General features: G+C 52.5%; 83 protein-coding genes and 15 pseudogenes. 57 read left to right on the forward strand and 41 right to left on the reverse strand.

Features of this window, described 5'->3' with window-relative positions; all coding sequences use genetic code 11:
- Positions 1 to 136: 136 nt before the first annotated feature.
- The 4 genes and pseudogenes from JK176_RS13040 to JK176_RS13050 all read right to left on the reverse strand — a co-directional run.
- A pseudogene (locus JK176_RS13040) lies at positions 137 to 745 on the reverse strand (IS5 family transposase); the annotation flags it as partial.
- Between the two features lie 61 nt (positions 746 to 806).
- A pseudogene (locus JK176_RS15010) lies at positions 807 to 938 on the reverse strand (IS701 family transposase); the annotation flags it as partial.
- Between the two features lie 87 nt (positions 939 to 1,025).
- Positions 1,026 to 1,145: pseudogene (locus JK176_RS13045) on the reverse strand (transposase); the annotation flags it as partial.
- Positions 1,146 to 1,266: 121 nt separating this feature from the next.
- Positions 1,267 to 2,169, reverse strand: coding sequence for a LysR family transcriptional regulator (locus JK176_RS13050; RefSeq protein ID WP_077804029.1), 903 nt, complete (start codon positions 2,167 to 2,169; stop codon positions 1,267 to 1,269).
- A 104-nt stretch (positions 2,170 to 2,273) separates the two neighbouring features.
- Here JK176_RS13050 and JK176_RS13055 point away from each other — a divergent pair, with 104 nt between their 5' ends.
- The 13 genes and pseudogenes from JK176_RS13055 to JK176_RS13115 form a co-directional block, all read left to right on the forward strand.
- Positions 2,274 to 3,959 carry an alpha-keto acid decarboxylase family protein gene (locus tag JK176_RS13055; RefSeq protein WP_077804030.1) on the forward strand — a complete coding sequence of 562 codons (1,686 nt, stop codon included), beginning with the start codon at positions 2,274 to 2,276 and terminating at the stop codon, positions 3,957 to 3,959.
- 105 nt (positions 3,960 to 4,064) lie between these two features.
- Positions 4,065 to 4,583, forward strand: a pseudogene (locus JK176_RS13060) (transposase); the annotation flags it as partial.
- Positions 4,584 to 4,834: 251 nt separating this feature from the next.
- On the forward strand, positions 4,835 to 5,296 hold the full coding sequence (locus JK176_RS13065; protein ID WP_077804031.1) for a lipocalin-like domain-containing protein: 462 nt from the start codon (positions 4,835 to 4,837) through the stop codon (positions 5,294 to 5,296).
- A 14-nt stretch (positions 5,297 to 5,310) separates the two neighbouring features.
- Entirely contained in the window at positions 5,311 to 6,381 is a 1,071-nt protein-coding gene (gene citC / locus JK176_RS13070; protein ID WP_086649678.1) for a [citrate (pro-3S)-lyase] ligase, read from the forward strand.
- Positions 6,371 to 6,667 carry a citrate lyase acyl carrier protein gene (citD, locus tag JK176_RS13075; protein ID WP_077804033.1) on the forward strand — a complete coding sequence of 99 codons (297 nt, stop codon included), beginning with the start codon at positions 6,371 to 6,373 and terminating at the stop codon, positions 6,665 to 6,667. The genes citC and citD overlap by 11 nt, the downstream gene beginning before the upstream one ends.
- Positions 6,664 to 7,530: an aldolase/citrate lyase family protein gene (locus JK176_RS13080; RefSeq protein WP_077804034.1), complete on the forward strand. Its 867-nt coding sequence runs from the start codon at positions 6,664 to 6,666 to the stop codon at positions 7,528 to 7,530. The genes citD and JK176_RS13080 overlap by 4 nt, the downstream gene beginning before the upstream one ends.
- Before the next feature lie 11 nt (positions 7,531 to 7,541).
- Positions 7,542 to 9,059, forward strand: coding sequence for a citrate lyase subunit alpha (gene citF, locus JK176_RS13085; RefSeq protein ID WP_077804035.1), 1,518 nt, complete (start codon positions 7,542 to 7,544; stop codon positions 9,057 to 9,059).
- Between the two features lie 25 nt (positions 9,060 to 9,084).
- Positions 9,085 to 9,618, forward strand: a complete 534-nt coding sequence (gene citX, locus JK176_RS13090; RefSeq protein WP_099287728.1) for a citrate lyase holo-[acyl-carrier protein] synthase — start codon at positions 9,085 to 9,087, stop codon at positions 9,616 to 9,618.
- On the forward strand, positions 9,615 to 10,490 hold the full coding sequence (citG, locus tag JK176_RS13095) for a triphosphoribosyl-dephospho-CoA synthase CitG (protein ID WP_099287729.1): 876 nt from the start codon (positions 9,615 to 9,617) through the stop codon (positions 10,488 to 10,490). Before citX ends, citG begins: the two co-directional genes overlap by 4 nt.
- Complete coding sequence (locus JK176_RS13100) at positions 10,484 to 11,416, forward strand: AEC family transporter (protein WP_211564409.1); 933 nt, start codon at positions 10,484 to 10,486, stop codon at positions 11,414 to 11,416. The genes citG and JK176_RS13100 overlap by 7 nt, the downstream gene beginning before the upstream one ends.
- 27 nt (positions 11,417 to 11,443) lie before the next feature.
- A complete protein-coding gene (locus tag JK176_RS13105; protein ID WP_211588218.1) occupies positions 11,444 to 13,039 on the forward strand; it encodes an OprO/OprP family phosphate-selective porin in 1,596 nt (531 codons plus the stop codon).
- Between the two features lie 33 nt (positions 13,040 to 13,072).
- Complete coding sequence (locus tag JK176_RS13110) at positions 13,073 to 13,999, forward strand: LysR family transcriptional regulator (protein WP_077804040.1); 927 nt, start codon at positions 13,073 to 13,075, stop codon at positions 13,997 to 13,999.
- Between the two features lie 252 nt (positions 14,000 to 14,251).
- A pseudogene (locus tag JK176_RS13115) lies at positions 14,252 to 14,443 on the forward strand (IS5/IS1182 family transposase); the annotation flags it as partial.
- 131 nt (positions 14,444 to 14,574) lie between these two features.
- On the opposite strand, the gene JK176_RS13120 reads toward JK176_RS13115, so the two are convergent.
- The 4 genes from JK176_RS13120 to JK176_RS13135 are packed head-to-tail and all read right to left on the reverse strand — an operon-like array spanning position 14,575 to position 17,084.
- Positions 14,575 to 15,654 (reverse strand): IS5 family transposase, encoded by a 1,080-nt coding sequence (locus tag JK176_RS13120; RefSeq protein WP_194268042.1) that lies wholly within the window; start codon positions 15,652 to 15,654, stop codon positions 14,575 to 14,577.
- 16 nt (positions 15,655 to 15,670) lie between these two features.
- Positions 15,671 to 15,907 (reverse strand): tautomerase family protein, encoded by a 237-nt coding sequence (locus JK176_RS13125; protein WP_235993403.1) that lies wholly within the window; start codon positions 15,905 to 15,907, stop codon positions 15,671 to 15,673.
- Positions 15,908 to 15,917: 10 nt separating this feature from the next.
- Entirely contained in the window at positions 15,918 to 16,661 is a 744-nt protein-coding gene (locus tag JK176_RS13130) for an SDR family oxidoreductase (protein ID WP_086649792.1), read from the reverse strand.
- A 27-nt stretch (positions 16,662 to 16,688) separates the two neighbouring features.
- Positions 16,689 to 17,084 (reverse strand): cupin domain-containing protein, encoded by a 396-nt coding sequence (locus JK176_RS13135; protein ID WP_086649793.1) that lies wholly within the window; start codon positions 17,082 to 17,084, stop codon positions 16,689 to 16,691.
- A gap of 119 nt (positions 17,085 to 17,203) precedes the next feature.
- On the opposite strand from JK176_RS13135, the gene JK176_RS15195 reads away from it, so the two are divergent.
- Together JK176_RS15195 and JK176_RS13140 are read left to right on the forward strand one after the other, a co-directional pair.
- The gene (locus tag JK176_RS15195) at positions 17,204 to 17,407 is read left to right on the forward strand and encodes a LysR family transcriptional regulator (protein ID WP_346343830.1); all 204 of its coding nucleotides are present in this window, start codon (positions 17,204 to 17,206) and stop codon (positions 17,405 to 17,407) included.
- Positions 17,408 to 17,485: 78 nt separating this feature from the next.
- Positions 17,486 to 18,109: pseudogene (locus JK176_RS13140) on the forward strand (LysR substrate-binding domain-containing protein); the annotation flags it as partial.
- 33 nt (positions 18,110 to 18,142) lie between these two features.
- Here JK176_RS13140 and JK176_RS13145 read toward each other — a convergent pair.
- Complete coding sequence (locus JK176_RS13145) at positions 18,143 to 19,072, reverse strand: LysR family transcriptional regulator (protein ID WP_206035025.1); 930 nt, start codon at positions 19,070 to 19,072, stop codon at positions 18,143 to 18,145.
- A 102-nt stretch (positions 19,073 to 19,174) separates the two neighbouring features.
- On the opposite strand from JK176_RS13145, the gene hxlB reads away from it, so the two are divergent.
- The 5 genes and pseudogenes from hxlB (at position 19,175) to JK176_RS13170 (ending at position 22,944) form a co-directional block, all read left to right on the forward strand.
- Positions 19,175 to 19,753, forward strand: coding sequence for a 6-phospho-3-hexuloisomerase (gene hxlB, locus JK176_RS13150; RefSeq protein WP_211514752.1), 579 nt, complete (start codon positions 19,175 to 19,177; stop codon positions 19,751 to 19,753).
- A gap of 4 nt (positions 19,754 to 19,757) precedes the next feature.
- Positions 19,758 to 20,387 carry a 3-hexulose-6-phosphate synthase gene (hxlA, locus tag JK176_RS13155; RefSeq protein WP_099287725.1) on the forward strand — a complete coding sequence of 210 codons (630 nt, stop codon included), beginning with the start codon at positions 19,758 to 19,760 and terminating at the stop codon, positions 20,385 to 20,387.
- 27 nt (positions 20,388 to 20,414) lie between these two features.
- Positions 20,415 to 21,527, forward strand: a complete 1,113-nt coding sequence (locus JK176_RS13160; protein ID WP_077804050.1) for an S-(hydroxymethyl)glutathione dehydrogenase/class III alcohol dehydrogenase — start codon at positions 20,415 to 20,417, stop codon at positions 21,525 to 21,527.
- A 124-nt stretch (positions 21,528 to 21,651) separates the two neighbouring features.
- Positions 21,652 to 22,391: pseudogene (locus JK176_RS13165) on the forward strand (transposase).
- A gap of 46 nt (positions 22,392 to 22,437) precedes the next feature.
- Positions 22,438 to 22,944: a transposase gene (locus JK176_RS13170; RefSeq protein ID WP_235993402.1), complete on the forward strand. Its 507-nt coding sequence runs from the start codon at positions 22,438 to 22,440 to the stop codon at positions 22,942 to 22,944.
- 39 nt (positions 22,945 to 22,983) lie between these two features.
- On the opposite strand, the gene moaB is transcribed toward JK176_RS13170, so the two are convergent.
- The 5 genes from moaB to JK176_RS13195 form a co-directional block, all read right to left on the reverse strand.
- Positions 22,984 to 23,487: a molybdenum cofactor biosynthesis protein B gene (moaB, locus tag JK176_RS13175; RefSeq protein ID WP_077804051.1), complete on the reverse strand. Its 504-nt coding sequence runs from the start codon at positions 23,485 to 23,487 to the stop codon at positions 22,984 to 22,986.
- An 18-nt stretch (positions 23,488 to 23,505) separates the two neighbouring features.
- Positions 23,506 to 25,593 (reverse strand): S46 family peptidase, encoded by a 2,088-nt coding sequence (locus tag JK176_RS13180; RefSeq protein ID WP_077804052.1) that lies wholly within the window; start codon positions 25,591 to 25,593, stop codon positions 23,506 to 23,508.
- A gap of 374 nt (positions 25,594 to 25,967) precedes the next feature.
- Positions 25,968 to 27,770 carry a threonine--tRNA ligase gene (gene thrS / locus JK176_RS13185; RefSeq protein WP_408874195.1) on the reverse strand — a complete coding sequence of 601 codons (1,803 nt, stop codon included), beginning with the start codon at positions 27,768 to 27,770 and terminating at the stop codon, positions 25,968 to 25,970.
- Positions 27,771 to 27,876: 106 nt separating this feature from the next.
- Positions 27,877 to 28,452, reverse strand: a complete 576-nt coding sequence (locus JK176_RS13190; protein ID WP_338030064.1) for a Fur family transcriptional regulator — start codon at positions 28,450 to 28,452, stop codon at positions 27,877 to 27,879.
- Positions 28,371 to 29,078: a DUF1826 domain-containing protein gene (locus JK176_RS13195; RefSeq protein WP_077804055.1), complete on the reverse strand. Its 708-nt coding sequence runs from the start codon at positions 29,076 to 29,078 to the stop codon at positions 28,371 to 28,373. The genes JK176_RS13190 and JK176_RS13195 overlap by 82 nt, the downstream gene beginning before the upstream one ends.
- A 93-nt stretch (positions 29,079 to 29,171) precedes the next feature.
- Here JK176_RS13195 and folE point away from each other — a divergent pair, with 93 nt between their 5' ends.
- From folE to JK176_RS13220, 5 genes are read left to right on the forward strand one after another with little or no spacing between them, the layout of a single operon-like run.
- The gene (gene folE / locus JK176_RS13200) at positions 29,172 to 29,771 is read left to right on the forward strand and encodes a GTP cyclohydrolase I FolE (RefSeq protein WP_233142725.1); all 600 of its coding nucleotides are present in this window, start codon (positions 29,172 to 29,174) and stop codon (positions 29,769 to 29,771) included.
- On the forward strand, positions 29,771 to 30,277 hold the full coding sequence (gene hisI / locus JK176_RS13205; protein ID WP_149026849.1) for a phosphoribosyl-AMP cyclohydrolase: 507 nt from the start codon (positions 29,771 to 29,773) through the stop codon (positions 30,275 to 30,277). Before folE ends, hisI begins: the two co-directional genes overlap by 1 nt.
- Positions 30,278 to 30,290: 13 nt before the next feature.
- Positions 30,291 to 31,520, forward strand: coding sequence for a zinc metallochaperone GTPase ZigA (gene zigA / locus JK176_RS13210; RefSeq protein WP_099287159.1), 1,230 nt, complete (start codon positions 30,291 to 30,293; stop codon positions 31,518 to 31,520).
- Between the two features lie 36 nt (positions 31,521 to 31,556).
- Positions 31,557 to 32,720: an S-(hydroxymethyl)glutathione dehydrogenase/class III alcohol dehydrogenase gene (locus JK176_RS13215; RefSeq protein WP_211588220.1), complete on the forward strand. Its 1,164-nt coding sequence runs from the start codon at positions 31,557 to 31,559 to the stop codon at positions 32,718 to 32,720.
- A gap of 17 nt (positions 32,721 to 32,737) precedes the next feature.
- Positions 32,738 to 33,298 (forward strand): DapH/DapD/GlmU-related protein, encoded by a 561-nt coding sequence (locus JK176_RS13220; RefSeq protein ID WP_211565290.1) that lies wholly within the window; start codon positions 32,738 to 32,740, stop codon positions 33,296 to 33,298.
- Between the two features lie 294 nt (positions 33,299 to 33,592).
- On the opposite strand, the gene JK176_RS13225 is transcribed toward JK176_RS13220, so the two are convergent.
- The 3 genes from JK176_RS13225 to JK176_RS15200 form a co-directional block, all read right to left on the reverse strand.
- Positions 33,593 to 33,895, reverse strand: coding sequence for a hypothetical protein (locus tag JK176_RS13225; protein WP_063904072.1), 303 nt, complete (start codon positions 33,893 to 33,895; stop codon positions 33,593 to 33,595).
- 9 nt (positions 33,896 to 33,904) lie between these two features.
- Positions 33,905 to 34,753, reverse strand: coding sequence for an MOSC domain-containing protein (locus JK176_RS13230; protein ID WP_063904071.1), 849 nt, complete (start codon positions 34,751 to 34,753; stop codon positions 33,905 to 33,907).
- Positions 34,754 to 34,934: 181 nt separating this feature from the next.
- On the reverse strand, positions 34,935 to 35,111 hold the full coding sequence (locus tag JK176_RS15200) for a transposase (protein WP_077804061.1): 177 nt from the start codon (positions 35,109 to 35,111) through the stop codon (positions 34,935 to 34,937).
- Between the two features lie 215 nt (positions 35,112 to 35,326).
- On the opposite strand from JK176_RS15200, the gene JK176_RS13240 reads away from it, so the two are divergent.
- The 3 genes from JK176_RS13240 to JK176_RS13250 are packed head-to-tail and all read left to right on the forward strand — an operon-like array spanning position 35,327 to position 37,253.
- A complete protein-coding gene (locus JK176_RS13240; RefSeq protein WP_077804062.1) occupies positions 35,327 to 36,037 on the forward strand; it encodes a TetR/AcrR family transcriptional regulator in 711 nt (236 codons plus the stop codon).
- Positions 36,034 to 36,942 (forward strand): SDR family oxidoreductase, encoded by a 909-nt coding sequence (locus tag JK176_RS13245; protein WP_077804063.1) that lies wholly within the window; start codon positions 36,034 to 36,036, stop codon positions 36,940 to 36,942. Before JK176_RS13240 ends, JK176_RS13245 begins: the two co-directional genes overlap by 4 nt.
- Positions 36,943 to 36,962: 20 nt before the next feature.
- Positions 36,963 to 37,253, forward strand: a complete 291-nt coding sequence (locus JK176_RS13250; protein ID WP_064275570.1) for a ferredoxin family protein — start codon at positions 36,963 to 36,965, stop codon at positions 37,251 to 37,253.
- Positions 37,254 to 37,409: 156 nt separating this feature from the next.
- Here the strand turns inward: JK176_RS13250 and JK176_RS13255 are convergent, their stop codons facing one another.
- The gene (locus JK176_RS13255) at positions 37,410 to 38,339 is read right to left on the reverse strand and encodes a LysR family transcriptional regulator (protein ID WP_211588221.1); all 930 of its coding nucleotides are present in this window, start codon (positions 38,337 to 38,339) and stop codon (positions 37,410 to 37,412) included.
- A gap of 230 nt (positions 38,340 to 38,569) precedes the next feature.
- Here JK176_RS13255 and JK176_RS13260 point away from each other — a divergent pair, with 230 nt between their 5' ends.
- Both JK176_RS13260 and JK176_RS13265 read left to right on the forward strand, forming a co-directional pair.
- Complete coding sequence (locus JK176_RS13260; RefSeq protein WP_346343832.1) at positions 38,570 to 39,361, forward strand: MBL fold metallo-hydrolase; 792 nt, start codon at positions 38,570 to 38,572, stop codon at positions 39,359 to 39,361.
- Entirely contained in the window at positions 39,358 to 40,323 is a 966-nt protein-coding gene (locus JK176_RS13265; protein ID WP_077804065.1) for an alpha/beta hydrolase, read from the forward strand. Before JK176_RS13260 ends, JK176_RS13265 begins: the two co-directional genes overlap by 4 nt.
- A 134-nt stretch (positions 40,324 to 40,457) precedes the next feature.
- Here the strand turns inward: JK176_RS13265 and JK176_RS13270 are convergent, their stop codons facing one another.
- Entirely contained in the window at positions 40,458 to 41,411 is a 954-nt protein-coding gene (locus tag JK176_RS13270; RefSeq protein ID WP_063904064.1) for a GlxA family transcriptional regulator, read from the reverse strand.
- Positions 41,412 to 41,519: 108 nt separating this feature from the next.
- Between JK176_RS13270 and JK176_RS13275 the strand changes: the two genes are divergently transcribed.
- Complete coding sequence (locus JK176_RS13275) at positions 41,520 to 41,984, forward strand: nuclear transport factor 2 family protein (RefSeq protein ID WP_063904063.1); 465 nt, start codon at positions 41,520 to 41,522, stop codon at positions 41,982 to 41,984.
- Between the two features lie 18 nt (positions 41,985 to 42,002).
- Here JK176_RS13275 and JK176_RS13280 read toward each other — a convergent pair whose 3' ends face one another.
- The 4 genes from JK176_RS13280 to JK176_RS13295 form a co-directional block, all read right to left on the reverse strand.
- Positions 42,003 to 42,893 (reverse strand): aldo/keto reductase, encoded by an 891-nt coding sequence (locus JK176_RS13280; RefSeq protein ID WP_063904062.1) that lies wholly within the window; start codon positions 42,891 to 42,893, stop codon positions 42,003 to 42,005.
- 14 nt (positions 42,894 to 42,907) lie between these two features.
- Positions 42,908 to 43,360: an SRPBCC family protein gene (locus tag JK176_RS13285; RefSeq protein ID WP_211565292.1), complete on the reverse strand. Its 453-nt coding sequence runs from the start codon at positions 43,358 to 43,360 to the stop codon at positions 42,908 to 42,910.
- Between the two features lie 31 nt (positions 43,361 to 43,391).
- Positions 43,392 to 44,153 (reverse strand): SDR family NAD(P)-dependent oxidoreductase, encoded by a 762-nt coding sequence (locus JK176_RS13290; RefSeq protein WP_063904060.1) that lies wholly within the window; start codon positions 44,151 to 44,153, stop codon positions 43,392 to 43,394.
- A gap of 170 nt (positions 44,154 to 44,323) precedes the next feature.
- Positions 44,324 to 44,941: a TetR/AcrR family transcriptional regulator gene (locus JK176_RS13295; RefSeq protein WP_063904059.1), complete on the reverse strand. Its 618-nt coding sequence runs from the start codon at positions 44,939 to 44,941 to the stop codon at positions 44,324 to 44,326.
- A 104-nt stretch (positions 44,942 to 45,045) separates the two neighbouring features.
- Between JK176_RS13295 and JK176_RS13300 the strand changes: the two genes are divergently transcribed.
- Complete coding sequence (locus JK176_RS13300; protein WP_063904058.1) at positions 45,046 to 46,260, forward strand: MFS transporter; 1,215 nt, start codon at positions 45,046 to 45,048, stop codon at positions 46,258 to 46,260.
- A 38-nt stretch (positions 46,261 to 46,298) separates the two neighbouring features.
- Here the strand turns inward: JK176_RS13300 and JK176_RS13305 are convergent, their stop codons facing one another.
- Entirely contained in the window at positions 46,299 to 47,192 is an 894-nt protein-coding gene (locus tag JK176_RS13305; RefSeq protein WP_077804067.1) for an NAD(P)/FAD-dependent oxidoreductase, read from the reverse strand.
- 80 nt (positions 47,193 to 47,272) lie between these two features.
- Here JK176_RS13305 and JK176_RS13310 point away from each other — a divergent pair, with 80 nt between their 5' ends.
- A complete protein-coding gene (locus tag JK176_RS13310; RefSeq protein WP_233142702.1) occupies positions 47,273 to 47,743 on the forward strand; it encodes an Rrf2 family transcriptional regulator in 471 nt (156 codons plus the stop codon).
- Between the two features lie 122 nt (positions 47,744 to 47,865).
- On the opposite strand, the gene JK176_RS13315 is transcribed toward JK176_RS13310, so the two are convergent.
- Positions 47,866 to 48,759, reverse strand: coding sequence for a LysR family transcriptional regulator (locus JK176_RS13315; RefSeq protein ID WP_256445024.1), 894 nt, complete (start codon positions 48,757 to 48,759; stop codon positions 47,866 to 47,868).
- 150 nt (positions 48,760 to 48,909) lie between these two features.
- Here JK176_RS13315 and JK176_RS13320 point away from each other — a divergent pair, with 150 nt between their 5' ends.
- Positions 48,910 to 49,536 carry a glutathione S-transferase family protein gene (locus JK176_RS13320; RefSeq protein ID WP_211555900.1) on the forward strand — a complete coding sequence of 209 codons (627 nt, stop codon included), beginning with the start codon at positions 48,910 to 48,912 and terminating at the stop codon, positions 49,534 to 49,536.
- The gene (locus tag JK176_RS13325; RefSeq protein WP_086649761.1) at positions 49,533 to 49,940 is read left to right on the forward strand and encodes a VOC family protein; all 408 of its coding nucleotides are present in this window, start codon (positions 49,533 to 49,535) and stop codon (positions 49,938 to 49,940) included. Before JK176_RS13320 ends, JK176_RS13325 begins: the two co-directional genes overlap by 4 nt.
- A gap of 219 nt (positions 49,941 to 50,159) precedes the next feature.
- On the opposite strand, the gene JK176_RS13330 is transcribed toward JK176_RS13325, so the two are convergent.
- The 6 genes from JK176_RS13330 to JK176_RS13355 all read right to left on the reverse strand — a co-directional run bounded on the left by JK176_RS13330 (position 50,160) and on the right by JK176_RS13355 (position 56,291).
- Positions 50,160 to 51,356, reverse strand: coding sequence for an MFS transporter (locus tag JK176_RS13330; RefSeq protein ID WP_233142704.1), 1,197 nt, complete (start codon positions 51,354 to 51,356; stop codon positions 50,160 to 50,162).
- Positions 51,357 to 51,393: 37 nt separating this feature from the next.
- Positions 51,394 to 52,002 (reverse strand): nitroreductase family protein, encoded by a 609-nt coding sequence (locus JK176_RS13335; protein WP_077804069.1) that lies wholly within the window; start codon positions 52,000 to 52,002, stop codon positions 51,394 to 51,396.
- 489 nt (positions 52,003 to 52,491) lie between these two features.
- Complete coding sequence (locus tag JK176_RS13340; protein WP_077804070.1) at positions 52,492 to 53,322, reverse strand: phosphoenolpyruvate hydrolase family protein; 831 nt, start codon at positions 53,320 to 53,322, stop codon at positions 52,492 to 52,494.
- Positions 53,315 to 54,541 carry a Tm-1-like ATP-binding domain-containing protein gene (locus tag JK176_RS13345; RefSeq protein WP_077804071.1) on the reverse strand — a complete coding sequence of 409 codons (1,227 nt, stop codon included), beginning with the start codon at positions 54,539 to 54,541 and terminating at the stop codon, positions 53,315 to 53,317. The genes JK176_RS13340 and JK176_RS13345 overlap by 8 nt, the downstream gene beginning before the upstream one ends.
- Positions 54,542 to 54,543: 2 nt before the next feature.
- Positions 54,544 to 54,861 carry a putative quinol monooxygenase gene (locus JK176_RS13350; RefSeq protein WP_077804072.1) on the reverse strand — a complete coding sequence of 106 codons (318 nt, stop codon included), beginning with the start codon at positions 54,859 to 54,861 and terminating at the stop codon, positions 54,544 to 54,546.
- A gap of 53 nt (positions 54,862 to 54,914) precedes the next feature.
- On the reverse strand, positions 54,915 to 56,291 hold the full coding sequence (locus tag JK176_RS13355; RefSeq protein WP_077804073.1) for a PLP-dependent aminotransferase family protein: 1,377 nt from the start codon (positions 56,289 to 56,291) through the stop codon (positions 54,915 to 54,917).
- A gap of 212 nt (positions 56,292 to 56,503) precedes the next feature.
- Between JK176_RS13355 and JK176_RS13360 the strand changes: the two are divergent.
- From JK176_RS13360 to JK176_RS13390, 7 genes and pseudogenes are all read left to right on the forward strand, one after another.
- A pseudogene (locus JK176_RS13360) lies at positions 56,504 to 57,139 on the forward strand (transposase); the annotation flags it as partial.
- A 316-nt stretch (positions 57,140 to 57,455) separates the two neighbouring features.
- The gene (locus JK176_RS13365) at positions 57,456 to 58,793 is read left to right on the forward strand and encodes an IS110 family transposase (RefSeq protein ID WP_211588223.1); all 1,338 of its coding nucleotides are present in this window, start codon (positions 57,456 to 57,458) and stop codon (positions 58,791 to 58,793) included.
- Between the two features lie 29 nt (positions 58,794 to 58,822).
- Positions 58,823 to 59,257 (forward strand): annotated as a pseudogene (locus tag JK176_RS13370) (transposase); the annotation flags it as partial.
- Positions 59,258 to 59,613: 356 nt separating this feature from the next.
- On the forward strand, positions 59,614 to 59,883 hold the full coding sequence (locus tag JK176_RS13375; protein ID WP_077804075.1) for a hypothetical protein: 270 nt from the start codon (positions 59,614 to 59,616) through the stop codon (positions 59,881 to 59,883).
- A 357-nt stretch (positions 59,884 to 60,240) separates the two neighbouring features.
- Positions 60,241 to 60,591, forward strand: a complete 351-nt coding sequence (locus tag JK176_RS15025; protein ID WP_235993401.1) for a hypothetical protein — start codon at positions 60,241 to 60,243, stop codon at positions 60,589 to 60,591.
- The gene (locus JK176_RS13385; RefSeq protein ID WP_233142707.1) at positions 60,588 to 60,893 is read left to right on the forward strand and encodes a hypothetical protein; all 306 of its coding nucleotides are present in this window, start codon (positions 60,588 to 60,590) and stop codon (positions 60,891 to 60,893) included. Before JK176_RS15025 ends, JK176_RS13385 begins: the two co-directional genes overlap by 4 nt.
- 259 nt (positions 60,894 to 61,152) lie before the next feature.
- Positions 61,153 to 61,710, forward strand: a complete 558-nt coding sequence (locus JK176_RS13390) for a phosphate-starvation-inducible PsiE family protein (RefSeq protein ID WP_077804077.1) — start codon at positions 61,153 to 61,155, stop codon at positions 61,708 to 61,710.
- 48 nt (positions 61,711 to 61,758) lie between these two features.
- Here the strand turns inward: JK176_RS13390 and JK176_RS13395 are convergent, their stop codons facing one another.
- On the reverse strand, positions 61,759 to 62,100 hold the full coding sequence (locus tag JK176_RS13395) for a hypothetical protein (RefSeq protein WP_099287170.1): 342 nt from the start codon (positions 62,098 to 62,100) through the stop codon (positions 61,759 to 61,761).
- Positions 62,101 to 62,175: 75 nt separating this feature from the next.
- Positions 62,176 to 62,658: an Hsp20 family protein gene (locus JK176_RS13400; RefSeq protein WP_077804079.1), complete on the reverse strand. Its 483-nt coding sequence runs from the start codon at positions 62,656 to 62,658 to the stop codon at positions 62,176 to 62,178.
- 184 nt (positions 62,659 to 62,842) lie between these two features.
- On the opposite strand from JK176_RS13400, the gene JK176_RS13405 reads away from it, so the two are divergent.
- The 3 genes from JK176_RS13405 to JK176_RS13415 all read left to right on the forward strand — a co-directional run bounded on the left by JK176_RS13405 (position 62,843) and on the right by JK176_RS13415 (position 64,095).
- Complete coding sequence (locus JK176_RS13405; protein WP_167383471.1) at positions 62,843 to 63,076, forward strand: hypothetical protein; 234 nt, start codon at positions 62,843 to 62,845, stop codon at positions 63,074 to 63,076.
- Positions 63,077 to 63,430: 354 nt separating this feature from the next.
- The gene (locus JK176_RS13410) at positions 63,431 to 63,673 is read left to right on the forward strand and encodes a type II toxin-antitoxin system Phd/YefM family antitoxin (RefSeq protein ID WP_077804080.1); all 243 of its coding nucleotides are present in this window, start codon (positions 63,431 to 63,433) and stop codon (positions 63,671 to 63,673) included.
- Complete coding sequence (locus JK176_RS13415) at positions 63,670 to 64,095, forward strand: type II toxin-antitoxin system VapC family toxin (RefSeq protein WP_077804081.1); 426 nt, start codon at positions 63,670 to 63,672, stop codon at positions 64,093 to 64,095. The genes JK176_RS13410 and JK176_RS13415 overlap by 4 nt, the downstream gene beginning before the upstream one ends.
- A 4-nt stretch (positions 64,096 to 64,099) precedes the next feature.
- Here the strand turns inward: JK176_RS13415 and nhaA are convergent, their stop codons facing one another.
- Both nhaA and JK176_RS13425 read right to left on the reverse strand, forming a co-directional pair.
- Positions 64,100 to 65,308: a Na+/H+ antiporter NhaA gene (gene nhaA / locus JK176_RS13420; protein WP_077804082.1), complete on the reverse strand. Its 1,209-nt coding sequence runs from the start codon at positions 65,306 to 65,308 to the stop codon at positions 64,100 to 64,102.
- Positions 65,309 to 65,635: 327 nt separating this feature from the next.
- Positions 65,636 to 65,830: pseudogene (locus JK176_RS13425) on the reverse strand (transposase zinc-binding domain-containing protein); the annotation flags it as partial.
- Here JK176_RS13425 and JK176_RS13430 point away from each other — a divergent pair.
- The 6 genes and pseudogenes from JK176_RS13430 to JK176_RS13455 all read left to right on the forward strand — a co-directional run.
- Positions 65,820 to 66,551, forward strand: a pseudogene (locus tag JK176_RS13430) (IS701 family transposase); the annotation flags it as partial. The pseudogenes JK176_RS13425 and JK176_RS13430 overlap by 11 nt on opposite strands.
- Before the next feature lie 173 nt (positions 66,552 to 66,724).
- Positions 66,725 to 67,198, forward strand: coding sequence for a heme-binding protein (locus tag JK176_RS13435; RefSeq protein ID WP_158093574.1), 474 nt, complete (start codon positions 66,725 to 66,727; stop codon positions 67,196 to 67,198).
- A gap of 315 nt (positions 67,199 to 67,513) precedes the next feature.
- On the forward strand, positions 67,514 to 68,701 hold the full coding sequence (locus JK176_RS13440; protein ID WP_249194510.1) for a carbohydrate porin: 1,188 nt from the start codon (positions 67,514 to 67,516) through the stop codon (positions 68,699 to 68,701).
- A gap of 76 nt (positions 68,702 to 68,777) precedes the next feature.
- The gene (locus JK176_RS13445) at positions 68,778 to 69,320 is read left to right on the forward strand and encodes a sugar dehydrogenase complex small subunit (RefSeq protein WP_077804089.1); all 543 of its coding nucleotides are present in this window, start codon (positions 68,778 to 68,780) and stop codon (positions 69,318 to 69,320) included.
- 25 nt (positions 69,321 to 69,345) lie between these two features.
- On the forward strand, positions 69,346 to 70,938 hold the full coding sequence (locus JK176_RS13450; RefSeq protein ID WP_211588224.1) for a GMC family oxidoreductase: 1,593 nt from the start codon (positions 69,346 to 69,348) through the stop codon (positions 70,936 to 70,938).
- 3 nt (positions 70,939 to 70,941) lie between these two features.
- The gene (locus JK176_RS13455) at positions 70,942 to 72,351 is read left to right on the forward strand and encodes a cytochrome c (protein ID WP_206035220.1); all 1,410 of its coding nucleotides are present in this window, start codon (positions 70,942 to 70,944) and stop codon (positions 72,349 to 72,351) included.
- Between the two features lie 156 nt (positions 72,352 to 72,507).
- Here JK176_RS13455 and JK176_RS13460 read toward each other — a convergent pair.
- Positions 72,508 to 72,861, reverse strand: a pseudogene (locus JK176_RS13460) (integrase core domain-containing protein); the annotation flags it as partial.
- Positions 72,862 to 72,905: 44 nt separating this feature from the next.
- Here JK176_RS13460 and JK176_RS13465 point away from each other — a divergent pair.
- Positions 72,906 to 73,298 (forward strand): annotated as a pseudogene (locus JK176_RS13465) (transposase); the annotation flags it as partial.
- 266 nt (positions 73,299 to 73,564) lie between these two features.
- Here the strand turns inward: JK176_RS13465 and JK176_RS13470 are convergent.
- On the reverse strand, positions 73,565 to 74,176 hold the full coding sequence (locus JK176_RS13470; RefSeq protein WP_077804094.1) for a TetR/AcrR family transcriptional regulator: 612 nt from the start codon (positions 74,174 to 74,176) through the stop codon (positions 73,565 to 73,567).
- A 72-nt stretch (positions 74,177 to 74,248) separates the two neighbouring features.
- Here JK176_RS13470 and JK176_RS13475 point away from each other — a divergent pair, with 72 nt between their 5' ends.
- On the forward strand, positions 74,249 to 75,367 hold the full coding sequence (locus JK176_RS13475) for an MFS transporter (RefSeq protein ID WP_211556245.1): 1,119 nt from the start codon (positions 74,249 to 74,251) through the stop codon (positions 75,365 to 75,367).
- A 38-nt stretch (positions 75,368 to 75,405) separates the two neighbouring features.
- Here the strand turns inward: JK176_RS13475 and JK176_RS13480 are convergent, their stop codons facing one another.
- Genes JK176_RS13480 through JK176_RS13485 form a run of 3 tightly spaced genes read right to left on the reverse strand, consistent with a single transcriptional unit; the run spans position 75,406 to position 76,711 of the window.
- Entirely contained in the window at positions 75,406 to 75,744 is a 339-nt protein-coding gene (locus JK176_RS13480) for a nuclear transport factor 2 family protein (RefSeq protein WP_077804096.1), read from the reverse strand.
- 6 nt (positions 75,745 to 75,750) lie between these two features.
- Positions 75,751 to 76,101, reverse strand: coding sequence for a transposase (locus JK176_RS15030; protein ID WP_338030066.1), 351 nt, complete (start codon positions 76,099 to 76,101; stop codon positions 75,751 to 75,753).
- Complete coding sequence (locus tag JK176_RS13485; RefSeq protein ID WP_235993398.1) at positions 75,995 to 76,711, reverse strand: transposase; 717 nt, start codon at positions 76,709 to 76,711, stop codon at positions 75,995 to 75,997. Before JK176_RS13485 ends, JK176_RS15030 begins: the two co-directional genes overlap by 107 nt.
- Positions 76,712 to 76,965: 254 nt before the next feature.
- Here JK176_RS13485 and JK176_RS13490 point away from each other — a divergent pair.
- Positions 76,966 to 77,754 (forward strand): annotated as a pseudogene (locus tag JK176_RS13490) (IS481 family transposase); the annotation flags it as partial.
- 398 nt (positions 77,755 to 78,152) lie between these two features.
- Here the strand turns inward: JK176_RS13490 and JK176_RS13495 are convergent.
- A complete protein-coding gene (locus tag JK176_RS13495; RefSeq protein WP_211512510.1) occupies positions 78,153 to 78,707 on the reverse strand; it encodes a GNAT family N-acetyltransferase in 555 nt (184 codons plus the stop codon).
- 316 nt (positions 78,708 to 79,023) lie between these two features.
- Between JK176_RS13495 and JK176_RS13500 the strand changes: the two genes are divergently transcribed.
- The 3 genes and pseudogenes from JK176_RS13500 to JK176_RS13510 all read left to right on the forward strand — a co-directional run bounded on the left by JK176_RS13500 (position 79,024) and on the right by JK176_RS13510 (position 83,336).
- On the forward strand, positions 79,024 to 80,001 hold the full coding sequence (locus JK176_RS13500; protein ID WP_211588225.1) for an LLM class flavin-dependent oxidoreductase: 978 nt from the start codon (positions 79,024 to 79,026) through the stop codon (positions 79,999 to 80,001).
- A 442-nt stretch (positions 80,002 to 80,443) separates the two neighbouring features.
- Positions 80,444 to 81,160, forward strand: a pseudogene (locus JK176_RS13505) (transposase); the annotation flags it as partial.
- Between the two features lie 196 nt (positions 81,161 to 81,356).
- On the forward strand, positions 81,357 to 83,336 hold the full coding sequence (locus tag JK176_RS13510) for an oleate hydratase (RefSeq protein ID WP_235993397.1): 1,980 nt from the start codon (positions 81,357 to 81,359) through the stop codon (positions 83,334 to 83,336).
- Positions 83,337 to 84,372: the final 1,036 nt, after the last annotated feature.

Here is an 84,372-nt window from a genome sequence, read left to right on the forward strand (position 1 = left end):
GTGAGTGAGCTGCTTGCTGCCGTTCGTTGAGAAAACACAGGTCCCGACACGCTCATTCAGACGACCGATATGGGGGGGGAAGCGGCATGTCCGGTTTAGAGTAGAAAAATCAATAAAATGGACATGCCTCTCTTCTACATGACGAATTTTCTATCACGCCATCAGCCGTGACACTGACAATGTCTTCATCTTCAGGGATCTGCTCAAGAAGCATGGGCAGAACCGGAGCATCACCGACAGTGTTTCTTGTCATGTCTACGGCTCTGATTTCCATTGATCCTTCGTCGATCCCGATATGAAGTTTACGCCAGATCCGACGCTTCGAACCGCCATGTTTGCGGGTGTGCCATTCACCTTCTCCCTCGACCTTGATCCCGGTGCTGTCGATCAAAAGATGAAGTGGGCCGTTCGAACCACGATAGGGGATATCGACCGTCAGGCTTTCCTGTCTGCGGCTCAGCGTACTGAAATCTGGAACAGACCACGGCAGTCCCGCCAGGTGTAGGAGACTTTCAACAAAACCCGTCGTCTGCCGTAGTGCAAAACCGAACAGGACTTTCAGCGTCAGGCAGGTCTGTATCGCAGCATCGCTATAACTCTGCCGCCGTCCCCGACGCCCCGTCGCCATGCCCTCCCAAAGCATGGATGGGTCAAACCACACCGTCAGGGAGCCACGCTTTTTCAGCGCCGCATTATAGGAAGACCAGTTCGTCGTGCGGTAGCGCGTGGGGGTCACTGCACTCATCCCCTCAGATAATAAACCCAAGGCAAAACCGAAATCCCCGCACGCCATTTATGCAACAAAGCCGATCTCCTGGCCCGATCAGACCTGCGATATAGGCCGGGCATATTTTACGCCGCGTCTTGTTACCAAGACCTTCCAGATACGGGACGAGCCATTGCTCAAGATCCGCTTGCCAGTCTTCTTCCAATGCCAGCCTCCGTCAAAGCTGGCTCACCATGAATCACGCAATCAGCCCCATGGGAATCCTAAAAAATATACTTCTGCCAAAGTAGTGCTAGTATCCCGTCGAGACGATGTACAGTACCGCCTCAACAACCCGCCAGAGTTCCGTTCTTCTGAACGGCATCAGAGAAACCAGAAGCGCCCATTTCCGATCGCGTAGATCGCTTTCATAGGTCAGATCATCGCGACGATACTGACGACGGGTGAGTTCAGTCTAGGCCACAATTCACTCCTTTTCTTTGCAAAGACCGAGGAATCACAAACCACTGGAATTGCGCAATTCATTTTCGGCCAGGCTCTTAAGTTAGAATTTGATTATTATCTCCTGCAGTAAGAAGAATTTGATGAAAGTTGGCGCTTGGACCAGTCAACTCTGTTTCCAGAGTGGCAAGAGAGATGCTGGCTCGAGGTGAGGGTCCTGAAATTGGATGGAATGTTGCGCCATCGGCATGGATTTGACTTAAGTAGGCAGGGACAATCGCAACACCTAGCCCAGCTGCAACCATCGGGATTGTTGCAGCGATCTGAGGGGCAGCTTGTCCGAAACGCGGAGTGAAGCCGGCTTGTTGACAGGCCGAGATAATAGCATCGTAGAAACCGGGACCGAGTGATCGATCAAAAATAAGAAATGGTTCCTTTGCTACATCAATCAATCTGAGGGTGTGGCGTTTGGACAGTGGATGGCCTTTTGGGATGGCGATCAGGGTTGGTTCATCAAAGAGGGGATGGAGTGCAATGTCCGGATCTGGCGCTGGTGGACGCACAATGGCGAGATCCACCCGGCGCTCCCGTAAGGCCTCACAGAGAGCAGGAGTGTTACTTTCTTCGAGTGTAATCACAATATCCGGCCACTGCTCACGAAATGCCCGTATGGCTTTGGGTATCAGAGGAAGAAGTGCGACGGCACCTGCCATGCCGATCCTGAGGCGTCCTTGTTCACCGAGGGACAATCCCCTGGCTAGAAGGTGAAATTGCTGCTCAAGACGCAAAATTGTCTGGGCTTTTTCAAAAAGCTGCTCTCCAAAATCCGTCAATGCGGCTCCACGTTTGGACCGTATAAAGAGTTGCACTCCCAGTTCTGTTTCCAGGGATTTGATCTGCTGACTGAGAGGAGGCTGCTCAATGCGAAGCGTCTCCGCAGCTTTTGTGAAGCTGCCATGCTCTGCGATGGCCACGAAATAGCGTAGGTGACGAAGGTCCATATATCCATATGATACACGTATGACAATCAGTCAAAATATATATTGGACGTTTGAAAAGGGGGCCTCCATTCTGTCCGAAGAATTTTTGTTGGAGATACTGAGTTATGGCTTTCACTGTTGGGCATTATCTGGCTGAGCGGCTAACGCAAATCGGCTTGAAGCACCATTTTGCTGTTGCTGGTGACTACAACTTGATCCTGCTTGATCAACTGATTGAGCATGGCGGTATGAAGCAGATCTATGACTGCAATGAGTTGAATTGCAGCTTTGCGGCAGAAGGTTATGCACGCGAAAATGGTGCTGCTGCTGCTGTCGTGACGTTTAGTGTCGGTGCAATTTCAGCAATGAATGGCCTGGGTGGGGCTTATGCTGAAAATCTTCCCGTTATTCTGATTTCTGGTGCGCCGAACTCTAATGATCATGGGTCGGGCCATGTCCTGCACCACACGATCGGCACGACAGATTATAATTATCAAATGGAGATGGTGAAGCACGTTACGTGTGCGGCTGAGAGCATCACCTCGGCAGACACTGCACCTGCAAAAATCGATCACGTCATTCGGACCGCACTGCGCGAGAAGAAGCCAGCTTATCTAGAAATCGCCTGTAACGTTGCGAGTCAGCCTTGCGTTCGACCAGGTCCGGTCTCGTCGCTTCTGTCGCACCTGGAAGCAGACGAAGTTAGCCTCAAAGCGGCGATCGAAGAAAGTCTCGCGTTTCTTGAAAAAGCGCAGAATGTTGCCATTCTTGTCGGGAGCAAGCTACGCTCTTGTGAGGCACTCACTGAAACAGTGGCTCTCGCAGACAAGCTTGGTTGTGCTGTGACTGTTATGGCTGCGGCCAAGAGCTTTTTTTCTGAAGCGCATCCGGGTTTCCGCGGAGTTTATTGGGGGGAGGTCAGCAGCCCTGGCGTTGAAGATGTCATCAAGAGCGCTGACGCTGTTATCACTCTGGCCCCGGTCTGGAATGATTATTCGACTGTCGGTTGGCGGGATTCCGTGCGTGGAGAGCGTGTGCTTGAAGTGGACCCGGGTCGTGTCACGGTGAGCGGAAAGACTTTTGAAGGTTTCCGTTTGAAGGAATTTGTGGCTGCTCTGACGGAGCGGGTGTCCAGTAAGCCTGCCTCTCTGGTGAAGCCGTATACTCCCGTTGCGTTGCCAGTTGTTGACGCTGCCAAGCCGCTCACTAATGATGAGATGACCCGTCAGATCAATGCGTTGGTTGATGGCAACACAACGCTATACGCCGAGACCGGTGATTCCTGGTTCAATGCAACACGCATGCATCTGCCTGAGGGTGCTAAAGTTGAGTCGGAAATGCAGTGGGGACATATCGGCTGGTCTGTACCGTCTATTTTCGGTAATGCCTTGGCTGCTCCTGAGCGTCAGCATGTTCTGATGGTTGGCGATGGCTCGTTCCAGCTGACGGCACAGGAAGTGGCGCAGATGGTTCGTTACGAACTGCCGGTTATCATCTTCCTTATCAATAATTTTGGTTACGTCATTGAGATCAAAATTCATGACGGCCCCTATAATTATATCCAGAACTGGGACTATGCCGCTCTGATGCAGGTCTTCAACCAGGGTGTTCCCGGCGTAGAAAGTGGTAAATACGGACTGGGCTTGCACGCTACGACAGGTGCAGAACTGGCTGATGCCATTGAAAAGGCCAAGAAGAATACGCGCGGGCCAACATTGATCGAATGTAAGCTTGATCAGACCGATTGCACCGAAACGCTCGTGCAGTGGGGTAAATTTGTTGCAGCTGCGAATTCCCGTAAGCCTGTCTGAGTATAGGAAATTCATCTTGTAGATTAACTGAAGGGTTCGAAAACTCTTTGGTTTTGAGGCTGCCTTTGTGATTCCATTTCCCCCGAGTTGATTTGGGCATGGATCATGAAGCAGCCGTGTTTTTTTGATGTTGCAGAGCGACTTGCCCGCCTGAATGGGCTTGGTGATCAACTCGAAGCTTTTCCCCGGACTGTGGATTTTGAGGTCTTCTGCCCTGATCTGGAAAAGGCTCTGGCCTATTTAGGTGGAAGCAAGGGCGGTCGTCTCCCGTTTGATCCCGTGTTAATGTTCAAGATCCTGGTGATCCAGACGCTGAACAATTTGTCTGATGAACGGACGGAATATCTGATCAACGCCCGCCTGTCGCTCATGCGCTTCCTTGGTCTGGAGCTTTCAGATCGAGTGCCGGATGCCAAAACAGTCTGGCTGTTCCGTGAACGCCTGACACAGGCGAGAGCCATTGAAAGGCTGTTTGAGCGCTTCAACGCAATCCTGCGCAACGCCGACTATTTGCCGATATCAGGCCAGATCCTGGATGCAACGCTGGTCGCAGCTACAAAGTCGCACCATACCAACGCTAAGAAAGCCATGCTGCGCGCGAAACGCTCATCCGTGAATTTCCAAAAGGGCTATCAGGCTGGGTTAGCGTAGCCTTCAGTCTAAAAAACCAGGCTAACTCTATTCAGGGATGAATCAGTCGCAGCATTCCTTGGTATTGATGGGACGCCTCACAAATTTGTAGAAAGACATTCAATTATTAAAATAGAAATTAATTACGTCAAACGTAATAGTTATTTACGTCAATTAGATCTAGAATACATAGGGGGATGTATTAAGTTGAATGAAAGAAGGGCAGTAAATATCACGGGGTAGGAATGAAAAACTCACTTCATGTGAAGGAAACACCGTCAATGGAGCTTGCGGAGCAAATCATTGGAACGTGGCAACTTGTTTCTTACCAAGTGGAATTGCAGGCCACGGGTGAATTTATAGACGCAATGGGTGACCACCCCCGTGGTCGAGTGATTTTTACAAACGATGGTTGGATTGCCTTTAACCTTGAGGGCACCGGCCGGGAGCCGGCGCATAGCGATGCGGAACGCTCTCGTTTAATGCAAACTTTGGTTGCTTATATTGGTCGCTATCGTATTGAAGGCAATCAGTGGGTCACGACGGTACAAACTGCATGGGCTCCTGAATGGGTGGGTACGGAACAGCGTCGTACTGTCAAAATTGAGGGTGATACAGCTCAGGTTGTGACTCCGTGGCGAAAAATGCCTAATTGGGCAAAAGATCAAATGTCGCGCAGTATCATTAAATTCGTCCGTGCACACTAGAAACAGTTATCGATATGTATCGGAACTCAGATGATATTTCGATTTCTCTTCTTTCGGGATCTGACCTTGAAAGAAAGAAACACGATATCATCGATTTTTTAGCGACCGGGGATCTGCGTATCGATGATCAAGTTACGACGTTCGTAGTTGCCTTGAGCCAGGATAATGAACGGATTGTCGCTTGTGCTGGATTGGACAAGAATGTTGTTAAATGTGTTTGCGTTGACAAGCAGCTTCGTGGTTCTGGTCTGAGTGTGCGCCTTGGTACAGAAGTTATAATGCAAGGATTGTCTAAAGGTTACGATGACCTTTTTTTATTCACAAAATATATAAATTCTAGGATTTTTGATGGATGGGGATTTAAGTCCCTAGTTGAAATTCCAAATGTAGTCTCGTTTATGGATTATGATTCTACGCAGTTAGAATATTATCTTGATACTTTGAAATCAACCTTAAGGGCAGGAGAGCGTATAGGAAGCATAGTAATGAATGCTAATCCTTTCACAAATGGCCATCGATATTTGGTAGAGCAGGCGTCTAAAGAGTGTGATTGGGTACATGTTTTTCTAGTACGAGAAGATGTCTCCTTTTTTTCGTATGACACTCGCCTCACTCTCGTCAGAGACGGAGTTTCCGATTTAAGAAATGTCGTTGTTCATGAGGGTTCTGATTATATTATTTCTCACGCAACATTTCCTCAATATTTTCTTAAAAAGGACGAAGAAATCACGGAACAAGCATCTGCAATCGATGCCTTAATGTTTCGGAAATATATCGCGCCATCATTAAATATAAATATCAGGTATGTTGGGACAGAGCCAACGGACAAAACAACAGCTATGTACAACGTTGTTTTGAAGAAGTTCTTAGAAGATTGCTCTTATTCAGATAAGAAAATCGAATTAAAAGAGATAGAAAGAGTAAAATTTCAAGATATAGCTGTATCGGCTTCTCGTGTAAGAAGCCTAATTCAGGAAAATAGATATAGAGAAACTGCGGATTTGGTTCCAAAGTCAACATATCTATATCTCAACAAATTCTTTGTGAATGAAAAAGAAGAAAGGAAATCGTGTCATGAAAATTAACAAACGTGGTATCGCAGGCACGCTAGAGTCTAGTGATGTCATGGTGGTAATTAATCCCCATGATTCTCAAGAGATAAAATTGATTGTGCAGAGTAAAGTTGAAAAACAATTCGGTTCTTCGATCAGAAAAACAGTCAAAGATACACTCACAAAATGCGGTGTTTTGTCAGCAGTAGTTGACGTGAGAGATCAGGGTGCGTTGGACTGTGTAATCAGAGCGCGTGTTGAAGCCGCTGTTTACCGGGCTTCTGACGAAAAAACCGTAAAATTTGGAGATCTGTCATGAGACTTCGCCGTAGTATGATGTTTATTCCAGGAGCTAACGCTGGAATGTTGTCTAATTCATATATCTACAAACCTGATTCAGTGATGTTTGATCTGGAAGACTCAGTGAGTTTGACAGAAAAAGATAGTGCACGTTTTCTGGTATTCAATACATTAAAAGAAAACTTGTATGGCGATATTGAAACTGTTGTTCGCATTAACGGGGTAGAAACGCCGTTTTGGGAAGACGATCTTGATATGGCCGTAAGAGCAGGTGTGCAGATTGTTCGCTTGCCTAAAACAGAAACTGTAGAAGAAGTCAAAGAGCTCGAGCAACGTATCGCAAAAATTGAAAAAGATTGTGGACGCACAATCGGCGATACAAAAATTATGGCCGCTATTGAATCTGCTTGTGGCGTCGTAAACTCAGTCGCCATTGCAAAATCGACACCGCGTATGGTGGCAATTGCTTTGGCGGGTTTTGATTACTTGGTTGACATGCAGACCTCCCGGAGCTCAGGCAGTGAGCCCGAGCTATTTTACGCACGAGCTGCAGTACTGCATGCTGCCCGAGCAGCAAAAATTGACGCATTCGATGTCGCTTATGGAAACGTCAATGATGAAGAGGGATTTTTACGCGAAGTCGAGATTGCAAAAAATCTTGGGTATAACGGGAAATCGCTGATTCATCCTCGCCAAATCGAGCTCTTACACAAAGCATATGCTCCGGCCCAGAAAGATGTCGATCACGCTAGAAAAGTTGTCGCGGCAGCTGAAGATGCCGAAAAAAAAGGTCTTGGGGTCATTTCACTTGATGGAAAAATGATTGATCCGCCGGTTGTGCATGAAGCGCAGCGTGTACTTCTCCTAGCTGAACATTCTTGAGGAGGAAAGAAATGGCTTACAATAAAAAAGCAGCCGAAGATTATGCGGCAAAGAATAATATCCCAGCTTTTAAAGGAGTTTTCGCTAATTCTCCGCAGCTGGAAGACATTACGACGAAACAGAAGCGTAAGTTAAAGCCTTCTCTTGAGGACGTTATAAAGTCTTCAGGTCTAAAGAATGGCGGTACGATTTCTTTTCATCATGCCTTTCGCGAAGGCGATAAAGTAGTTTTGCAGGTTGTAAAAAAACTTGCCGAAATGGGCTTTAAAGATCTCACCATTGCTCCCAGTTCGCTGTTGAATTGTCACGATGGACTTCTTGAATTTATTAAATCGGGCGTGATTGCGAAAATCTTTACGTCAGGCCTGCGTGGTGAGTTGGGAGAAGCTATTTCTAAGGGGATCATGAACACACCCGTTCAGATTCATTCTCATGGTGGGCGTGTTCATCTTATTCAAACGGGCGAAATTTCAATTGATGTGGCTTTTCTGGGCGTTGCATCATCAGATGAGTTTGGAAATGCGAATGGAAGTCATGGTGAGCTAAGCTGTGGATCGTTGGGGTATGCAAAGGTTGACGCTGCATACGCACGCTATGTTGCGGTCTTAACACAAGATATAGTGGAATTTCCGAATTATCCAGCAAGCCTCTCTCAAGACCAGGTAGACGCGGTTGTGCAGGTTGACGAAGTAGGAGACCCATCTCTCATCAGTGTTGGCGCAGCTCGGCTTACAAAAAACCCTCGAGATCTGTTGCTGGCACGAATTGCGGCATCTGTCATTGAGAATTCAGGTTATTTCAAAGCAGGATTTTCTCTTCAAACAGGATCCGGTGGTGCTGCAACTGCAACTACCATCTTCTTGGGAGAGAAGATGATTGAAAAGAATATTAAAGCCAGTTTTGCGCTTGGCGGTGTAACGGGTTCTATCGTTGATTTGTTAAAAAAAGGCATGATTGAAGCGATTGCTGATGTACAGTCCTTTGACGTCGACGCAGCTCAGTCATTAAGAGATAACCCAGCTCACACCGAAATTTCCGCGAATGAATATGCAAATCCTTCGTCAAAGGGTGCATACGTCGATCGTATAGATACTGTTTTGCTAAGTGCGCTTGAAGTAGACACCGATTTTAATGTTAACGTGCTAACTGGCTCAGATGGCGTACTACGTGGGGCTTCTGGCGGGCATTGTGACGTTGCTGCAGCTGCAAATTTGACGGTTATTGTTACGCCTCTTCTTCGAGCAAGAATGCCCTGTATTGTTGATTGTGTGAATACGGTGGTCACACCAGGAAAAACTGTCGACGTAGTGGTGACGGATCATGGGATCGCCGTTAATCCGAATAATGTAGATCTCAAAAAACGCCTCGTAGATGCGAGACTTCCTGTTACAACTATTGAGGAGCTTCAGAAAAAAGCTATTCTCCTCGCCGGAAAACCTGATCCTATTCAGTACACAGATAAAGTAGTTGCTGTAGTCCGCTATCGCGATGGAAGTGTGATGGATATCGTTCGTCAGGTTGCGTCGTAAGACGATAGCGCGGAGACCTGATGAAATGACAGAAGGTCCTGAGATTTTTGATTCTATCCTGCGAGCGCGCGAAGAGCGCGCTCGCAGGCAGTTATTTATTTTGAGACGCTTCGAACGCCCGATTATTTCGGTAACGGTTGTTTCTCCAGGGAGTGATAAATGTTCTCCTATCATAATGAAAATATTTTCCGAAGCGCGTAAGAGTATTTGCTCTACTGTTAAAAGTTCGGGCTCACGTGTTTTGCTGGAAGAAGCAAGTGTAAGCTCGTCGGGGCCGGAGGCGATTTTTGTGGTATCGGCTTTGTCTCAAATCGATATCAAGAAAATGACTATGCTATTAGAGGAAACGCATCCTCTCGGCAGGTTGTGGGATCTGGATGTTATCGCACCAGATCAATTTTCCCTTTCTAGAGAAAATTTTGATTTCCCTGCGCGTAGATGTCTTTTGTGTTCCGATATTGCAATGAATTGTGCGAGAAGTAGAAAACACTCCATAGAGGACCTTCGTAGAGAGATGAAGCGGATTTTTTTTCTCTTCGAAAAGGAGAAAAAAAATTGATTACGTCAGAGAAGATATCCCAAATAGCACGATGTGCTTTGCTTAAAGAAATTAATCTTTCGCCTAAGCCAGGGCTGGTCGATCGTTTTGATAACGGTGCCCATTCAGATATGGATCATGCTCTATTTTTAGAGAGCATAGATGCAATAAGTCCTTTTTTTTCGTTATTTTATGAATCCGGCTGTGCGTCGACGTCTTCGAAAGAGGCGCTTAATGATTTGCGTAAAGTCGGCGTGAAATGTGAAAATGCAATGTTTTCCGCGACTAATGGAGTCAATACCCATAAAGGTGGGATTTTCGCTCTTGGTCTTTTATGTGGTGCATCAGGAAGATTAATTTCTAACAATCAGGAATGTACTATAGAAAACGTCTGCATCGAAGTAAGCCGGATCTGCGACGGGTTATTGCACAATGATTTAAGATCGGGAAATGAAAGATGCGCACCCCCTACAGCGGGGCAGCTTATTTATCGACAATACGGCTTCGGTGGTGCACGAGCTGAAGCAGAATCTGGCTTCTTAACCGTTCAACGTTATGCGCTTCCCGCTTATCGCGATGCCTTGTGCGATGGATACTCCGCAGTTGAATCCGAGTTAATTTCGCTTATTTCTTTAATATCAAACAATAATGACACAAATGTTATTTCAAGATCCGGAATATATGGATTGAACTACGCTAAGGTTTTCTCCAAAAAAGCTTTAAATACTTTGCGGGAAAAAGGTTTTGGAAATTTTGAAACAGAGGTTTCTGAGATGAATACTGCATTTATTTCACGGAATATCAGCCCAGGTGGAAGTGCCGACCTTTTGTCCGTGATGTTATTTCTTGTTGATTTCGAGCGTTATTTCTTGAATGGAGAGAGCGTATGTTAGAGATTATTTGCGGAGCTATTTTCCCGATTGTAGTATCGATGATGCTCGGATATCTCGGTGCTTCTATGGGTATGTTTGATCGCGATCAAGCAACTGCGATAAATCGAATGGTACTTAAATTTGCACTTCCAATGGATTTATTTGTTGGAATTTCTAAAATTGATCGTACGCAAATTTTACATTCTGGTAGTTTTGCAGCAATTATTATTTTCTGGATGATTGGCAGCTTTTTTATAACCTATTGGATTTCGCGTTTTGTTTTTAAGCGATCAGTGTCGCTTGCGACACTTCAGGCTTTGGCTATCGGAAATCCGTCGGTCCCATTTGTGGGATCTGCTGTTTTGGGATTTCTTTTCGGTGGGAAAAGTGCGCTTGCCGTTTCTTTGGCGAGCTTAACAATAAATGTTATTCTTATTCCTGTAGTATTTTTTTTACTGTCTAGTGACAATAAGGAGACTATGGGGAATGGCGAGAATTGGGTTTCTCATTTGAAAAATGCGCTAAAACAACCTGTCGTTTTAGCACCACTCTGCGCATTTATCTGGGTTTTATCAGGTATTCCGATTCCAAGATTACTTGATATTTCTTTCATAATGCTTGGAAAGACAACTGGTGGAGCTGCGATGTTCGCAGCTGGCATTTTACTTTGCCTTATGAAACCAATGATCAACAAGATGGTCATTACATCGGTATTTTTCAGAAATATCGCAGCACCTATGGTCGCATGGGGGTTAGCTATTACTGCACACCTTTCTCCTTTTTACTTAAGGGAAGCAGTATTAACATTTGCTATGCCTTCAGCATCAGTGATAGTGATTTTATCAAATCAAATTAAAAAAGGTGAGAGAGAGGCCGCATCAACCGTATTCTTTTCTACAGTGGTGTCCATATTCACGATGGGAGCACTCATAGCTCTCACATCGTGAATAAATAAAGATTTGGCAATTATTACGATGAAAAAATCTTTTTTCATTTTTTCATTTTTGTCTTTTTTTATTTCAACATCCGTATCGTTCGCCCAGAACAATTCAGGAATATCTGAATTGGTCAATGAATTAAAAAAACAAGATAAAAGAATTAGATATTTAGAAAAAGAAATTATTGAACTGCAAGGGCATTCCTATCAAAAGCAGAAAGTAAAAAATAATTATAATGATCATTCAATATTAGACATTCCTTATTATAAGCAGAAGAAGTTTAGGTCTGTTAAAATTTCACATAGAGAAATTAATAATAATTATATAAATTTCCCATTGGTTGCATCTCCTCCAGGAACATTTGGAGCCGTCTCAAATATGCCTTCAAATTCCGGTTCTATTTTGGGTATATCATCACAAATACCAAATAGAACTACTGAGTTTGATGGTTTAGTATTAAAATGGGGAAAAGGTTTACCATCGTTCTCGACGCCTGATGGCAATTATAGCTTCAGAGTTCGTGGTCGAATATTGGCAGATTATGGTGCGTCGTTTTCGAGCCGCTTTCCGCAGCAAAATATTTCAAGAACAATACTTCGCGCGGCTAGACTAGGGGTTCAAGGTAGGGCCCGTAATTTATCGTGGGTATTGGAAGGGGATTTTTCTAGCAATACATTGCAACTCATGAGTGCATTTGCAACCTGGACTGACAAAACAGCTGGGTTACTATCAGAATACACAATCGGAAATAAATTTTCTGAACGAGGTTTTGATGGCTCTACGGGGTCGAGTGATACCGTATTTCTTAATAGAGATATTGTTGCCAATCTGTTAGTGCCCATGATGGGTTGGTACGGCTTAGGCGGTGCATATAAGATATATGGTAAAAACTGGCATATTGCGACGCAAATATCTGGCGATCAAGTCAATTCAACAAATAATACTAACAACGTTAGAGATGATTTAACGTATCTTCTGCGTGCTCACTATATACCTTTCAAGGATAAGGTATCGTTAATTCATTTAGGGTTTTGGGGGTTCTACGAAGATTCAAAACCGACACAAAATTTTACCCAGAACGTGAATTTATTAAATTATACGGATAACGCATTTAATTTTCAGGTCGGACCAACAGCTCCTCTTTCTCATTCTTTATCTGGTGGCGTTGAGCTTTTTGGTATTTGGAAATCTTTTTGGGCATTATTCGAGTTTGGCTTACGAAAGTTATCGCTAAGGCGCACGTATTCATCGTATCCAAATTATGCTCTTTGGGCCGGAAAATCTGGCTCCGAAGAGGCCCTTAGTGTTCAAGGAGGCGTTTTTTTGACGGGTGAGACGCCTAATTACTTCGCGCATTCAGGTGTTTGGGCTGCACCAAGAGTTCTCCATCCAGTAACACAAGGCGGATTGGGTGCGTGGGAAGTTTCTCTTCGATATGATCGTGCGAGTGTATCCCGGAGCTTGGGTAGTTCGAATGCATCTACCGTTACATTAGGAGTTAATTGGTATTTTTTGAATTACGCTCGTTTTATGTTTAATTTTACGCATGCTAATGTTTTAAATACACATGGTTTGTATATCGGTTACAATTCCGGTAATACTCTCGGTGGAAGAATGTCTATAACCTTCTAATATCGAAATTTCGGTTGCTGTGGAATACTGAAGATGAGTCTCGAAGAAATCAGCGATTTAAGATTTTTTGTCGACCTGGTAGACGCAGGCGGTATTACAAGCGCGGCACTGAGATTTGGTGTAACACCACCTTCTGTTTCGAGGCGTCTAAGTAAAATAGAAAAAAGACTCGGAATAAAACTTATAGAAAGAAATACACGACATTTTCATTTAAACGATCATGGGCATTATTACTACGAAAAAGGATCATTGATATTATCAGATATTGATGAACTTGATTATAGAATTTCTTCTTCAGACAAAAAAATTGAGGGATTTTTAAGCATAGGTGCTCCATTAGAGCTTGGATCAAATAAAATAGCGCCATTCGTTGAAAAATTTGTGAAGAAATATCCGAACATCAATGTTAATCTTGCAGTGGCGACTGAAGGCTCATATAATTTCGATGACTATTTAGATATAATTATTCGTATAGGACTTCCAGAGTCTTCAAGCGCAATCGTCACAAAAATTGCATCGACTATTCGTGTGCCATGTGCTTCTCCTGAATATATTAGGATACATGGTGAGCCCAAGTCTCCACAAGAGCTTCAGCAGCATACATGTCTATGTTTGAGACGTTATAAAACCATGGAAGCTATTAATCAGTGGTTGATGGAAAACAATGAAGAATCATTTATCATTAAGGTTGAGCCGAAATTTAGCAGTACGAGTGCAGAGATTATACATAGATGGGCACTTTCCGGTAACGGAATTGCATATAAATTATATTGGGATTTATCGGAGAGCTTACAAACAGGAAAGCTTGTAAGAATACTTCCTAATTATAACGGAGAAATTATATCTTTATATGCTGTATTACCTTCGAAGTCATATGTAAAAAGGAGTGTTCGTATTTTTCTTGATGAGCTAAAATTGTTTGCGAAAGATAATATAGATACTACAATACAAACTATATGATATAGTCTGTACGGTTATAATATAGATAGTTCGAATAGAGGTGGATGGATCGAAAAACTGTTGGTTGATGCTCTCCAAGAAGAGAAAGCGGCGCATGTTGTAGACGATATTGGCGAGCCCGATCCTCATGATGGCCCGGGTGATACCGACAGTTCGGACGAACAGACCCATTTGGAGGGTTCGAAAAACCCTCTGGTTTTGAAACCAGCTCTGTGATTCCATTTGTCCAGTTCTGACTGTGGGAATGGCGCTATGAAGCAGACTGGCTTTTTTGATGTTGAAGAGCGGCTTGCCCGGTTGAGCGGGCTTGGCGATCAGCTCGAAGCATTTTCCCGGACTGTGGATTTTGAGGTGTTCCGCCCTGATCTGGAGCAGGCTTTGGCCTATTCGGACGGCCGTAAAGGCGGGCGTCCGCCATTTGATCCGGTGCTGATGTTCAAGATGGAGGGATCGAAGAACTGTTTGTTGATGCGATTGTCTGATGATTTTAGTTTTTTGGCGCTTTGATTGAGGGTTTCGGGGGTGACTTTCGCTCTGCGTTTTGAGCAGATCGCGGTCCATCGCCAGTGGGAGGACTACGCGCTCGCGTTCAATCTTTCGAGGAAGAGGAAGCGGCGCATGTTGTAGACAATATTGGCAAGGCCGATCCTCATGGTGGCCCGGGTGATACCGACAGTTCGGACGAACAGACCCATTTGCGATTTCTGATCGGCAAAGACATGCTCGACACGAGATCGGACCACCGACTTTCCAGCATTCGATTTCTGGATATGCCGGGGCATAGGTTTGAGATGCGGCTTTTTCCTGTGAACCTTCGAGACAAAGCCCTGCTTGTCCATGAAGTCCTCATTGGCTTTCGAGCGATACGCTGTATCAGCCCAGACGCTTGAGGCCGTATTGGTTTTATCCAGAAGGCCCTCGCGCAGTCTGGCACCATCACTGGCAGCAGCATCCGTTGTCTTCCATTTCCGGATGAACCGGAACTTCCGGTCGATGGAAACATGGGACTTGTAGCCAAAGAACGGAATGGCGAGGTCCGTGGCTGGGATCGTCCCGTCATCCTGCCGCTTCGCTTTGGTAAACTTTAGTGTCCAGCGCGCATGACGGTCCTTATGCGACAGCTTTGCGGGTTTGTCCTGCCAATCTTCAGGAATACGCCCTGCCCGGAGGTCAGCTTTCTCAGCGTTCGTATTGCGCTGCTTTGGGGCGGCTACCAATGTCGCATCCAGGATCTGGCCGGACATTGGCAGATAACCGGCGGTCCGCAGAGTGGCATCAAACCGGTCAAACAGTCTTTCAATAGCTCCCGCCTGGGCCAGACGCTCACGGAACAGCCAGACCGTTTTGGCATCAGGTACCCGGTCCGACAGTCCCAAACCGAGGAAACGCATGAAGGACAGGCGGTCGTTGATCAAATATTCCGTTCGCTCGTCGGACAGATTGTTCAGCGTCTGGATCACCAGAATCTTGAACATCAACACGGGATCAAACGGCGGTCGTCCACCTTTGCTCCCATCTGAATAGGCCAGAGCCTTCTCCAGATCGGGGCGGAACACCTCAAAATCCACAGTCCGGGAAAATGCCTCAAGCTGATCGCCAAGCCCGCTTAACCGGGCCAGCCGCTCTTCAACATCAAAGAAACTCGGCTGCTTCATCTGCCATCATCCCCAATCAACGCAGGAGAGATGGAATCACAGAGGAACCCTCAAATCCAGAAGGTTTTTCGAACCCTCCAGGTCTATAAACCTGATCACGCCAGTCCGAAGAAGCAACCTCGTCGAAACCAACCGAGACCGCATCGTCCGTATAACCCAGAATAGCGGTAACTTGCTGGGTGATCGCATCCGCCAGACGCTGTTTTTGCTGCTCGGATTTACCTGGCCAAAGCTTCACGATGATATGCGGCATTGAGGATTCCTCACCAGGCCTGATTGGCTGGCCCTACTGTAAACTCGTTGATCGTTGTGTCTGCTGGGGCAGAAATCGCAAACGAGACTACGTCGGCAATGCGTTCGGGTGGGATAGCATGCTGATCGTACAGCTTTTGCATGGCTGCAGCCGCCCCGGGATCAGAAATGCCGCCGAGCAATTCAGTTTTCACCGCTGCAGGATAAATCGTGGAGGTACGAATATTGCTACCCTCCATGGCTGACTCCATACGAAGCACCTCCATGAAATCGCGAACGAACCACTTGGTGCCGCCGTAGATCGCGCTGCCAGGGTATGCTTTGAGACCGGCCACTGAGGAAACGGCAATGATCTGACCGTATTTCTGTGCCAGAAAATGAGGCATGGCGGCAGCAACGCCATTCAGAACGCCTTTGATGTTAATGTCGACGGCTGCATTCCATTCGTCTGTCTTCAAGGCGGATACGGGGGCTGTCGGCATCAGACCTGCGTTGAGGAAAATAACATCAAGACGACCGTATTTTTCTTTGGCCATGTTGACCAAAGCCTCATTATCACTCGGCTTCGTTACATCCGTCACGAGGTAGGTCGCTGTGCCGCCCTCGTCTTTGATAGCACTGACAATCTCCTTTAGACGCTCTTCTCTGCGCGCACCCAGGACAACTTTCGCACCCTGCCGTGCCAGAAGCCGCGCCGTCGCTTCGCCAATACCAGAAGATGCACCAGTGATGAGAACAACTTTATCTTTAATCATGATGTGTCACCCGTATAAATATTTGACTTATTGCCCGTATTGGTCGTCAGAGACGTGCTCGAGCCAGTCTACGACTTTCCCATTCTCGACTTCCTGAATCGCGATATGGGTCATGGCCGTCTCTGGAGCGGCGCCATGCCAATGTTTTTCACCTGGTTCGAAGAAAACCACGTCGCCAGGACGGATTTCTTCGACGGGGCCGTCCCATCTCTGTACGCGACCAACGCCTGATGTCACAATAATGGTCTGGCCCAGTGGGTGGGTATGCCAGGCTGTCCGTGCACCCGGTTCAAATGTCACGTTTGCACCCTGAACACGATCGGGAGCGGCGGGGTTGAAAAGCATATCAACCCGGACCGTGCCTGTGAACCAGTCTCCGGGCCCTTTGAAAGACGGCTTGTGACCTACGCGGAAGATTTCCATAAAAATTTCCTGTGTTTCGCTGTCAGGCCGGACGAGGCCTTGTTCCGAACACGATAAGGGATCTTGCTGAACTCGATTAGAGCATATAACGTGCATGAACCTTTGAAATAAGCTCAGCAATGCCACGCGATCATATCAATGAACTGACGGCTTTTCTCGCGGTTGCCAGGGAACGAAGCTTTACGCGAGCCGCTGCCGAGCTCGGTGTCACGCCTTCAGCCTTGAGCCACACGGTGAGAGGACTTGAGGAAAGGCTCGGAGTTCGCCTGCTGTCTAGAACGACCAGAAATGTTGCAACTACCGATGCCGGAGAGCAGCTTTAAAAGCGTGTCGGGCCCCTTCTTGAACAGGTCTCTACCGAACTCGACTCAGTTGCGTCTCTTGGTAGCAAGCCTGCCGGATCAATTCGTATCACATGCACCGATGCGGCCATAGAACTGGTGTTTCGACCTAAACTTCTCGAATTTCTCCAACAATACCCCGACATCAACATCGAATTCAGCATGGATTACGCTTTTGTTGATATCGTTGCAGAACGCTTTGATGCAGGAGTCCGTATCGGGGAAGCCATCGAGAAAGACATGGTCGCGACGCGTGTGGGCCCCGACTGGCGCTTTTGCGTCGTAGGATCACCGGATTATTTTCACCGTCATCTGCCCCCTGCAACGCCTCATGATTTGCGCCGTCATAACTGTATTAATATGCGGATGACGACTGCTGGAGGAAACCTGAAGTGGGAGTTTCGTGAACCGACAGGACGCGAAATCGCATTTCGTGTGGCAGGACAAACAACGTTTAGCAACTCTATGTTGGTCCTCGGTGCTGCTATTGATGGGATTGGGTTGGGCTACGTTCCTTATGATCTGGCAAAGCCCGATATTGAAATGGGACAACTGGTTGAGGTGCTTTCTGAATGGAGCTTAGAGTGTGAAGGCCCCTATCTGTATTATCCCAGCAGGCGATTACACTCACCAGCTTTTGCAGCGTTGGTAGAAGCCATGAGATATCATCTTCCTGTTTCTTAGAAATAATACCGTCATAACTGAGGAACAAATTTTTTAAGGGATTTGCGCCATCTTCCATAGCGTGTCGCGTATCCAGCAGTGCGCCTGATCGTCTCCGTAGGATCCATGCCAGATCATGTCGATCCTGACATCTGTGAGTGCTACAGGAGGCGGACTGGTCGTAAGATTGAAGATCTTTGCCAGCATTTGCGCAGGGCGGCTGTGCATGGTCGCTATCACGGGAGCCTGCACGAGCAAAGGAGCAACGCTCATAAATCTTGGCGTTGTCAGGGCAATTGAGCGGCTCAATCCCAGGAGCGCCAAGGCCTTATCAACCACACCATGCTCCCCAGGTCGCAAGCTTGTCAGCAGATGTGGGAATTTAAGAAAATCGTCGAGAGAAAGTGGTGTTTTTAATTTTGTGATATGAGAATTGAAGAGAACCAGATATTCATCCCGCATTAAAAGACGGCTTTTATGGTGGGTTTGTGCACCACTGAAGGGTCCTATACCAATCGCGAGATCGATTTTGTTTTCATCTAGCGTATTGAGGACGGATTCAGGATCAACGTTATGTAGGCGCAGGCGAATTCCTGGAGCCTTTTCCTGAAGGTACGCTAGAAATCGAGGCATCAGAAGCATTTCGATACTGTCTGGGACTGCAATCCTGAAAAGACGTTCAGCTGTGGCTGGATCAAATGGTGTTTCACGCCCTAACAAAGCCTGAAGACTACTGAGGGCCTCTCGCACGGGTAGGCGGAGAGCTTCTGCGCGCGGGGTGCGTCGCATGCCGCCCGCATGTCGTGTCAACAGTTCGTCTCCAAAAAGAGTTCGAAGACGCCCTAAATTATGGCTCATGGCAGATTGGCCGATCCCCATCAGCTTTCCAGCTTTTGTCACACTTCCCGTTTCCAGAAGAGCATCCAGAGCGATCAGAAGATTCAAATCGAGCCCAGCCAAATTGATATGATCGATACCCACCATTGACCTCATTTGTTTGTTTGATCCTGGCTGTTCTCTTATCTTCTGGCAACGGCTCTGGGGCAGATAAGCCAGTCAATCAAAAAGAATCAGGGGAGGGGAAGCATGGCGTTTATATCGCCCGATACGAAGGCTGTTTCCGACGCTCTGTCGACAATCGTGACTGAGATTTCTCATGCCTTACACTCTGTACGTATTGAGAACTGTAAAAGGGCAGCACGCATGATCGCATCTGCGCCGCGCCTGTATTTTGCAGGTGCCGGTCGCAGTGGCATTGGGATGGGAATGAACGCAATGAGGTTCATGCATCTCGGACTGAAGGTCCACATGCTGTCTGAATCAACGGCACCGGCCGTAAGTTACGGAGATGTCGTAATTATTCCGTCAGGATCCGGGAGCACGGACAGTATGCTCGCGATCGCTCGTAAAGTGGTCCGTGCGGGAGCAGATGTGATTGCCCTGACCACAGCAGCGGACAGTCCCTTGAGCCAGATCGCGACTGTCTCGATCATCATAGATGCTGCTGGGAAGCAAAGTTCACATAGAGGATCCACGGTTCAGTACGCCGGGTCGCTGTTCGAACAGGCGGCCATTCTGGTTCTGGACAGCCTCTTTCATGCCATCTGGCAGGCCAACCACCTCGAAAAGGACGTGCTTTGGGCCCGTCACGCAAATTGGGAATAATGTCATGAAACTTCAGATTGCTTTGGATCTTCTGCGCACGCGAGATGCTCTCCTTCTGCTGGGAAAGGTTGCGCCATATGTTGATATTATCGAAATTGGTACACCGCTCGTCAAAGCAGAGGGTTTAGCGGTTCTCAGGGCTATCAAGACTGCTTATCCAGAGAAAGAACTCTTCGCAGATTATAAAACAATGGATGCCGGGGAGCTTGAAGCCACCATGGCGTTTGAAGCGGGGGCTGACTCCGTTGGCGTGCTGGCCCTTGCGAACGATGCTACGATCGCAGGTGCCGTTAAAGCCGGACATACGTACCAAAAACGGGTCGTTGCTGATTTGATTGGTGTGCCTCCACAGAACCGTCTCTCCCGGATTTCCGAACTAAAAGATCTGGGGGTTTCTCACGTCGAACTCCATGCGGGATTGGATGAGCAATCTTTACCTGGGTACAGCATTGTTGATCTGCTCAAGACAATTTCCGGAAGCGTGCTTCCATTCGCCGTAGCGGGTGGGATCAATGCTTCTACAATCGTGACAGTTCGGGATGCAGGTGCCGAAGTTGCTATCGTGGGAGGGGGAATCTATGGCGCGGAGGATCCTCAGGACGCAGCCCGAAGACTGCGCAGTGCCATCAAATGAAGCAATAAAATAATTAAGGAGCTGAACATGAAGTCACGGGCTGCTGTTGCTTTTGAAGCAGGGAAACCGCTTGAAATTGTCGAAATTGATGTTGCGCCTCCCCGTAAAGGAGAGGTGCTCATTCGGATAACGAATACTGGCGTCTGTCATACAGATGCGTTCACCCTGTCAGGCAATGATCCGGAGGGGCTTTTCCCAGTTGTGCTGGGGCACGAGGGCGCTGGCATTGTCGTCGAGGTTGGCGAAGGTGTCACAAGTGTTGCCCCAGGAGATCATGTGATCCCGCTTTACACGGCGGAGTGTGGGAAATGCGAGTTTTGTCTGTCTGGGAAAACCAATCTTTGCATTGCTGTTCGTGCCACTCAGGGCAAAGGTGTGATGCCTGACGGAACAACGCGTTTTTCGTATAATGGTCAGCCTCTGTATCATTATATGGGCTGCTCGACGTTTAGCGAATATACGGTTGTTGCAGAAGTTTCGTTGGCTAAGATCAATCCTGAGGCCAATCCCGAACACGTCTGCCTTTTAGGGTGCGGTGTCACGACGGGTATTGGCGCAGTGCATAATACAGCCAATGTTCAGCCGGGGGATTCCGTTGCGATCTTCGGCCTGGGCGGTATTGGTCTTGCTGCGGTTCAAGGGGCACGGCAGGCGAAAGCAGGGCGCATTATTGCCATTGACACCAATCCGGAAAAATTTGCGTTAGCACGCCAGTTTGGTGCTACAGACTGCTTGAACCCCAAAGATTTTGATCGGCCAATTCATGAGGTGCTGATCGAGATGAGTGGCTGGGGCATCGATCACACATTCGAGTGTATTGGCAATGTCCATGTCATGCGCTCAGCCTTGGAGGCCGCGCATCGTGGATGGGGACAGTCTATTATTATTGGTGTCGCCGGAGCGGGGCAGGAAATCTCGACACGTCCGTTTCAACTGGTTACAGGACGTGTCTGGAAAGGCTCTGCTTTCGGCGGTGTCAAGGGACGTTCCCAGCTTCCGACTATGGTCGAAGACGCTATGAAGGGGGATATTGAACTTGCGCCCTTCGTCACGCACACGATGCATCTGGATCAGATTAACAAGGCTTTTGATCTCATGCATGAAGGAAAATCTATTCGGTCAGTTATTCACTTCCATTGAGGGAATAGGTGGACCCGTCTGTCCGGACAATTTCGGGCTTGAATAAGCTAGAGGGTTCGAAAATCCCTCTGGTTTTGAGTTTATCTGTGTGATTCCATTTCTCCTGAATTGATTGAGGGCGTGGATGATGAAGCAGTCTGGTTTGTTTGATGTTGAAGAGCGGCTTGCCCGGTTGAGCGGGCTTGGTGATCAGCTCGAAGCCTTTTCCCAGATTGTGGATTTTGCAGTGTTCCGTCCTGATCTGGAGGAGGCTCTGGCCTATTCCGATGGAAGCACGGGCGGACGATAGCCTGTCGTCCATGCGCTTCCTTGGGCTGGGGCTTTCAGATCGTGTTCTTGATGCCAAAACGGTCTGGCTGTTCCGTGAGTGCCTGACGCAGATGGGAGCGATCGAGGGTCTGTTCAATCGCTTTGATACAACCCTGCGGAACGCAGGCTCTCTGCCGATGTCAGGCCAGATCCTGGATGCAGCATTGATAGCCGCTCCAAAGCAGCGCAATACGAACACTGAGAACGCCGACCTCCGGGCAGGACGTATCCTCGATGACTGGCAGGACAAGCCGGCAAAGCTGTCGCACAAGGATCGTCATGCGCGCTGGACACTGAAGTTCATGAAGGCGAAGCGGCAGGATGACGGGACGATCCCCACAACGGATCTGGCCACTCCATATCCAGCGGTCCAATGCAGGAAAGTCCGTGATCCGATCCCGCGTCGAGCACGTCTTTGCCGATCAGAAATCACAGACAGGGCTGTTCGTCCGAACTTTCGATATTACCCGGGCCACCATGAGGATCGGGCTCGCCAATATCGTCTACAACATGCGCCGCTTCCTCTTCCTGGAGCCGATCAACGCGAGCGCGTAGTCATCCAGCGGGTAACAGCCCCCAATCTGCTCAAAATGCAGACCGGATGCCATCGCAGAATCAGAACCAAGGCACATCAACAAACGGTTCTTCGATCCCTCCATATGGACAACAGCCCAAAGTATTTCGCGAAAGCCAGATCCGCGAGCTTGAACAACGGATTGAAATCGTTATCGCAGAGGCAGAAGAACTCTCCGCCAAAGCACAGCTTCTCCGTTCCATTCCTGGTATCGGCCCGGTATCAGTCGTCATGCTTCTCGCAGAAATGCCAGAGCTCGGCCGCATGACAGCGACAGAAGCCGCTGCCATGACCGGACTTGCGCCAATGGCTCACGATAGTGGTGCAATGTGCGGAAAACGTGTCATTTCAGGGGAAGGAAGATCTCTCCACCACGTGCTGTTCCAGGCAGGATTAACAGCTGCCTGCCATAATCCTGTTCTGAAAGCTGCCGCCGAACGCATGAAACAGCGGGGTAAACCACATAAACTGATGATCGTCGCTATCGCACGGCGTCTCGTCACAATCGCTATCCTCAAAACCGGAGTGCCATAGCGCATTAGCTCCGCCGCTTAGACACAGTTGCGGGTTTATTTATATCCTTGAAATAATTTCGACAAAATTACACGGTTTGTGATTGCTATCTAGCTGATATTTTAAAATATCATCCCACCCATCTTTGACTGCGCCTGGTGATCCGGGAAGCGCAAATAGTAATTTCCCACGGGACACTCCCGCCATGGATCTAGATTGTATTGTAGAGGTCCCTATCTTTTTATAAGACAACATTCGAAACAGCTCTCCAAAACCGGGAATGTATTTATCTAAAACCAGATCGAATGCTTCCGGAGTGACATCTCGTTTGGTTAATCCAGTTCCTCCTGTGGTAATTATAACATCAACATCCTTATTATCGATCATGATATTGAGCGCGTCAGTAATTCGATTGATATCATCTATTTCAATCGACCTAGCCGCAAGAACGTGCCCTGCCTCCATGACTCTGTCGGCCAAGATCTTACCAGAAATGTCGGTTTCTAAATTCCGGCTATCTGAAATAGTCAGAATGGCAATCCGAACGGGTATAGAGTTGTTCAAGTTATTATCTTTCCACTTTTATTCCGGACGCGACTTTAGCTTCCCCGTCTCAAGTTCATCAGCAAGAGCATCAGCGTGATACACCGTCCTCAATGCAGCCATGATGGCACTTGTATCCGTGGAAACAGCACGATTGCGCTCGATGTCGTAATAAAGATCGCCCGCCAGGCTATCGAGGTTACCGTCAAAAATCAGGCCAACGACATCGCCTTGACGGTTAATAACAGGGGAGCCTGAATTGCCGCCGACAATGTCATTGGTCGACACATAATCAAGCTTCGTAGAGAGGTTTAGATGTGGCTTCGCATCCAACCAGACTTGCGGCAGACGGAACGGATCACTGCCCGTTGCATGTTTGTACATCCCTGCAAAATCCGTGAAGGGTGCAATGACCTTTGCGCCATCCTGGAAGCCTTTAACTGTGCCGTAAGATAGTCGCGGCGAGAACGTGGCATCCGGATAAAGTGTATCTGCCTTTCCTTCTGCCTGAGCACGCGCGAACTGGGCCCGTGCAATCGTACCCTGGGCTTCGTGCATCGGTGCTTCAATCTGGTCACGGCTGCGATTGCGGATCGTGTCCAGAACCGGCTCTAAGTGACGTGCCAGAACGATCATTGGATCTTTGGATGATTCAATGGCCTTGACGCCACCTTTGTAAAGCGCGAGACGCTCTGCGGGATCCGCCAGTTTCGTGCCCTGTATCAGTTCTACGGCGCGCTCATCCGGGCTTTTTTTTCCCAGAATCAGATGGACCGCTGCATCATCCTCACCGAGTATCTGGCGCATGGTCGTCATACCTAACGCCAAAGTCGTAGTTTCCAATTCAGTATGCACCGGCACTTTCGCAGCGATCTCGGTTTCAAGTGCGGCTAATTCCGCATCATGGTAACCGGACCGACGCTCTGTATCTGGCTTCTTTCGTTCATGCGCCGCTGACACCAGCATAACAGCGTCCCCCAGCAGACCATGAACTGTGCGTGTTATGGCAAAATCATGCACATAATACTGACGCTGCACAGCAAGAGCGGCTTCCACTTTTTTGTACGGATCACCATAAGTCTTGCGACGTTCTGCATCTGCGTCAATCCACGCCTGAAGGGCTTGATCTTCCGCCTCGCGCTTTTCTATCACTTCAGGTTCACGCAAAGCCTTTGCTGTACCAGACAGAGATTTCAGTGCGTTCTGAACACCGAAAAGCGTATTTTGTGCGTCAATTAGGTGGGTCTTGCTTTCTCTGGAATACTGCCACAGCGCTCCTTCAAGGGTCGAATAAGCAGCAATAATGGTTGGCAGACTGACATCTCGTTGAAATGCCAATGCGCTGGCCGGAAGGGACCGTTGTGTGCGTCCTGGGTTTCCGGATGTGAAAACCAGATCACCAGCCTTGGGGCCCTTTGGATCGAATTTAAAAAACGGCGTATGAACCGGCTTGCCGTCTTCAAACACCCGCAGCATCGATAGATCAATATCATAACGCGGGAATGTAAAGTTATCGGGATCACCACCAAAGAATGCTATATCCTGATCGGGCGCCATCACGAGACGGATATCCTGATAACGGCGGTAACGATAAAGCGCCGTCTGTCCACCATGATAGAGTGTCACGACATCGCAACGCCAGTGTGAGGCATCACCCAGCGCGCATTCCTTGGTCAGGACACTATTGGCAACCTGCAAAGCTTTGCCATATTCCGCACCATGTTTTCCTGCGGTCATTTCTGCGACACGACCCGTTACATCTTTCACCTGATCCAGACGATCCAGTTCCATCCCCGGACACTGAGGCTCTTTTGAGACCTCTCGAGCCGAGAAACCATCATGGAAATAATCGTGATTTTTGTCAGACAGATCCGTGAGACACGTATTGGCACAATGATGATTTGTCATCACCAAACCATCACCTGATACGAACGAGGCAGAGCAGCCTTCCGCCAAGCGTGCCGAAGACTGAATGACATGGTTAATCCATTCGACAGAGGGTTCAAACCCATATTGCTGCTTCATCTGCCGAATAGGCAAATGATCAAACGTCCACATGCCTTCTTCAGCCTGAGCAGATCCAATAAACGCAGGAATAATTGCAAACAAAATTGATTTTTTTCTCATAAATAAACCCGAATTAAGAACCTTAAAGATACGGAAACATAACTTTACTTGACGTTTTACATTGTAATAATTCCCGTTCCTTGTTTAACGAATTTTAGTATGTTAACTCGCGTCGAAACACTTTATTTTCGGTGGCTATCATTACGTTATAACATCACAAATAACCCGACATCGCAATATTCGTCAAGCATAAGACTAACGTATTCGATCCCGGACTTAAGTTGCGTAGAAATAATCAATAGCCTCCTTGTATATATTGGGATTTCGAAATAGATGTCGGGGCGAAGTCAGAAATGTAGAAATTATTATAAATATTATTCGTATAATCACTTATCCCAATGATATCTAACAACCAAAGAAATCGTGTCGATAAGCTAAAAGACTTGTGCCAAACGAGACTCCGATGCTTTGGCGATTAAATTGATAGCGGATTCCATGTCCAACATTGGTGTTTCTGATCTTCCATATTCCCGGATAGACACGGTGCCTGCCTGTGCTTCCTTCTTCCCGACGATCAGCAACATGGGTACTTTCGCGAGGCTGTGTTCGCGGATTTTGTAAGCGATTTTTTCATTGCGCAAATCGGGCTCTGCTCGGACTCCACGTTGGCGGAGCGCTTTAATCAGATCGACTGCGTAATCGTCTGCAGCGCCGGTGATTGTTGCCACCACGACCTGAATGGGTGCAAGCCAGAAAGGCAGGTGGCCGGCATGGTGTTCAAGGAGAATGCCGATGAAACGTTCAAGCGAACCGAACAGGGCGCGATGCAGCATGACGGGCGGATGTTTTTCTCCATCCGCGCCAATATAATGCGCGTCCAGACGCTGAGGCAGATTGAGATCGACCTGAACGGTACCGCACTGCCAGTCCCGGCCGATTGCATCACGCAGTACGAACTCCAGCTTGGGACCGTAAAAAGCGCCTTCTCCTGGATTGCGTGTGTAGGAGAGGCCTGAAGCTTCGACCCCGCGCTGTAACGCTTCCTCCGAGCGATCCCAGATCTCGTCCGATCCGACACGTTTGTCAGGCCGGTCGGAAAATTTGATACGGACATCTTCAAAACCGAAGTCCTTATAGATCGAAAGCACGAGATGGCAGATCCGCTGCGTCTCGGCCTCCATCTGTTCCGGTGTGCAGAAAATATGTGCGTCATCCTGCGTGAATGCACGTACGCGCATCAGGCCATGCAACGCTCCTGACGGTTCAAAGCGATGGACTTTGCCGAATTCGGCCATCCGCAGGGGCAGGTCGCGATAGCTCTTCAGGCCTTGGCGGAAAACCTGCACACCACCGGGGCAATTCATAGGCTTGAGGGCGTAGGTACGGCCTTCGGTTTCGGTGGTGAACATGCTCTCCCCGAATTTTTCCCAATGGCCAGAGGCCTGCCAGAGCGACAGATCCATGATGTCGGGCGTATTGATCTCCACATAGTTCTCGGCCTTCTGACGTTCGCGCAGATAAGCGAGCAGGGTCTGGAACAGTGTCCAGCCGTTCGGATGCCAGAACACCGCGCCTGGAGCTTCGGCCTGGAAATGGAACAGATCCATCTCGCGGCCGAGACGACGATGATCACGCCGTGCTGCTGCTTCCTGACGCTGCTCCCACGCGGCGAGTTCGTCGGCATCACGACAGGCCGTTCCGTGAATCCTCTGCAGCATTGGATTGCTTCGATCACCTTTCCAATAGGCACCAGCCGTACCGAGAAGTCGAAAGGCGTGTCCGATCTGTCCTGTGCTGACGAGATGTGGCCCTCGGCAGAGATCGACGAAGTCGCCTTGTCGATAAAAGCTCAGGGTGGCATCAGCAGGCAGGGACATGATGATCTCGGCCTTGTAGGGCTGTCCATTCTCCCGGCACCAGGCAAGTGCTCTCGCGCGATCCCACTCCTCCCGGATGATCGGCTCGTCCCGGTCGACGATCTCGTGCATCCGTGCGTCGATCCGAGCGATGTCATCATCGGTGAAAGCGTGCTCAGCTGCGAAATCGTAGAAAAATCCCTGTTCCGTGGCGGGCCCTGTCGCAAGCGCGGTGCCGGGAAACAACTCACTGACGGCTTGTGCCAGAACATGGGCCGTGTCGTGACGGATCAGGGAAAGCGCATCGGCGTCCGACCGGAAGACAGGGTCAGCCCGTTGGTCACCAGTTGTGGAGGAAAGATCGCTGATAATGCCGTTCACACGGCAGGCGAGCATATCCTTTGGTGGGTGGGATGAAGGACGGGAAGAGATGGTGGTCGGTAACATGAGAGAGCCTTAACGGAGAAGAGCGGCGAGGGGGCGCGGTTCATTTGGGCGCGCGTGTCGGAAGCTTGTGCTTTTGTTGTGTCGGCAAGAAAGACGGGCAGACGCTGCATCGTGCGCAGACGCCCTGAACTTCGATGACCCGATGCCGGACCTGAAATCCAAGGGTCTCGGCCGCAGCGTCGATCAATTGACAGGATAGCGTATTTTCCACCGCTTGCGCGGCACCACATCGATCGCAGATACAGTAGACGAGGTGAGAGGGATCGTTTGCCCAGATCCGCACGAAGGCATTTCGACTTTCGAGCCGTCCCACTAACCCGCTGGCAATCAGCTTTCCGAGAGCCCGGTAAATTGTAGTCGGAGCAATCCGCGGGCAATTCGAATGACTGACACACCGTAGGATGTCGTAAGCCGAAAGTGGGACGTTTGCCTTCGTCAGCACGTCGAGTACATCATTCCGTAAAGACGTGGTCCGCCTTTTGAAGGCATCGCAACCTTGACGTGCGTCGCGAGACGGCGGCATGACACGCTCTATCATCGGGAAATTGTATCCATCACGAGGACCGGCCCAGGCCTTGCACCGTTTGCGATATTTGCCGGGAGACGATGAAGGCATCCGAGTTTGCCTTCAGCCGCCCCTTTAATGAACACTACTGCGAACGGTGTCAGGGTACTGACAATACCACTCTTTGGATTTTGGCTGCCGCACCACTCTGGTCCAGCGCTTCCATAGGCGCAGATCAGCCGAAGTGCATCGGGGGGCAACTCGAACGCAGTCTCCCCACGGGATGGCGTTATTAGCTGGATGTGCTGCCGGACGCCTCCTGTCAGCGCACCGAACAGTGCGGACAAGTCCCTGACATCAGTCAGGATGAGGGGAGACCAGTCCTGATGTAAAGCCGGGTTTACAAGGGAATCTGCGATTTCCGAAGGTGTGCCGGCGAGAGTGAGAGCAGATGGGGCTTGTGAGCAGTTTGTGAGAGTTCCTTCCCATGTTGCCGGAATCCGGCGCCCCCACACGACCATATCGACATCCGGTCGCTGCAGATCCATCACGACTGTCGCGTGGGCACAGGCGACCACATGCGGTGCAAGACGGCCCAGAGTACTGTTTTCCGGTGGGTCGATTGTTGGCGCGGGCCAGCTCTCAATGAATAGCATGGCGCCGAGACTTTCCTTCGGCGCGCGCGCGGGTGGAGTCATATCCGTCGAGACAGAATGTTGCTGTGAGGGAGGGGGCATGGTTCCCGAGCTTGACGATAGGTGGCGAACGTCTTTATGGTTACGTTATAACATAACATAGTCAATAGCAGATAAACTTCAATGGACACACTGATGGACGTTCCACGGCAAGTGAGAACCCGGCCGACCCGGGCTCAGGCGGAAGAGGCGGTGCGAACCCTGCTCGCCTGGACCGGTGATGATCCTGATCGCGAGGGGCTTGCCGGTACGCCTGACCGCGTGGTGCGGGCCTATGAGGAGTTTTTCGAGGGATATCATGACGACCCGGTCGCTCTTCTGGAGCGGACCTTCGAAGAGAGCGGTAACTACAACGAGATGGTGGTGCTACGCGATATCCGTCTGGAATCCCATTGCGAGCATCATATCATTCCGCTGATCGGTAAGGCGCATGTGGCGTATCTGCCCGACAAGCGGGTAGTTGGCATCAGCAAGCTGGCGCGTCTCGTGGACGTCTTCGCCCATCGTCTACAGATCCAGGAAAAACTGACGGCCCAGATCGCGGATACAATCCAGGGCGTGCTTCAACCGCGTGGCGTCGCGGTCGTGATCGACGCGGCTCACCAGTGCATGACCACACGCGGAGTACATAAGCCAGGCGTGAGTATGGTGACCAGCCGCCTGCTGGGCGAGTTCGAGACGTCGGAATCTCTGCGGCGCCAGTTCTTCACTATGGCGGGAATGGGTGGCGTGTGATGGGCACAACTGTATCTTCTGTGTCCACGGCATTTGGGTCGCGCGTCTCAATTGAGCAGGTCGAGGAGGGGAGCGATCTCGCCCCACGTTTCGACGCCAGCGGACTGCTGACCGTGGTCACAACGGACGCAGAAAGCGGTGATGTCATGATGGTTGGCGTCATGAACGCAGAGGCGCTCGCACGCACTATCGCAACCCGTGAGGCGCATTACTGGAGCCGGAGCCGTCAGTGTCTCTGGCGAAAGGGCGCCACGAGCGGGCTGGTCCAGCATGTCCTCGAAATGCGGATCGACGACGATCAGGACGCGATCTGGCTGCGCGTTCACACTGCGGGCACAGGAGCGAACTGCCATGTGGGTTATCGAAGCTGTTTTTATCGGCGTGTTGATCTCACTTCTGAGGAAGGCCTTCCGTCATCATCGGCAGCACTCCTCTTTTGCGAAACGCACAAAATATTCGATCCGCTCGCCGTCTATGGCGACGCCCCAAACCCGACAAAGCTTTAGAGGAAAAATCCCCATGGATGACCAACTTCCCGTTACCGTGCTGTCCGGCTTTCTTGGCGCGGGAAAGACGACCTTGCTCAATCACGTACTGAATAACCGCCAGGGCTATAAGGTCGCGGTCATCGTGAATGATATGAGCGAGGTCAACATTGACGCCGCTCTGGTGCGCGAGGGCGGCAGCAATCTGTCGCGTACCGATGAAAAGTTGGTTGAAATGACCAATGGCTGCATTTGCTGCACGCTCCGCGACGATTTGTTGCAGGAAGTACGGAGGCTCGCAGAGGAGCGGAAATTCGATTATCTGCTCATTGAATCTACAGGCATTGCGGAACCGCTGCCCGTAGCCGCAACGTTTGAGTTTCGTGACGAGAGTGGCGTCAGCCTGAGCGATATCGCACGGCTGGATACGATGGTGACGGTCGTTGATGCGGTCAATCTCCTGCGCGATTATTCTTCCAGCGATTTCCTGAAGGATCGGGGTGAAACGGCCGGGGAGGACGACGAGCGTGCCCTGGTCGATCTGCTCGTCCAGCAGATCGAGTTTGCGGATGTCGTGGTGATCAACAAAGTCTCCACCGCTACATCGGATCAGGTTGATGCGGCGAGGCAGATCATTCGTGCGTTGAATTCGGACGCTGATATCATCGAGACCGACATGGGGTCTGTTCCTGTTGAGCGGATCCTGAATACAGGCCGTTTCGATTACGACAAGGCACATCAGCATCCGTTGTGGTTCAAGGAACTTTACGGCTTTTCCAGCCATGTTCCTGAAACAGACGAATATGGCATCCGTAATTTTGTCTATCGTGCGCGCCGTCCGTTCCAACCAGCGGAATTCCAGGCCTTTCTTGACCGGAACTGGCCGGGTGTCGTGCGCGCCAAAGGTCATTTCTGGCTGGCCACGCGCCCGGACTGGGTAGGCGAAATGAGTCAGGCCGGAGCCCTTGTGCGGAGCGAGGCGCTGGGGCTGTGGTGGACGGCGATCCCGAAAAATCAGTGGCCGGATACTGATCAGTGGCGGGACTTCGTATTGGGAAACTGGGATCCGGTCTTCGGCGACCGTCGTCAGGAAATCGTCTTCATCGGCAATGGAGATATGGATGAATCCGGACTTCGGCAGGAACTTGATGCCTGTCTTGTTCCAGATCTCGGAGACACCCCTTTTGAGCCGTCACGCTATGCACGCCTCCCTGATCCCTTTCCGCTTTGGCGTCGCCAGTCGGAAAGCCTTGAGTCGGCCTGAACGAATTACCACACGCTATTATTGAGGAATATTTTCATGAAAACCCGAGCTGCAATTGCGTGGGAACCTAACATGCCGCTTGAGATCGATCTGGTTGATCTCGAAGGCCCGAAAGACGGCGAGGTTCTGGTCCGTATCGTGACCACGAGCCTGTGTCATACGGATATGTTTACCCTGTCGGGACATGATCCGGAAGGACGTTTTCCATGTATTCTTGGTCACGAGGGGGTGGGGATCGTCGAGGATGTGGGTAAAGGTGTTACCTCTGTCGCTCCGGGTGATCATGTCATTCCGCTCTATATTCCCGAAGACCCGAACTGCCCGATGATCCGTTCGGGCAGAACCAATCTCTGCTCGACTATCCGCGAGACACAGGCGCTCGGTCTGATGCCAGACGGCACCAGCCGTTTTTCATATAAGGGCCGCCAGATCTTTCATTACATGGGCACCAGCACGTTCAGCGAGTACACCGTGCTGCCCGAAATTGCCGTGGCGAAGATCACCAAAGAGGCGCCGCTTGCGAAAGCCAGCGTCATGGGGTGCGCCGTCCCGACAGGTATGGGAGCCGTGCGGAACGCCGCGAAAGTGGAAGCGGGATCGACTGTGGCCGTCTTTGGTCTCGGTGCGATCGGCATGGCCGTCATTCAGGGGGCTGTCATGGCCGGTGCTGCAAGGATCATCGGCATCGACACCAATCCGGCGAAGTTCCTGCTGGCCCGAAATCTGGGGGCGACCGATCTCGTCAATCCGACCGATCATACCGATCCAATCCAGAAAGTTATCGTGGAGATGACGGGTGGCGGCGTGGATTATTCCTTTGAGGCGATCGGTCGGGTCGATGTCATGCGAGCGGCCCTTGAGTGTTGCCATAAAGGCTGGGGTGAATGCACAGTCATCGGTGTCGCTGGGGCTGGCGAGGAGATCTCGACGCGGCCTTTCCAGCTGATCACGGGACGGGTCTGGCGGGGCACGGCCTTTGGGGGGGTAAAAGGGCGTTCGCAGTTACCCGGTATGGTCGATGAATGGCTAGCGGGGAAGTTTAGCGTTGACCCTTACATCACCCACAACATGACTCATGATCGGATCAATACGGCATTTGACCTTCTGCATCGGGGAGAGGCCATTCGTTCTGTCATGCACTATCAGCCAGGCGAAACCCTGTCGAATAACCTGCCCGGCAAAATTCTGACCGATCTTTAAGGAGACGAAACGTGGCTATGCTGAGACCTAATCCACGTGGTGATTTTCCCGTAGTTTCTGAAAGCGCCTTTGTCGACCCGACCGCGATCCTGTGCGGTCATGTGATTGTCGAGGACGATGTCTTCATCGGTCCCTATGCCGTTATTCGCGCCGATGAAGCCGATGAAAACGGCCATGTCGAGCCCATCCGGATCGGGAGTGGATCGAACATTCAAGACGGTGTGGTCATCCACTCAAAAGATGGCGCGGCTGTGACAATCGGATCGCGCACATCAATCGCCCATCGCTCGATCATCCACGGTCCTTGCATTGTTGGAGACGAGGTATTCATTGGCTTCAATTCCGTGATCTTCAACTGCACGGTCGAACGGGGTTGCGTGGTAAGGCATAACTCCGTTGTCGAAGACTGCGTCTTGCCGGAGCAGTTTTATATTCCGTCCACGACAACAATTCATTCGAATACAGATCTATTGACGATTACGCAGGTCACTCAGGATGCGACGGCATTTTCTGAGAGCGTCGCGGAGATGAATGTTAGTCTGGCACACTCCTATCGACGTATAGCCAATCAACTTTAAAACTTCCGTCAAGGGACGCAATTAAAGAGGTACGAACCAATTTTGGCTGAATGGGGACCTTATTCTCCTGGAAAAACCGGAGGGTTTTTAGAGCCCTCCGGTTTGTCGGTTCGGTGAACACCACGGGCGCCAGGAAATCCAGTTGGAACCGCATATCTGGCGATCATCTGCTAAGTGGACACTATCGTACCATGAGCAGTGGCCCACGAGGTTTTGCCTGACACGCCAGGATGTAGCCCGCCTTCTTGTCTGCCGCCGATAGACCGACTTCGCAACCGGTTGTGATGGTGCCTTTTATGAGCTTGACTTTGCAGTGTAGGTTGTGCCCGATAGCGAGAAGCTGATCGGATATTCCTTGGTGTCCGGCAGGTTATCTCCGTGCGACAGAACGCCGCCGAACGATTCACAGGCGATCCGTTCAGGTGAAGTCCCGAGTTCATCACACAATACAAGCGCCGCGGCGACCATAGCAACTGGGCCGCAAATACGCATATGATGATCGGCTATAAAACGGAAGGGAAGCCGTTCACCTACCAGCGGGCGTCGTCTGAACGAACGGATATCTGGCGTTTCGGCTCGCACGTGAATGATATACATGGTGCCCGCTCAGAATCCTGCGGGGCGTTTGTTTTCTTCCAACGCCGTGCATGCCGCTGCATTGTTATACGTTGTAACGATATCGTTCAGTGCGATCCTTGTGTTAACGCCGGTGCGTGCAGACCGAGTATTGATCGCTACACGAAAAAAATGATTAAAGCGCGCGGGATTAGACCATGCCGGCTGCGTCCGGCGCCTGTACTCTGCGAAGCGGCGGGCAAAAGCATTGTCTCTCTGACCAGTTAGCGGATCGCGAGACGGCACGACACAACGCTGACAGGGGTTTATTCCCAACCACTCTGTGCCACCAAGGTGAAACTCGACTTCGTCTCCAAGTCCTCCGAACAGTGCATCTTCCCAAAAAGCCGGGACGCCCCCGATCTCGATATTGGTCCGAAAGCGGGCCCGAACTTGCTCGACTGGCAACCCGAACCATATTCCAATCGTCTCTAGCGTCGCAACGCTGATGATAGTCGGACCAGGCGAATCCGTATCATCAGGATGTCCCGTAGTGGTATCCGCCCGAAGGTGGACTGGAAAACCGAAAAACCGACTTAGCCATGCCTCTATTGGTCTTGCAGTGCCATCAAGATTGAACAGAACAGTAGGCAGACCTCGACCAGAGTCATCTCGTAGGCTTACGGTCCGTTTATCAAGATCGAAACCAGCGCGGATGCGATGAATCTCTGCGTGGTTCTTGCCGTTAACCACACGCCCCTGTGCGTCAAATAGAGCCCAGCACCGGTCGTCTGCCAAGGCCCCGCTAGTAAGAACCCGCGCATTTGTGACTTCCACCGGATCCAATGATTTAATCGGAAAGATCAGAATGCGGGAGATAAACGGAACCGATCTGGTCATTTTTCATAATCTCGCGAGGAAATTTCAGATGTTAGAAACTATGTTGGAGCGGCGGATCTAATACGTCATGGCAGCCTTGTTTTGAGGACTGTATTGGTGATTGCAATGAGACGCCGTACGATAGCGACGATCACCAGTTTGTGTGGTTTACCCGATTGTTTCATGGGTTTGGAAACATCTTTCAGAAGGGTTTATGGCACGCAGTTGCCAATCCTGCCTGAAACAGGGGCTGACGGAGAAATCTTCCTCCCCTTGAAATGACACGTTTTCTATGCATCACGCCATTGTCATGAGCCATTGGTGCAAGTCCGGCCATGGCAGAGGCTTCTGTTGCCAGAATACGATCAAGTCCTGGCATTTCAAACGGATAGTGTTTCTTTTTCTAACTGATCCTGGCCACTCGGCCCCTCTGTTCTGACGTCGACATCCAAGGCTTGAATCACATCAGACCGATTTTCCAAACAGACTCTCAAGCCGTCGATGCCCGCCCGAGCCTGATCTTATACGGAAAAATGGAATAAGCGCTTGAATATAAGTGAGCGTTCACTTACCTTGCTTCCGTAAGGAGAACCCATGCCGACCTCACGCCGTTCCAGATTGTCCGCGACTGACCGCAAGCAGGCCATCCTGTCCGCTGCAGCTCCCATTTTCGCCCGGCTCGGTCGGGACGGTGCGACGACCAAGGAAATCGCCAGAGCCGCTGGTGTTTCCGAAGCTTTGCTTTATCGGCACTTTACCAGCAAGGACGTGCTTTATGCGGCGCTTGAAACTCACTGCGTTGAAGCGAATGCAGTTGGCAGCCGTATTCTCGCCGAGGTGACGCCTTCAACTGAAACACTGGTCATGGGTGTCGCCATACTCGTGCACGCAGTGTTTCCCGGTATTGGCGATGCGCAGTCTCACGAAGACACCAAACGCCTTGTGACGGCCAGCCTGCTTGGCGATGGCCAGTTCGCAAAGGCGTTCCTCGACCAGCATGTAAAGCCGTGGGTCAGCGTTTTTTCGCAATCATTCAGGGCGGCTCAAGACGCGGGAGACGTCGAATCTGGCATTCATATCGGTCATGCAGAGATATGGTTCGTCCATCATCTAGCGAATACTTTGCATCTCATCAGCCTGCCCGACATCACGGTCGTTGAATACGGCATCACACGAGACAAGCTGGTCGAGAACACTATCCGGTTTCTGTTGCGCGGGCTCGGCCTCCAGAACGCCGTCATAGACCGGCATTACGACCCGAAAAAACTCAAGATGATCATTATATCAATGGATCAGAAAATATGATGGAACCGATCAGGACTATAGGCGTCATCGGTGCAACGGGGCGGCTTGGCGCGCCAGTTGCAGCGGAACTGGCAAAACATTTTCAGGTGAGGGCAATCGTTCGTTCGCCAGACAAAGCTCGGAGGATACTGCCGCCTAATGTCGAAATCGCCCAGGCAGATCTGCGGGACATTGCGGGGTTGCACAAGGCGCTCGACGGGGTGGATGCGCTCTATCTCAACCTTGCGACCGACACGGCGGATTTGACGCTTCCCTTCTACGAAGAGAGGGAGGGTGTGCGGAACTTGATGAGCGCCATCAAAGGGTTGAATATTAATTATATTGCTAAAATCGGTGCTCTGGGCGCCTATCCTCCCGCGCTCAACACTATCAGACATAACATCGTGCCCAATATTATTCGGATGGAAGGGCACAAAATCATCGCGGATTCCGGTATTCGTCATACGTTTTTCGCGCCGACCCATTTCATGGACCTGCTCCCAAATATGATCAGCGGTCGAGCGCTCCAGTGGATCGGGAATACACACATCAAAATCTGGTGGATCAGCTCCGCCGATTATGCGCGCTGGGTGATTGAGGCGTTTCAGAATCCTGAGGCAATGCCTGTACATTGCCCCGTACAGGGGCCGGAAGCGATCTCCGTCAGGCAGGCGCTGGAGCGGTTTGTCCGAAATTATGATCCGACACTTAAAATTCGCGTGGCTCCACTTTGGATCATGCGGATGATCGGTCTTTTTAATCCGAAAATGAAGTTCGTCGCGCATTTGTTTGCGTATTTCGGGGATCACGAAGATCCGTTCTATGCCGAAAAAATCTGGCAGGAACTGGGCAAGCCCACAACGACGCTCGAGATGTTCGCGCAGGAGCTGCGGCAAAGTCGGCATTTACAACAAGGCGCGAAATGAGCGGGTCAGGGAATAAAGCGATGATCACACCTAAATGTCTGAAAGACGGCCAAACAGGACGGGTCATGCCGGTCGTAGACTTTAATCGCTGTGAGGGAAAAGACGCCTGCGTCGCCGTATGTCCTTACGACGTGTTTGAAGTGCGCAAGATCGATCCGTCCGATTATCGCGATCTTTCATTTGTGGGCAAAATCAAGAGCTATGTCCACGGAGGGATGGTCGCCTATACCCCGCATGCTGATCAATGCCGTGCTTGTGGTTTGTGTGTGAAAGCATGTCCTGAGCGCGCAATCAAATTGGTAAAAATTTGACGTTCATACAAAGATGACTGCGCATTTTTTTCTATAATCAGAATTTCTGCTGATGTAAGTCGTCATGACTCCTCGTGCTTTGGGGAAGCTATGACAGCCTATCTCTTTCTGGAGAGATTTATCTGTCATAGCTATTTTGAGCGCCCATTAAAAATCTCACTTTACATGACTACCCAATACTGATGCGACAGCATCGCGCAGCCATACTGCGGCAGGATCACGATCACTCCGGGCTGACCAGATCATCGATACTGCCGGGATACGCAAGTTCAGTGGAACGGGACGGATCGTTAAACCGAAATGCGCGGCATGTTGCTGAGCGATCCGGCTGGGAAGCGTAGCCAGAACGGGGGCGGCTGCTGCGGCAGCAAGTGCCGTCAGAAAATCTGATGCAGCGAGGACCACGTTGAGTTCCTGACCAATCTGCATCAGTGCGTCTGACAGGCATCCCTGGATGTCATCTTTCAGCGTCATGAGAACATGGGGCAATGCAAGATAACGCTCAACCGTGATTGGAGCATCCGGATCGATCAGCTTCGGGTTGAAGCAGCAGACGAGAGACTGCTCATACAACGATACCCCACAATGGCGTTCCAAACCGAAATCAAAACACCCAACTGCGATATCCAGCGCCCCCGTATCCAGTAATGTATAGACCTCACTCCGAGGAGATCCACGTGACAGCAGTCGTATTCCAGGTGCATGCCGTTGCAAATAGGCCGTCAGTTTAGGCATCAGAAAGACTTCAAGTTCGGACGAAAAGCCGAAACGAAAGATGCGCTGTTCCGTCGCAGGATCAAATTGTTCCTCAGACATCAGGATGTGCTGAGCCTGCCTTAACAACTCCGCAACATGTGACGCCATGGTTGACGCTTTGGCGGTCGGTTGCATGACAGCACCGGTTCTGACGAGCACATCATCGTCCAGTAACATTCGGAGGGTGGCGAGTGCATGGCTCATTGCGGGTTGTTGAATGCGAAGGCGTCGTGCCGCCTTTGTGACGCTGCGTTCTGAAACGAGGGCGTCGAAAGCAATCAGAAGATTGAGATCGAAGGAACGAAGATCGAAATGATCAATGGGTTTCATATTTCAAATCGATTTGTATGATGTTTGCGCGCACCCTAACGTCTGATGCGACGTAAAACAATCGTATTGAGTCAATCATGGCAGCAGCTTTTCAAGTGGGTGACGCCCGTGTCACGTGTATTCCCGAACTTCATTGGGATAACGCGCGCCCTCACAAACTGTATCCGGATATCGACGCTGAGGCACTTGCAATATTCGGTCCGTATTTGACGCCAGGATCATTTAACCCCGTGACCGGTGGGCTCGCGCAGGGAACTCATGCGTGGCTTGTTCAGGTTTCTGGTCTCAATATCCTGGTTGATACCGCCACAGGAAACGACAAGCCGTTACCTGCCGCACCGGCACTGGATCATCTGCATACGTCGTTTCTCGAACATCTTGCAGCCGCAGGCGTACAACCGGAGCAGGTTGATACCGTTCTGCATACGCATATTCATGCCGATCATGTTGGATGGAATACGCGTTTGCACAACGGAAAATGGGTGCCGACCTTTCCGAAAGCCCGTCATGTTTTCTCAGTGATTGAGGCCCGATACGGCGCCAGCAATGACGGTATTGACCCTGCTCCAGACCTACCTCCAGAGATCTTAGGGCGCCCGGACCATCGCCCACTCCCACGTGTCTATACAGACAGCATGCTCCCCGTTATCGAAGCCGGGCTGGGAGAGGCGATTATCATCGACGGTCAAGATCTTCTTGCAGGTTTCTCTTTTCATCCGACCCCTGGGCACAGCATCGATCATGCCTCGATCCGGCTGCGGTCGGATGGTGAAGACGCGTGGTTTACAGGAGATGTCATGCACCATCCTCTGCAGGTTTATCGTCCGGATCTGCGGTCCGTTTACTGCGAATTCGTTCAGCCTGCCGAGCGCTCGCGGCAGTGGTTTCTTGGAGAAGCGGCTGAAAGCGGGAGTCTCTGCTTTACCAGTCATTTCGCGGAAACGGGTGCCGGATATGTCAGGCGTCGTCCAGAAGGTTTTGCATGGGAATTTGCGCAACTAAATGTAGGAGACGCCAGATGACAAATCTGCTTATGGAAAACCTGTTCATTCCGAGTGATACGGACAATATCTCGCTTCATCTGCGCCATAAACGACGTGCAGACATCCAGATATTTGGTTCACAGCGCACTATCTTGCTGATGCATGGCGCGACGTTGCCGGCAGAAAGTCTTTTCGATGTTCCTGTTGGGGAGGGGGCATTCATGGATGTTCTCTCGCGGGAAGGATTTGACGTTTATGCGCTCAACGTGCGGGGCTTCGGAGGATCAACGCGTCCTGATGGAATGGGAGGTGCACCTGAAGCTGCGCTGCCTCAGGTCAGGACCGAAACAGCAGTACGCGATCTGAGTACTGCTGTTGACTATCTTCTCGCAACGCTTGCCATCCCACGTCTTTGCCTGATCGGAATGTCCTGGGGTGGCACGGTTACCGGCGCATATACGGCTGCTCACAATGACAAGGTGGAGAAATTAACGCTGATTGCACCGCAATGGATCAATGACGGGGTTTCTCGTCTGGATCCGGGTGGTCCAGTGCCTGCTTATCGCCGCTTTAATGTTCAGGCATTTCGCCAGCGCTGGCTTGAAGGCGCACCTGAGCAGAAACGCGAAGAGATTCTGCCAGCAGGGTGGTTTGAACAGTGGGCCGCAGTTATTCTTGCGAGCGATCCCGCAGAGCAGGATGGAGTGATCCGGGCGCCTGCGGGTGTCATTCAGGATGTGCGTGACTACTGGTCCGCAGGGAAGGCGTTTTACAGTCCCGAAAAGATCACGGTCCCGGTTCTTCTGCTTCATGCTGAGTGGGATTTGGATGTAACTACTCAGCAGATGGGAAACCTGTTTCCACGTTTTCTCAATGCCCCGTATCGTCGCTGGACGGAGATTGGGGAAGGAACGCATATGGTGGTTATGGAAAGGAACCGATGGCAGGTGCTTGAAGAAATTCTGATCTTCCTGCGGACTGCCCCTCATTCAAAGGGTTAAATTCTAGGAAGTGTCCTGATCTGCCGCGTGTTTGACCTGTTCTAGCGGGATAGACGCGATCCATCATTGAAGTGGATCTCGTCGGGATTGCTTGCAAAACGAGCTGCTTTCTCGTCCAGGAAAAATGAGCACTCTCAGGTCGCCTCGGCCGCAGCATTTCGCCTGATAGCCTGAGGCGGCTGATGGAACTCCCGCAGGAAGGCGCGTCGCATCCGTTCGGGATCATGAAAGCCTGTCATGACGGCGATGGCTTCAATGGGGAGGGTAGATCTCTCCACCTGCTCGCGTGCGGCTTCGAGACGCAGTCGTTCGACTGCTTTTGCGGGGCTCATCCCCACCGCTGCCCGGAAACTGCGAGAAAAATTTCGGGGGCTCATGCCGGCCTGACTGGCCAGAATATCCACGGTCAGGCGCTGTTCCAGGTTGGACCGGATCCATCCCAACAGTTCGGCAAAGCGTTCCTGAGGGCTCGTCATCTCGAGGAGTGCCGAGAACTGGGACTGTCCTCCGGGACGGTGATAGAACACCACCATTTGCTGCGCCGTACGACGGGCAATATCGGCCCCAAGATCTTCGGCAATCAACGCCAGCGCCATGTCGATGCCAGCGCTGATCCCCGCAGATGTCCAGATCAGGCCATCATGAATATGAATGGCATCTGCCGAAACCCGGATTTTAGGGAACTGTGCTGCCATGGCCGGGGCTTGTTGCCAGTGTGTCGTCACACGACGGCCATCAAGCATGCCAGCTTCTGCCAGCAGGAAAGCCCCTGTACACACACTGCAGATACGTCGCGCATTTCTGGCCTGATGCCTGATAAAGTTCAGTAATTCTGGGCAGCTCATAGCCTGCCTGTGGCCTTCGCCTCCGACAACGATAAGCGTATCGAACGACCCTGCCGCCGCGAGCGGAACCGTCTCGATCGTCATCCCGGAAGACGACCGGACCAGACCACCATGGTGGGACAGGGGCGTCATCTCATACGGAGCCGCCCCAAATCCTCCGGCAAGCTCGAAGGCTGCCGTCACTCCGGCAGCGTCGAGCAACTGGAAGTCTGGATAGAGAAGAATACCGATCTGTCTGGTCATGGCTTGAAATGAGGGATCGTTGTCCTTTCGTCAAATGCTCTTTTGGAAAACACTGACAGGTCTCGGATCAACTCGTGATCCGTCCCCGAACCAGAGGCGGAATTCCCTATGTCCCGACCCCCATTGCCTCCCTTCAATGCTGAAACGGCTGCTCAGAAAGTCCGCCTCGCGGAAGATGCCTGGAATGGCCAGGATCCTGAAACGGTGGCGCAGGCCTATACGACCGATAGCCAGTGGCGCAATCGCCTGGAATTCATCCACGGACGAGAGGACATCGTGGCGTTCCTGACGCGCAAATGGGAGCGCGAGCAGGAATACCGCCTCATCAAGGAACTCTGGGCTTTTCAGGAGAACCGGATCGCGGTCCGCTTTGCTTATGAGTGGCAGGATCAGGCCGGGCAGTGGTTCAGGTCTCATGGGAATGAAAACTGGGAGTTCGATGAAAACGGGTTGATGCGTTACCGCGCAGCGTCAATCAACGACCAACCCATTTCAGCGACCGACCGCCTGTTCCGCTGGCCTGAGGGACGGCGTCCGGACAGTCACCCCGGTCTTTCGACACTGGGATTGTAACTGTCCGGACGCGCTTCCTTAAGGCGTTGACTGGAACGCCTTGCGGCCTTCTGCGTCCAGCGCCGCGAAGTCTTCATCGGATAGGGTGATGTCGGCTGCCGCGACATTCTGTTCCAGATGGGCGACCTTGGACGTGCCGGGGATCGGAAGCATCGCCTTGCTGCGCATCAGGACCCAGGCAAGAGCAATCTGGCTTGGATGCGAGCCGTATTTCTTCGCCATCGTGTCCAATATGGATCCCGGCCTGGCGAGGTCGCCGGCGGCGAGAGGGAACCACGGGATGAACCCGATGTTCTGCTGCGTGCAGTAGTCGAGTACGTCCTCGCTGGTGCGATCGACGAGATTGTAGCGGTTCTGGACGGTCGCGACCTCGAAGAATTTCGATGCTGTTTTGATGTTGTCGACAGAGACCTCGCTCAGTCCTGCATGACGGATCAGTTTCTGATCAATGAAGGAGCGGATCGCGTCGAACTGTTCGTCTGCCGGGACTCTGGGATCGATCCGGTGGAGTTGCCACAGATCAATCTGCTCGACGCCGAGGTTGCGCAGGCTTTTGTGCACCTGCTGCAATAGATATTCCGGCCGTCCGACCGGTTTCCAGATGTCGGGGCCGGATCGGGTGAGGCCGCCTTTCGTCGCGATGACCAATCCTTTGGGATAGGGATGCAGAGCTTCCCTGATCAGCCATTCGGAGACGTCCGGACCATAGGAATCCGCCGTGTCGATGAAATTGACGCCGAGTTCTGGGAGGCGCTTCAGTGTGCGGATGGCCTCGTCGTGATCGGCGGGCGGTCCCCATATACCCTGGCCAGTGATGCGCATCGCACCGAAACCAAGCCGGTTGATGCCGAGATCGCCGCCAATCCTGAATGTGCCTGATCGCGAAGCGTTAGAGGGGGACTGGATCATGGGTTTAGGTTCCTTCATGACAATGTCGTCTTTGAGGCCAGTATCTCGGCCAGTCTGTCGAAAGCTGGCTGGTAGATCTGTGTCGGCATCCGGGCCTCCATACTGGCGGCATGTTCGGCTGGAGCCTCGAACTGCCCCCGCCACTGGATGAACGTGTGGTCGTTTTTCGTTATGGGAAGAAGGCTGATGGTAGAGCGATAGTTCCGGACTGGCAGGGCTGATTCAACGATCGAGAACGTGATCGCGTGATCCACGTCGGAGAGTGCCAGAAGCTGTTCGCGGATGAGTCCGACATCCCCCATCTCAATCAGGCGGATTGCGCCGACGCGGTCACCGGACTCATTGCCTTCGATCACGCAGCTTCTGACGCCCGGCAACCAGCGTCCAAGGGCGCCAAAATTACGGACCAGCCGCCAGACAGAGGGAAGGGATGCAGGAATGATACTACTGGCCATAACGTGGATCATGAGGCTGGCTTCGCTTGGAATTGTGTGGCCCTCATAGCGACTGCCCTCCCGTCACCTCGATGCGTTGGCCATTCATCCAGCGCATGTCGTCCGACAGAAGGGCACGGACCGCAGCTCCGATATCGTCGGGCTGTCCGACACGCCCGAGGGGTGTGATGTCTGCAAGGCTTTTATTGATCGTGGCATCGTCACGGACCAGACCACCACCGAAGTCCGAGGCGATCGCACCAGGGGCGACGGCGTTGACGGTAATGCCTCGCTCTCCCAGTTCTTTTGCCATGTAGAGTGAGATGACTTCGGTAGCGGCTTTCATGGCTGAATAAGGTCCATGATCCGTTAGGTAGAAACGGGTCGCGGCAGAGGTAATGTTGAGAATACGACCGCCGTCCCGAATCAGGGGCAGGAGGGCCACCGTCAGAAGATAGGGGCCTTTGAAATGGATGTTGTACTGGTTATCGAGCTGTTCGGATGTCGCAGCATCGAAGCGAGTGTGAATGATATTGCCTGCGTTCTGAACGACATAACTCAGTGCACTGTGCTCGAACTCATGTGAGAGAAGTGCTCTGACCTGTCCGGAAAAATCCGCGAACGATTCATGGTCCACGATATCCAGCTTCAGCATGCGCAGTTTTGCATTTTGGCCGACGAGGGCTGCTTCGGCAGCGTTCGCCTCGTCTTCGTTGGAGTGATAGGTCCCGATCACGTTGATGCCCGAGGCAATCAGATGTTTCGCGATACTGTATCCGATGCCGCGATTGGCACCCGTGACGAATGCGATGTCCTGTTTGCTCATAACTGGATTCCTTGGCCGAGACACGGCGATGTGTTCCGGAATTTAATTCCGTACTGGATGGTCCATAATATGTGCGCAAAACAGGGTCAAGGAGTTATGGAGTGGTCGATATGGAATTAACGGCATAAGGCTTGGCCTGTTGCAGGCTCATCAATGTCTGGCAGACCGTTTCACGGCGTGGTGAGCAGCGCGTTGGCATCCCATAAGGTCAGAAGCGAAGTGATGGCGGCATCCAGATGTGTTGACGTCATCCCGTCCCGCGCTTCGCATGTCATGCCATGGAAAAATGTCGCGAAAATATCGGGCAGGGCCGCTGTTGTCGCGCAATCGCGCAGTTCGCCGCGGGCAATCGCGCGCTCCACGCAGACCCGGATTCCGGTCCGCGTCCGCTGGCGCTCTGCAGCGAGAAGGGCCTGAACGGCTTCGTTTTCGGGCGAACAGTTACTGGCGCCCGAGACGACCAGACAGCCACAGGGATGCGTCCGGGTCGCCTGCATACGCGCTGAACCGCGCAAAGTCCGTTCAATCGCATCCCGCGGTATCAGGTTTTCGTCCCATAAGGGCGACATCACCTGTCCGTAGGTCGCCAGATAATGCTGCACGACTTCGCGAAACAAGGCTTCCTTCGAGCCGAACGCGGCATAGAAACTTGCCGGCGAAATATTGCCCATGCAGGATTTGAGCTGTGTCAGGGAGGTCGGTTCGTAGCCCTGCGCCCAGAAAAGCGTCATGGCGGCATTGAGTGCTTTGTCCCTGTCAAACTCCCGGGGACGCCCTGTTCGCGCCATGGTATTGCTCCTTTTGAAAGATTTTCATATTAAGTGATCCAGAAGTAATTGCCAAGAATTTACGCTCTCATATATAGATCATTCGATCCATATATGAGAGCCGCATGACCTCCAAGACGATACCCCTTCGCAGAAGTCCCGATGACAGATTACCTATGGCCGGCTTACTCGCCTTGGCGATGACTGGCTTCATCTGCATTATGACTGAAACTCTTCCTGCAGGTTTGCTGCCTGAGATCGGGGCTGGGCTGCATGTTTCCCCCGCCTTGGCAGGGCAGATGGTCACGGCTTACGCCTTGGGCTCCCTGAGTGCTGCGATCCCGCTAACATTGGCCACACAGCGCTGGCGGAGAAGGCGGGTTCTACTGCTGGCGATCATTGGTTTTGTAGTTTTTAACTCCATCACAGCATTCTCGACGGATTATGACCTGACCCTCGTGGCGCGATATGGCGCGGGTGCAGCGGCAGGGCTCGCCTGGGCCCTGCTGGCCGGCTATGCACGCAGAATGGTGACACCCGCTCAGCAAGGACGTGCTCTGGCTATCGCCATGGTTGGCACGCCGATCGCGCTTTCTGTAGGTGTTCCGGCGGGCACTTGGCTGGGCGCGGCTGTGGGATGGAGACTGGCCTTCTGGATCATGTCGGGTGCCACCTTGCTGTTAATTGTCTGGGTTCTGGCGAAGGTTCCTGATTTTCCAGGCCTTGCACATCATGAGCGCCAGCCGTTCGGTCATGTCCTGCGAACACCGGGGGTGCGATCTGTTCTGGGCGTCGTGGTAACATGGATGCTCGCGCATAACGTTCTCTACACTTATATCGTACCGTTCATTACACCGGCAGGGCTGGCAGGAGAGGCGGACCGCATCCTCCTGCTTTTTGGCCTTGCTGCCCTTGCAGGCATCTGGCTCACCAGTTGCACGGTCGATCATGCCCTCCGGCTTTCTGTTCTGGTCAGTCTGGCAATATTCGCTGCTGTTGCAGTTTTTTTTGCAATTGGATCAGCATCGCCTGCGGTGATCATGATTGGCGTTACGATATGGGGTCTGACTTTCGGAGGGGCCGCGACGTTGCTCCAGACGGCTCTGGCTGATGCAGCCGGGGAGGGTACAGATGTTGCGTTATCGATGAATGTCGTCGTCTGGAACAGCGCCATAGCCGGCGGTGGCCTGTTGGGTGGTGTGTTGCTGGAAACGTGGGGAGCTCTGTCATTCCCCTGGATTGTGATGGCACTCGCTGCTGTAAGCTTCCTGATCGCATGGCAAGCCCGCTCCTATGGGTTCCGACCTGGCCATCGGCTCGGGCATGGAAAAGAAAACTGAGTATTCGATGACAAGCAGCGGATTGCGTTACCGCGTGATCACGCCCTGGCTAAAGATTGGTGCGCCGCTATACCTGCCAGGACACCCGACGCTGCTGCGACCGTTGCATTATGCATCGGGCTAGCCGCATCCCCAGCTACATAGACCCCGGACACAGAGGTTGCGCCCCAGGTATCGACCTTGATGAACGGACCGGTAGGTCCGTTTTCCAGAATACAGCCCAGATCCTCGGCAATCGGGCTGGCAGGTCTGGTTTTCGGTACCGTGAACACAGCTGCGACTTCAATGAGCCGTCCATCCGCCAGCTTCACGGCATCCAAACCAGGAGCATCTCCGATGAGAGAAATGATTGGAGTACGTTCGATCACGACGCCGCGCTTGTTAAGCAACATTGCCTGCTCTGGATCAGGCTCGTAAATTCCCTGAGTGAAGTAAGTTGTTGGCCCCCAATCGGGTATTAATGTTGCCTGATGGATTGACATTGGGTTTGTGGCGATAATTCCAAGCTGATGATTGCGGACCTCATATCCGTGGCAATAAGGACAATGAAGAACGGTCTTGCCCCATCGTTCCGCTACACCAGGGATATCGGGCAAAGTATCGGAAACGCCAGTAGCGAGTATCAGCCGCTTCGCCTGAAATTTTGCTCCGTTGGCTAGAGACACAGTAAACGTCTTGCCATTCCGTGCCACCTTCTGCGCGTCGTTCTGCAAGATCTGCGCAGTTGGATATCGCCGTAATTGTGCAGTGGCTTCACGCATAATGGTGTTCGGCGCTTTGCCGTCCTGGCCGAGGAAACCATGAGACGCGTCTGCGAAGCGGTTTCGCGGTAAGCCAGCATCGATCAGCAAAACGCTCATGCGAGCCCGTGCCAGCTGAATAGCTGCCGCTTGTCCGGCAAAGCTGCCGCCTATCACGATCACATCATACATGGTTAAATCCTATTCAACTTCATATGTAATGTCTGAAGTTACATATATGCATATCAGCTTTTTGCAACTCTTGATGTGACATGATAGAAGAGCCTAAAGGGCAGGCGATGCAACTGGACGGGCGATTATCGAGAATGATGCATTTGCTGATCCATATGGATCGCGCGAATGGGCCCATCACCTCCGGTGAAGCAGCGGAAATGCTGCATACCAATCCGGTTGTTATTCGGCGTACGATGGCAGGCCTGCGGGATGTGGGGTTCGTTCGTTCCATCAAGGGGCACGCTGGCGGGTGGACGCTTCTGAAGCCGCTGGAAAGTATCTCGATGCTTGATGTCTACAAAGCCGTGGGGCAGCCACGTATTTTCGCAATTGGCCTGGCCGACCCGGCGCCCGATTGCCTCGTCGAGCAGGCCGTAAATGCGTCAATGACGAGCGCACTCGAAAAAGCTGAGGCGCTTCTGATTGCTCAACTAGGCGAGGTCACTCTTGCAGCAATCGCCAAAGATTTTGACCGGCGCTTTTCTGCGTCTTGTGCGAGCTCTCCCTGAACCAGGGTAGTCTGCCGCTTTAGAGCTCAAAAAGCTTTGCAGTTACTCGATGGAATGAAGCTCAAACGTAAAGCCGCACAATGCATAAAAATGGTAGCGGCTGTTTGCAGGGGACCCTTCTTCTATGTGAGGTGTGCTTTGAGAGACCTTTTTGCCATAAACCTGTCTTTCATCGCGGAAACAAACGTTCGAACATTTACGGACTGACGTTCTTTGGCAGGGAACAGGATGAAGACCGGAAGTACTGAGGCGGGGGTGTCAGTCAAAATTCTTCGAAGCTGCCCATTTTCAACAAATTGGTGAGTTTGGTAGGATAATGCCGTGACGATGCCTAGATCTTCGATGGCGGCTGTGAGAGCCGCATCGACACTGTTCACGAAAAGCCGGGGCGAGACTTTTATCGAAAAACCAGATTTCCCGCCCTGTCGCCACTCAGAATATCCTGCTGCATATTCATTAACCTCAATGAGGCTATGCGTTGCGAGATCCTCAAAGACCTGTGGCTCTCCGTGTTTCTTCAGATAAGCTGGGCTGGCAACAAAAATTTTCTGGACCTCTCCGATTTTCTTCATCTTCAGGGCGCTGTCTTGTGGAGGTGCAATCCGGATGGCGAGATCAATTCCTTCTTCCACAAGATGAACAACCCGGTCTGTCAAAAAAAGCCTGATGTTCAATTGCGGCCAGGCTTTTAAAAGTTCTGTGACAACGGGAAGGACGTGTACCCGTCCAAAAATAACGGGGGCGGTAATCGACAACACTCCTTGGGGGGCAGTCCTCGCTCCTTGCGCTATAGCAATCGCACCATCTAGGTCGAAAATCGCTGCCCGACACCGAGCCAGAAACTCCACGCCTTCAGTGGTCAGATGTACAGAGCGGGTTGTACGGCTGAATAAGGAGATTCCGAGGGCTGTCTCTAGGCTTCTCACCGTCCGTGTTACCGTTGTTGCCGAAAGACCCAGCTTCCGGGATGCTCCGACAAAACTGGCGTGATCGGCCACGGCCATAAAGATCCGCAATGCCGGAAGGTCGATCAGATCTCTCTCCTGTAATCAACAAATTATAGCCACAAAACGCAATAATGAAGTGCGATTTCGACAGATTATCGCACGCTTTGTTCCGTGAGAAGACAATGTATCTGTTCAACTATTTTTTTTCGGGATTGCTCCATGAAACTCTATTATCATCCCCTTTCGGGGCATGCGCATCGGGCGCACCTCTTTCTCTCTCTTGTCGGCTTGCCTCACGAATTGACGCTTGTCGACCTGGCCGCGGGTGAGCAGAGAACTCCGGAATTTTTAAGGCTGAACGCCTTTGCAGAAATTCCCGTTCTAGATGATGACGGGACTATCATTGCGGATTCCAATGCCATCCTTGTTTATGTCGCGCGAAAAATGGGGCCATCTCATTGGCTGCCAGAGGATCTAGTAACAGAAGCGGAAATTCAACGTTGGCTGTCTGTTGCGGCAGGAAAAATCACATATGGATGCTGTGCTGCGCGTCTTGTGACAGTCTTTGGCGCCCCCTTCAATCTGGAAGAGGTCATCCAGCGTGCTCACGACACACTCAAAGTGATCGAACAAACCTTGCAGGGCCGGACCTGGATCGCAGGAACCCAAGAACCGACAATCGCGGATGTCGCGCTTTACAGTTATGTCGCGAGAGCTCCGGAAGGAAATGTTGATCTATCAGAATACAAGGCCATTAGTAGATGGTTGCAGCGCACGGAAAGCCTAGAGGGATTTGTTCCATTCGCGAATATTGTAGCGGATTTGAAAACAGGAGAGGCGCAATGAACTTCTCTCATCTGAGTCTAGATCATGTAGGCATTCGTGTGACGGATCTCGCCGTTTCCGAACGGTTTTATGCCAAATTTGGCTTCATCCGTGATCCAGAAGAATACGCTCCAGCGGTGAAAGCCTGTGGTCTACATCACCCATCCGGGCTTCGTATTCATCTTATTTTTAATGGTGTGTCAGACCCGGCTGGTAATGTTCTGATGGATGTTCCTGTCAAATATCCAGGATACACACATGCGGCATTTATTATCGAAAGTATGGTAGATTTTGTTCCCTGGCTGGAACAGGAACGGATTACGATCACAGAAGGCCCCGTGCATATGGGACACGACAGACGCGTCGTCTGTTTTATTCGTGATCCAGACGGAAACGTTCTGGAATTTAATGAAATTCTCCAGTAATTTGTCCTTCTGGAACTCTGAATTTGATAGCCGAACGAGGACAGCGATAATAAAATTCAGCCGATATCACTTAGATCGAGTACTACCAAGGTAGATTGTTCGACGCATACGCTGAACGAATGCATCAAGAAGGTCGACGCCGGTAAGCAGACTAGTCTTGAATTTCTATCTGTTCGTGCATTTTAAACCAGATCAGGGACGGAGAGAATGGAGCAGGGTTCATGAGGCGGCATGCCTACCATTCGTGGCGGCAAAGAGCGCGAGGGAGGCAAGGCACATGAGCGTTCCTGCGCTCGCAAAGCCCCACCAACCTGCAATGCTGTAGAGTGCGGCCCCGCCAGACGATCCGAGCGCACCGCAGACGAACACACCGCCCATATAAGCAGCATTCAGGCGTCCGCGCGCAGTGTCGTTGAGACTGTAAACCACGCGCTGGCTGATGACCTGATTGGTTTGCACCCCACCATCCAGCAGCAGCGCAAGTACCGCGAGGACGATAATCCAACCTGCAGCGACGGCCCAGCCCGAGGTGAGAGACGTTGCGCCTACGAGTGCGATTGCGCTCAGTGTCGCCGGACGGGTCAGTCCGGCGTCAGCCAAGCGTCCTGCGAGAGGAGCGGCCAGTGCGCCGCCTGCTCCCGCGAGTGCGAAGAGGGCAATCTTGCCCTGGCTAAAGCCGAACTGGGCATGAAGCAAAAGCGGAATGGCGGTCCAGAACATGTTGAAGACAGCGAAGACGAGACCATGACAGGCGATGCGAACCCTTAACGTCCTGTATTGGACCAGAAGATGCATGATCGACCGCAAGAGGCTTCCGTAAGACATGCGGCGGGTTGGGGCCTGAACGGGCAGAACGCGCGCCAGCCCAAGACCCGCGAGCATCATGACGACAGCAGAGACCCAGAACACGGCTCGCCAGCCGAACGCGGCCGCCATAGCGTTTGCGACGGGCCGCGAGAGCATGATCCCCGACAGCAGGCCGCCCATGATATTGCCGATCGTTCTGCCACGTTGACCGGGTTCCACGAAATGCGTGGCGAGCGGCAGCAGAATCTGCGACCCCACGGAACACAGACCGATGGTGACGGAAAACAGCATGAATGTCGCGACTGAGGTGCTGAGCGCCGCTCCGATCAGACTGACGACAAGCCCGGCAATCGTCAGGAGGATCAGACGACGGTTTTCGGACTGGTCGCAGAGCGGCACGATCAGGACCAACCCAGCCCCGTAGCCGAGTTGGGTCAGCGTGACGATACTTCCCGCCCATGTGGAGGAAATGGCCAGTGCACTCGTGATGGGGCCGATCAGAGCCTGCGCGTAGTAGATGTTCGCGACCGTCAGGCCGCACACCCCGGCGAACAGTCCGGTTATCGCCGGTGTCAGGCGGAATGTCGTGTGAGCGGTAGCGTTTGTCACGGGCGGCCTTCTGGCAACTTTTGAGGCGAGTGGCGGCTCAGAACGTGTTCCTGAAAATGATCTCGTCTGTCGGAAGGATGCCGCCGGTCGGGTGAGGGGACTTGGCACATTTACCGACCGCGACGAACATGACGATTTCATGGTCCTCGGGAAGATTGATCAGCTTGCCCACTGCGTCGAAGTCGAAACCGTCCATCGGGCATGTGCCGTAGCCCATGCTTTCGGCCTGTAGCATGATGGCTGCCGCTGCCATACCGCACGAGCGCATGCCTTCGTCGCGCTGGACCTGTTCGCGTCCACGATAATACTGATCGATCGCGCCGGTCATGAATTGCTGCACTTCGGTGGAGGCGTTTTCCCAGTAGCGCGTGGTGGATTTCTCCCACGCCTTGATGTCAGCGCAGAGAACCAGAAGCACGGAAGAGTCGGTAACCTGAGCTTGATCCCATGCGACGGCGCGGATCTTGGTGCGCAGTTCTGGATCGGTCACGGCGACGAAGCGCCAATTCTGGATGTTGAACGCCGTTGGCATACGGCGGGCGAGACCGAGCAGTGTGTCGAGTTCAGCGTCCGTCATGCGGTGGTCGGGATCGAAGACTTTGGTAGCGCGGCGTTGCAGAATGGCACTGGCGACGTCGAGGGGCATGACATTTCTCCTGTTGTGTGGCTCTGTTGTACAATTTACCCTGTCAACGCGGAGAGGGCATTAAGGGTGCTTAGGCTTATGAGACGGCCCGTCTGATGGGTGTTCCATCGTTCCCCTTGGCCCGTCCGGGATAGCCGTAGGCCTACAGAGTTTCATTTCGGGTGATGGCATCTTTGCTGATGCGAGGCGCCATAACACTACATTCTTTTTGGGAGGTATGATCTACCATGTATCAGGGCTGGTAATGGTTTCATGAGATCGCCTTGTGTCATACACACTACCAGCCGTGACGCTGACTGGCGATCTCTTCATCGTCGGGGATCTGTTCCCGAGACTGGGGCCGGAGCATAGCATCACTGATATCGCTTCCTATCATGTCTATGCTCCTGATTTATATGGCTATTCATGGAATTTTTCAAATGTACGGAAGGAAAAAGAAAGGCATGTTTAAGACATTACTATTTCCTAACATGCCCTTCAGGAAGAATACTAGCGCGTCATAGATTTAAACAATTGTGTCTGTTCGACCAGCGCGCGTTCGGTTGGCAACCGTTCCATACTCGATGCACCATAAAATCCATGGCAATCAGGGCAAGCCTTGAGGACTTTCTGGGCATCTTCAGGCATTGCAATCGGTCCGCCATGGCAAAGAACGATGACGTCGTCTCTCACACTTTTGGCAGCATCCGTCATCTGGTTGATCAGCGTTATACAGTCGTCCAGTGTGAATGCTGTTTCTGCACCAATATTGCCACCAGTTGTCAGGCCCATGTGGGCAACCAGAACATCCGCGCCCGCTTTTGTCATGCTGACAGCTTGCTCTGGGTCGAAGATATAAGGGGTCGTGAGCAAATCTTTCTTGCGGGCCCGAGCGACGACATCCACTTCCATAGCATAGCTCATGCCGGTTTCTTCAAGGTTTTTTCGGAATGTACCGTCAATCAGCCCGACTGTCGGGAAGTTTTGTATACCAGAAAAACCCACCCTGCGTATTTCGTCGAGGAATACATCAAAGTCCACAAATGGATCGGTACCATTCACGCCGGCAAGTACTGGCGTGTTTGGGACAACTGGCAGCACCTCACGTGCCATCTCCATAACGATCTGATTGGCGTTGCCATAAGCAAGCAAGCCCGCAAGTGAACCGCGTCCAGCCATGCGGTAACGACCGGAGTTATAAATGACGATCAGATCGATGCCGCCCTCCGCCTCACATTTGGCGGAAAGACCTGTTCCTGCTCCGCCCCCAACGATGGGGCGCCCTTCTGCGATAAGGCCGCGCAAACGACCAAGAATAGTTTCGCGTGCAATGCTAGGCATTGAATTCGGTCTCCTTGAACATTGTCTGAAATTCGTCCGCCATTGCCTGAGCAAAAGCAGAATCATTGAGCGCATATGGCAGGCGTATCAGCCTTCGCCTTGCGCTTTCGCGCAGCATCCCTGATAACGCCGCGACGAATGCTTCATCGGCTTCGGGATCGAAAAAGACCTCTCCAGCCGCATCAAGTAAAGAAAAGCCGCCTTCCGGTATAAAGAATGCGACGGGGCCTTCGCAGTGATTCAGGCGTTCGGCAATCATTTGCCCCATCTGACGACATTCTTCGGCTGATGTACGCATCAGTGTGATGTGTGGGTTATGCTCTACCAGAACACGATTTCTATAATTTTGTGGAACCGTATCTCGGGCAGCGAAATTGACCATGTCGAGACCACCGCAACTGCCGACATAAGGCACTTTAGTGCGTTCAACTGCGCCGAGCCGGTCTTCTCCACAAGGAAAAATACCATTCGCAATGAGGTCGCAGAATTCCGTTGTTGTAACGTCAATTACACCGCGTATGACTCCACGATCAATAAGCTGTTCCATCGAACGACCACCCGTGCCGGTGGCGTGAAACACCAAACAGTCAAACTGATGATGCAAGGTATCAGTCAGGTGTGTGACGCAGGGTGTCGTTACACCAAACATCGTCAAGCCAATCGCAGGGCGTTGGTCTTCGGGTTCATGCGTCGCAGAACGCACCATACCGGCCATGGCATTCGCTGCGTTTTCGAGCACTCGCCGCGACACACGGTTCAGCCCTTGCATATCGACCACGGAATACAGCATTGCTATATCGGATCCACCAACATAAGGCGCAACGTTTCCAGATGCCACGGTGGACACAAGAATTTTTGGAATACCGATGGGCATTGCCTGCAAAGCAGGTGCTACCAGTGCGCTGCCTCCAGACCCCCCTAGTGCCAGTACTCCTGCCACATCAGGGCGCGAGGAGAGATAGTGCAACAACGCGTCAGACATTCCTGCAATTGCTGGACCTCTGACATTCCCGAATACGGCATCGGGCCCACGCGGGTGGCATGATGCGACGTCCCATGCCACGACATCGGTGGCTTGAATGACACCGGTGCAATTGTGTCCTGTGGAGACATCGACAACTCTGGAGAGCACACCACGTTCCGACAATTTGGTTTGCAGATAACGGAGTTCTGCGTCCTTGGTGTCTCGCGTTCCGATGATATAGACGTATTTTGCCATCGTCAGGCCATCCGGGGACACGGCTCAAGCAATGTGACCGTCAGTGGTCTTTCCAGTCCTGCCGTAAACGTCTCTTTCATGGCCAGGAAATGTGCCGTCTGCTCATGAATTAGAAGCGCGTCGAGACTCTCCCACTGTTCGATAAACACGAGATGCTGCGGGTTGTTTTGGTCACGCTTGCAGTCATAGGAGATATTGGACGGCTCTAAACGCGACGCGATAACGCATGCCGCAACTGCGCCGAGGACGGCATCTTTGTGTTCAGGTCGGATGTAGATTTCGGCAATGATAGTAAGGACATTTGTTGATAGGTCTGACATGCTTTCTCTCCGCCGCCTGACTGTTCTTGTCAGACTAACGCGGAGTGACACTTTCAGCCTAAGACTATAGTGTCGCGTGACACTTTTCTTTCTACTAGTTCGCATGCCTGACGTATGCGCGTCAGCGCTACGGTCAGATTTTTGAAGGATACGGCACCCAGGGCGAGCCTTACGCCTGTTGTTTGCAGGGTGTCGCAACTGGCAAAAGCGCTCGGTGGTGCGATTGAAACACCGAGTGCCTTTGCGTTTTCAGCGACGTTTTCTGCTGTGGATGCATCCATGGGCAGCCAAAGGTGAAAGCCGTCTCCACCCGGTTCTGTCATGCGTTTGCCCAATATATTACGGGCAAGATTCCGTCGTCTTGCGGCTTCGGCACGTAAAGATTGACGGACGCTGCTAGCCGTTCCATCGCTCAACCACTGAGCCATCATCGCATAGGACAGGGGAGCGATCATCAGGGATGATGCAAGCAGTACTGGAAGTGTCTGCGCTGCGAATGCAGCTGGGGGGGCAAGCGCGCCTATGCGCAAACCTGGACTGATGATTTTTGACAGACTGGAAACATGAAAAGTCCGTTCCGGAATGAGCGCCGCGAGAGTGTGGTTTAGCTTGCTCTGTCCAGCATAGACACCATCTTCGATGACCAGAGCATCGAACCGGCGGCATAACTGGGCAATGGCATGTACTCGATCGCTATCCATGCAAGCGGTGGTTGGATTATGCAGGGTGGGCGTTACATACACTAATGCCCGTCCAGTTTGGGGTGACGATAAGGCGGCTTCCAGCCCATCAGGCATCATCCCGCGCGCATCCATGGCAATACTTTGCAAGGTTTTTCCTCCGCGACGCACTGTGTCCAGCATGCCGGGGTAGGTCACCTCTTCGGTTATAATGCTGCCCACATGTGGGCGCGCGACGGTGAACGCCACGCTGAGTGCCTGTTGCGCTCCACCAGTCAGTAACAGATTTTCCGGATCGATTTCGATACCGCAACCTGTCAGCCAGTGCGCCATAATTCGACGGTGTTCGATATGTCCAGCAACAGGTGGATAAACGTTAAAAAGGGCGGCGTCGACGGTACGGGCCAGACGTGACAGGGTGCGAGCGAGTGCTCGGTCACTAAACATGGGCGGGGGCATATTGGTGGACATATCCAGCAAAATCGACCGATCATCCGCCCGTGCTGCAACGAAAGATCCACGCCCATGCTCGGCCCGCACTAATCCGCGTCTTTCAAGAATGGCATAAGCGCGCGTAACGGATCCAATGCCGATGCCCAGACGCCACGCGAGGTCACGGTGTGCTGGCAGTCGATCGCCAACAGACAAAATACCATGGAGTATGTCTGATCCCAGCACGTCGGCTAGACGCTCTGCTGACGATCCGGTTCCGTCTGGGAGACGTGCATTCCAAGGTGACTGGCTTCGCATTGTTTTGCCTAATTAATTTTAGAAAGCTCAATAGTGGGGGAATACCCCGCTCTGGATGGCAGATGGAGGGTGGTTAGGACTATTCTATCGTATCGTCCCGCCCCCGCGAAGCCAGAAGCCAATCGTCAGGGCTACCTGGAGGGTTCGAAAAACCCTCTGGTTTTGAGTCTGTCTCTGTGATTCCATTTCTCCTGCATTGATTGAGGGAGAAGATGAAGCAGGCTGGTTTCTTTGACGTTGAAGAGCGGCTTGCGCGATTGAGCGGGCTTGGTGATCAGCTTGAAGCGTTCTGCCCTGATCTGGAGAAGGCCCTGGCCTATTCAGATGGAAGCAAAGGCGGGCGACGGCCATTTGATCCGGTGCTGATGTTCAAGATCCTGGTGATCCAGACGCTGAACAATCTGTCTGATGAACGGACGGAATATCTCATCAACGACCGGCTGTCGTTCATGCGTTTCCTTGGTCTGGGGCTTTCAGATCGGGTGCCTGATGCCAAAACAATCTGGCTGTTCCGTGAACGCCTGACACAGGCGGGGGCCATTGAAAGACTGTTTGAGCGCTTTGATGCGACCCTGCGGAACGCAGGCTATCTGCCGATGTCGGGTCAGATCCTGGATGCAACGCTGGTGGCTGCTCCAAAGCAGCGCAATACTAATGCCGAGAAGGTAGATCTCCGGGCAGGACGTACCCCCGAAGACTGGCAGGACAAGCCGTCCAAGCTGTCGCACAAGGATCGCCATGCGCGCTGGACGCTGAAGTTCACGAAGGCGAAGCGGCAGGATGATGGAACCATGCCATCCAGCGATCTCGCCATCCCGTTCTTTGGCTACAAATCCCAGGTATCGATAGCGGGGCCGGGTTTGATGCCATGGAGAAAGTCGGAGAAGCGCAGGCTTCGGAGACGTGGTTGTGGATCAGACCCGGTTCCCAGCATGCCGGGAACCGGGTCTATACTCTCAGAGCGAACCAGGCCGGTTCGGGGCTGAAGTCCCTGAGAGATCCGCCGATCGTCTCGTCTTTTGTGAAGCATGAACCCGGTCCGGCCGCGCTGACGGGGCAAGAGTAACAAGATTGTGGCGTCTGCTTTGAGTGAAGTTGATCGGCCACGAATGACACACCTGACTGTGACCGTAGCGTTGGTTCCCTCACCAGAAAGGACCGACCATGACATTCCGTATCATTGGTATTGATCTGGCCATTCGCGGAGATCACCTCGCTCAGATCTATGACGATGGCCGCCCTAATGGCCGTGCAATTCGTTTCAGGCACGATCAGCCCTCACTCGCCGCTTTTGTTCAGACAGCCGTGATGGGGCTGAGAGCGGATGACCACATTCAGGCCATCATGGAGCCAACCGGCATGAGCTGGTTTCCTGTTGCCCACCATCTTGCAGATGCTGGCGTCACCGTGGCTCGTGTCAAGGGAAAACGGGTCAAGGCTCTACGCCGTTACCTTTCCGAACACGCCAAAACGGATATGGCTGATGCCCAGATCCTGGCGGCCATACCGTCATTTGGTGGACCACGTCTTGATCCAGTCCACATTCCGGATCCGCAAAGCCACGCTCTTCAACGTTTAACCAAACAGAGAAGCCGCTTTCAGAACGAGATCGCGGATGCCAGGCGGCGCCTGCTTGATCTCATTCGTTGGGCATCCCCCAGGCTTGAAGCAGTCTTGCCCGACTTAGGAACACGGCTCTCTTTGGCCCTGTTGCAGAAATGGTTTCACCCCTCGGATGTTTTGAAGGCGCGTCGTACGACATTCGCCAAATATGTTGGAGCTCATGCGGGAGGGAACCATCCGCGCAGTGGGCCCTTTGTGGAAACGCTGATCACAGGGTCACGTGAAGCGGCGCAATACGCTCAAGACCTTCATGGGACACACATTGATTTTTCGGAACTACAATTCCAAATCGCGACGGGAATTGAGAATGTTCTGAAGAAAATCCAACCAGTTGAAGATTTTGAGCAGCATATTGCAGATCTCTATAAACACCTCGACCCACAGGCTCTTCTGCTCAGTGTTCCGGGTGTCGGCCGTCATCTCGCGCCAACCCTGATCGGTATCTTGCAGAACATTGAGCGGTTTCATTCCGAAAAACATTTACGGTGGTTCTGTGGCCTGTTTCCCAGGAGGGCTGATAGTGGTGGTGTGGAGCGAGCGGGCCAGACCCTGATCCAGGGTGGCAATAACCGCATCAAACATGCACTTTATCTTGCTGCTGATACGGCACGAAAAACAGATCCTGAACTGGCAGAACTTTATTGGAGGCTGATGACGGCGAAAGGTCATCATCACAAACAGGCTTTATGTGCCGTTGCCAATCGTATTGTGAACCGGATCTTCAGCGTTCTCAAACGAGGAAAGCCTTATGAAGTGCGCGACAGGGAGGGAAACAGCATCACCCTCTGTGAAGCAAAAGCTATCACTCTGGAGCGCTATACTGTCGGAGAAAACAGTAGAGCAGGACGTCGTTCCAATCGGATCGAAAAGAACTCCTGAAACCGGAAAAATTGCTTGCGCTCTCGGTACAAGATCACGTCTCCATCGACCGGAAGTATCGGTTCATCCGGAAATGGAAGACGACGGATGCCGTTGCCAGCGATGGCGCGCGATTGAGAGAGGGGCTGCTGGATAAAACCAATACGGCCTCAAGCGTCTGGGCAGACACGGCGTATCGCTCCAAAGCCAACGAAGACTTCATGGAAAAGCAGGGCTTTGTCTCCAAGGTTCACAGGAAAAAGCCGCATCTCAAACCTATGCCCCGGCATATCCAGAAATCGAATGCCGGAAAGTCTGTGATCCGATCTCGTGTCGAGCATGTCTTTGCCGATCAGAAATCACAGACGGGACTGCTGATCCGAACTGTCGGTATCACCCGGGCCACCATGAGGATCGGGCTCGCCAATATCGTCTATAATATGCGCCGTCTTCTCTTCCTGGAGCGAATCAGCGCGAGCGCGTAGTCATCCAGCAGGGGACAGCCCCTAATCCGTTCAAAACACAAACAGAAAACGCCCCAAAGAACCGTCAATCAGATTGCCAAAACCCAGAAATCACGGGCCAAGCACATCAATCAACGGTTCTTCGATCCCTCCATCTGCATTTCGTGCCCTCTTGACGAGGCAAGCATCTCTTCCAATTTTTCTTTCGCTGGACGCCATCGGGTCCGGCATAGGCTCTGTGAGCCAGACAACTGAAGTCCATGTTGCTTTAATCGGAGGATGTGGATGTCGACACTGAAAGGACTTTATTCCCGCTATCGCCGCTCCTTGCGCACAGCCGCCCGGAGATGGCGCAACCGACTGGAGGGAGGCGTATCATGGTAACGCGCCCCCTTTTTGGAGACGATCCGCTAGCTCCGCGTGTCCTCTCCGTGCTCCGCCGCCTCGGTCATGACGGACGTGGCGTGATGCTGACGTCTCTGGTGGCCCATACCGGTATACCGGGGATCAGACTTCGCTCTACGCTGGAATGCCTGGTCCAGGCGGGCACGGTCACCCCTGCCGGGTGTGATCCTCTGGCTTCTGATCTCGCGTTCCGTGTCCCCATGCGGGCAAGAGCCGCACCGCCAGTTCCGATCGCGGCGTAAGGCACAACCGCGCCGGGTAGATCAGAAACGCCTTCTCCGAGCGGAAGCGCCATCTTTTCTGGAACGACCGCACGAATGAGAGGGTGGAGCGGGGCCTTCCATCGGAGGTCCCGCGTTTCTGCAGATGAAATCAAAAGCAGCGAGAACAGGGAGATGTCGAGTTTTATTCATTTTCTCAACCTGAAGGCGCTTCAGCACTATTGGAATAACCATCCCCCCGTGCCCCGTTCACGGGGGACAATGCGGCCAGTTTGGTCGCACTCCGCGGGAAAGACGGAGCGAGCGGAACAGACAGCCAAGCAACCTCGGCACCTTCGGCAGCGGGAGAGGCCACATGTCGCTGTCGGTCTCATCCTCATGCTGCTGGTCGGAATGGTCTCGCCGACATCAGCTCATGCACCGCAGGGTATGCTGTCGTGCGAGACAGAAAAGCAGCCGGTAAACATTCCATCCATGCCACTGGCCCGCGCCATAGAGATATTGAGCCGGCAGACCGGGTGCCCGGTCCTAATCGACCCGATCCTTATGGACGGCAGGACCTCGGCAGCCGTCAAGGGCGCCTATACGCCTCAGGCCGCCCTCCTGCATCTGTTCGGATCCGTGCATATCGACGTCACCGCCACTGTTTCTGGCTTGAGCGTCAGTCCTCTGGATGCGACGGCTCTGACATCGGGTGACACGCGGTCCGGCCTGAGGAGTGCACCATGACTCTTCATACGGACAGGCCGAACAAAATTATGTCGCTTCCGACCGTTCAGATCAGCACAGAACTGGCGGTCCTGCTTGCCCACTATCTCAGCTACGAGGAAAAAGACCGCGGATACGGCGGCCTCATGCATCGGGCGGCTGACCATCTGATTTACCACCTGGTATCTCGCTGGAGAACCGCGCCAGACCCGGAAGCGACGACCCGACCAACGCCGTGGTCCGAAAACTCCTGCCTGTCGCTGACCGCACGCACATGGCCAAGGCCTTGGGCTAGTCGTTGGGAGACCTCGAAAATCAACTGACATTGGCCTTGCCAAAGGCCGTGCGAGATCATGCCAGAATATTGTCCTGTTGTCTGCCATGCTGGCACCGGATGTAAGCCGGAAGGGCCATGAGCCCTTCCAGAGACTGATTCAGTCCGCAGGGGAGTTCGCATCCACATCCGAGGGATCAAGCGGTTCGACCAGTCCTTTTAACTCTGGATCAGTGGAACTGCTCTAAAAGAAAAACCAGACCCAGGGCGTGGGAACTATAACGCAATTCATAGATGGGAAAACGGCTATGGAAGACCTCTCCATGAAACGTTCCTGGCAGAGCAGGGACTGGTCCCACTTCATCAAGCTGTTCAGGGGCCTGACATTCTACGAGCGTTTTGAACAGGCGATCATTCTGACCCTGATTGCGCTCATCATGCTGGTCACCGCCATCGCGACGATTCATCTGATCGGCGCGGTATGGCATCTGGTCGTCGATGTCGGAATCGATCCGATCAACCAGACGATCTTCCAGGCGATTTTTGGCGCGATCTTTACTGTTATCATCGCCCTTGAATTCAAACACTCCCTGCTGGTCGTTCTTGCCCAGCATGAGAACGTCATCCGGGTACGGACCATCGTCCTGATCGCCCTCCTGGCGATTGCCCGCAAATTCATCCTGCTGGATCTGCATGATGTGACTGCCATGGAACTGTTCGCTCTCTCGGCGGCTGTTCTGGCGCTGGGTGCCGTCTACTGGCTGGTCCGCGAGCAGGATGCGCGTGTCGCGCGCGATGCCAGAGAACAGGCGCATCTTGAAGATAATCCTGCGGCCCGCTGTGAGCCTGAACGGTCTTCATCCTGAAGAATCGAAGTAAAGGCGGTCTATAACGCCGCCTTTACTCAATCCCCACTATGTCTCGTGCGATGAGGACGTCTTCTTCGCCGTCTCTGGCCCTGACGGTGCCAGATGATCTGTGTCGATGGGCCGGAACGGCGGAATGGGTTGTCCGGGAGAGTAGACCGGTCCCTTGTAGTTCTGATCCAACTGGCTTGCGTTCAAGCTGTCGACCAGCATATCACCTGTGCCGTCTTCGTAATGAGTGCGAGCCCCGGTTTCGGGGATTGTGGACGTTCCCTCAGTCGCCCTTGCATCGAACGATGTTGCAGTCGTCCGGACAACATCACCAGCATGTGCGCCCGACTGGCTCAGTAGAGACAAGCTCAGAGCAGCGCACGACAGAGATATTTTCATCCTCTTCATGCTCATGACCTTTCGAGATTCTCCCTCGGCCGGATGAATGGCCGGGGGAGAGTTTTCGTCACGCCATCAGGCTGCCTCTTTCCGCGCCTCAATCTGGGGCACGGCTTCCTCCGCACGTGCTGTAGAGGACGTAATCGCGATACGACGCGGCTTCATCGCTTCGGGTATCTCACGTTTCAGAGTAATGGACAGAAGTCCGTTCTCGAAGTGCGCATCGGTGACTTTCATATGCTCGGCCAGATCGAAGCGGCGTTCGAATTCTCTGCCCGCAATACCCCGATGGAGATATTCGGTGGCGCTTTGCGGCTCCGGCGCCTTTCGACCTGTCACGACAAGAGTATTGCGCTCCTGTGTGATCGTAAGGTCGGCCTCGGCAAGTCCGGCAACCGCCATGTCGATCCGGTAATCATCCTCACCGGTCTTGACGATATCGTAAGGCGGCCAGTTATCGACCGCCGGAATCCGGCTGGCGAGATCAAGGGCGTTGAGCATTCTGTCAAAACCCACGCTCGAACGGAACAGGGGAGCAAAATCAACGGTGGCTCTCATAGCCATATCCTCCTTTGAGCAACATGGACACAAGATCAAAACTGATAGTTCTGTCTGCCGACCCCTTCGGCGGCCGGCAGATTCAATCTGGGCACTCCGTGCATGGTGTCAAGAGGTATCAAAAATGCAGAAAGGCAGGTTTGGGCGTCCTCAATCGTTCGCGTGTTCAGAGTGGACCAGAACAATGCCTGATAGTATCGGATGGAAGTTGCTGGCCGTGGCATTCGCCGCGACCATGCTGATTGCCGCTCCGGCGGAGGCCTGGCCGTGGATTTATGCTGGACCACCCATTGTCGTTCCACCACCAGTCCTGGTCGCGCCGCTAGCTGTCAGTTGGGGTGGGCGGTCTCCTTCAGAAGGCTTATCAACCGCCGGTATGGCACATCAATGCCGCAAGGAGGCCTTCCACCCCATCTGACATGTCTTGTTCTATGATACGTTCTCAGAAGGGGCTGCTTTTATGCAGCCGAGCGGAGAATGCACTCGGGTGGGAGGAAACTCCATCAGCTCATGGTGATTGCGGACTGTCCGCTTAGGAGCTTGGCGAATGGGGGCTTGTATGTCCGGGATGAGGGCGACTACAGCCCGTCTGCTCTGTTGTTGATGAGCCGACAGGCTGTTTAGGGGGGGAAGCGGCAGGTCGGCTATGCACGCAGATATGACAAAAGCGGACACGAAACTTTGTGCTGCGATCTGGTTGCGCTTAATTTGTCTACCTTAGAATAAATCTCCGTGCTATGAAGTGACTAGTTTAATGGTCAGGAGATTCGATGTGCAAACTGTGAATTTGGTGGACGCAAAAGCCCACCTCAGTCGTTTGGTCGATCAGGCCATGCAGGGCGAACCCGTTCGCATTATGCGTCGGGGGAAAATCGTCGCACAAATCGACAAAGTCACATGCAAGCGCAAGCCTGTTGATTTGAACGCTCTGCGCTCGCTTACAGCCAATATGACAGTCCAGGCTGTGTCCGCGCGAGAAATGGTACGGGATATGCGAGACGAGGCACGATATTGAGCGTTTATATCGATACGTCCGTTCTGGTTGCCGCGCTGACCAACGAGGCAGAGACAGACCGGATGCAATCATGGCTTTCCAGTCAGGATCCAGACGAATTATTTATAAGTGATTGGGTCGCGACTGAGTTTTCTTCCGCACTTTCAATCAAACTACGGAGCGGTCAGATCAACGTTGCTGACCGTGCAAATGCGTTAGCCCTCTTTACTCGTCTGTCCGCTGAAAGCTTTCAGATTTTGCCCATAACGACACAGCAGTTCAGGGCAGCGGCGCGTTTTTCTGATCAGTATGCGTTAGGGCTGCGTGCAGGTGATGCCTTACACCTTGCCGTCTGCGCCGATCACGGAGCAACGTTATGCACTCTTGATAGACGCCTCGCTGAGGCAGGTCCTAATATAGGCTTAAAAACAAAGCTACTATAATTTGTCAGGAATGGGGGGGTAGCCGGTTGTGTTGGGATAAGAAGCGTAACCAAAGCCATCCCATCAGGGCAGACAGAACAGAGCCAGCAAAGATGCCCATCTTAGCTGGTGTCACAAGATCTGATCCGGAAAATGCCAAGTTTGCGATAAACAGACTAATCGTGAACCCAATGCCGCATAGCAACGAAAGCCCAAACAGCATCCCCGTCGGCGTTTCAGCCGGAAGCGTGGCGATCTTCAGGCGGGTCGAAAGCATTGTTATACCAAAGATGCCGACCGGTTTGCCAACAATCAGTCCTAATATAATCCCGAGCGGAGCAGCCTCCAGCATCATGTCCGGATGAACGCCAGCTAGTGAAACACCCACGTTCATGAAACCGAACAGCGGTAGAACGACCCAGGTAACGAAAGGGGTCAACGCAGAAGATGTCCGATCAAGTGGCGTAGCTTGTCTGGCATCCATTCCTGAGGTGACTGCTGGAAGGCATAGGCCGGTGATGACTCCAGCAAGCGTCGGGTGCAGGCCGGCATCCAGAAGCGCCACCCATAACAGGACGCAACCGATGCCGTAGCTCCAGAGAGTTCTGATCCCAATCCTGTTCGCGCCGACCAATGCGGCAGTCACGATCACGACCGCGATAAGCCCCGGCCAATACAGAGCGCTCCCATAAAATAGGGCGATCACCACAATCCCCAGCACATCGTCGAAAATGGCAAGCGCCATCAGCCAGGCCCTGGCTCCCGGCGAGACATGCCTTCCAAGAGCAAGGATGATTGGCAACGTAAACGCGGCATCCGTTGCAACAGGAACGGCCCAGCCGCGTGTCGCTTCCGGATGATCGCATGTTACCAGCAGATACGTAAGGGCCGGCACGATCATTCCCCCCAACGCTCCGATAAGCGGAAGGGCGATGCTGCGTAGTGATGAGAGGTGCCCGGAAACAATTTCCTTTTTGATTTCGAGAATGACCACCAGAAAGAATAGGGTCATGAGTCCGTCAGAGACCCATGCATCAATGTTTTCTGGCCCCCGCTCTCCCAAGATGGGTAATTTCATGGGCGTTGTTATCAGGGTGCCGTAACCCGACGCCCATGACGAATTCGCCAGGACAAGACCCAACAGGGATGCCAGCAGGAGAACAGACGCCCCACCTGCGGGAGAGGCCAGAAAACGTCGGATATGCGTTGTGGACGGAACAGAAAATTCGCTCATTCCTCTTTGTTGAATGAGGCAGGCTCCCACACAAGCCTGTAGCGATGCGCTACCTTGTCATAATGTTTCTATTAATGCCCGCTTTCCGGATGGCCGTTTAACGCGGCTGATGTTCGGCGTGTAGGCGTAAGCGGACCTGCTGCTTACGCCCTCAAAGCGGTCGTTCAGACGGTGTCTGCAACTTCCCAAAATCGGACGCAGCTAAATTTAGGATCTGACAGGCGATGGATTCTGCGTAATGTCGGGCAAACTGTGCATCCCAACCTTGGACTACCGCATTTCTCATTTTCGTCGTGGGCCTTCCTCTCTCTATAGACGGGCGTCGGTCGAAATCCGTGCCGGCAGGGTGAAGACGACATGGAAATACCCGACCGGCAGCAGATCGGCCTCCCGCTCGGCCAGCCATGTCCGCGCGGCGTTCACCTGACAGCGCGGACAGTGACGGTTGCGGCAGCTGTTATAGGCGATCCGCCAGTGTCCGCAGTACCCGCAGGGCGCGACATGCCCACCAGCGGCGCATGTTCCTGATGATATCCGCTTTGCCACCAAACCGGCGCTGGCAACTACGATGATCGGACGTGCGCTGGATGCCGACATATCGTTCGCTTGGGTCGCGGGCGACAGCGTGTATGGTGTCGGCGATTTGGAAATGGCTCTACGCCGCACGGGCAAAGGTTTCATGTTGGGCGTGAATGCCAACCACTGGTTTCACTCCTGGCGACCTGACGTGATGTGGGTCGGCGAGGCCCGCGAGATTATCAAGACCCTGCCTGACGAGGCCTGGGTCCGGTGTTCGGCCGGGCACGGTACCAAGGGCGAGCGATGGTATGACTGGTTGTATTGCCCGATGGCCGATCTCCACGCGTCGGAATATGCTGACACCCTGACCGGAACATGGACCCGAGGCCTGCTGGTCCGCCGCAATCCCGCTGATGGCGATCTGCGCTATTTCATAACCTGGTGCCCCCAGGGGACGCCGCTTGAAACGCTGGCCCGCGTTGAAGGCGCGCGCTGGCGGATCGAGGAAGGCTTTGAGACCGCCAAGAACGAATTTGGCCTTGACCACAACGAGACCCGTTCCTGGCACGGCTGGCACCGCCACGTCTCTCTGGTCATGCTCGCCCACGCCATGATGGCCGCCGTGCGCTCCCAGGCGAACGTCCTTGCGCTCAAAAAAAGACCGCTTCCAACGCGCAAAAGCTTATCCAGTGGTCAATTCAGGAAATCCGTCGCCTCGTCGTGAAAATCACCCAGGCCCAGATCCGGGTCCCGCATATCCTCCGGTGGTCCGTTTTTCGACGAGCCCATCAGGCTCAGGCATTAAAATAAAAACGCAACTGTGTGCTGATCACGGAATTTTCAAGCGTCGTATTATGTTCAATGTCGTATGCAGAGCGAATCGAACATAGGAATGTTATGAAAAACAACTTTTTTGTTACCTCATCTATCTTAATCGCTACGTTCCTTGGCTCTGCAAGCCAGGTATTGGCTGTTGAGCAAAAGCCAGCACTCGAGGACGCAGATGTTTTGAAGATGGCGTCGGCCGCCCGCAAAGCTTTAGCCGAGCAGCACATTAATGGCTGTATCGTTATCGCGGACCCTGATGGCGTTCCTCTCTATGTCGAGCGTCAGGTGAATGCTACTCCCAATTGTCTCTCTGCAGCATTAGGAAAAGCCAAGTCGGCCGCCATTTTCAAGACAGACACCAACGTGTCCTATGAAGGGCTGGTCAAAGGAGAGGTTCACAATCTCGCTGTGCCGGATCTCTCAAGCAACCCAGGTGGTGTTCCGCTCTTCGTCGGCAAAACCGTCGTCGGCTCCATTGCCATAAGCACTCCCGATGGCTCGAAGGATCTCGCAGTCGTCCATGCCGCTGCTAACGCTCTCTGACGCGCTGGAGTTGTCTTTGTATGAGCTCTAACCGTCTTTGGCGCTGCTGCCTCGCTGCCGCTGTAACACTGCTTGCGAGTTCGTCCGCAGCTTACGCTGATAATGCGACCAACACCCAGAGCTCGCCTGCATCTGTGAAAATGACAAACCTGCAGCAGACTATCCCCGGTTTTCTGCAATCGCCCTATGGGGCCCCATCATTCGGTGCACCATATGGGACGACGCACGCCCTCGGAGACTGGGGCGGGATACAGCCTTGGCTTCAAAAGCACGGCGTTTATGTCGCTCTTGCCCTGTACGAAGGGATTTCCGGAAATGTATCAGGAGGTCGCAAGAAAACTTACACCGTTGCAGGTCAGGTTGGCAGCACCGTCGATATCGACGGTTGGCAGCACCGTCGATATCGACTTTCGCAAGCTTTTTGGAACCGGTCAGTGGTCAGATGATTTGTGGCTGCACACCCTCATCGTCAATGGGCACGGAACCAATCTCAGCCGCTCCTTTGGTGATAACGGCAATCAGGTTCAGCAGATCTACGGTGCGCGTGGAAACGTCGTTGCCCATCTCGTCTGGGCATATTTCGAGAAATCCTGGTTCAACCATAAAATCGACCTGGCCACCGGCTGGATCCCGACCGGGACGTTTTTCAACAATGCCCCTTGGGTGTGTAACTTCATGAACGTCTGGATGTGCGGAAACGTCACGCCGACGAAGTACCTCGTAGGCGGGCGGGACTGGCCTTCTGGCAATATCGGTGGGGTGCTGCGCCTGATGCCCAATCCTCATGTTTATGTCATGGGAGGTGTCTTCGCCGTCTCGCCACATTCATATAACGGCGGTATCTCCGGCTGGTCCTGGGGACAATCCAATCTGGGCAAACTTTCAACGGAAGCTGAAATTGGCTGGATTCCTGAATTCGGACACGACAAGCTGATCGGTCACTACAAGGTTGGAGTGATGTACGACAACTCGCGCTACAACAACCTGTATGAGGACATCAACGGGCGGCCATGGGTTGTCACGGGTCTGCCCGCTCGCAAACAAAGCGGTCAGACGTCTGTATGGGTCATGGCAGACCAGATGCTGGTTCGACACGGCGATGGCCCATCCAACGGCCTCGTCTTCGGTGCTCAATACGCCTACGCAGACGGTAAAACCTCACAGATCAACCACCATATCGTCGCGGCGCTTATGGATACAGGGCATCTGTGGGGCCGCCCGGAGGACGGTATCGGCATCGCTTTCCAGTGGGCCCATTTCTCCCGCAGTGCGGTTTTGTCCCAGCAGGCTGCTCTTGCCAACGGTTTGGCGCTGGTCGGTGCCAATTTCGGAACGCCATACGGCATTCAGGGCCATGAGACCATTTATGAAGCGTATTACACCTATCATGTCCGGACCGGTGTCACCCTTCAGGGCGACTTCCAGTACGTCAACCATGTCGGTGGAACGACGGTTTTTAACGACGCTGCTGTACTGAGCAGTGCTTTGAATGTTGCCTTCTAGGGAAGACGGGATGTTGAGGGTGTTAAAGCCTGCGTCACTGTCAGAACGGTATTTCAGAACTTGAGGATCTATCTCTATGCGCTTCACAAAAAAGGGTCTCTCCCGCCGGCAGGTTCTCGCAACCTCGTTGACGCTTCCAGCTCTCGGCAGCCTTCCGGGCTTTGCGCGCGCAGCCGGTCTCGTCACCCTTTCGCAGTTTCATGACCTGTGTGGAACCCTGACAGGAAAGTCAGGACTCAATCTTGAAATTTCCAACAGGATCCTCACAGCCCTGACGGCCCTGGACAGCAGCTTCCCCCAGAAGGTCGGTAGCCTCATCAGCGCCATGAAGACCTATGGTCTGAAGGACATGTCCGATTTCAAGCAGTTTGCTGAGCAGAATGCGAATCAGGCTCCTGTTGCGATGAGCATCATTTCCGCATGGTATCTGGGCTATACGGGCACACCCCTCATGGACGCCACGCCCGCCGTGGGCCATCCTGTCGATGACGCAACCTTCGTCACCTATGTGGGCGCCCTGATGTACGCGCCGACAGCCGACACAACCGTCATCCCAAGTTATTCCCGTGGTCACACCAATTACTGGGTGAACCCACCCGCCAGCCAGAGCGCTGGTTGATTGCTGATTTCAGGTAGGTAGAATCATGACCACTCAATACGATGCAGACGTGATTGTCGTCGGCTCAGGCGCAGTTGGCAGCAACGCAGCCTATGAACTTCTCAAACAGGGCAAGTCTGTCATTGTCCTGGAATCCGGCAGGTGGATCCCGCGTTGGAAAATCGTTGAGAACTTTCGTTCGTCTCCGCGGAAAGGCAACCATAACGACCCCTACCCGAACCAACCCTGGGCGCCGACATCTTTCTCACCCGATTATATTGAGAACACAGGTAGCTTTAAATTCCTTCCCGGAATGCTCCGCCTGGTCGGTGGTACAACCTGGCACTGGGCAGCGGCCACCTGGCGCTTCCTGCCCAACGATATGAAGCTCAGGACCCTTTATGGTGTCGGGCGCGACTGGCCTATTTCCTATGATGAACTGGAGCCTTATTACGGACGCGCCGAGTTCAATCTTGGTGTGGCCGGCAGCGACACGCAGGATCAGTCCGGGCAGGGCGGAGCAGGCCAGTTTCCACACCGCTCCACACCGTATCCAGTGCCTCCCGAAGCGGAAACCTACTACTTCCAGCGCATTAAGGCCCGCCTGGCTCCGGAAGGGTTCAACTTCATCCATGAGCCCAACGCACGCACCAATCAGCCCTGGGATGGTCGCCCTGGCTGCTCAGGCAACAACAACTGCATGCCCGTCTGTCCCATCGGGGCCATGTATTCCGGCGATGTCCATGCTAAGCACGTCGTAAAAATGGGCGGCAAAGTTATCGAGGACGCCACGGTCTATAAGCTCGAGAGGGGTTCGGACGGCAAAATTGTCGCAGCGCACTACAGAACGTCCGATCACAAAGACATCCGCCTGACTGCACGGTATTTCATCATCGCTGCAAACGGCCTAGAGACTCCAAAACTTTTGCTCATGTCAGATGTTGCCAACTCTTCAGACCAGGTCGGGCGCAACCTTATGGACCATACAGGCATGGGGCTGCAGTTCTTGGCAGACGAACCGCTGTGGCCAGGTCGCGGGCAGGTTCAGCAAGGTGGCATCTTCAACTGGCGTGACGGCGAGTTCCGTCGTGAACATTCTGCCATCAAACATGCCTTGACCAACACCGTGCCAAACAGAGCTATCACACAGCATCTTCTGTCCCAGGGCATCGTGGGACCCGAACTCGATGAAAAAATCAAGGATTGGGCGGCACGCTGGGTGGATATTTCCTCGGTGTTCGAACTGCTTCCAAACCCTGAAAATCGCATTCAGCCCTCGGCGATCCGCAAGGACGCGCTGGGGATCCCGACCATGACCATCCACTACAATACCGACGACTACATCGAGCGCGGAGCTGTCAAAGCCAAGGCGGATTACGCAAAGTTCGTTCAGACGATGGGTGGTACAGTTATTAACGACAACACCGGCTGGCAGAACCGAGACCACATCATGGGGACCGTCATTATGGGTAATGATGCCAAGACCTCTGTGGTCGATAAAGATTGCCGGAGCTGGGACCACAGTAACCTGTTCATGGCGACAACTGGCGTCATCCCGGCTTGCGGTGTCGTCAACCCGACCTTGACAGGCGTGGCCTTCGCCATTCGCGCTGCCGATATTATCGCCAAGGAAGTCTGAGTCATGACACGTTCTCTCATTGCTGGTCTTGGCCTTCTCACCCTTGCCGCCATCCCGCATTTCGCGATGGCTCAGGATGGCACCGATGATCTCATTAAAAAGGGGGCTTACATTGCCCGCGCGGCAGATTGTATGGCCTGCCACACCAATCCCGGTGGCAAAGATTATGGTGGCGGTTACGTCATTTCTTCACCGCTGGGTGACATCATTGCCTCTAACATCTCGCCTTCAAAGACCTACGGTATTGGCAACTGGAGCGAAGGCCAGTTTGCTAAAGCCGTTCGTGAAGGCGTCGCCCCTGAAGGTAATCTTTACCCGGCGATGCCCTATACCGCGTATTCCGGTATCAGTGATGCCGACATTCACGCGTTGTATGTGTACTTCATGAAAGGCACCAAGCCTGTCGATGAAGCTCCGGTCAAGAAAACGAATCTTCCCTTTCCGTTCTCACAACGCTGGTTGATGGCGGGATGGAACGTGCTGTATGCGAGCGGAAAGCCCATGCCCGCCGCAACCACACAAGAGGGGGGCGCCAAGCGCGGTGAGTATCTGGTCAACGTGTTGGCTCATTGTTCGACTTGTCACACACCGCGTAACATTGCCATGTCTGAAGACCAGAGCCGCTTTCTCGGCGGTGCGGACCTCGGGGGGTGGCACGCACCAAATATCACCTCGGATCCTGTCAGTGGCATTGGCGGATGGAGTGACGAAGACATCAAGTCCTATCTGCGTGACGGCAGTGCTCATGGCAAAAGCCAGGCGGCAGGAGGCATGGCAGAAGCGGTCGAACACAGTCTGCGTCACCTCACTGATTCTGACCTGACCTCGATTGTCGAGTACCTGCGTACCGTCAAGCCTGTTCGGGACCCGAACCAGAAAGCTCCGGGCTTCAGCTTCAGCACGCCAAAGCTCGCAGACCTCGCAAAGCTTGACGCACCGATCGACCGCAGCCCTGATGCGATGACACTGGGAACAAGCACCAATGGTGCGGAATTGTACACCGGTGCGTGCGCCTCGTGCCATCAGTTGAACGGGCAGGGGACACATGACCAGTTCTATCCTTCACTGACCTCGAACACCATTGTCGGTGGTCCAACGTCTCAGAACCTGGTTATGGCCATCCTCAAAGGCGTGGACCGTGCCACCAACAACGGAACCGTTGCGATGCCAGCCTTCGAAGGCCAGTTGAACAACGAGCAGGTTGCCGCTGTTGCAAACTATGTTCTCTCCAGATTTGGGAATGACGCCTTGCATGTCAGCGCTAGCGATGTCGAACTGCTCAAACGTGGCGGCCCCAAGCCCTTTATAGCACGCTACGCTCATAGCATGAGTGTTGCAGGAATAGCTGCTGCAGGATTGTTTGTTTTGATTATCATTTTTCTTCTAGCTCGCCGCAAAGTGGCAACGCGCTAAGGGACGAAGCTGGAGGGACCGAAGAACCGTTGGGTTGATGTGTCTTGTTTCTGATTCGCGGCTTTGGACGTTCTGATTGACGGTTCTTTTTGACGTACCCCGTTTTTTATGGCTTTGGGTTGATGGGATGACAAGTATCTCGTGGGCGTGCCCCCGAGATACTTGTCTGGCAACCTGATCCGGTGTTCTGCCACCCAGTTGGAAATGGGGGCGCACCGTATTGTAGTCTTTCCCGCCAGTCAGCCAGAGCCTGTCGGGCATGGCTGAGAGACGTGAACAGCGTCTCGTTGTGGCATTCATCCTTCAACCGGCCGTTGAAACTTTCGACAAAACTGCTCTGTTGCGGTGTCCCGGGGGCGATATAATGCCATTCAACCTTCATCTCATCCGCCCATTTCAGGATGGCATGGGATGTGAACTCCGTACCGTTGTCACTGACAATCATGAGGGTTTGCCATATCTTTCCACCAGGGCCGTCAGTTCCCGCGCCACACGTCCACCTGATAATGATACCGAAGGCTGTTCTGATTCAGTCCTTGGACGGAGGGTCGGGTATGGCTAGAGCGATTGCTTTACGGACGGATTATACGGCTGATGCGCTTCGGTGGCTGGCCGCTCGTACACGGGATGCGAATGTTGCAAGGCGCCTTTTGTCTCTGGCTGCGGTGCGTGAGGGTAGCAGTCGAGGCGAAGCGGCGCGGATCGGTGGCATGGACCGGCAAACCCTGCGGGACTGGGTGCTCCGGTTCAATGCTGCAGGCCCAGCCGGCCTGCGGTATCAATGGTGCAATGCCTCTGTCTGCCGCCTGACGGCGGACCAGCAGGCGGAGCTCTCGGCATTGATCGTCGCCGGACCTGATCGTAACCGAGGCTGTGTGGTCCGTTGGCGCAGTATTGATCTGAAGCGGGTGATTGAGAAGCGTTTCGGTGTTTCATATCACAATCGCCAACGCTATCCTCAAAACTGGAGTGCCATGGCGCATTAGCTCCGCCGCTTAAACACAGTTGCTAGAGACTGAATCAGCAAACGGTCTGATCGACTTCCGCAGAACTTCAGCAGATATCCTCGCTCATATTGCAGCCGCTTTGTTCCACGCGCTCATCCGCCGGGATAGAGTCTTCGGCACGATGGCTCCCATTCAGGCGATACGGTCAAACATAGATGAATAAATTCAAATAATTTTATCTGGACGCTGTCCACATGGTGAATGAACTATTTCAATAGTTCCTCTTCACGAGGCTCTTTTGAAATACTTTTCATAATGAGCCTCGTAAGGCGCTGCGCGAATTCAGCATCAAGTTTGCCTCCCAGAAGAAGGTGATACCAAAATGCACCATGAAACGCGGCGACCGCCATTTCCACATCGGCATCTTCCAGGATTTCTCCGTTTGCAATGCCGTCACGAAAAATGGTGGCGACGATTTCCGCTCTTGGCTCAACAAAACCGGCCCGGAAACTCTTTAGAAATTCGGGATCGTCCTGCGCGGACGCAATCAGGTTCCTGATCGCAGGTCCATCCTGCTGCAAGTTCCTGAACACGTTGACCAGAAAATGCAGCAACCGCTTCTCGGCGCGGCCGTCCGATAGAACGTCCGCATCACCAGCGCTTTCCAGGAACGCGGCCAGAACGAGTTCAGCCTTACTCGGCCATCGGCGATAGAGCGTCTGCCTGCCAACACCAGCCTCTGTTGCAATCATCTGGATGCTGACACCGCAATATCCGTGTTGCAGGACGAGCTGCCGGGCTGCCGCCAACAGGCTTGGCCCAACTTTATTATCGCGCGGGCGCCCCGGAGAGCGAGTAGAGGTTGTCATTTTCGTCATTGCGGTACGCCGGTCTCGTATATATTATGATACCTTGGTCTCGTATTTAGATTGCCCAAACAGGAAATGTCCATGTTAAAGCGAAGGGGCGTCTTTGCTCTGCTCTGTGTCGCATGTCTGACGATCATGGTCGGCTGCGTTATCGTACCTGGCCTGCCCGGCATCGCGACGGCTCTCGGTCTCTCCCAGGAAGCAAGCTGGCTGGTCACCTTGCCCTCACTCGGCGTAGTGATCTTTGGCCCCTTTGCCGGCCACCTGATTACACGCCTTGGCTCTCGCCAGGCCTTGCGTATTGGCCTCGCTCTGTACGGAGCGCTCGGGCTGGCATGTATATGGCTGAGCAACGCAGTATTGATCTTTTCTGACCGGCTTTTGCTCGGGGGAGCAACAGCGATCGTGATGGCTTCGGGCACAGGGCTTTTATCCGATTTTTTTGAGGGACACGCGCGGCTCAAGATGATCGCACTCCAGGGCATGGCCATTGAACTGGGAGGCGTTATCTTCCTGTCTCTGGGAGGACTCCTCGCCAGTATGGGATGGCAATGGCCGTTTTCGCTCTATCTGATGAGTTGGGTCTTTCTCGTCCTCGTCGAACTGTTCGTACCGTATCCGCCAGTCAAACCCGTTGCGTCACCCCAAACAGAAGCAGATCGAGGTTCTGTTCTGGGCAAACTGGCGCGAATATATATAGCCGCTCTCCTCTCCATGACCGTGTTCTTCACAGCGATCATCTCCTTGCCCAGACGGCTGGAAGGCATTCACTTCTCCGAGGCGCAAACAGGGTATTTTCTGTCATTCGTCTCTCTTGTCGCTGTAGGAGCAGCGTGGTTTCTCCCAAAAATCTGTCGGCGTATCGGGGAGCAAAACACTTTGCGGGCGGGCTTTCTGGCCTATGCAGCCGCCCATGCACTTTTTGCTTCCATGATGACGGCAGTCCCGATGATTGGCGCTGCAATCATGCTCGGGACCGGTTTCGGACTGACAGTTCCCCTCGTCAATCACCTGACGATCGAACGCACCCACTCTGTCGAACGCGGCTCAGCACTTGCCTACCTGTCTGTTGCCATTTTTATGGGGCAATTCCTGTCATCGTTTTTGGAATATCTCCCTGGCAATATAAGTTCTGCCTTCATAGCCGCCATTATTCTGGCTTTGGGCGGCGTTGCTGTCTCTGGTCGGCCATCGTTGTAAGAAACTGACCAACCTGCGGCGTTTTGCGACACCATCAACTATCCGTCGATCGGGTCTTCGTTCTCTTCAGATCCCAATGATCTGCGATACACCCCATTCAAACCCCTGCGCAGCAGCTCCTGCTGCTCAGCCGACCCGTCGACGGGCAGAAGGGTGCGCCTGGCAATCATCCAGCGACCTTTGTGCCGTTCAAGCTCCCAACGGTTCACGACCACGCGGTGAATGCGGTATCCCGTCGAGGCCCCATGATTTGGCAGTTCGCGTCGATGACCTTCATGGTCAAGATGAATAATCATGAGGTAGGATGTGACAATCGCGACGTCACCCCGCAGATCGATAAGCGGCAGACCAGTAAAATGGGCAAGGCCGCCTAGCAACTGTGTTTAAGCGGCGGAGCTAATGCGCCATGGCACTCCAGTTTTGAGGATAGCGTTGGCGATTGTGATGAGGCGCCGTGCGATAGCGACGATCACTAGTTTATGTGGTTTACCCCGCTCTTTCATGCGCTTGGCAACAGCTTTCAGAACTGGATTATGGCAGGCAGCTGCCAATCCTGCCTGGAACAGCACGTGGCGGAGAGATCTTCTTCCCCCTGAAATGACCCGTTTCCCACGCATCGCGCCACTATCATGAGCCATTGGCGCAAGTCCGGTCATGGCAGCGGCTTCTGTCGCTGTCATGGGGCCGAGCTTTGGCATTTCTGCGAGAAGCATGGCGACTGATACCGGGCCCATACCAGGAATGAAACGGAGAGGCTCTGCTATGGCGGAGAGTTCTTCTGCCTTTGCGATAACGCTTTTCAATCCGTTGTTCAAGCTCGCTGATCTGGCTTTCGAGAAATGCTTTGAGACTGCTGTCCATCTCCTCCAGTTCAGCGCTCACACCTTGCTTGCGGCGCGCCGAAATCTGGGCAGAAAGCCGTTTACGTGCCTCCACCATCTGAGCTCTGCGCACCGTCAGTGCCCGCAGAAACTGGAGCTTCTCATCCGGCAGTGTTCGTCCTGCTTCTGGACGAAAAGCCATAAAGCGCGCAATCAATTCCGCATCGATCTGATCGGTTTTCGCGCGTTTCCCCATGGCGAGTGCGAAAGCTTTGATCTGTGCTGGAGGCAACTGGACGGCATTGAGTCCCATACTGATGAGAACACGCCAGAGTGCCCATTCCTGTCCACCGGTGGCTTCAAATCCAACCGTGAGACCGTCCGGCATACTCTGAAGAGTTTCCAGTAATCTGGCATGGCCATCAGGTGAATTCTGAAAACGAAATCTCTGCTTTTCTGGCAGGCAAAAGCCATCAAGCCAGTCTCGAGACACATCTACTCCAATGACCGTTTCCGAAGACATATCACTCTCTCTCTTTCTTATGTTCGCGGTCCCGGAACCGGGCCGCCGTCAACTGTTCGAGACGGTGAAGAGAGGCGAGATCAGCCTGCTAGAAAACGTGGTCAGGCTACCAGGTGTTAAGCGCTGTATCTCACCTCATGAACGACCCTGGCCAGGGTCGTTCATGAGGCCATCATAACAGGCTGGAAACACATAAGGTGTTTAGTCCCGGGGTTTGATGGTGTGGTATTTTCACGCGAGTGGAAGGAAGCCTTATGGGACAGATACGTCATGGCAGCGCCACGACCACGCACGCCGTGCGAGCAGCAATACAGCGATCGCAGGCTTCGCTCGCGACGCTGAGCAAGAAGTTCGGGGTCAACCCGAAAACAGTTGCAAAGTGGCGGAAGCGTCAAACGGTTGAGGATCAGAAGACAGGTCCCAAAGAGCCGCGATCCACAGTTCTGTCCGAGACGGACGAAGCAATGATCGTGGCGTTTCGCCGGCATACGTTGCTGCCGCTGGATGACTGCCTTTATGCCCTGCAGGCCAGCATTCCCCATCTGACACGCTCGGCCCTGCATCGCTGCCTGCAGCGCCACGGAATATCCCGGCTTCCGGATATCGAGGGAGACAAGCCCAGACGACAACGTTTCAAACGCTATCCCATCGGCTTTTTTCACATCGATATTGCCGAGGTCCAGACTGCTGAAGGCAAGCTGTATCTCTTCGTCGCCATCGATCGGACCAGCAAGTTCGCTGTCACACAACTCGTCGGGAAAGCCGATCGGAAGACCGCCTGGGAATTCCTCGAATATCTCCTGAGCATCATTCCTTACCGGATCCATACCATTCTGACCGATAACGGCATCCAGTTCGCTGATCAGCCCCGTAACCGCAATACGGCCTGGTCTCGCCCCATGCGCTTCGACATGATCTGCGAAGCTCACGGGATCGAACATCGTCTGACGAAACCCAATCATCCCTGGACGAACGGTCAGGTTGAGCGGATGAACCGGACAATCAAGGAAGCAACCGTCAAACGCTTCCATAATCCAACCCATCAAACCACGGGACTAAACACCTAGATGATTTGGAGAGTCTTAAGTAATCAATTTTTCGTTTGAAGCGAAGGAGACTAATCAACGATGTCTGCTTGTTTGTAATAGGATCTAAAAGCAGACCTTTCGCTTCCCCCCCCCAAAGCCGCTGCACAACCGATAAAGGATTGTGGGTCTATGCGGGGGTGTAATTCCTCACGCCCGGAATGGCAGAGGCGATGAAACCATCTTTTCCAGAGTTGTTTTTGTCCGAGGACAAGGGCTCCAAATCAGCACATAGGAAGAGCATTTTAGAGACGATTTCATGCATACTACCCTATGTCCGATAAAGTAAATTAACGGACATAGCGGTAGGGAGCAGTCTATTTTTTGGAAAATTTGTACAGACCTGCCAGCTAAGACTATGGCTTTAATTTTTTTTGCATTCGTATCAGTGGAACGTTCACTCCATCCCCTGTGGCTTCAACTCTTTCTAAAGGGTAATAACCGGAGGCGATGTAGAGGGGTTCTCCACTGAGAGTGGCCATGAGCTCAGCAGTTCTGAAACCATGATCTGCTGCAGCTTGTTCGCACTGCTTCAAAATAAGACTGCCGATCCCTTTTCGCGTGAACGCGGGGTCGGTGTACATTGCCCTGATCCTCGCAGGGTCTCGTTCAGGATTGAGTAGAATAGGATCACGAAGATCGCTGCTGTGATCACCTCCGTAAAGCGTTGCGCGCTTACTCCATCCTCCGCATCCCGCTAAAACCCCGTCATATTCAGCAATAAGATAGGATCCGTCTTCAACCAACTGGGTATCCAGACCCATGACGGCGTGACTGGCGATGATTTGCTCAGGAGTGAGAAATCCTACCTGTAATGCGTCGATAGATCTGTTGATGAGATTTTTCAGCGCAGGGAGATCGCTGCTCGTAGCCCAACGTGTTCGGATATTTCCCGCAGCGTAAGTCGTCATAATGGTCCTAAACTGGTCTCAGCCGAGCATTTATGGCTCGAACCTCATCAAAAATCTATTTTCTAAAACGTAGCTCTAAAGAAAAAAACCTATCAATCGGATGCATATCCTGCGGTGCTGAGGCCGACTACCATCGGCTCATGAGAGATATCGTTGATTTTTCTATAGACCGTATCCTGTGGGGTGGTAGGAACAGTATTTCTTTCCGAGGTTGTAGCAGGACGTCCCCCGAGTTTTGGAAGGTTCGCCCTTCCTGCTTGGCACATCCCACAGTTCACCCCACCTGTAAGGGCAAACTGGTAACAGGATGTTGCACATGATCCCACTTTCAATTCTCGATCTCGCGTTCATCACCGAAGGTAGTTCGGCTACCGAGGCGCTTCATCGGAGTGCGGATCTGGCGCAGCATGCGGAAAGTCTGGGCTTCAAGCGTTTCTGGCTGGCTGAACATCACTCAATGGCGGGCATTGCCTCCGCTGCGACTGCGGTCGTGATCGGCTATGTCGCAGGCGCTACGAAAACCATCCGGGTGGGTGCAGGCGGGATCATGCTGCCAAACCATGCCCCACTTGCTGTTGCCGAAGCTTTCGGCACGCTGGAAAGCCTTTATCCGGGCCGGATCGATCTTGGGCTGGGACGGGCGCCCGGCTCCGATCAGGCCGCAATGCGCGCACTGCGTCGTGATCCGGCCTCCGCTGACCGCTTCCCACAGGACGTGTTCGAACTGCTGCGTTATTTTGAAAAACCGCAACAGGGCCAGGCAGTCTTTGCCGTTCCGGGCGCGGGGCTGACTATACCGGTCTGGCTGCTGGGATCGTCCCTCTTCTCCGCTCATCTGGCCGCTATCATGGGGCTGCCATTCGCATTTGCCAGCCATTTCGCTCCTGATCTGATGGAAGAGGCTCTGGCGCTTTACCGTGAGCGGTTTGAGCCTTCGGGGCGGCTGCAGTCACCTTATGCCATGCTAGGCATCAACGCAGTGATCGGGGAGACGCAGACCGAAGCGCAGCAGGCGGCAACATCTCTACAGCAGCATTTCGTTGCTCTGCGTCAGGGACGTCCGTCGACTTTTCCTGCGCCTCGGTCAGTGTCCTGGAATAGTCAGGAACAGCGTCTCCTTGACAGCACACTGCGCTACACCTTTGTCGGAACAGCAGAAGACGTCACAAAAAACATCTCGGCTTTCGTGGAGCGGTATAAGCCTGATGAACTCCTGATCGGTGCGCCGTTATATTCTCAGGAGGCAAGGCGCAGGACCCTCAGTGGGATCGCGCATCATTTGATGGAAAAATAATCCCATACCTGAGCACACGGGGCGGCACCGCATGGGTTGTTTGTTATAGATGGCGGTGAAGCCGAACGCCATGACGCACATGGCCTTGTTTTTGTAGCATTGGGCAGCCACCGATATATCGCATAATATTTCTTATGCCAACTAAACTTCGTTTTTCTGAAGGATTCAGCTTTACTGTGGAATTTCGCAAAGCAAAATCGCTTCTTGACGAGAATGGCACTTTGGCTCATCCAGAAGAAGTCTCGATCCCATCTGGATACCGCAAACCTTTAATAATCGATCGCCGCACTGCTGAGCATTCTTCAATGCGTCGGATGCTTTCACCCAGAATAAATTGCTGATGGGGTATTTCGAATGCCTGGCTTCTCAGTCAGTCGCGACACCATACATCGTATGGCATCGGGTGTGTTGGGAAGCGTCCCGTGGAAGAGGATTTCTCCCGATCGCCCAATGGAAGCGCCAGGCGATTGAATGTAGGGCGGGGACGCTCTCTGGCAAGCGGGCATCCAAGACGACAATCAGTCCGGCCGACGTGGAGAAACTTCATGCGAAGATCGATCAGTTTCTGGAGACGCCGTATTACAGGGTGCGGTAAAAGACGAGGCATCTTTGCCGTCTCGGACATGATGTCTGTCGGGCGCAAGCGCGTTCGCTGGCTCATGGCGACGATGGGTCTGCGGACGATCTACCAGAAACTACGCATGACGATATTGCATCCGGCACATCGGAAATATCCGTATTTTCTTCGAGACCTGGTGGTTGATCGCTCCAAACAGGTGTGGTGCTCGGACATCACCTGCATCCCAATGCGCAAGGGTTTTCTGTATCTCGTGGCAATCAAGGACTGGTCGACGCGTAAGGTTCTGTCCTGAAGGCTGTCGAACACGATGGATGCTGAGTTCTGCATGGGGGTGCTGCAGGAAGCTCTGATCCGCTCCGGCGCGCCGGAGATCTTCAACACAGATCAGGGGTCACAACTCACGACGCCTCGGTTCACGGACGTGTCGCAAGCGCGCCAGATCCGCATCAGCATGGATGGGCGGGGCCGCTGACCGGACGAGCGCCCGATGAGGCGTATCATTAGAAGCAGCCCCCACGGGGTCCGGGATTAACCCTGGATCCCGTGGCCAACAACAACGCCGTCAATCTGGCGACCTGACAACAACCAGTTAAAGCTTATCAGGTCCACAAAACTGTCCGAAAGGACGGGTCGACCTCTCTGCGCGATCGGTCTCTGCTTTTAAGCGGCTACATTCTCGAAGAACACGTCAAACCATATCTCCATGGCCGCGTAATTTATACAAACCGGTCCTTCCCAATTCCGGTGTGGTTCAATCCTTAGGTATTGGAATATCATGATGACGCGTACTGCCGATGGAAACAATAGACATCCCTTTATCGTAGAGGCCGATACCACAAGCGGATATTGGTCGAACCATCCCGATAATACGCTTCCTCCGCCCGATATGATGGGCGCCTATATGCGAAATCGGCCTTACCCCGCGAATCAGATCGAAGGTCGTAAGGGATGGATCATCGGCAGTGGAATTGCCGGCCTGGCCGCCGCTTTCTACCTGGTGCGTGACGGGGCCGTGAAGGGAGAGAATATTACTATTTTCGATGCGCTCGATATTGAAGGTGGTTCGCTTGATGGCGCTGGCAACGCTGAAGATGGTTACATCATTCGCGGTGGCCGCGAGATGAACTGGAACTACGACAATCTCTGGGATATTTTTCAGGATATCCAGGCAATCGAGCTTCCGTCGGGATACAGCGTCCTCGACGAATATCGCCTCATCAATGATAATGATCCCAATTATTCGAAAGCCCGGCTTATGCACAAGCAGGGACAGATCCGTGATTTCTCAACCTTCGGCCTTTCTCGTTCACAACAGTGGCAGTTAATTCGCCTCTTGCTGAAACGTAAGGAGAATCTCGATGACGTTACGATAGAGGATTATTTCAGCGCAGACTTTCTTCAAACCAATTTCTGGTTCTTTTGGCGTTCAATGTTCGCGTTTGAGAATTGGCATAGCTTGCTTGAGATGAAATTGTACATGCATCGTTTCATTGACGCGATCGACGGCCTCAATGACATGTCTGCGCTCGTTTTCCCGAAGTATAACCAGTACGATACTTTTGTACGTCCTCTCGTTGAGCATCTTAAAAAGCAGGGTGTAAAGTTCGAATTCGGCGCACGTGCCTACGACCTCGAGTGGCGGGATGAAGAGGGGAAATGTACTGTCACAGGCATTAGAATGCTCAACCATGGAGCCGCCGACCTTATCTCGGTAAACGAAAAAGACCTTGTATTTGTCTTGACTGGATCAATGACCGAAGGAACCGCGTATGGCGACATGAACCATGCCCCCGTTCTTCAGCGTGGTCGTCACGATCCAGGCAATGATAGTGACTGGGCGTTATGGAAAAACATAGCTAAAAAATCGTCGTTGTTTGGTAATCCTGAGAAATTCTATAACGATATTGGCAGGTCGATGTGGGAATCTGCCACCATCACCTGCAATCCTTCACCACTGGTAGATCGAATAAAAGAACTCTCTGTCAACGATCCTTATTCAGGCAAGACCGTAACCGGAGGGATCATTACCTTCACTGATTCCAATTGGGTCTTGAGCGTCACCTGTAATCGCCAACCACATTTCCCCGGTCAACCCGGTAATGTATTGGTTCTTTGGGCGTATGCTTTGCTTATGGACAAGGACGGCAATTGTATCAAAAAGCCTATGCCTGCCTGCACTGGCCGCGAAATCCTTCAAGAGCTTTGCCACCATTTGGGCATTACAGACAATCAATTTGAAGCTGTGTTAGCCAATACAAAGGTCCGTCTGGCGCTCATGCCCTATATCACCGCGATGTTCATGCCCCGGAAAGCCGGTGATCGGCCACATGTAGTACCGCAGGGTTGCACAAATCTCGCGCTTATGGGGCAATTCGTGGAAACTTCAAACGACATCGTCTTTACAATGGACTCTTCTATTCGGACAGCCAGAATTGGAGTTTATACTTTACTGGGCTTACAAAAAAAGGTTCCTGATATCAGCCCGGTACAATATGACGTTCGTAATTTAATCAAAGCTGCCCGAGCGATCAATAATGGAAAACCATTCCTGGGTGAATATTTATTACATCTCTTACTTAAAAAGACTTACTACGCCCATATTTTACCACCACTTCCAGATCGGCGACAGGGATTTCGCGAAACTGCCGACGCCGAATTGAAGGGTTTACTCAAAAAGAGCGCTCAGACAATCAATACCGTGGGCAAATGGCTGCAAAAGGCCCGGGAAGAGATTATAGAAAGGATTCGAAAATAACATCATTTCGAATGGTTAGAGCTTTGGTCAGATCTCAGAGACATAGATGGTTTTCTGGGCCAAAGCCTTAATCTCCCGACCATCACCGGAATGGGCTTTGTCATTGCAGGCCTTCTGGTCATGAACTTCTTATCAATGTCAGCAGGTCACTGACCTCAATATATTCCTTCTCTTGGAGCTTTCTATGATCAATCCTTTGCCCCCACTTCCTGTCCTGTGCGCCCTTCTCTTCCCAGTCTGCGCTTTTGCGCAAAGCTCCCACGACTGGTTGCCGGAATCTGGTGTTAAATCGCCTTACAGTCCACTTGCCGTCCCAACGACACTTCACCCAGTCACAGCTTCCCTAAACAGTCTACTAAAAACAGGATATCGGATCACCACAACCACAAGCTATGAAGAATCTGGGGCGCTCTTCACGCTTGAGAATCATGGTCAGACTATTCTCTGTGTGCTCACCCCTCCTAATCCGCAAACGGACCAGAATGTCCCAACATCACGCTGTTGGGCTTTGTAAAGACTGTTATTCCGTAAGAATATGATGCCACCAGATCCACTTTATTCAGTATAGCCCGAAGAAAATTCTTCATATCCCAAGACCAAATATTCTGCTCCCAAGCCTAACAATTGATTTTAGTCTCTAGTGGAAAGTTACGAAACACCTATACACTCTTAGTCATGACGCTCTCATTCTTCGCCCCCTGACCACTTGGCCGAAGTCCTGCCTGTTCTAGAGCAGCGGTCCTAGACCCGGGCAACGCTGGTGCTCGCCCTTGGGAGAGGACATGGAGGCCATCCGGACCCTGAGCAGGCGGCACTTACTGCCCTTTCAGTCGTCTCGGTGCCGTTGGATTGGTGGCGTATTCGTGTAAGTGCGCATTTGGTCGCATCCTGACGGTTTGTCCGGGTCGGTATCCCTGATACAGGTTTCTCAGGGTTTTATTTTCAGACCGAAGGCGACCAGATGCCAGATCTTTTCCAGAATGGTCCGCAGGACAGCACCCGGTCCGTTCTGGTCGCCCTGCTGGCCTGCGGCGTT

This window comes from Gluconobacter sp. Dm-73 (assembly GCF_018256215.1).
GTDB lineage: Bacteria > Pseudomonadota > Alphaproteobacteria > Acetobacterales > Acetobacteraceae > Gluconobacter > Gluconobacter cadivus.

What these genes read in the sequence shown, in the direction of transcription:
- JK176_RS13050 (WP_077804029.1), bottom strand. Translation starts at nt 2,169, where the DNA reads ATGGACCTTCGTCACCTACGCTATTTCGTGGCCATCGCAGAGCATGGC.
- JK176_RS13055 (WP_077804030.1), top strand. Translation starts at nt 2,274, where the DNA reads ATGGCTTTCACTGTTGGGCATTATCTGGCTGAGCGGCTAACGCAAATC.
- JK176_RS13065 (WP_077804031.1), top strand. Translation starts at nt 4,835, where the DNA reads ATGAAAAACTCACTTCATGTGAAGGAAACACCGTCAATGGAGCTTGCG.
- citC (WP_086649678.1), top strand. Translation starts at nt 5,311, where the DNA reads ATGTATCGGAACTCAGATGATATTTCGATTTCTCTTCTTTCGGGATCT.
- citD (WP_077804033.1), top strand. Translation starts at nt 6,371, where the DNA reads ATGAAAATTAACAAACGTGGTATCGCAGGCACGCTAGAGTCTAGTGAT.
- JK176_RS13080 (WP_077804034.1), top strand. Translation starts at nt 6,664, where the DNA reads ATGAGACTTCGCCGTAGTATGATGTTTATTCCAGGAGCTAACGCTGGA.
- citF (WP_077804035.1), top strand. Translation starts at nt 7,542, where the DNA reads ATGGCTTACAATAAAAAAGCAGCCGAAGATTATGCGGCAAAGAATAAT.
- citX (WP_099287728.1), top strand. Translation starts at nt 9,085, where the DNA reads ATGACAGAAGGTCCTGAGATTTTTGATTCTATCCTGCGAGCGCGCGAA.
- JK176_RS13100 (WP_211564409.1), top strand. Translation starts at nt 10,484, where the DNA reads ATGTTAGAGATTATTTGCGGAGCTATTTTCCCGATTGTAGTATCGATG.
- JK176_RS13105 (WP_211588218.1), top strand. Translation starts at nt 11,444, where the DNA reads ATGAAAAAATCTTTTTTCATTTTTTCATTTTTGTCTTTTTTTATTTCA.
- JK176_RS13110 (WP_077804040.1), top strand. Translation starts at nt 13,073, where the DNA reads ATGAGTCTCGAAGAAATCAGCGATTTAAGATTTTTTGTCGACCTGGTA.
- JK176_RS13120 (WP_194268042.1), bottom strand. Translation starts at nt 15,654, where the DNA reads ATGAAGCAGCCGAGTTTCTTTGATGTTGAAGAGCGGCTGGCCCGGTTA.
- JK176_RS13125 (WP_235993403.1), bottom strand. Translation starts at nt 15,907, where the DNA reads ATGCCGCATATCATCGTGAAGCTTTGGCCAGGTAAATCCGAGCAGCAA.
- JK176_RS13130 (WP_086649792.1), bottom strand. Translation starts at nt 16,661, where the DNA reads ATGATTAAAGATAAAGTTGTTCTCATCACTGGTGCATCTTCTGGTATT.
- JK176_RS13135 (WP_086649793.1), bottom strand. Translation starts at nt 17,084, where the DNA reads ATGGAAATCTTCCGCGTAGGTCACAAGCCGTCTTTCAAAGGGCCCGGA.
- JK176_RS15195 (WP_346343830.1), top strand. Translation starts at nt 17,204, where the DNA reads ATGCCACGCGATCATATCAATGAACTGACGGCTTTTCTCGCGGTTGCC.
- JK176_RS13145 (WP_206035025.1), bottom strand. Translation starts at nt 19,072, where the DNA reads ATGGTGGGTATCGATCATATCAATTTGGCTGGGCTCGATTTGAATCTT.
- hxlB (WP_211514752.1), top strand. Translation starts at nt 19,175, where the DNA reads ATGGCGTTTATATCGCCCGATACGAAGGCTGTTTCCGACGCTCTGTCG.
- hxlA (WP_099287725.1), top strand. Translation starts at nt 19,758, where the DNA reads ATGAAACTTCAGATTGCTTTGGATCTTCTGCGCACGCGAGATGCTCTC.
- JK176_RS13160 (WP_077804050.1), top strand. Translation starts at nt 20,415, where the DNA reads ATGAAGTCACGGGCTGCTGTTGCTTTTGAAGCAGGGAAACCGCTTGAA.
- JK176_RS13170 (WP_235993402.1), top strand. Translation starts at nt 22,438, where the DNA reads ATGCCATCGCAGAATCAGAACCAAGGCACATCAACAAACGGTTCTTCG.
- JK176_RS13180 (WP_077804052.1), bottom strand. Translation starts at nt 25,593, where the DNA reads ATGAGAAAAAAATCAATTTTGTTTGCAATTATTCCTGCGTTTATTGGA.
- JK176_RS13190 (WP_338030064.1), bottom strand. Translation starts at nt 28,452, where the DNA reads ATGCCTTCATCGTCTCCCGGCAAATATCGCAAACGGTGCAAGGCCTGG.
- JK176_RS13195 (WP_077804055.1), bottom strand. Translation starts at nt 29,078, where the DNA reads ATGCCCCCTCCCTCACAGCAACATTCTGTCTCGACGGATATGACTCCA.
- folE (WP_233142725.1), top strand. Translation starts at nt 29,172, where the DNA reads ATGGACGTTCCACGGCAAGTGAGAACCCGGCCGACCCGGGCTCAGGCG.
- hisI (WP_149026849.1), top strand. Translation starts at nt 29,771, where the DNA reads ATGGGCACAACTGTATCTTCTGTGTCCACGGCATTTGGGTCGCGCGTC.
- zigA (WP_099287159.1), top strand. Translation starts at nt 30,291, where the DNA reads ATGGATGACCAACTTCCCGTTACCGTGCTGTCCGGCTTTCTTGGCGCG.
- JK176_RS13215 (WP_211588220.1), top strand. Translation starts at nt 31,557, where the DNA reads ATGAAAACCCGAGCTGCAATTGCGTGGGAACCTAACATGCCGCTTGAG.
- JK176_RS13220 (WP_211565290.1), top strand. Translation starts at nt 32,738, where the DNA reads ATGCTGAGACCTAATCCACGTGGTGATTTTCCCGTAGTTTCTGAAAGC.
- JK176_RS13225 (WP_063904072.1), bottom strand. Translation starts at nt 33,895, where the DNA reads ATGTATATCATTCACGTGCGAGCCGAAACGCCAGATATCCGTTCGTTC.
- JK176_RS13230 (WP_063904071.1), bottom strand. Translation starts at nt 34,753, where the DNA reads ATGACCAGATCGGTTCCGTTTATCTCCCGCATTCTGATCTTTCCGATT.
- JK176_RS15200 (WP_077804061.1), bottom strand. Translation starts at nt 35,111, where the DNA reads ATGCCAGGACTTGATCGTATTCTGGCAACAGAAGCCTCTGCCATGGCC.
- JK176_RS13240 (WP_077804062.1), top strand. Translation starts at nt 35,327, where the DNA reads ATGCCGACCTCACGCCGTTCCAGATTGTCCGCGACTGACCGCAAGCAG.
- JK176_RS13245 (WP_077804063.1), top strand. Translation starts at nt 36,034, where the DNA reads ATGATGGAACCGATCAGGACTATAGGCGTCATCGGTGCAACGGGGCGG.
- JK176_RS13250 (WP_064275570.1), top strand. Translation starts at nt 36,963, where the DNA reads ATGATCACACCTAAATGTCTGAAAGACGGCCAAACAGGACGGGTCATG.
- JK176_RS13255 (WP_211588221.1), bottom strand. Translation starts at nt 38,339, where the DNA reads ATGAAACCCATTGATCATTTCGATCTTCGTTCCTTCGATCTCAATCTT.
- JK176_RS13265 (WP_077804065.1), top strand. Translation starts at nt 39,358, where the DNA reads ATGACAAATCTGCTTATGGAAAACCTGTTCATTCCGAGTGATACGGAC.
- JK176_RS13270 (WP_063904064.1), bottom strand. Translation starts at nt 41,411, where the DNA reads ATGACCAGACAGATCGGTATTCTTCTCTATCCAGACTTCCAGTTGCTC.
- JK176_RS13275 (WP_063904063.1), top strand. Translation starts at nt 41,520, where the DNA reads ATGTCCCGACCCCCATTGCCTCCCTTCAATGCTGAAACGGCTGCTCAG.
- JK176_RS13280 (WP_063904062.1), bottom strand. Translation starts at nt 42,893, where the DNA reads ATGATCCAGTCCCCCTCTAACGCTTCGCGATCAGGCACATTCAGGATT.
- JK176_RS13285 (WP_211565292.1), bottom strand. Translation starts at nt 43,360, where the DNA reads ATGATCCACGTTATGGCCAGTAGTATCATTCCTGCATCCCTTCCCTCT.
- JK176_RS13290 (WP_063904060.1), bottom strand. Translation starts at nt 44,153, where the DNA reads ATGAGCAAACAGGACATCGCATTCGTCACGGGTGCCAATCGCGGCATC.
- JK176_RS13295 (WP_063904059.1), bottom strand. Translation starts at nt 44,941, where the DNA reads ATGGCGCGAACAGGGCGTCCCCGGGAGTTTGACAGGGACAAAGCACTC.
- JK176_RS13300 (WP_063904058.1), top strand. Translation starts at nt 45,046, where the DNA reads ATGACCTCCAAGACGATACCCCTTCGCAGAAGTCCCGATGACAGATTA.
- JK176_RS13305 (WP_077804067.1), bottom strand. Translation starts at nt 47,192, where the DNA reads ATGTATGATGTGATCGTGATAGGCGGCAGCTTTGCCGGACAAGCGGCA.
- JK176_RS13310 (WP_233142702.1), top strand. Translation starts at nt 47,273, where the DNA reads ATGATAGAAGAGCCTAAAGGGCAGGCGATGCAACTGGACGGGCGATTA.
- JK176_RS13320 (WP_211555900.1), top strand. Translation starts at nt 48,910, where the DNA reads ATGAAACTCTATTATCATCCCCTTTCGGGGCATGCGCATCGGGCGCAC.
- JK176_RS13325 (WP_086649761.1), top strand. Translation starts at nt 49,533, where the DNA reads ATGAACTTCTCTCATCTGAGTCTAGATCATGTAGGCATTCGTGTGACG.
- JK176_RS13335 (WP_077804069.1), bottom strand. Translation starts at nt 52,002, where the DNA reads ATGCCCCTCGACGTCGCCAGTGCCATTCTGCAACGCCGCGCTACCAAA.
- JK176_RS13340 (WP_077804070.1), bottom strand. Translation starts at nt 53,322, where the DNA reads ATGCCTAGCATTGCACGCGAAACTATTCTTGGTCGTTTGCGCGGCCTT.
- JK176_RS13345 (WP_077804071.1), bottom strand. Translation starts at nt 54,541, where the DNA reads ATGGCAAAATACGTCTATATCATCGGAACGCGAGACACCAAGGACGCA.
- JK176_RS13350 (WP_077804072.1), bottom strand. Translation starts at nt 54,861, where the DNA reads ATGTCAGACCTATCAACAAATGTCCTTACTATCATTGCCGAAATCTAC.
- JK176_RS13355 (WP_077804073.1), bottom strand. Translation starts at nt 56,291, where the DNA reads ATGCGAAGCCAGTCACCTTGGAATGCACGTCTCCCAGACGGAACCGGA.
- JK176_RS13365 (WP_211588223.1), top strand. Translation starts at nt 57,456, where the DNA reads ATGACATTCCGTATCATTGGTATTGATCTGGCCATTCGCGGAGATCAC.
- JK176_RS13375 (WP_077804075.1), top strand. Translation starts at nt 59,614, where the DNA reads ATGGTAACGCGCCCCCTTTTTGGAGACGATCCGCTAGCTCCGCGTGTC.
- JK176_RS15025 (WP_235993401.1), top strand. Translation starts at nt 60,241, where the DNA reads ATGCTGCTGGTCGGAATGGTCTCGCCGACATCAGCTCATGCACCGCAG.
- JK176_RS13385 (WP_233142707.1), top strand. Translation starts at nt 60,588, where the DNA reads ATGACTCTTCATACGGACAGGCCGAACAAAATTATGTCGCTTCCGACC.
- JK176_RS13390 (WP_077804077.1), top strand. Translation starts at nt 61,153, where the DNA reads ATGGAAGACCTCTCCATGAAACGTTCCTGGCAGAGCAGGGACTGGTCC.
- JK176_RS13395 (WP_099287170.1), bottom strand. Translation starts at nt 62,100, where the DNA reads ATGAAAATATCTCTGTCGTGCGCTGCTCTGAGCTTGTCTCTACTGAGC.
- JK176_RS13400 (WP_077804079.1), bottom strand. Translation starts at nt 62,658, where the DNA reads ATGAGAGCCACCGTTGATTTTGCTCCCCTGTTCCGTTCGAGCGTGGGT.
- JK176_RS13405 (WP_167383471.1), top strand. Translation starts at nt 62,843, where the DNA reads ATGCCTGATAGTATCGGATGGAAGTTGCTGGCCGTGGCATTCGCCGCG.
- nhaA (WP_077804082.1), bottom strand. Translation starts at nt 65,308, where the DNA reads ATGAGCGAATTTTCTGTTCCGTCCACAACGCATATCCGACGTTTTCTG.
- JK176_RS13435 (WP_158093574.1), top strand. Translation starts at nt 66,725, where the DNA reads ATGAAAAACAACTTTTTTGTTACCTCATCTATCTTAATCGCTACGTTC.
- JK176_RS13440 (WP_249194510.1), top strand. Translation starts at nt 67,514, where the DNA reads ATGTATCAGGAGGTCGCAAGAAAACTTACACCGTTGCAGGTCAGGTTG.
- JK176_RS13445 (WP_077804089.1), top strand. Translation starts at nt 68,778, where the DNA reads ATGCGCTTCACAAAAAAGGGTCTCTCCCGCCGGCAGGTTCTCGCAACC.
- JK176_RS13450 (WP_211588224.1), top strand. Translation starts at nt 69,346, where the DNA reads ATGACCACTCAATACGATGCAGACGTGATTGTCGTCGGCTCAGGCGCA.
- JK176_RS13455 (WP_206035220.1), top strand. Translation starts at nt 70,942, where the DNA reads ATGACACGTTCTCTCATTGCTGGTCTTGGCCTTCTCACCCTTGCCGCC.
- JK176_RS13470 (WP_077804094.1), bottom strand. Translation starts at nt 74,176, where the DNA reads ATGACGAAAATGACAACCTCTACTCGCTCTCCGGGGCGCCCGCGCGAT.
- JK176_RS13475 (WP_211556245.1), top strand. Translation starts at nt 74,249, where the DNA reads ATGTTAAAGCGAAGGGGCGTCTTTGCTCTGCTCTGTGTCGCATGTCTG.
- JK176_RS15030 (WP_338030066.1), bottom strand. Translation starts at nt 76,101, where the DNA reads ATGGGCCCGGTATCAGTCGCCATGCTTCTCGCAGAAATGCCAAAGCTC.
- JK176_RS13485 (WP_235993398.1), bottom strand. Translation starts at nt 76,711, where the DNA reads ATGTCTTCGGAAACGGTCATTGGAGTAGATGTGTCTCGAGACTGGCTT.
- JK176_RS13495 (WP_211512510.1), bottom strand. Translation starts at nt 78,707, where the DNA reads ATGACGACTTACGCTGCGGGAAATATCCGAACACGTTGGGCTACGAGC.
- JK176_RS13500 (WP_211588225.1), top strand. Translation starts at nt 79,024, where the DNA reads ATGATCCCACTTTCAATTCTCGATCTCGCGTTCATCACCGAAGGTAGT.
- JK176_RS13510 (WP_235993397.1), top strand. Translation starts at nt 81,357, where the DNA reads ATGATGACGCGTACTGCCGATGGAAACAATAGACATCCCTTTATCGTA.